This is a genomic window from Nocardioides sp. P5_E3, assembly GCF_054049275.1.
Genome location: NZ_JBFUMR010000010.1, coordinates 1 through 110,890, shown reverse-complemented (window position 1 = coordinate 110,890; position 110,890 = coordinate 1). Strand labels below are relative to the sequence as shown.

Sequence of the window (110,890 nt, the reverse complement as noted above, 5' to 3'; positions counted from 1 at the left end):
CCCCAACGGTGCGGGCAAGACCACGCTCATGGCGATGATGTCGGGCTTCCTCGCCCCGTCCGCCGGCCACGTGACGCTCGACGGCCAACCGGTGTGGCGCAACACCGAGACCTACCGCCAGATCGGCCTCGTGCCCGAGCGCGAGCTGAGCTTCGGCTACCTCACCGGCCGCCAGTTCGTCCGCGCCAACGCCGACCTGCACCGGCTGCGCGAGGCGGCCGCCGCCACTGAGCGGATCCTCGAGGTGGTCGACATGGTCGAGCCGGCCAGCCGACGCCTCGACACCTACTCCAAAGGCATGCGCCAGCGCGTCAAGATCGCGGCGGCGCTGGTCCACGACCCGACGGTCCTGCTGCTCGACGAGCCGTTCAACGGCGTCGACCCGCGCCAGCGGATGCACCTGATGGACCTCCTGCGGCGGCTCGGCGACGAGGGGCGCACGGTCCTCTTCAGCTCCCACATCCTCGAGGAGGTGGAGCGGCTCGCCCGGCACATCGAGGTCGTGGTCTCCGGCCGGCACGCCGCCTCCGGCGACTTCGGCGCGATCCGCCGCCTGATGACCGACCGGCCGGTGCAGTACGCCGTCCAGTCGAGCGACAACCGCGTCCTCGCCTCCGTGCTGATGGCGCGGGAGTCGGTGCGCTCGGTCAGCCTGCGCGGCGACCAGCTCGACGTCCAGGTCGGTGACCTCGGCAGCTTCGCGGTGGACCTCCCCCGGCTGGCCCGGCAGCACGACGTGACCCTGTTCGAGCTCTCCCCCAGCGACGAGTCACTGGAGAGCGTCTTCGCCTACCTGGTGGCCCGATGATCAACACGACCATTGCCAAGCTCGCCCTGCAGGCACTGCTGGGCCGACGCCGCTTCTTCCTCCTGCTGGCCTTCCCGGTGCTGCTCATCGGCCTGGTCGCGCTCGTCACGGCGCTGGTCGACGGCGACGCGGCCTACGAGGTGCTGCCCAACCTCGGCTACCCGCTCGTGCTCCCGCTCGTCGCGATCCTCGCGGCGTCGTCGGTCCTCGGCCCCGAGGTCGACGACGGCTCGATCGTCTACCTGCTCTCCAAGCCGGTGAACCGCTACGGCATCGCGATCAGCAAGTGGCTGGTGGCGCTCGGCGCCACCCTGGCCGCCGGTGCGCTGCCGATCCTCGTCGCCGCCCTCATCACCGGCGACAGCACCCGGGCGGTGGCGTTGTTCGTCGGCGCCGTCGTCGCGGGGACGGCGTACTCCGCGCTCTTCCTCGCCATCTCCGCGGTCACCCGGCACGCCGTCATCGCGTCGCTGATGTTCGTGCTGATCTGGGAGAGCCTGCTCGGCAACCTCTTCAGCGGCATCGCCTGGCTGAGCATCGGCCAGTGGGGCCTGCGCATCGGCCACGAGATCTCCAGCGCCCTCCCCGACCCCGCCAACCTGGGCTACGCGATCATCGCCAGCCTCGTCGTGACGGTCGTCGGGGCCTGGTTCGCCGGCGACCGGCTGCGCTCGTTCTCCCTCACCGGCGACGAGTAGGACCGCTCAGCCCCCGAAGCCGACCCGGGGGTCGATGCCGGTGCGCAGGCGCCAGGCCAGCACCCCGAGGCGCAGCCCGAGCTGCTGGTCCGCGTCGTCGAGCTCGACGCCGAGCAGCCGCTGGATCCGCTCGAGCCGGTCGTAGAGCGACTGCCGACGGATGCCCAGCGCTGACGCGGCCGCAGCCTTCGACGTGCCGAGCGTCAGGTAGGTGTCCAGGGTCCGCAGGAGCTCGGTGCGGTGCCGGCTGTCGTGCGCGATGAGCGCCCCGACCTGCTCCTCCGCCACGGCAGCCCAGGCCGTCGGCCCGACGGAGGACAGCAGGTGCGACGCGGCGAGGTCCCGGGCCAGCAGCACGCCGTCGCGTCGACCGGTGCGTCGGGCGAGCTCGAGCAGCTCCCGGGCGGTGCCGAGGGCCGGACCGAGTTCGGCCGGGTCACCGACGAGGGGCCCGGCCACCAGCAGCGCCGGCGCCGCGGCACCGACGTCGCCGGACCCACCGACGCCCAGGCGTCGGGCGAGCTCGGCGTGCGCCTCGGTGAGTCCCGTCCTGGCCAGGCCGGGACGGGTCCAGCCACGCACCACCGCGACGACCCGGCTCCCCGCGATCCCGGCCAGCACCGGGGTCGAGACGGTGCGGAATGCCTGCTCGAGGGCGGGCACCACGTCGGTCAGCGCCGTTCCCGGCTCGACGGCGACCGCGATCGGCTGCCAGCCGCGGCCGTCCGCCGGCGGCCAGCCGAGGTCGGCCAGCCGGTCGGTCACCTCGCTGCCGGGCATCGGGCTCGCCGCGCAGAGGTCCGAGACGAGCGACTGGCTCGGGCCCGGCCGCTGGCCCAGCGAACCCGCACGGCCGAGCTCGAGCGCCACGGCCACCGCACCCTGCGCGGCCGCCCGGCGGCGCTGCCGGGTCGCCGTGCCGAGGACGTGCAGCGTGCCGACCACGCCCGCGGGTCCCCGCACCGGCTCGACCACCTCGGCGTCCTCGGCCACCGACACGATCGTGCTGCGCTCCAGGAGCTGCTCGTCGCGGTCGCGCAGCTCCACCTCGCTGCCCGCCGCCCGCGACACCTCGTCGAGCAGCGCCCGCAGGCCCCGCCCGTCGATCACCACCTGCGCGAGGTCGCCCCAGCCCGCTCCCCCGCCGGCGTGGGCGCGTTGGCGGACCACGAGCTCGTGGAAGTCCTCGACCATCCGCTCGAAGGGCACCACCTGGCGCAGGCCGAGCACCACCAGCTGGCGTCTCCCGGCCGCTTCGAGGATGGCGGCCGGTACCTCGAAGAACGTCCGCCCCAGCTCGAGCGCAAGGGCCGCCAGCCCGGCGTCGGCGAGCTGCTCGACGTACGCCGTCAGGTGCTCGGAGGTGCGTCCGTGCAGGCCGAGACCCGTGGTCAGCAGCACCTCGCCCCCGGCCAGCAGCCCGCCCATCTCGAAGACCTCGGAGGAGTGGACCCAGCGAACCAGCACACCCTCGGGGCGCCCCGCGAGGACCTGGGCGCCGGCCGCCCGGAAGGACGGCAGCGCCAGCACGTCGGACAGCGGGATCAGCACGCAGCACCTCCGTGTACGGACAACGTGTCAAGAGACTAGTGGTGCTGGACGGTCGAGGTGTCCGTTGCCAGGTGCACCGCTGCTCTGGTGGTGTGAGCCGGGACACACCCGCACGGGCGGGAGCGGCACGACGGACGAAGGGCCAGGCGATGATCGACACAGCGGAGCAGACCTTCCTCGACCTCGCGATCGAGCAGGCCAGGATCGGGTGGCAGGAGGGCGGCATCCCCATCGGCGCTGCGCTCGTCCATGACGGCGAGGTGCTCGCCGTCGGCCGCAACCGGCGCGTCCAGATGGGCTCGGCGATCCGGCACGGCGAGACCGACTGCATCGAGAACGCCGGCCGCCTCCCGGCACGCGTCTACCGGGCCAGCACCCTCTACACGACGCTCTCGCCGTGCTTCATGTGCGCCGGCACGTCAGTGCTCTACGACATCCCGCGCATCGTCATCGGGGAGAACCGGACCTTCGAGGCCTCCGAGTCGTGGTTGGCCTCGCGCGGGGTCGAGCTCGTGGTGGCCGACGACGCCACGTGCAAGTCACTGATGGACACGATGATCGCGGAGAAGCCCGAGCTGTGGGCCGAGGACATCGGGGAGGAGGCATGAACACCCCACTGAGCGCCACCACGTCCCCCACGACCGAGGTCATCGATCCCGACTACCCGGTCACCCCGGTCCCCCGGCACGCCCGCAAGTCCTTCATCTCGCTCGCCGTCGTGCTCCTCGGGTTCACCGTCTTCACCCCGACCATGCTCGCCGGAGCCCAGCTCGGGGCGGCGTTCACGCTCTCCGAGCTGGTCCAGGTCATCCTGCTCGGCTCGCTCGTGCTCGGTGTCTACGTCGCGGTGCTCGGCTGGATCGGCGCCCGCACGGGCCTGACCACGGTCGTGATGTCGCGCTACGTGCTGGGCCAGCGGGGTGCCAAGCTCGCCTCGATCCTGCTCGGCGGCACCCAGATCGGGTGGTACGGCGTCGTCATCGGCACCATCGGCGACCTCACCGCGCAGGCGCTGGACTGGGAGTCGTACCCGGCTCGTGCCACCGTGATGATCCTCGCGAGCGCCCTGATGTGCCTCACCGCCTGCTACGGCTACCGCGGGATGTTCTGGGTCTCGGCGATCTCCACGCCCCTGATCCTGGTGCTCGCCTTCTGGGTGCTGCTGCGCTCGCTCGAGGAGGTCGGTGGCTGGTCGGGCCTCGCGCAGGTCGAGCCGGACGCCACGATGACCTGGTCGGTGGCGATCACCACCGTCGTCGGGACGTTCGTCTCGGCCGGTACGCAGGCACCCAACTGGACCCGGTTCGCGCGGACCGGAGGCCAGGCCGTGCTCGCATGCGCGATCGGGTTCCTGATCGGCAACGGGCTGATGATCTTCTTCGGCGCGACGGGCGCGATGACCTTCGGCGAGGGCGACTTCGTCCTGGTGCTCTACAACCTCGGCCTCGTCGGGTGGGGCCTGTTCCTCCTCTTCGGCAACCTGTGGAAGTCGAACGCCGACACCGCCTACGCCTTCGGTGTCGCCGGCGCCGAGCTCTTCGAGAAGCCGTCGAAGCTGCCGTTCGTGGTCGGCGGCTCGATCATCGGCACCGTGCTGGCCCTTGTTGGGGTGCAGAACCACCTCGTCGACTACCTGGTCCTGCTCGGCGTGTTCATCCCGCCCCTCGGCGGCGTCATCATCGGCGACTACCTCGCCCGCTGGCGCGCCGGCATGCCCGAGGGCCACCCGGTCGAGCCGTTCCACTGGGTCAACCTCGGGATCTACGCGCTGGCCAGCGCCCTCGCGTACGCCGCCAACGAGACCGGGTTCTTCGTCCCGCCCGTCATCGGGGTGCTGGTCGCGCTCGTCCTGGCCTTCGTGGTCGGGCGCCGGCGGGCCGGCAGCGTCGCCTGACGCGCGGCACGCCGCCCCTGCGGGCTGACGCACCGCACGGGCGGCGTGCCCCACTAGGCTCGTGGTGTGGACCTTCCCGTGATGCCGCCGGTGCAGCCGATGCTCGCCAAGAGCGTCAGCGGTGTCCCCGACCCGGCGAAGCACGGCGGCCTGAGCTTCGAGCCCAAGTGGGACGGCTTCCGCTGCCTGGTCTTCAAGGACGGCGACGAGGTCGAGCTCGCCAGCCGCAACACCAAGCCGCTCACCCGCTACTTCCCCGAGGTCGTCGAGGCCGTACGCCGCCAGCTGCCCGAGCGCATCGTGCTCGACGGCGAGATCTTCGTCGGCCTGCAGGGACCGGACGGGTGGCGGCTGGAGTTCGAGACCCTCCAGGAGCGGATCCACCCCGCCGCGAGCCGGGTCGACAAGCTCTCGGTCGAGACACCGGCCGGCTTCGTCGCCTTCGACCTGCTGGCGCTCGGCGACGAGTCCTTCATGGACCGCCCGCTCTCCGAGCGCCGCGCCGCACTCGTCGAGGCGCTCGGCCACCTCGACGGGAGCGGCCCGTGCTTCCTCACCCGCACCACCGAGGACCCCGCCGAGGCGGAGCGGTGGTTCGAGGAGTTCGAGGGCGCAGGGCTCGACGGTGTCGTCGCCAAGCCGCTCGGGTCGGCGTACGAGCCCAACAAGCGCACCATGCTCAAGATCAAGCACGAGCGCACGGCCGACGTCGTCCTCGCCGGCTACCGCGAGCACAAGACCTCGACCCCCGAGGAGCCGCTGATCGGCTCGCTCCTCCTGGGCCTGTACGACGACGACGGCGAGCTGCAGCACATCGGCGTCTCGGCCAGCTTCACCGCCGCTCGGCGCGCCGAGCTCTGGCACGAGCTCCAGCCCCTGGTCTGCGACATCGCCGACCACCCGTGGGGCCGGTGGAACGAGTTCCTCACCGCCAACCCCGACCGCGTCCCCGGCACCCAGAGCCGGTGGAGCGCCGGCAAGGACCTCGGGTTCACCGCCCTGCGCCCCGAGCGGGTGCTGGAGGTGAAGTACGACCACATGGAGGGTCGGCGGTTCCGGCACACCGCCCACTTCAAGAGGTGGCGCACCGACCGCGACCCGGAGAGCTGCGGCTACGGCCAGCTCGACGAGCCGGCGGGCTACGACCTCACTAGAATTCTCAGTACCGAACCCGGAGGCGAGTCATGACCGACCACACCGACATCCCCGACGACTCGATCCACGACGGGGAGGGCACCTACGACGTCGTGCTCCTCGTCGAGCAGGCCCTCACGGCCGCGGACGCGAAGCAGGTGCGCTCGCTGCACGCCGAGATCGAGGACACCGTCGTCTACCACGTCCTGCTGCCGCTCGAGGACGCCGCGGCCCGCATCGAGGCCTCGCTCGGCACCCTCGGCGCCGGCGACCTGATGGCCGCGCCGGCCCTGGCGATGAACGACGTCGACATCGAGGCGCTGCGCCGCGAGTGCGAGGAGAACTCCTCCTCCGACCTGCACAAGACGCTCCTCGCGATCCACGACGCCGGCGGGAAGGCGACCGGCAAGGTCACGTCCGAGCCGCCGGTCGACGCCCTCGCCGCGCTGGTCACCTCGGTCGACGCCCGCGAGGCGATCATCCTGACCCGCTCCCACGTGGTGGCGGAGTTCTTCCACGTCGACTGGACCTCCCGCGCCCGCCGCAAGCTCGGCGTCCCGGTCCTCCACCTCATCGAGCACGAGAACTTCGACGAGCAGGCCTCCGGCTCCGGCGAGGGCGTCACCGGCGTCTGAGCCGGAGAGGGTCAGCGGCGCGTGACGCGGCGTACGACGGCGCGGCGGAGGATGGCGGCCGCCTCCCGGCCGCCCACGGTGGGCTCGGGCGCCCGCCGGGCCTTCTCGAGGTCGCGGCGCAGCTGCTGCACCGTCGCCCGCTGCGCGTCGCGCGCCTGGCGCCCGGCGAGCGTCGACTCGGCCTTGGTGTGGTCGAAGGTGAGCGCGACGGCGTCGGCGTAGCGCGTGCGGTAGTCCTCGTGGATGTCGTCGAGCCGCGCGAGCGTGTCGACGTCGTGCGGCGTGGTGGTGAGCACGCCGAGCAGCTGCCAGACCTCCTCCGCCATGTCGCGCAGCCAGTCGGGCGTGCGGACGTCGTCCCAGGTGAGCTGCGACTTGCGCATCGAGGGCTCGATGAAGTCGTCGACCGGGTGGTGGTCCCGGTGCTCCGGAGAGGCGGCGAGGTCGGCGTTGAAGTCGAGCTCGAGCTGCTGCTGGACGGGCGCGAGGGCCGCGCGCCAGTCGGCCAGCAGGTCGACGTACCTCACGAACGAGCGCCTGGAGCCACGGCCGGCCTGCTCGGTGAGGAGCGCGGCGTGCACCCAGCCGGCGACGTTGGACGTCTCCTTGGTGAGCCGCAGCTCCTCGGACTGGCTGGAGAGGTAGGCGATGTCGCGGGAGCCGACGACCTCGGCGGGGTGGCGCAGCGCAGTCAGCCAGCGAAGGTCGGCGCCCAGCTCGGCGCTCACGACCTCCCACACCTGGGCGAACCAGAACGCGTGCGGGTCCTTGACCACGATCTGGTCACCCGCCTGGTCGTGCTCGGCCAGCTGGCCGGACAGCCACTCGTGCAGCTCACCGGTCGGGAGGCCGGTCCCGACGTAGCGCGCGACGATGTCGACGGCGGCGGGGCGGCTGTCGATGTTGAAGAGCGCGAGCTCCTTGAGGTGGCGCTTGTGGAAGTCGATGACCCACTGCGGCTCGTAGAACCCGCGCGGGTTGGTCTCGGACGCCTCGACCTCGGGCTGCGGCACGTGGAGGCCGAGCCGCTTCAGGGTGCCGGCGAGGGAGCTCGTGCCGCTGCGCCCGGAACCAGACACCAATACGAGCGGGGTGGAGGACGTCGGCATGCGGGTCACCCTATCGGCCGGTGTTGCTCCCCCTAGGATCGTGGCGACCCGCTCCCGGACAGGACTGAGGACCACGTGGCACTGACCGACAGGCTCGGCGGGAAGGTGCGCTCCGCGATGCGCCGGGCGCGCCGCGACGGGCCGCTCGACGTCGTCTACGTCCTCTTCAACGCCGACGGGATGGGCGGCACCGCGCGTTCCGGTATCGAGCAGGCCAACGCCCTCCTCGGCCTCGGCGAGGGTCACCGCGTCCGCATCCTCAGCATCACGCGCAGCGGCGACGAGACCCACTACCCGCTCGCCGACGGTCTCGAGGTCACCTACCTCGTCGACGTACGCCCCGAGCGTCCCGTCGCTGTCTCCGGCGACCACCCGGCCGAGCTCGCCGAGCGCGAGTCCACGATCGTGCCGCGCAGCTGGGACGCGCTCTACAACGCCCTCACCGACGCCGCCGCCCGCGAGGCGCTCGGCAGCATCGAGGCCGACGTCCTCGTCACCACCACACCGGAGCTGCTCGCAGTGGTCGCCCAGCTCGCGCCGGCCGACATCGCGCTGGTGCACCAGGAGCACCGGGCCTCCTCGAGCCGAGTCAACGACCTCGGCGCTCTGCTGCAGTTCGCCCCGCGGGCCGACGTCGTCGTCTCGCTGACCGAGTCGATGTCGCGCTGGCTGGCCGGACGCCTCGGCGGCGCCGCCCCCGAGCTGCAGGTCATCCCCAATCCGCTGCCCTCGCACCCGCAGCAGCGCTCCCCGCTCGACCAGAAGACGTTCGTCACGGCCGGCCGACTGGCTCCGGAGAAGCAGTTCGAGCACGTCGTCGACGCCTTCTGGCGCATCCACGAGCAGCTGCCGGGCTGGACGCTGACGATCTGGGGCGACGGGCCTCGCGCCGACAACCTCGCCGCGCAGGTGCGCAAGCTCGGGCTCGAGGACCGCGTCCACCTCCCCGGCTCGACCGACGACCTCGCCGCCGAGTGGGCACGCACGAGCGTGGCCGTCCTCGCCTCCCGCGGCGAGGGCTACCCGCTCGTCCTGCAGGAGGCGATGTCGGCGGGCGTGCCCCCGGTGTCGTACGACTGCCCGTCGGGCCCCCGCGAGATGATCACCCACGACGTCGACGGGCTCCTCGTGCCTCCGGCGTCCAAGGCGGCCCTCGCCGCCGCGATGCTCCGGATCGCCACCGACGACGACCTGCGCAGCCGCATCGGCACCGCCGCCCTGGAGCGCTCGCACCGCTGGGACGGCGGGGTGCTGGCCCGACAGTGGGTCGAGACCTTCCGCACCGCCGTCGCGCGCCGTGCCGACCCGCTCGCCCCGCGCCGGGTGCTGCACGGCCTCCGCCCCGGTCCGCTCGGCGACCTGCCCGAGACCACCGGCGCCGCGGGCGTCACCCCCGCCCAGGCACGTACGACGTCACTGCGGGCGCTGACGTCCGCGGCCGCCGCGACCGGCGAGGGCTGGTTCGTGGTGCCGGCCCGCGGGCTCGACCGGCACCCGGTGGTCGTCGTCCCGTCGTCACGCCGCGGCGCCTTCCTGTCCGCGCTGGCCTCCGGACCGGTGCCCGACTGGCTGTCGGTGCGCGACCCGGCCGAGCGCGGCTGGCCCGAGCGCCGCGGCACCGTCGCGGTGATGACCGACGAGCTCGCCCGCGCCCGCACGGCGACGCTGTTCCTCGAGCCGTGGCCGATGCGCGGCGGGCACGACGGCGTGCTCGGCGAGGGCGTCGAGGTCGGCGTGCAGTTCTGGGAGGAGTCGCCCGACGGCGACCTGCTCGCGCCCGGCCCGAACCGCTACGGCGACCGGGTGCCGGCCGGCACGCCCCGCACCACCACCAAGGTCGAGGACGTCGAGGTGCCGACCCTCGAGGTGATGGCGCTCCCGACGATCGACGACTGCCGCTTCGACGTCGACGTCGTCTACACCTGGGTCGACGGCGACGACGAGGCCTGGCTCACCGCCCGCGACGAGCGGATCCGCGAGCTCGGCGGCACCCCGAGCGCCCGCGCAGGGGGCGCCTCGCGCTACCGCAGCCGCGACGAGCTGCGCTACTCGATGCGCAGCATCCACCTCTTCGCGCCGTGGGTGCGACGGATCCACCTCGTCACCGCCGGCCAGGTCCCCTCCTGGCTCGACACGACGCACGACCGCGTGCGGGTCGTCGACCACCGCGAGATCCTGCCGGAGTCGGCGCTGCCGACGTTCAGCTCGCACGCGATCGAGACCCGTCTGCACGCCGTGCCCGACCTCGCCGAGCACTTCGTCTACGTCAACGACGACGTCTTCCTCGGCCGGCCGCGACGCCCCGAGCACTTCTTCCGCCCCGGTGGCCAGTACGCCGCCTTCGTCGCCGACCACCGCGCCATCGGCCTCCCCGGCACCGACGACCGGCCCTACCTGACCGCGGCCCAGAACAACCGCCGCGTGCTCGCCGACGCGTTCGGGGTGGCGCTGACCCACACGATGATGCACAGCCCGCACCCGCAGCGGCGTACGACCTTGGAGGAGATCGCCGCCCGTTTCCCGGCCGAGGTGGAGCGCACCACGCACGCGCCGTTCCGCTCCGAGACCGACCTGTCGATGCTGTCGTCCTTCGCGCAGACCTACGGGCTGATCACCGGCCAGGCCTTCCGCTCCGGCGCCCACCACGGCTACGTCGACCTCGGCCACCAGCAGCTGCCCGTCCAGCTGAAGCAGATGCTCCGGCGCGACCGCGACTTCTTCTGCATCGCCGACAACCTCCTCGCCGCCTTCGACGAGGAGCGCGCCGACGGCCTGCTCCACGAGTTCCTCGAGCAGTACTTCCCGATCCCCGCCCCCTGGGAGCTCGGCTGAACGGTGCGTGAGCCACATTCCCCGCCGTCGGAATGTGGCTGGCGCACCGCTGGCCCACGTTTCGACGTACGCCGCTCCGTCGAGCGGTGAGTGAGCCACGTTCCCCGCAGTCGGAACGTGGCTGGGACACCGCTCGACGAGTCGAGGCGAGCCGTCAGGTGCCCTCGACCCGGTTCCCGTCGGCGTCCCAGTGGGACTCGACCTTCTTCGACGGCTGCACGCGCGGCGGCTCACCGGGCATCTTGGGGTGGTCCGGCGGGTAGTTCAGCTCGACGGGGTGCTCGTCCCAGAGGTCGAGGAGCGGCTGGAGCGAGTGGTGCACGTCGTCGATCGCTGCCCACGGGTCGCCATCGACGGCAAGCCGCGACGGCACCGAGAACAGGTTGAGGTCCGCCGGCGAGGTGAGGCCGGCGAGCTCGTCCCACGTCACCGGCGTCGACACCGGGGCTCCGGCGATGGGCCGCAGGGAGTACGCCGACGCGATCGTCCGGTCGCGGGTGTTCTGGTTGAAGTCGACGAAGATCCGCTCGCCGCGCTCCTCCTTCCACCACGCGGTGGTCACCCCGTCGTCACGCTTCTCCAGCTCGCGGCCGAAGGCGATGGCGGCATGGCGGACGGCCGCGAAGTCCCACTTCGGCTCGATCCGGACGTAGACGTGGATGCCGCGGTTGCCCGAGGTCTTCGCGAAGCCCGTCATGCCGAGGTCGTCGAGCAGCTCGCGGGCGACACCGGCGACCCGCACGGCGTCGGTGAACGTCGTACCGGGCTGCGGGTCGAGATCGATCCGCAGCTCGTCGGGATGATCCACGTCGTCGCGACGCACCGGCCACGGGTGGAAGGTCAGCGTGCCCATGTGGGCGCACCAGACCGGCACCGCGATCTCGGTCGGGCAGATCTCGTCGGCCGTGCGCCCGGACGGGAAGGTGATCGTCGCGGTCTCGAGGTAGTCGGGCGCGCCCTTGGGCACCCGCTTCTGGTAGAACGCGTCGGCGTTGCGGTCCTGGGGTCCTGTCGCCAGCTTCATGCCGGGACGGACGCCGCTCGTCCACCGCTCGAGCGCGGTCGGCCGGTCGCGCAACGCGCGCATCAGGCCGTCCTCGACGCTGGTGAAGTACTCCGCGACCATCAGCTTGGTGACCGCCGGGGTGCGGTCGGTCGCCTCGTAGATCACCCGATCGGGGGACGAGATCCTGACCTCGCGCTCCCCCGCCCGGACGTACGCCTCCGACGCCTTCGCCATGCCACGACCCTAGCCCCGGACGGCGACCAGCCGCTCCGACCGACGCGCGGGCAACCGGACCGCACCGCTGCAGAAGACCACGAGCGCCGCCACGGCGCTCGCAGCGACGGCGACGCCCATCGCCACCCCTCCCGAGCGCGCGTCGTGGCTCGCCAGCGACATGACGGACGCGACTCCCCCGCTGACGACGCACTGCAGCACGCCCTGGAGCGACGCCGCGGTGCCGGCAGAGCGGGGGTACGGCGACAGCGCGAGGGACGTCGCGTTGGCGAGGACCGGTCCCAGCGCGGCGACGAGGAAGAAGAGGCATGCGAGGAGCACGGCGGCCGGTGCCTGGCCCACGACGGACGCCAGTACTCCGATGCCGGCCACCGCCCCCAGCGCCAGGCTGGCGCCGAGCAGGGCGCGCTCGTCCGCGACCCGGCCGACGAGTGCGGAGTTGAGCTGACCGAGGACCACGATGCCGACCGCGTTGAGCGCGAACACCAGGCCGTACTGCTGCGCGGACAGGCCGTAGGTGTCCTGCAGCACGAAGGACGAGCCGGCGATGTAGGCGAACATCGCCGAGAACATCAGCGCCGCCGCGAGCGTGTGCCGGAGATACGCACCGTCGCGCAGCAGGGTGCGGAAGGCGAGGACCGTCGCGCCGGGGTCGGCGGGGCGACGACGCTCGACCGGCAGTGACTCGGGGAGCACCCGGGCGACCGCCACGAGCAGCACCGCTCCCGTGGCGGCGAGCACCACGAAGACGGCCCGCCACGGGGCCACCGTCAGCAGCTGCGCGCCCACGATCGGCCCGAGGACGGTGGCGACGCCGTTGACGAGCATGAGCGCCGACACGAGGCGCGTCAGGTCGGAGCCGTCGACGTGGTCGCGGGCGATGACCCGGGCGAGCACGGTGGCCGCGGCCGCGCCGAGCGACTGGACGACGCGGGCGGCGACGAGCCAGCCGACCGACGGTGCCGCCAGGCACGCGAGCGACCCCGCGACGTACGTGGCCAGGCCGGCCAGCAGCAGCCGCCGGCGTCCGTGCGCGTCGGACAGCGGGCCGACCACCACCTGGCCGACCGCGAGGCCGATCATGAACACGGTCACGCTGAGCTGAACGAGACCGGGGTCGGCGCGCAGGTCGCGGGCCATCTCGGGCATGCCGGGCAGGTAGAGGTCGATGGTGAGGGCGGGGAAGGCGCTGAGCGCGCCGAGCAGCAGCACCAACCGCCGTCGCTCCGCCATAGTTATGTACACATCATTATGTGAACATATTTCACTACGCTGTGTCCATGGTTTCCCACCCTTCGGACCACGACGCGTTCGGCGAGCTCGCGGACCTCCTGCTCAACGTGGGCAGGCTCGTCCGCGCGCGCACGCCCGCGGAGGCCGACGGCGTGCCGCTCAACGAGACCGAGCGCACCGTCATGCGCATGGTCGACCTCTTCCCGGGGGCCTCGCCCAGCGACATCGCCGAACGCGGCCGGCTGCAGCGCAGCAACGTCAGCGCCGCCCTCCGGACGCTCGAGGAGAAGGGGATGGTCGACCGCTCGTCGACGTCTGGTCGCGGCGTCGCGGTCCACACGACCCCGCTCGCCATGCGCAACCTCGAGGAGCTCCGCGCCGCCTGGGCTCGCGAGCTCGCCGTGCCGCTCGCCGACGACGTGGACGACGTACGCCAGTGCGCGGCCCTGCTGGCCAGGCTCGAGGTGCGGCTGATCGACGCCGACCGGGCGGGCGACTGAACCGACCTGAGCACGAGTGGCGCTGGAACGCCTCCGTAAACTGGCGGCATGGCCTACGACGTGCAGAAGACCGACGAGCAGTGGCGCGAGCAGCTCGACCCCGAGGAGTACGCCGTCCTCCGCCAGGCCGGCACGGAGCGCGCGTTCACCGGTGAGTACACCGACACCGAGACCGAGGGCACCTACTCGTGCAAGGCCTGCGGGTCGGAGCTGTTCACCAGCGACACCAAGTTCCACTCCGGCTGCGGCTGGCCGAGCTTCTACCAGCCGATGACCGACACGGTGGAGTACATCGAGGACAACGCCCACGGCATGAAGCGCGTGGAGGTCCGCTGCGCGACGTGCGGCTCGCACCTCGGCCACGTCTTCCCCGACGGCTTCGGCACGCCGACCGGCGACCGCTACTGCATCAACTCGATCAGCATCACGCTCAACGAGAAGAAGTAGTCACTCCACGGCGACCAGCGCCGAGCTGATCCGCACCAGCCCGTCGCCGTACGTCGCGTCGGCCCACTCCTGGATCGACCCGTCGTCGAACACGACCTGCGCGTCGAGCGAGTCCGGCGACGTCGAGCCGCTGGTCAGCAGCTGGTCACCGAGCGCGGCCTGCAGCTCCTGGTTCACCTCGTTGAGGTCGGCGTCGGTGCGCTCGACAGTGGTCACGCAGAGCATCCCGCCCCACGTCGTGCGCAGCTCGGCCTCGGCGCCCTCGGCGTCCTCGGTGACGGCGACGTTGATCGTGTTGCCGGTGAGCCACGCGGAGGCGTACGTCGGCAGCGCGGAGGCCGCGGCGAGCGTGGCGTCCATGTCCTCGGGGGTCGCCTTGGCCGTGTCGGTCGTGGTCGGGCTGTCGCACGCGGCGGCGAGCGGCTCCTCCTCGGGCGCGGCCATGGTGTCGTAGAGGGCAGCGGGGATCGCGTCGGTGACGGTGAAGGTGGTGCCGTCGAAGGTGCCGGTCAGGGCGTAGGAGCCCCACCGCACCCCGGAGGCCTCCTCGGAGCCTGCGTCGCCCCAGTCGAAGTCGGCGAGCGCGGGGCCGCCGCACTGGGGCGGGTAGGACTCCGCCACGGCACCCAGGCACAGCTCCGGACCGTCGCCTTCGTCGATCACCATCACCAGTCCGCTCGTGCGCACCTCACCGTCGGGCACGGGCTGCGGCACCTCGCCGGACGACGCATCGGCGGCGGCCCCGGAGCCCGAGGCAGGATCCACGGCCCTCATCTCGGCCTCGGTGGAGCAGGCGGTGGCACCCAGGACGGTCAGCACGGCAGCAGCAGCGAGGATCCTCATGATGCTCCGACGCTACTGCGGACGGGGCCGTTCCGGGGTCAGCAGTCGCCGCGGCACGCCACCGGCAGGTGCGCCTCGCGCCACGCCTTGAAGCCGCCCACCACGTCGGTCGCGTCGAGGCCGAGGCTGCGCAGCGCGTCGGCGGCGAGGCTGGAGGTGTAGCCCTCCTGGCACAGCACCAGGATGCGGGTGTCGTACGACGCCTCCTCCAGGCGCGCGTCCGAGCGCGGGTCGAACCGCCACTCGAGCACATTGCGCTCGACGACCAGCGGACCCACCGCGGGGTGCACCTCCCCCTCGGCCGCCCGCTGCGCCGCCGGGCGGATGTCGACGAGCACCGCGCCGCCGAGGGCCTCCCGGTAGGCGGTCTCGACGTCGACCCGCTCGAGCCGGCTGCGCGCATCGGCGAGCAGGGCGTCGACGCCGTCGTACCGGACGCTCGAGACGGTGCTCACCAGGACTCGCCGCGCTGCTCGACGCTGGTCACCTGCAGCCGTCCGCGGACGAGCTCGTAGCGCGTCATCGCGGCCAGGCCCGGCGCGTAGGCGTGCAGCGAGACGGCGGTCTCGGTGCCGTGGTTGACGACGTCGTGGATGTGGCTGCCGTCGAACTCGCGCACCGACGACGCCCCGAGGGTCCCGGCCGTGGCGACGCCGGTCCAGACGTACTCGGTCAGCGACCCGGTGAGGACGACGAAGGCGCCGCTCGCCGAGCCGTGGTCGTGCCAGCCGGTGCTCGAGCCGGCGGGCCAGGTGATCAGCCAGATGTCGGCACCGGCGCCCGCTCCGACGCGGGCCCAGGTGCGCTCCGGGACGGACAGGTCGACGTGCGCGAGCGGGTCGTGGGTGGCGAGGTGCTCGGCCAGCGCGGTGCGGGCAGCCTCTTGTCGGTCGGTCGTGCGGCTCGACGCACGACCCGTCGAGCGGACGGCGGGGGCCTGGGAGGTGGGGAAGGTGGCGGTCATGGATCCTCCTGAGAACAATGTTGAGTGACTTACTCTACATTGCCCAGTCGACGACTGGGGCCATGTCCAGCACCCGGCGCGCCGCGTCAGGGCAGGCGGTCGAGCAGCTCCTGCGGCGTGACCCGGGCGCCGGTGTAGAACGGCACCTCCTCGCGCACGTGGCGACGGGCGTCGGACGCGCGCAGGTCGCGCATCAGGTCCACGATCCGGTGCAGCTCGTCGGCCTCGAAGGCGAGCATCCACTCGTAGTCGCCGAGGGCGAAGGACGCGACCGTGTTGGCGCGCACGTCGGCGTAGCCGCGGGCCTGCTGGCCGTGCTGGGCGAGCATCCGGCGACGCTCGCCGTCGTCGAGGAGGTACCACTCGTAGGACCGCACGAACGGGTAGACGCACACGTGGGCGCGGGGCTCCTCGTCGGCGAGGAACGCCGGGATGTGCGACTTGTTGAACTCCGCCGGGCGGTGCAGCGCCATCTGCGACCACACCGGGTCGAGGCGGCGGCCGAAGGCCGTGCGCCGGAAGGCGTTGTAGGCGCCCTGCAGCTGCTGGGAGTCGGCCGCGTGCCACCACACCATGACGTCGGCGTCGGCGCGCAGGCCGCTGACGTCGTAGATGCCGCGCACGACGACGTCCTGCTCGGCCAGCACCTCGAGGAGCGCCTCGACGTCGGTCGCCTCGGCGGCGCGGTCGGCGTCGTCGCCCAGGACGTCCCGGAGCCGGAACACCGACCACATCGTGTAGCGGATGGTGTCGTTGAGCTCCCGCGTGCGGGCGGCGTTGGTCTGCTCGGCAGTGGTCGGGGTGGACTCGCTCATGCCGTCATTCTGCCCGTGTGACCGAGGCCACGGCCCGCCGGGCCGAGCCGATCACCGCGGGGATGCCGACACCGTCGTACGCCGCCCCGCAGACCGCGAGGCCCGGCTGTCCCTCGACGGCCGCGCGGATCCGCGCGACCCGGTCGAGGTGGCCGACGGCGTACTGCGGCAGCGCGCCGCCCCACCGCTGGACGTGGGTGTCGACCGGGCGGGCGGTGATCCCCGCCATCGCGGCGAGGTCGGCGAGGGACACCCGCACCAGCCCCTCGTCACCCGCCTGGAGGGTGACCTCCTCGCGGTGGCGTCCGAGCGAGGTGCGGAGCACCACGACGTCGGGGTCGAGGTCGCGCACCCACGCCCACTTGGCGAAGGAGAACGTCGAGGCCTTGATGGTGCGGCGCTCGACGGGCGGCACGAGGAACCCGGACCGGTCGAACAGCGCGTCGGGGACGTCCTGGGCCCGGAAGGCCAGCGTGACGACGGCGACGCTGGCGGCCTCCACCGCGGCGAGCTCCGCCGCGGCGTCCGGGAGCACGTCGCCGAGCAGGCGAGCGGTCGCCGCGGCGGGGGTGGCGAGCACGACCGCGTCGGCCTCGATGGTCTCGGCGCTCGTGGTCGGGCCGACGGTCAACGCCCAGCCCGACGGCGTACGACGAAGTGCGCGGACGGTCGCCGAGGTGCGCACCTCGAAGCCACCGCCATCGGCGACCAGCGCGGGCAGTCGGCCCATCCCGCCCGGCAGGGCGGCGAAGACCGGGGCGACCGAGGCCGGCACGCCGGAGGCCTGCTCGAGGAGGCTGCCGCGGCGGGCCATGGCGAGCAGCTGCGGCACGGCCGCGGCGGCCGAGATGCGGTGGGCGTGGCCGGCGTACACGCCTCCGAGCAGCGGCTCGACGAGGCGGTCGACGAGCTCGTCGCCGAGCCGTGCGGCGACCAGGTCTCCGACCGAGACGTCGTCGCCGACGGGGGTGGCGGCCTCTGTGCTCGCCCGGGCCAGGCCCTCGGGGCTGAGCACGCCGCTGGCGGCGAGCTGGTCGAGGTCGAAGGGGACGCCCATCAGCGAGCGCGGCATCATCCGCAGGGACCCGCGCGACCACACCGCCGACGTCGCAGGCGTCGGGTGGACCACCTCGGCGCCGAGCTCCTCGGCGAGCGCCAGCCCCTCGGGGCGGCGGGCGAGCATCGCCTCGGCGCCGACGTCGACGGTCAGCCCGGCGACCTCGGCGCTGCGGAGCTTGCCGCCGACCTGGGGCGAGCCCTCGAGCAGCAGGACGTCGCGGCCGGTGGCGGCGATGCCGCGAGCTGCGACCAGACCGGCGATCCCACCACCCACGACCACCGCGTCACGCCTCACGCCACCACCCTGCCAGAGGGGGTGACGACACTCGGGCGCGCCCTAGGCTGCACCCATGGAGTCCCACGGAGCCGCCGACCGGATCGCGGTGATGATCGACGCCGACAACACACGCCCGGCCTACGCCGACGAGGTGCTGGGCGAGGTCGCGAAGTACGGCGACCCGACCATCCGGCGCGTCTACGGCGACTGGACCAACCCGCACCTCACCCAGTGGGCGCGCAAGCTCAACCGCCTCGGGCTGCGCGCGATGCACCAGAACGCCTACACGTCCGGCAAGAACTCCACCGACCTCGCGCTCGTGATCGACGCGATGGACCTGCTGTACGACGGCAACGTCGAGGCGTTCGCGCTGGTCACCAGCGACAGCGACTTCACCAGCCTCGCCCACCGGCTGCGCGAGTCGGGCAAGAAGGTCTACGTGCTCGGGGAGAACAAGGCGCCGGAGTCGCTGCGCAACGCCTGCGACAAGTTCATCGACCTCGCCGTGGTCGCCGACCGGCCGGGCGAGGGCGAGGACACCGACGACACCGACGACGACACCGACGACGGCAGCGGGACGGATGCCCCCTCGATCAACCTGCAGAGCGCGCTCACCCGCGCGGTCAACGCGGTCTCCGACGACGAGGGCTGGGCGCTCCTCCCCGCCCTGGGCAACCAGCTGATCCGCACCCACCCGTCCTTCGACGCGCGCAACTTCGCCGGCCCGGGTGCGCGGCTGAGCACCCTCATCACCGCCCAGCCCTACCTGGAGACCTCCGGCAGCGGCAACGCCCTGCGGGTGCGGCTCAAGGGCCGCAAGCCGGCCGGCCGGAAGGCGACCGACAAGAAGGTGCCCGACAAGAGGGTGCCCGACAAGGAGGCGCCCACCGAGGCGCCGCCCCAGGCTGCGCCGCCGAAGGTCACCACCACCAAGCGCACGGCGAAGCGGGCGCCGAGCAAGAAGGCCTGACGCGTCACGGTTGCGTCACGGCCGGAACCGGCCCGCGCGGCGGCGGCGTCGGACGGCCATGACCCTCACCGCGACCCGCTCCCGCACCGCGGGACTCCTCACCGCCCTCACCATGACGGCCCTGCTGGCCGCCTGCTCCGCCGACGACAGCGGCAGCGACGCCGTCTCCGGGGACGTCTCGGGCGAGACGTCCAGCGAGACGTCCAGCGAGACGTCCAGCGGCTCGTCCGGGAGCTCGTCCGGGAGCTCGGACGGGAGCTCGGACGCCGGCGGCTCGTCGGCCGACTCCACCGGGTCGCCCGACGCGTCGAGCGGGCAGGACGCCCCGACCGCCCCGGAGCTGCAGCGCTCGGTCATCTCCAACGGCACCGTCTCGCTCGCCGGGGAGGACGTCCGGGCGACCCGCCAGGACGTGCAGCGCGTCGTCGACGCGCAGGGCGGCGAGATCACCGACGAGACCACCGAGACCGACTCCGAGGGCGACACCTCCTACGTGCGGATGGTGGTGCGGGTGCCGAGCCGGAAGTTCGGCGAGACGATGTCCGCGCTGGAGCAGGTCGGGGTGCTGCGCTCCTCCGACCGCGGCTCCGAGGACGTCACCACCCAGGTCATCGACAACGGCGCCCGCGTCCGGGCGCAGGAGGCCAGCCTGCGCCGCGTGGAGCTGCTGCTCGCCGACGCGCGCGACCTCAAGGACGTCATCTGGATCGAGTCGCAGCTCACCGGCCGACAGGCCGAGCTGGACTCCCTGAAGTCCCAGCAGTCGTGGCTGGCCGACCAGACGTCGCTGTCGACCATCACCATCGACATCTCCACCCACCAGGTCGTCGAGGACGAGCCCGAGGAGGAGCGGCCGACGGGATTCCTCGCCGGGCTCGACGGCGGCTCGAAGGCCATGGGGACGCTGTTCACCATCGTGACCACGATGGTCGGCGCGCTGCTGCCCTTCGCCGCGGTGGCCCTCGTGCTCGGGCTGCCGGTGTGGCTCGTCGTACGACGTCGCCGGACCGCCGCGTCGCGGACGCCCGCCGCGTAGACGCGCGGACATGACCCGTCCCACGCCTGCGGCGCCAGGCGTGGGACGGGAGTCCGGCCGAGGGTTCTGTCCGCGTGTCTACGCGTCAGCCAGTGTGCACCCTCAGGCCGGGACGCGCTCGGGTACGGGCTCCAGCGTCGGGTCGGCGCTGTCGAGCCCGCGGCCGCGGGTCTCGGGCAGGAACCGCGCGCAGGTCAGCGAGATCGCTGCGACCGCCACGTTGTAGGTCGCGACCCACCACAGGGTCCCGTCACCGCGGGTGACCAGCCACGCCGCGATGAGCGGCGTCAGCCCGGACGCGAGGATGCCGGAGACCTGGTAGAGCGTGCTGAGCGCCGTGTAGCGGTAGCGGGTGTCGAACAGCTCGGACCAGAAGGCTGCGAGCGGCCCGTAGACCGTGCCGTAGATGACGCCGAGGCCGACGACGAAGACGAGCGAGATGGCCCAGCGGTTCTCGGTCTGCACCAGGAAGGCCGCCGGGAAGGCGAACAGCAGGCCGACCCAGGCCCCCACCCGGTAGACCGGCTTGCGCCCGACCCGGTCGCTGAGGGCGCCGGCGATCGGCACCAGCACGACCCCGAGCGCCGCCCCGACGAGGATCGCGTCCAGCGCCCAGCTGCGCGGCAGCTCGAGGTTGGTCGCGACGTAGGCGAGCAGGTAGACCGAGAAGAAGTTGAAGGTGAAGCCCTCGATGTAGCGCGTGCCCATGCCGAGCAGCAGCGGCCGTGGCTGCTCGCGCAGCAGGTCGCGCAGCGGCAGCTTCGAGATCTCCTTGCGCTCCTGGACCTTGGCGAACTCGGGCGTCTCCATGACGGAGAGGCGGATGTAGGCACCGATGCCGAGCAGCGCGATGCTCACCAGGAAGCAGGCGCGCCAGCCCCAGGCCAGGAAGGCCTCCTCGGGCAGCATCCCGGCCAGCGAGAAGGCGCCGGCGGCCAGGACGAGCCCGCCGGGCACGCCGATGTGGGCGAAGCTGCCGTAGAAGCCGCGGCGCCCGGCCGGGGCGTACTCCACGGCGAGCAGCACGGCGCCGCCGTACTCGCCGCCCACGCCGATGCCCTGCAGGACCCGCAGCAGCACGAGGGCGATCGGCGCCCAGACGCCGATCTGGTCGTAGGTCGGCAGCATGCCGATGAGCGCGGTGCCGACGCCCATGATGACCAGGGTCAGCAGGAGCATCTGCCTGCGCCCGATGCGGTCGCCGTAGTGGCCGAAGATCAGGCCGCCGATCGGTCGGGCGAAGAACCCGACGGCGAAGGTCGCGAAGGCCGCGAACTGCGCGGCCGGTCCGTCCAGGCCGTTGAAGTAGAGCTTGTCGAAGACCACCGCGGCGGCCGTGCCGTAGAGGAAGAAGTCGTACCACTCGATCGTGGCGCCAACCGCCGAGGCGAGGGCGACGCGGCGCGGGGACGGGGGTACGTCGGCGGCCGCGCCGGTGTGCTTGTTCCTCATGCCGCGTCCTCCGCGCCATCGCGAGCCGTCGAGCCCGACTCGCGGGCACCCCGGTCGACCTCGGCGCCGTTGATCCGGCCGTCGAGGCGGGAGGGGTCGAGGTCGTCGCGGTGCAGCTTGGCGAACGTCGAGCGGTGGAACACGAGCGGGTGCTCGCCGCCTCCCGCGCCGACCTCGTGCACCTCGAGCAGCACGATGACGTGGTCGCCGGCGACGACCTCCTCGTGCAGCGAGCAGTCGTAGGTCGCGACGGCCTCGTCGAGCAGCACCGCTCCGTTGCCGGTGACCTTGAACGGCAGGCCGGCGAAGCGATCCTCGCGCGGGCCGGCCAGCTGCCGGCACACCGCGTCGTGGTGGTCGGCCAGCACGCTGATGCCGAGGTGCTCGGCCTCGCGCAGCAGCGGCCAGGTGGAGCTCGAGGTGGCGATGGAGAACGACACGAGGGGCGGATCGATGCTCACGGAGGTGAACGACGACGCGGCGATCCCGGTGAGCTGTCCCTTCACCGACGCCGCGACGGCGACGACCCCGGAGGGGAAGGCGCCGAAGGCGTCGCGCAGGGCGCGCTGGTCGATGGCCGGGACGGACGTGTCGCGGGACTGGGCGTGTGCGGTCATGCGGACGACACCTCCAGGGAGGGGGTGGGAGCGGGCAGGGTCGGCAGGAGCTGCTGCGCGCTGGCGAACCACGCGTCGTACGTCTCGGGCCGGTCGTGCTCGGAGTCGAGGACGTAGAGCCCGCGCGTCGGCACGGACGCGCCCAGCTCGACGAGGAGCGGGCGGAGCCCGTGCTCAGTGGCGAGCGAGTGGACCGGTGACGCGCCGAGCATCAGCGGGATCGCTGTCACGCCGCCGAGCCCCTGGTGCGGGAAGCGGTCGAGGAACGCCTTGAGCAGCCCGGTGTAGGTCGCCTTGTAGGTCGGGCTGGCGACGACCACCACCAGGCTGGAGGCGACCTCCTCGACCAGCTCGGTGACGCGTGGCGCACCCCAGTCGAAGAGCTCCGAGGCGTGGTCGGCGAGGTCGACCACGAGGTCGGCGCCGCCGAGCCGGTCGGCGAGGATCAGCGCGGACTCGTACGTGCGCGAGCGTGGCTTGGGGTTGCCGACCACGACGGCGACTCTCGCACTGCCCTTGAGGTCCCCGCGGCGTTGTTCGGGGGAGCGAAGCGGAGGAGAAGAAGGTCGTGGGGTACTCATGAGGCGGCCCGCTGGCCGCCGAACGGCACTGACGCGCTGGCAGCGACCGGGGCCGGGTTGGTCCACAGGCCCCGCTTCGCCAGCACCGGGAGCACGCCCTCACCGAAGTGGTAGGCGCCCTCGAGGTGCGGATAGGCCGAGAGGACGAACTCCTCGATGCCGAGCGCGGCGTACTCCTCGATCCGGTCGGCCACCTCCTCGTGGCTGCCGACGAGCGCGGTGCCGGCCCCGCCGCGGACCAGGCCGACGCCGGCCCAGACGTTGGGGTGGATCTCCAGGCCGTCACGCGAGCCGTTGTTGAGGGCGAGCATGTTCTGCTGGCCGACGGACTCCGACCTCTTCAGGCCCTCCTGCACGCGGCGGATCTCGGCGTCGTCGATGCCCTCGAGCAGGCGGTCGGCCTCGGCCCACGCCTCCTCGGAGGTGTCCCGGTTGATGGTGTGCATGCGGATGCCGAAACGCACCTCGCGCCCCTGCTGCTCGGCGAGCTCGCGGATCCACGCGATCTTCTTCGCCACGGCGGCCGGCGGCTCGCCCCAGGTGAGGTAGACGTCGGCGTGCTTCGCGGCCACCAAGCCGGCGGCCGGCGAGGAGCCACCGAAGTAGATGCCCGGGACCGGGTCGGGCAGCTGCTGGAGGCGTGCCTGCTCCACCCGCAGGTGGCGGCCGGCGAAGGTGACCTCGTCACCGGTCCAGAGCCGGCGGACGATCTCGAGGAACTCGTCGCAGCGCTCGTAGCGCGCGTCCTTGTCGAGGAAGTCACCGTAGGCGCGCTGCTCGTGGGACTCGCCCCCGGTCACCACGTTGAGCAGCAACCGGCCGCCGGAGAGGTTCTGGAAGGTCGCGGCCATCTGGGCGGCCAGCGTCGGCGAGGTCATTCCCGGCCGGAAGGCGACGAGGAACTTGAGCCGCTCCGACAGCGGCGCCAGCATCGCGGTGGTCAGCCACGCGTCCTCGCACCAGGCGCCGGTCGGGGTGAGCGCGGCCTCGAAGCCGAGCTGCTCGGCGCTGCGGGCGATCTGCCCGAGGTAGGGAACGCTCGCGGGGCGTCCGCCGGCGCCGTGGGAGACGCCGTGGCCGCCGCTGACGACCTGCCGGCCGTCGCCGCCGTTGGTGGGCAGGAACCAGTGGAACTTCATCGATGATCCTTTCGCGGGGTCAGAGCTGGCCGTGGTTGGGCGGCGGAGTGCCGTCGGCGACGTACCTGCCGAGGTGCTGCACCTTCCAGGCGGCCGGGTCGTGCAGGGTGTGGGTGCGGGCGTTGCGCCAGTGGCGGTCGAGGTTGAGCGAGTCGAGGGCCGAGCGGGTGCCGGAGACCTCGAAGAGCCGGCTCGACACCTCGACGGACACCCGCGCGGAGTGGGCTCGTACGGCGGCCACGGCCAGGCTCGCGGTCGCCGCGCTGTCGGCGGTGAGGTCGGCGTCGGCCGCGTCGACGGCCCGGGCCGCCTCGCGCAGCAGCGCCTCCGAGGCGCGTACGTCGAGCTCCATCTCGCCGAGCGCCTGCACGACCAGCGGGTCGTCGGCCGCCCGGTCCACGCCGGCGTCCGGGTAGGGACGCGACGTGGTCCGGACGAACTCGGCGGCCTCCGTGAGCGCCGCGCGGGCGATGCCGACGTCGAGGGCGGCGTGCAGCACCTGCGCGAAGGCGCCGTAGGTCTGCGGGCCCTCGAAGGTCAGGTGGTAGGGCGTGATCCTGTCGGTGGTCACCTCGACCTGGTCCAGCTGAACGGTGCCGCTGGCCGTGGTGCGCTGGCCCATGCCGTCCCAGTCGTCGGTGACGCTGACGCCGGGGGCCTGGCGCTCGACCCAGGCCACGTGGAGCGGGCCGGTGCCGGGCGCGGCCAGCGTGTCCTGGCGGGCGAGCACCGGGATCCAGTCGGCGAAGAGCGCGCCGGTGCTGTAGCCCTTGGTGCCGCTGAGCGTCCAGCGCCCGTTGCCGGCCGGCGTGAGCGTGGTGCGGATGTCGCGGACGTGCTTGGTGCCGACCTCGGACTGCGCGTTGCCGAACCGCTTGCCGGTCAGCACCTCGCGGAAGAAGAACCACCGCTGCTCACGCGTGCCCTGGTGCCGCAGCGCGTTGACGTACACGAAGTGGCTGTGCGGCACCTGGGCCACGCTCGGGTCGCCGGTCGCGAGGATGCGGAACACCTCGGCCAGCGTCTCGACCGGGAGCCCGGCGCCACCGTGCTCGGTCGGCACCGTGACGGCGAGCAGGCCGGAGGCCGAGAGGCGGTCCAGCTCGAGCCCGGGGAGCAGGCGGTCGCGGTCGCGCTCGAGCGACGTGGCGGCGAGCCCGGTGGCGATCTCCGTGGCGACCGCGATCGCCACGTCGTGGGACAGCACCGGGACGGCCCCGACCTCCGGGACGACGGCAACGCTCATCTCTCCTCCAACACAAACTCTATTGATCTTGTAGACAAAGGTAGCAGCGACGATGCGCCATCCGTGGACCGACGTCGCGCGGGGATGTCGAGGGGGTGGAAGGTGGTGCCTTGCAGGCAACGCAAGGCACCGCCCCCCACCCCCTCCGGGGCCGGTGCGTGACCGGTCGGTCTCAGCCGGCGGCGTCGCCCTGGCGGGGCCGGGTGTCGTCCCAGTCCTGGCGACGGCGCGTCCCGCCGATCGACCAGGCGTACGGCGGCGGCGTGCCGTTGACGACGTGGGCGCCGACGACCCGGGCCTTGAGGATGCGCGGGTTGTGCGAGGCGACCGTCCGGGCATTGCGCCAGTGGCGGTCGAGCGCGAGGGGCCGGGCGGTCGCGGAGGCACCCAGCGCGTCGAAGAGGTCGGAGGTGGCCCGCAGGACCAGCTCAGAGACCGCAACCTGGGCGGTGGAGGACTCGATCTCGCTCGTCTCGACGAGGGCCGCGATCTCCTCGGCGCTCGCGAGGGGCGCGTCCGCGACGGCCTGGATGCTGCCTGCCACCCGCAGGGTGGCGGCCTCGGCGGCGTAGACCGCTGCGGCGATCCCGCCGACCAGTGCCAGCACCTGGGCGTCGTCGCGCACCCGCGGCGCGTTGGCGTGGGAGAAGTTGCGGGTGCGCTTCTGCACGGCGTCGACCACGTCGCGGAGCGCCGCCTTGGCGATGCCGGTGAGCGTGGCGAGGAGGTTCAGCTGGTAGAACGCGGTCTGGTAGGGGAACCGGTCCTCGAACGGCAGCACGTGGTCGGCCGGGACGCCGACGTTGTCGAACGTCGTCGTGCCGCTACCGGTGCCCTTCTGGCCGAAGCCGTTCCAGTCGTCGACGGTGCGCACGCCCGGGTCGCGGGTGTCGACGAGCGCGATCGCCGTGGGATCCTCCACCTCGTCGGGGTGCCCGGGCAGCGCCAGGCGCGCGTGCACGTCGGTCCACTCCGCGAAGATCGTGCCGGTCGTGTAGTACTTCGTGCCGTCGAGCCGGTAGGACCCGTCGGCCCGCGGGCGCAGGACGGTGCGTGGCAGGTCGATGTCGGACCCGACCTCGGACCAGGCGTTGCCGGCCATCTCGCCGGCGACGAACCGGTCGAACCACACCCGCTGGTCGCTCGTGCGGGCGTGGTGCCACAGCCGGTCCTCGACCAGGGCGAAGTGCCCGCGGAAGGCCTGCGGCAGGTTGGCGTCGACGGCGGCGAGCTCGATCCACAGCCGGGCGAGGCTGACGAGGTCGAGCCCGCCGCCGCCGGACGCGGCCGGCACGCGCAGCGCACCGAAGCCCTCGGACTTGAGCAGGCGGACCGCCTCGACGGGCAGCTCTCCGTCCACCTCGCGCTGGAGGGCGCCCTCGGAGATGGACGCGAAGACCGCGCTCCAGTCGGTGGACCGGGGTTCGGTCGCGGAGTCGGTCCGGCGTTGGGTGGGCCGGACACGCAGGGTGGTCATGGGTGAATTCCTCCCGTTTTGTATAGTTACTTAGTAGACTTTAGGGAATCGACGTCGCGGACACGAACTCCCGGTAGCAGGTTTTGCCGTCCACCCCGCGACCCGACCGACCCGACAGCCCCACCCAGACAGCCAGACCAGACCCCCCCGGCAGGAGCAGAGCGTGCGGATCGAACAGCTGGAGTACCTCGCGGCGGTGACCGAGCACGGCTCGCTGCGCCGCGCGAGCGAGGCGATGCACATCTCCCAGCCGGCGCTGAGCGAGGCGGTGACCAAGCTGGAGAAGGAGCTGGGCACCACGCTGCTCGACCGCCGCCGCACCGGGTCGCGGATCAGCCGGCAGGGACTCGACCTGCTCCAGAACATGACCGAGGTCCTCGAGGCGGTCGACCGGCTGCGCCAGGCCGCGGGCCAGCAGTCCGCCCGACGGCGCGACCTGCGCATCGGCACGGTCGTCACCGCGTCAGCCAGCCTCCTCGCCCCCGCCCTGCGGGACCTGCACGCCCGCCACGGTTCGGGCGGCGTCGAGGTCGTCAACGGTCGGCAGGTCGACATCCAGCAGGGTCTCGCCGAGGGATCGCTCGACCTGGGCCTGGTCAACGTCCTGCCCGGCGACGAGGTGCCGCCGACGCTCGTCGCCGACCGGCTCATCGAGGGCACGCCGGTCGCGTGCCTCCCAGTCGGGCACCCGCTGACCGCCAAGGAGCGGGTCACGGTGGACGACCTCCGCGCCGAGCCGCACGTCCTCATGCGCCCCGGCTTCGTGATGCACCGCTACGCGCACCGCCTCTTCGCCGGCAGCCTGCCGGGCACGACGTACGCCACCGACGGGGCCGAGATGGGCAAGGCCATGGTGGCCGCCGGGCTCGGCATCTCGGTGCTGCCCGACTTCTCGATCGTCGCCGACCCGCTCGTCGAGGCGGGCGTGCTCACCACGCGTCCCATCCAGACCGACCAGACGACGGTGACGCTGCTGATGCTGCGCCGCCGGGCCGAGCGGGTGCCCGAGCCGCTGCGCGACCTGCAGCGGGCACTGGTGCGCCAGGCCCGGATCTACCTGTCCTCGGTCGAGCTGCCGGCCACCGCGTCCGACCCCGCCACCGAGACCCCGGCCGAGCTGGTCGCGGAGCTGGTCGCGGACCTGACGCCGGTGACGCCGATCAGCCTCGGCGAGGCTAGAAGCCGTGCACGAACTCGGTCAGCGCCGTGAGCTGACCCGGGTCGGTCGAGGGGATGACGCCGTGACCGAGGTTGAAGATGTGGCCCTTGGCGTGCCGCCCGGCCTCGATGATCTCGGCCGCCCGCGCGGTCATCACCTCGGTGGGCGCGAAGACCAGGGTCGGGTCGAGGTTGCCCTGCACCGCCCGGTCGCCGACCAGCGGGATCGCGTGCTCCAGCGGCGTACGCCAGTCGACACCGACCACGTCGGCGCCGGCCTCGCCCATCAGGCCGAGCAGGTTGCTGGTGCCGACGCCGAAGTGGATCCGCGGCACGCCGAGCTCGCCCGCCGCGGCGAGCACCCGCTCGGAGTGCGGCATCACGGAGGCGCGGTAGTCGGCCGGGGTGAGGGCACCGGCCCACGAGTCGAAGAGCTGCACGGCCGAGGCCCCGGCCTCGACCTGGATGCGGAGGTAGGCCGCGGCGATGCCGGCGATCTTGCGCATCAGCGCGTCCCACACGTCGGGGGCGCCGAACATCATCGCCTTCGTCTTCGCGTGCTCCTTCGACGGCCCGCCCTCGACGAGGTACGACGCCACGGTGAAGGGCGCGCCGGCGAAGCCGATCAGCGGTGTGGCGCCGAGCTCGGCGACGAGCTGGCGCACGGCCTGCGAGATGTAGGGGACGTGCTCGTCCGTGAGGTCGGGGATGGCTTCGACGTCGGCCATGGTGCGCACCGGTGAGGCCACGACCGGGCCGACACCGGGCTTGATGTCGAGGTCGACGCCGACCGCCTTGAGCGGCAGCACGATGTCGGAGAAGAAGATGGCCGCGTCCACGCCGTAGCGGCGTACGGGCTGCAGGGTGATCTCGGTGACCAGGTCGGCGTCCATGCAGGACTCCAGCATCCCGATGCCCTCGCGCACCTTGAGGTACTCCGGCAGGGAGCGACCCGCCTGACGCATGAACCAGACCGGGGTGTGGGACGGCACCTCGCCACGCGCCGCCGCGAGGAAGGGGCTCTGGGCCAGTCCGGGATGGGGCGTGCGCACAGCGTCGGTCACCCGCGAATCTTCGCAGGTCAGGCGGCGTGGCGGCACATCGGCGGAGCCGGGCGCTGGCCTACTCTGACCTCATGGTGGCCCGTCACGAGACCCACCCGGGCAACGCTCCCGCGGCTGGGCCCGCGGAGTTCCGCGCGGCTGTGGAATCGATGCGTCGGGCCTCGCTGCGCCCGGAGGTCCTCTGCGAGGAGATGCCCGCGCCGCAGCGGATCGCGCCGTGGTCGTCGGCACTGAGCGGCGACGTCACGGTCGACGAGGAGGACCTCGGCACCGGGCGGTTGATCCTGCTTCACGACCCCGCCGGCAACGACGCCTGGGACGGCACCTTCCGCTGTGTGGCCTACGCCCGCGCCGACATCGACCCCGAGCTCGGCTCCGACCCGATGCTGGCCGCCGTCGGCTGGTCGTGGCTGGTCGAGGCGCTCGACGCCCACGGCGCCGGCCACCACGCCGCGTCCGGCACCGTCACGTGCGTCACCACCGAGAGCTTCGGCGGGATGGCCGACGAGGCCGGCACCGCCCAGGTCGAGATCCGCGCCTCGTGGACGCCCGACGTCGACGAGGACGGCGGGCTCGACATGACCCCCCACGTCGAGGCGTGGGGCGAGCTGATGTGCACCGCTGTCGGGCTGCCGCCGGTGCCCGAGGGCGTGACGGCCATCCCCAGCCGACGCGGGCAGCGCGGCACCTGACCCGATGCCCGACAACGCGGACCACTCCCCCGCCGGAGCCCGACTCGAGGGCGAGCCGGACGACTCCGTCGACGCCGCACCCGCCACCGGACCCGATTCCGGGCTGGACGGGACGCCGGTCGAGGACGACGCCCCGCCGCCGCCTGCGCCGCTGCTCGAGCTGCGCGACGGCCTCCCCGACGTGGTCGACACCGACGAGGGCCTGCTCGAGGCGTGCGCCGCGCTGGCCGCGGCGACCGGGCCGGTCGCCATCGACGCCGAACGGGCGTCCGGCTACCGCTACTCCAACCGCGCCTACCTCATCCAGCTGCGCCGCGAGGGGGCCAGCACGTGGCTCGTCGACCCGATCGGGATGACGACCCTGGCCCCGCTCCAGGAGGCCCTCGAGGGCACCGAGTGGATCCTGCACGCCGCGACGCAGGACCTGCCGTGCCTGCGCGAGGTGGGCCTCACCCCGACCAGCCTCTTCGACACCGAGCTCGCCGGCCGCCTCCTCGGCTACCCCCGCGTCGGGCTCGCCACCCTGGTGGAGACGGTGCTGGGGCAGCGGATGCGCAAGGAGCACTCCGCGGCCGACTGGTCGACGCGCCCGCTGCCCACGCCCTGGCTCGAGTACGCCGCTCTCGACGTCGAGGTCCTCGTCGAGCTTCGCGACCACATGGCCACCGAGCTCGAGCGGGCCGGCAAGGCGGAGTGGGCGCGCCAGGAGTTCGACCACCTGCTGGGCTTCGAGCCGGCCGTCCGCGTCGACGCGTGGCGTCGTACGTCCGGGGTGCACCGCCTGCGCGGGCGACGCTCCCTCGGCGCGGCGCGGGCGCTGTGGGAGGCCCGCGACTCCATCGCCGCCGAGCGCGACGTGACCCCCGGCCGGATCCTCCCCGACTCGGCCATCGTGGTCGCGGCGACGGTGATGCCGACCGACCGCCGGGCGCTGCTGGCGACGCAGGGCTTCCACGGCCGAGGGGCCAGCCGCTACGCCCCGGCCTGGGTGGAGGCGCTGCGCCAGGTCCGCGAGATGGACGAGGACGACCTCCCCTCCCGCGCCCCGCGCGGCGACGGCCCCCCGCACCCCCGCACCTGGGCCGACCGCGAGCCGGTCGCCGACCGCCGCTTCAAGGCCGCCCGCGAGGCGATGCTCAACCTCGCCGAGGTGCACCACCTCCCGGTGGAGAACCTCCTCACCCCCGACTACCTCCGCCGGCTGATGTGGGCGCCGCCGGCGACCCGGGAGCCGGCCGAGCTCGCCGAGGCCGTCCGCGCCCAGCTGGCGTCCTACGGCGCCCGGCCCTGGCAGGCCGGGCTGGTCACCGGCGCGCTGGTCGGCGCGATCCTCGGCGCCGAGCGCGAGTAGCGCCGCCTACTCCGACGGGGACTCGCTCGGGTCCTCCGTGGGCTCGGGCGACTCGGTCTCCTCGGGCGCGAGGATCTCCTGGGAGGTCTGGTCGATCTCCTCGGTCGTCGCCTCGAGGTCCAGCGGGCCGGGGGCCGTGACGAGCTGCTCGAGCAGCGGCGTGACCGCCTCGATGAGCTCCTCGCGCTGGTCGATGAACGGCGGCACCACCATGTAGCGGATGCTCTGGTTGTAGACCTCGGCGCTGGCCGGCTCGTCGTCGGGAGCGAGGAACTCCGGCGAGGCGGCGACCGAGGTGTTGGCCGGGACGATGTAGCCGGTCGAGGCGACGGTCGCGATCGCCGCGTCGGACACGGCGTAGGCGATGAAGTCGGCGGCGTCGTTGATCACCTCGGAGTCCGCCGAGATGCACAGCCCGCTGATGTCGCCGACGGTGGCGCGGGTGTCGATGGTCGGCATCGGCAGCACGTCGAAGTCGAGGTCGTCGGCCTCGCGCATCTCCGGGACGAGGTTGCGGAAGCCGGCGACCATCGCGAGCTCGCCCCGCTTGAAGAGCTGGACGGGCGTGGCGCGGGCGAGCTGGGCGTTGGTCGGCGTCAGTGACGAGTCGCGCAGGATGAAGAGCGTCTGGCTGAGCGCCTCGCGCGTGTTGTCGTCGGAGAAGGCCAGGGACGTCGGCTCCTGGTCGTCGTCGAAGACCTGGCCGTCGCCGGAGTAGATGAACGGCGCCAGCCCCTGCAGGGTCGGGTCGATCCAGACGCCGCGCGGGTCGCCGCGACGCGACGCGAACCGGGCGGCCGCCTCGAACTCGGCCAGGGTCCAGCGCTCGCGCTTGCCCTCGTCGGTGACGCTCGGCACGTCGAGCCCGCGCCGCTCCATCTTGTCGAAGTCGACGAGGTCGGTGTTGTAGTAGACGACCATCGGGGACACCGAGTAGGCCATGCACTGGAGCTCGTCGTCCATCGCGAAGGCGTCGACTGCGTCGCGGGAGAAGCGGTCGCCGAAGTCGACGCCGCGCTCGTCGAGCAGCAGGCTCACCGGCTGCAGCGCCTCGCCCTCGACGAGCTGGTCGAGGTCGATGCGCGAGGTGAGGAAGGCGTCCGGCGCGTTGCCGGCGAGCACGTCGGCGAGGGCGGACTCGTGGTCGGGCCACGACTGCAGGGTGACCTTGCGGGTCGTGGAGGAGGCGTTGAAGGAGTCCACGACGCTCTGGAAGGCCGCGACCTCCTCGTCGGTGCCGTAGGCGCCGAAGGTGACCTCGCGCGGCTTCTCCGTCGGCTTGCCGGACTGCCCGTTGCTCGGCGACCGGGTCGGCTCGGGCTGGGGCTCGGCGTCACCGGAGCACGCAGCTGTCGTCAGGGCGACCGTGAGGGCCGTCGCGAGCAGGGCGCTGCGGCGGAAGGAGGGGCGAGACACGGGCAGACCCTATCGGGACAGACCACGCCGAGCCTCGACGACGGCAGTGAAGATCGTCTCGTCCAGCGCGGCCCCCTCACGTCGTACGCCGTCGCGCTCGAGGCGGATCAGCCGGTCGAGGCGCACCTCGCTGGGCCGGCCCTGGGAGTCCCACCCGCCCGTGCCGACGTCCATCCAGTGCCGGCCCCAGCGGGCCTCGTCCTCGGCGTCGCGGTCGTGGTCCTGGCTGCTGAGCATCAGCCCGACCCAACCGTCCCCGTCGGTGTCGAGGACCAGGACGGGCCGGTCCTTGCCCTGGCTCGGGTCGTCCTCGTAGGGGACCCAGGCCCACACGACCTCGCCGGGGTCGGGCTCGCCGTCGCGCTCAGGGGCGTACGTCGCACCGGGACCGGGGGCGGGGGCGGACGTGGTGCCAGTGGCGGTCGTGCCGGGCCTGGAGATGCCCGAGATGAAGGCGCCGATGCGCTTGCCGATGCTCACCCCGGGAGCCTAGACCGGACGCCGACACCATCCGGGTGAGTGAGTGCGCCGGACCGGGAGCGCCTCACGGCGCGTGGCCGCTCGTAGCGGCTAATTTTGGGACCCGGGGCTGCCACAGCCCGACGCACTCACGGATATTTTAACGCCTCAGGCGAGCTTGTCCCTGATTTCCACGTGTCCGGCGGCCTCGAGCTGCTCCGACAGGGTCAGCATCCGGGTGATCTCCCCATGCGAGGCGCTGCCGAGGGCGGCGCGGCCGGCAGCGACGATCCGGGCAAAGGCGGCGGCGCGGAAGAGGGTGACCGCGAAGTCGCCGCGCGTGATCCCGCGCAGCACCTCGTCGACCATCAGGCGCAGCTCGTCGGGGCCGGGCGGGTCGGCGACCCCGGCGACGACGCGGGCCACGTCGACGCGACGCTGCCCGGCCTCGTAGTCCCTGGCCACCCGGTCCGGGTCGGCGTGCACCCACGAGCGGAGCAGGAACAGCCGCCACAGGCTCCCCGCGAGCGTGTCGGCGGGAGCGCCCGACCACACCTCCGCGAGCGTCTCGAGGCCCTCGGTGTCGGCGAGGTGGACCACGCGCTCGGCCAGCTCGGGGTCGCCGGACTCGCGGGCGCCCCGGACGAGCACGGTCGCGGCCAGGTCGCCGGCCTCGCGCACCTGCGCGGGGTCGGCTCCTCCCACGATGTCGGCGAAGAACCCGTCGCCGGGCGTCATCGGGCGGTGGTGCTGGCGGCCGGTCACCGGTCCAGCCTAGGACGCGGCTAGGAGGAGGCCCGCGCCATCACCTTGCGGATGCGCTGGTCGCTGACCTTCTCCCGGGTGCCGAGCTGCTGGGCGAAGAGCGAGACGCGGTACTCCTCGAGCATCCACCGCGCGTCGCGCAGGTGCTGCGGCACGGGCTGGCCGTCGGGCACGGCCGCGACGGCGTGCAGCCACGCCTCCTGGAGGCCGGCGAGCTGGTCCATCAGCTGGCGGTCGCGCGCGACCTGGCCGTCGAGGCGCTCGCGGCGGTGGGTCACGGCGCCGAGGTAGCGCGGGTAGTCGCGCAACCGCCGGACGCCGGCGTCCCCGACGAAGCCGGGGGCCATCAGCCGGCCGACCTGCGCGCGCATGTCGGTGAGGGCCGGGAGTGTCATCAGGTCGGCGCGCCCGGAGATCGCCTTGTCGGTGGTGCGCCACGCCTCCAGCACCCGCATCACGTCGTGCACGGCCGGGCCGATCCCCGACGCGACGGCCTCGCGGGAGGCGGCCACCACGGCGTCGTACGCCGCCTCGTCACGCACGGTGGGGTGCTGGTCGACGACCTCCCCGACGATGCCGGCGCGCACGTCGGCGAGGAGGTCGGCCACCGACGGGTAGGGCGACCCGACGAGGGCGAGCTTCGCGCGCTGGTCGAGGCCGGCCGCGGCCAGCACCTCGTCGACGGGGTCGGCCGGGCCGAGCGCGAGGAGCACGAGGCGGCGTACGCCGAGCCGGTGGTGCGCCGCGGCCTCGTCTGCCGTGGCGAGCACCTGCAGGCCGACCGTCGCCCCCTCGTCGACGAGGGCCGGGAAGCCCCGGACCTCGTGGCCCGCGCGGCGCTGCACGAAGGACTCCTCGACCGTGCCGAAGGTCCATGCCGTCTGGCCGGTGGCGGTCACGCCGGAGTCGGACGCGACGTCGGCCATCGCCTGCTCGAAGGTGGGCCGCAGCGGCTCCTTGAGCGCGTCGAGGTCCTTGCCGCGACCGGCCTCGGCGCCCTTCTCGGTCATCACCCGGTAGGTCGGTCGCAGGTGGGCGGGGACCTTGGACCAGTCCCACGCCTCGCGCGGGATGACGAGGCTGCGGGTGCTCCGCGCGAACCGCTCGAGGGCGTCGAGCAGCGGCTCGGCCCCCGGCGGCGTCGCGTCGAGGAACTCGCGGGCGGTGTTGGGTGCGGGCACCATCGCGACGCGGAGGTTCTTGGGGAGCGAGCGGATCAGCTCGGTGACCAGCTCCTCGCGCAGCCCGGGCACCAGCCACGAGAAGTCGTCGGCCTCGATGCGGTTGAGGGTGGCGACGGGCACGTCGATGGTGAGCCCGTCGTCGGCGGCGCCGGGCTCGAAGTGGTAGCTGATCGGGAAGGTCAGCCCGGCCTCGTCGCTGTCGTGCCACTGCGTCGGGAAGTCGTGGGCGCGCACCTCGCCGGCCGTGTCGTGGGTGAGCATCTCGGGGTCGAAGGTGAGCAGGTCGGGCTTCTTCTGCCGTGCGCGCTTCCACCACTGGTCGAAGTGCTGCCCGCTGACGACGTCGGCGCCGACGCGGGCGTCGTAGAACTCGAAGAGCGTCTCCTCGTCGACGACGATGTCGCGGCGTCGGGCCCGGTGCTCGAGCTCCTCGGCCTCCTCGAGGAGGCGGGTGTTCTCGGCGAGGAACCGGTGCCGGGAGTCCCACTCCCGCTGGACGAGGGCGTGCCGGATGAAGAGCTCGCGGGCCAGCGGCGCGTCGATCCGGCCGTACTGCACGAGCCGGTCGGCGACCAGCGGGACGCCGTACAACGTCACCCGCTCGCGGGCCATCACCGCCGCGCGCTTGCGGGACCAGTGCGGCTCCGAGTAGGTCCGCTTGACGAGGTGGGCGCCGAGGCGCTCGGCCCACTCGGCCTTGATGGCGGCGTTCTGCCGGGCCCACAGGCGCGAGGTCTCGACCAGCTCGGCGCTCATCAGGAAGTCGGGGTTGCGGCCCTTCAGCACGCTGCCGGGGAAGACCGCGAAGCGGGCGTTGCGGGCACCGAGGTACTCCCGCATCGGGCGCCGCTCCCCCGGCTTGCCCTTCTCGCGCTCCTCGAGCGCACCGATGTGGCTGAGCAGGCCTGACAGCAGCGCCTGGTGGATGCCGTCCTCGTCGGGGGTGTCCGACGGGTGGCCCACGTCGAGCTTCATTTCCTTGGCCACCTGGCGCAGCTGGGACTCGTAGTCCTGCCACTCGCGGATCCGCATGTAGTTGAGGTGCTCGCGCTTGCACATCCGGCGGAACGCGCTCGAGGACAGCTCGCGCTGCTGCTGCTTGATGTGGCGCCAGAGGTTGAGCCAGGTGAGGAAGTCGCTGGACTCGTGCTTGAAGCGGGCGTGCTGCTGGTCGGCCTGCGCCCGCTGCTCCTCGGGGCGCTCGCGCGGGTCCTGGATGGACAGCGCGGCGGCGATGACGAGGACGTCGCGCAGGCAGCCGAGGCGCTCGGCCTCGAGGATCATCCGGCCGAGCCGCGGGTCGATCGGCAGCCGGGCCAGGCGCTGCCCGACCTTCGTGAGGCGCACTCCCGGACGGGACGTCATGGGCTTCCCCGGTCCGGACCGAGGATTCTCATGACGCTGCGGATCGGGATCGGTCGAGATCGCGCCGAGCTCCTCGAGGAGGTCGGTGCCGGCCTTGACGTTGCGGCGGTCGGGCGGCTCGACGAACGGGAAGCGGGCGATGTCGCCGAGCCGGAGGGAGGCCATCTGGAGGATGACGCTGGCGAGGTTGGTGCGCAGGATCTCCGGGTCGGTGAACTCCGGGCGCGCCTCGAAGTCCTCCTCGGAGTACAGCCGGATCGCGATGCCCTCCGACACGCGGCCGCAGCGCCCGGACCGCTGGTTGGCGGAGGCCTGGCTGATCGGCTCGATCGGCAGCCGCTGCACCTTCGTGCGCACCGAGTAGCGGCTGATCCGCGCGACGCCGGTGTCGACGACGTAGCGGATGCCGGGGACGGTCAGCGACGTCTCGGCGACGTTGGTGGCGAGCACGACGCGGCGCACGATCGAGGAGTGGCTGGAGAAGACCTTGTGCTGGTCGGCGGCGCTGAGGCGGGAGTAGAGCGGCACGATCTCGAGGCGGTCACTCTTGAGCGCGTCGAACGCGTCGGCCGTGTCGCGGATCTCCCGCTCGCCCGGCAGGAAGACGAGCACGTCGCCCGGTCCCTCGGCCGACAGCTCGCGGACCGCGTCGAGGATCGCCTCGGTCTGGTCGCGCTGGACCGGGTCGCCGTCGTCGTCGCTCTCCGGCAGCTCCAGCAGCGGTCGGTAGCGGACCTCGACGGGGTACGTACGACCGGAGACCTCGACCACCGGCGCCCTGAAGTGCGCGGCGAAGCGGTCGACGTCGATCGTGGCGCTGGTGATGATCACCTTGAGGTCGGGCCGGCGTGGCAGCAGCCGCCTCAGGTAGCCGAGCAGGAAGTCGATGTTGAGGCTGCGCTCGTGGGCCTCGTCGATGATGATCGTGTCGTACTTGCGCAGGTCGCGGTCGCGCTGCAGCTCGGCCAGGAGGATGCCGTCGGTCATCAGCTTGACCCGGCTCGCGCGGCTGGTGCGGTCGGTGAAGCGCACCTGGTAGCCGACGACGTCGCCGAGCTCGGTGCCGAGCTCCTCGGCGATCCGCTCCGCCACCGACCGGGCGGCGATGCGGCGCGGCTGGGTGTGGCCGATCAGCTTGCCGCCCCCGGCCGACCCGAGTCCGCGGCCCAGCTCGAGGCAGATCTTGGGCAGCTGGGTGGTCTTCCCCGAGCCCGTCTCGCCGGCGACGATGACGACCTGGTGGTCACGAATGGCAGCGGCGATGTCGTCGCGGCGCGCGGAGACCGGGAGCTCGGCGGGATAGGTGATCTTCACAACGGGCGCCATTCTCGCCCACGACGGCAACTGGATTCGCCGCCGGCCACCACCTCAGGAGCTGGAGCCGTCCTCGTCGTCCGGCGGCGTGGTCGGCTGGACCTGGCCGGGCGCGCCCGGAGGGCCACCGTGCATCGGGCCACGGCCACCGAAGTCGTCACCGTCACGGCCCATCGGTCCGCGCTGCTGCATCCAGCCGTCGCGGTCGTGGTGGTCGTTCGTGACCGCCTGGACCGCCGTCACGCCGAGCCCACCCACGATCACGCCGGCGAGCGCCGATGCGACGAGGGCGGCGAGGCCGAAGCTGCGGCTGCCGTCGGAGGAGCGCAGCGTGCGGAAGCGGTCGCGGAAGCCGCGTCGTCCCGACCCGGCCGCAACGGGTGCGGTGGGTGCGGCGGCCGCGTCCTCGGACGGCGGCGGGGTGGGCAGTGCGGACTGCTCGCCCGCGGGCCGCACGGGCTGGGTCTCGTCGCGGGAGTTGTCGTCGCTCATGGGCCTGAGCGTGCGCGTCGTACCTGTGCGGGGCCTGTGGGCGGACCCTCAAGCGCCCCAGAGACCGGCGAGAAAAAATGGTGTCGGGGATGTCGAGAAGCCCCGCGCGGCTCCGTCCCCGGGGTGGACGCAGCCACAATGGGCCGCACCTGACTAGGAGCACCGACATGCCGAAGTACCTGATCCTCAAGCACTACCGCGGCGCGCCCGCCACCGTGAACGACGTCTCGATGGACCAGTGGGCGCCCGAGGAGGTCGACGCGCACATGAAGTTCATGGACGACTTCGGCAAGCGCTTGGAGGACAACGGCGAGTACGTCGACGCGCAGGCCCTCTCGCCCGAGGGCGCCTGGGTGCGGGCCGACGAGCAGCGCCAGCCGGCCACCGACGGCCCGTTCGCGGAGACCAAGGACCTCATCGCCGGGTGGTACGTCGTCGACGTCGACGGCTGGGACCGTGCCGTGGAGCTGGCCGGTGAGCTGTCGCTGGCCCCGGGCAAGGACGGCAAGCCGATCCACGAGTGGCTCGAGGTGCGCCCCTTCTACGGCGCCCCGTCCGCGACCGACGCCTGAGCCGGTGACCCCCGCCGACGCGCCCCCTGCCCCCGGGGCCTTCGACGGGGCCTTCGACACGGCCACGCTGCGACCGCTCGTGCCGGCGGTCATCGGCGTCCTCGTCCGCCGCGGAGCCGACTTCGCGACCGCCGAGGACGCCGTGCAGGAGGCGCTCGTGGAGGCGTGGCGCACCTTCGGCGCCCCCGGCGCAGTGGACCGCGCGGAGCCGCCGCGCGACCTCAAGGGCGGGCTGGTCACCGTCGCCTGGCGGCGCTTCCTCGACGTCGTACGGTCCGAGACCGCGCGGCAGCGGCGCGAGGTCGCCGTGGACCTCGAGCCGGAGCGGGGTCCGGCCGAGACGGCCGACGACACGCTGCGCGTCTTCTTCCTGTGCGCCCACCCGGCGCTGACACCGGCCTCGGCCGTCGCGCTGACGCTGCGCGCCGTCGCCGGCCTGACCACCCGGCAGGTCGCCGAGGCCTACCTGGTGCCCGAGGCGACGATGGCGCAACGCATCAGCCGGGCGAAGCGGACCGTCTCGGGCGAGGCGTTCGACCGGCCGGGTGACCTCACGACGGTGCGGCGCGTGCTCTACCTCGTCTTCAACGAGGGCTACTCCGGGGACGTCGACCTCGCCGCCGAGGCGATCCGGCTCACCCGCCAGCTGGCCGCGCTGGCCGGCCCCGACGGACAGGACGCGGAGACCGACGGCCTGCTCGCGCTGATGCTGCTCCACCACGCGCGACGACCGGCGCGCCTGCGCGACGACGGGACGCTCGTCCCCCTCACCGACCAGGACCGCTCCCGGTGGGACACCGGGCTGATCGAGGAGGGCGTCACCGTCCTGCAGGCCGCGCTCGCCCAGCAGCGACGCGGCGAGTACCAGCTCCAGGCGGCCATCGCCGCGCTGCACGCCGACGCCCCCAGCGCCGCGGAGACCGACTGGGTGCAGGTCGTGCAGTGGTACGACGAGCTGCTGGCGCTCACCGGCAGCCCGGTCGTGCGGCTCAACCGCGCCGTGGCGGTGGGCGAGGCCGACGGCGCCAGGGCCGGCCTCGCGGCGCTCGCCGAGGTCGACCCCGACCTGCCCCGCCACCGCGCCGCGTCGGCGTACCTCCACGAGAAGGACGGCGACCTCGTCACGGCCGCGCGGCTCTTCGCCGAGGCCGCCGGGCTCGCGACCAACCTCGCCGAGCGGACCCACCTGACCCGGGAGGCCGCCCGGCTCAACCGGGCAGCCCGCTGACAGGCGTCGCACAGCAACCTCACAGGTTGCCCCGGCAGGATGCCGTCCGTGCAGCAGCTCACCCGCCCCGACGGCTCCCCCGTGCGTGTCCTCGTCGTCGACGACGAGGTCAACATCGCCGAGCTCCTCGCGATGGCCCTGCGCTACGAGGGATGGGACCTGAGGATGGCGCACAGCGGGGGCGACGCCGTCACCACCGCGCGCGACTTCCGGCCCGACGCCGTGGTGCTCGACATCATGCTCCCGGACTTCGACGGCCTCGAGGTGCTGCGCCGGATGCGCGCCGACGGCAGCGACGTACCCGTCCTCTTCCTGACCGCCAAGGACGCCGTCGAGGACCGCATCGCCGGCCTCACGGCCGGCGGCGACGACTACGTCACCAAGCCGTTCTCGCTGGAGGAGGTCGTGGCCCGGCTGCGCGGGCTGATCCGGCGCGGCGGCACGGCGGCGCAGGCCGAGGCCGGCAACCTCCTGGTCGTCGGCGACCTCACCCTCGACGAGGACAGCCACGAGGTGCACCGCGGCGGCGACGAGATCGCCCTGACCGCCACCGAGTTCGAGCTGCTGCGCTTCCTCATGCGCAACCCGCGGCGGGTGCTGAGCAAGGCGCAGATCCTCGACCGCGTCTGGCAGTACGACTTCGGCGGCCAGGCCAACGTCGTCGAGCTCTACATCTCCTACCTGCGCAAGAAGGTCGACGCCGGCCGCGAGCCGATGATCCACACGATGCGCGGCGCCGGGTACGTCCTGAAGCCGGCGTCGTGACGCTCGGACCGCGGCGGCCGCTCACCCTCACCGCCCGGCTGGTGGCGGTGGTCGTGCTGCTGGTCGCGGTGACGGCGCTCCTCATCGGCACCGCGACGACGCTGGCCATGCAGCGCAGCCTCGACCAGCGCCTCGATGCGGACGTGCGCGACGCGACCCGCTTCGCCACCGGCCCCCGTCACCCTGACCGCGACGGCGACGACTTCGGCCCGGGGCAGCAGTTCGGCTCGTTGCAGGCCTACCGGCCCGACTCCGGCGACTCCTGGGGAACGGTGCTCTCGGAGCAGCAGGGCGCGAGTCCGTCCGCGTCCACACCGCTCGATCCAGCCCAGCTGGCGGCCCTGGCCGGCCTCGACGCCGGTCGTGACCCGCAGAGCGTCGACCTGCCCGACCTCGGCAGCTACCGCGTCCTGGTGACCGACCTGCCGGGCGGGACGGTCGTCGCCGGACTCCCCCGCGGCGAGGTACGGGAGACCGTCGAGAGGCTCGTCCAGCTGGAGCTGCTGACCGGCCTGCTCGGCGTGATCGCCGCGGCGGGCGTGGGCATGGTCGTCGTACGCCGTCAGCTCTCGCCGCTGCGCGAGGTAGCCGCCACGGCGCACCGGGTCGCGGAGCTGCCGCTGGCGTCCGGGGAGATCGAGATGGCCGAACGGGTGCCGGAGCGGCTGACCGACGAGCGCACCGAGGTCGGCCAGGTCGGATCGGCGCTCAACGCCATGCTCGACCACGTCGAGCACTCGCTCGGCCAGCGGCACCGCAGCGAGCAGCAGGTGCGGCAGTTCGTCGCCGACGCGTCGCACGAGCTGCGCACGCCGCTCGCGACGATCGCCGGCTACACCGAGCTGGCCCGGCACCGGCCCGAGACCGGCGGCACCGCGCTCGCCAAGGTCGAGACCGAGTCGGCGCGGATGACGGCCCTCGTCGAGGACCTGCTGCTCCTGGCGCGCCTCGACTCGGGCCGGCCGCTGGAGCGGCGGTCCGTCGACCTCTCCCGGCTGCTGCTCGAGGCGGTCGACGACGCCCGCGTGGTCGACCCCGACCGGTCCTGGCGCCTCTCGCTGCCCGACGAGCCCATCACCGTCACCGGCGACGAGGCCCGGCTGCACCAGGTCGTGAGCAACCTGCTCGCCAACGCCCGCAAGCACACGCCGCCGGGCAGCACGGTGACGGTGACCGGCACGGCAGGTGCCACCGGCGCCGGCTTCACCGTGCACGACGACGGCCCGGGCTTCCCGCCCGACCTCGCACCCCGCGCGTTCGAGCGGTTCACCCGCGGCGACGCCGCCCGCACCCGGGGCGGTGCCGGCCTGGGGCTGTCGCTCGTCGAGGCGATCGTCGGCGCCCACGGCGGTGCCGTGACGCTCGACAGCCGGCCCGGCGACACCACGATCGCCGTCGTCCTGCCCTCCCCGGCGGCGTAAACGCCAGTTACCGTGGGCGGCATGAGCCTGACCACCCTCACCGACAAGGTCGTCGTCATCACCGGTGCCGGATCGGGGATCGGTCGTGCGCTCGCGCTCCGCAGCGCACGGGCGGGCGCCCTCCTCGCCCTGTCCGACTGGGACCGCGACGGTCTCGCCGAGACCGTCGCGCTCGCCGAGCAGGCCGGCGCGGCGAAGGTCCGCCAGGACGTCGTCGACGTCTCGGACCGGGCAGCGGTCGCTGCGTGGGCGGCCGGCGTGGTCGAGGAGCTCGGCCGCGTCAACCTCGTCGTCAACAACGCCGGCGTGAGCGCCACCGGCGACTTCTCCGACCTCACCTACGACGACCTCGACTGGATCGTCGGCATCAACTTCTGGGGCGTCGTCCACGGCTCCAAGGAGTTCCTGCCCCACCTCGTCGCGAGCGGCGACGGCGCCCTGGTCAACATCTCCTCGCTCTTCGGGTTGGTGTCGGTGCCCGGCCAGTCGGCGTACAACGCCACGAAGTACGCCGTCCGCGGGCTGACCGAGGCGATCCGCGAGGAGATGCTCGTCAACCGCCACCCGGTGACGGTCACCTGCGTCCACCCCGGCGGCATCCGCACCGGGATCAGCCGCCACGGCCGCAAGGCGGCCGGCCTCGACGCGGCCCGCATCGACGCGCTCTTCGAGAAGAAGCTCGCCAAGATGTCGCCCGACCGAGCCGCCGAGATCATCCTCGACGGCGCCCTCGCCGGGAAGCCGCGCGTCCTCGTCGGCCTCGACGCGCACCTCATCCACCAGTTCGGTCGGATCGCGGGCGCCCGCTACCAGGACGTCGTCGCACGCCTCGCCGCCCGCACCCGCTGACCGGGCACTTCCTCGCGCATCACACCGCCGACCGGGCACTTCCTCGCGCTGAGCTGTCCCCGTTCCGCGAGGAGGTGCCCGGTCGACGCCTCCTGGCGCGAGGAGGTGCCCGGTCACCTAGGTTGGGGACATGGATCCCGGGACCGCCATCCGCTGCGAGACGAGCAAGTGGGGCGACCGGCCGCACTGGCAGTTCGACGGGTTATTCCTCGGCTCCGACGAGCACGGCGACTGGCTGGGCTTCCCGGCGGGCACCCACAACCACCGACCGGGCCACGAGTTCCACTCGGCCGTCGAATGCGTGACGCTGGTCCAGCCAGGGCAGTGGCACCTGCCGACGTTCCAGGCGCCTGGGATCTGGTGCGACCTGTACGTCGATGTCACGACGCCCGCCGTCTGGGAGGGCGAGGTGCTCCGCGCGGTCGACCTCGACCTGGACGTGATCCGGCTGCCGGACCCCCTCCCGCCCGTGGGGTCCGCCCCCTGGGACGTCCCTCCGGCCGGGCCGGGCGAAGTATTCGTCGACGACGAGGACGAGTTCGCCGAGCACCAGGTCGCCTACGGCTACCCCGCCGACGTCGTGGCCGCGGCGCAGGCCAGCTGCGACGCGCTGGTCGTGGCCGTGCGCGCCGGCCTGCCGCCGTACGACGGCACGCACCAGCGCTGGCTGGCGGAGCTCACTCGCCTGACGTCCGCCTGAGGGCACGCCGCTCGGAGCGGGTCATCGCGCGGAATGGTCCGACCAGGCGAGGCCCGGCCAGCCGGCTCTCCAGCTTGCGCGCCTCGCGCTTGAGCGGCTGGGCGACGTACTCCCCGAGGATCACGCCCGAGGCGAGCGCGATGGCGACCGAGATCGCCGTCATCAGCGCGAGGATTCCCTGGGAGACGAAGAAGCCGCCCTCGGCCAGGAACGTGAGGCCGCGGTAGATCGAGAGGCCGGGCAGGAACGGCACGATCGCCGGCACCGCCACGACCAGCGGCGGCACCCGCACCCGGCCCGCGACGGCGTAGGCCACGAGGCCGATGAAGAACGCGGCCGCCCCTGCCGACATGATCCGGCCGAAGCCCAGCAGAGCGACCCCCTGCGAGATCAGCGCCGCGACACCGGTGATGAGGGCGATCGGCACGACCGCACGCCGCGGGGCGTACGACGCGATGCTGAAGGCGGCCGCCGACACCGCCGCACCGCCGAGGACCGCCGGGAGCTCCGAGACACCGAGCGCCCCGGGGATGAGCTGGCCCAGCTCGAGCCCGATCCCGTCGGCCACCGAGATGCCGAGCGCGACGCCGGCGATGATGCCCGCGGTCGCCATCATCGCCTCGATGAGGCGGGCGCTGGAGGTCAGGTAGAAGCCGGTGAGCGCGTCCTGCACGGCTCCCATCAGACCGATCCCGGCGAGCAGCAGGATGATGTTGGCCGTCACGACCAGCGACGGGTCGACGTCGATCGGTGTCGCCGCCACCGCCCCGGCCAGCAGCGTCGCGATCGCGCCGCCGGCGACCTGCAGGTAGAAGTACGGCAGCCGCCGTCGCGCCAGCACGATCTGCACGCGGTCGATGAGGCCGGCCGCCACGGCGGCGGTGACCGACACCACCGGCCCGCCGCCGAGGAAGACGCCGACGGCCGCGGCCATCACCATCCACGCGACCGTCACGGCCCAGCGCGGGAACGCGTGCCCGAGCGAGACGATGGTGGCCATCCGCGACCGCGCGAGGTAGAGGTCGGCCTCGTCGGTGAGGACGTCGCGCACGAGGTGGTCGACCGCGGTGAGGTCCTCGTAGTCGATGTCGCGCTGCTGCACGTGGCGCACCATGAGGGTCGGTACGTCGTCCAGCGAGCGCTGGTAGCTCATCGACAGGGCCGTGAACGTCACGTCGATCTCGGCCGCGCGCAGGCCCAGGTGGTCGGCCACCGAGCGCATCGTCGCGGTCACGTCCGCGGCGCCCGCGCCCGAGGACAGGAGCATCTCCCCGATGCGCAGGCAGAGGTCCATCGTCAGGTGGATCTCGCGGGCCCGTTCGGCCTCGAGCCGGGCCTCCAGCTCGGCCTGGGGATCGTCCTCTTCGGGCGTGCGCGCTCGTCCGTCCTGCTGGTCCACCCGGCCATGGTGACAAAGGCCGGATCCCACTCGGCACAGGGGTGAGCCTTCGCCGCCTGGGCGTCCCTAGACTCGACGCATGCGCATCGACTTCCACGCGTCGCCCGAGCCGACGCTCGGCGTGGAGTGGGAGCTCGCGCTCGTCGACCGGGCCAGCCGCGACCTCGTCAGCATCGCCTCGGAGGTGCACGAGCTCGCCGGCGGTCGGCTCGAGCGGCCCGAGCGGCTGCACAAGGAGCTGCTGCGCAACACCGTCGAGATCGTCACCGGCATCTGCGACACCGTCGGGGAGGCCGTCACCGACCTGCGGGACACCCTCGCCGTCGTCACGCCCGCCGCGGCCGAGCTTGGCGTGGACCTCCTTGGCGCCGGGTCGCACCCCTTCGCCGACTGGTCGCACCAGCAGCTCACCGAGGGCCACCGCTACGCCGAGCTGATCAACCGCACGCAGTGGTGGGGTCGCCAGATGCTGATCTGGGGCGTCCACGTCCACGTGGGGATGCCCGAGCGCGACCGGGTGATGCCGGTCCTGGCGTCGATGCTGACGACGTACCCCCACCTCCTCGCGCTCTCGGCGAGCTCCCCGATCTGGGCCGGCCAGGACACCGGTTACGCGTCCAACCGGGCCCTGATGTTCCAGCAGCTGCCGACCGCGGGGCTGCCCTTCGCCTTCGACACCTGGTCCGAGTTCGAGAAGTGCATCGCCGACCAGACCACCACCGGCATCATCGACTCGATGTCCGACGTCCGCTGGGACCTGCGCCCCGCGCCGCACCTCGGCACCCTCGAGCACCGGGTCTGCGACGGCATGTCCGACCTGGGCGAGCTCGCCGCCCTGACCGCGCTCGTCCACTGCCTCGTCGTCGACCTCGACACGCGGCTCGCGGCCGGCGAGGACCTGCCGACCCTGCCGCCGTGGCAGGTGCAGGAGAACAAGTGGCGCGCCGCGCGCTACGGCCTCGACGCGATCATCATCCTCGACGACCACAATCGCGAGCGGCTGGTCACCGAGGACCTCGACGACCTGCTCGAGCGGCTCACCCCCGTGGCCAAGCGGCTCGACTGCGAGGCCGAGCTGCGCACCGTCGCCGACATCCCCGTCCGCGGGGCGTCCTACCAGCGCCAGCGGGCCGTCGCCCGTGAGTCGGGTGGCGACCTGGTCGCGGTCGTCGACGCGCTCGTCGCGGAGCTCGCCCACTCGCTGGAGTCCTGACGCCCCTTCGGCCGCGCGCCCTTGTGGCGGGTCACCGCGGGACGAGAGGATGCCCGGACCTCCCCGTCTCGTGCCCGGCGTCGAGGCCGACGGAGGATCCGAACCGAGGAGCAGCCAGTGGTGGACCCGATCGACCCGACCGCGACCGGCTTCCTCCTCGCCGAGAACCGCAACATGCCGATGCACGTCGGCGGCCTCCAGCTCTTCGAGAAGCCCGCCGGTGCCGGCCGCGGCTACGTCCGCGAGATGTACGAGCAGATGCGCGACGTCGAGCAGATGGCGCCGCTCTTCCTCAAGCACCCGCACCGCTCGACGCGCACGGCGGGCCAGCTGGTGTGGGTGCCCGACGAGCAGTTCGACATCGAGCACCACGTCCGGCACAGCGCGCTGCCCAAGCCGGGCCGCGTGCGCGAGCTGCTCGAGCTCTGCTCGCGGCTGCACAGCACCCGCCTGGCGTGGGAGCGACCGCTCTGGGAGGCGCACGTGATCGAGGGCCTCCGCGACGGCCGCGTGGCGATGTACACCAAGACCCACCACGCCCTCGTCGACGGCATCTCCGCGATGCGGCTGCTCGCGAGCGTGCTGTCGACCGACCCCGACGAGCGGAACATGCCCGCCCCCTGGGCGATGCGTCCGCGCGCGCCGCGCGAGGAGCCCGCGAGCACGGGCGGCGCGTCGCTGTCCGACGTCACGGGCGCCACGGTGCGTACGGCGCTCGCGATCGCGTCGGAGGCCGCCGGCATGCCGGGCGCGCTGGTCCGCACCCTCAACAAGAGCGTGCGCAACGAGACGTCCGCGCTGTCGCTCTACGCCCCGCGCACCATGCTCAACCAGAACATCACCGGCTCGCGGCGCTTCGCCGCCCAGGACTGGCCGGTCGAGCGGCTGCGGGCGGTCGGTCGCGCGAGCGGCACCACCATCAACGACGTGGTGCTCGCCATGGTCAGCGGCGCGATGCGGACCTACCTGATCGAGCTCGACGCGCTGCCCGACACCTCCCTGATCTCGATGGTGCCGGTCGGCCTCAACGCCAAGCAGTCCCAGCTCGCCTCGGGCGAAGGCGGCAACGCGGTCGGCTCGGTGATGGTGCAGCTCGGCACCCACCTGCCCGACCCGGCCGACCGCCTCGAGGCGATCCACCGCTCGATGGTGGACGGCAAGGACAGCCTGTCGGCGATGACGCCGACGCAGATCCTGGCGATGAGCGCGCTCGGCCAGGCGCCCGCCATCCTCGGCCCGATCTTCCGGATGCAGGGCATCGTGCGCCCGCCCTACAACCTCGTCGTCAGCAACGTCCCGGGCCCGCGCACCACCCACTACTGGAACGGCGCCCGGCTCACCGGCACCTACCCGCTGTCGATCCCGATCAACGGGATGGCGCTCAACATCACCTGCACGTCCTACGACGGCAAGATGTGCTTCGGCCTCACCGGCTGCCGCCGCACCGTCCCCCACCTCCAGGTCCTGCTCCAGTACCTCGATGAGGAGCTGATCGCCCTCGAGCGGGCCGCCGGCCTCTGACGCGCGCGATCCCCGCGGTCAGCGGACCACCTCGAGGCCACCGCCGACGGTCTCGGCGACGGCGGCGAGGCGGGCGCGGGTGATGTCGGCGACCGTGGCGAGGCCGGCGAGCTGGGCGTTGGAGCCCGCGCGGGTGGGCTCGGCGGAGTTGATGCTGATGCAGCGGCGGGAGCCGCCGTCGGCGGCGTTGGCGAGCGCGACGGCGTGCCCGGTGGTGCCGCTGCCGGCGAACGGGTCGAGCACGACCACGTCGGCGGGCAGCGTGGACAGGATCCGGCGGACCAGACCGGTGGGCTTGGGCGACTCGAAGACGTGGCCGACCACCGCCTTGAGCTCGGCGACCGCGGTGTCGGTCGAGCCGATCTCCTCGGCCAGCCAGATGGTGCGCAGCTTCTTGCGGCGCCCGCCCTCGCGGTGCAGCCAGTCGCGCTGGAAGATGTCGGCCCGCTCACCGCTGCGGCCCCGGATCACCCGGCACTCCAGGTCGTCGGGGCGCTCCTCGACCCGCGGCCTCGACCACCGCCACACCGCCGGGCGGCCGTCGCCGAAGACGGGCGTCAGCGCGGTGCTGCCGTCGAACTCACTGACCGAGACCCGACCGGTCGCCGGGTCGCCGTGCAGCGGGTAGTGGAGCGTCGGCGTGCTGACCGGGTTGAACTTCTTGTTGGTGTTGCGCAGGGGCAGGTAGCGGAACCGTCGCCCGTCGGGCGTCGTCAGCGGGAAGTCGGACTCGTCGACGGCCTCGGTCGACGCCCCGTCCACTGCGCAGGACGGCAGGTGGCGGGCGTACGCCAGGACGTACTCGTGGCTGGTCGCGAACCCGCGGCCGAGCTGGCGGCCCTTCGGGTTGAGGTTCACCACGACCTGGGCGAGGAAGTTGGCCTCCCCGAAGACCTCGTCCATCAGCAGCCGCAGGTGGGCGGCCTCGTTGTCGTCGATGCTGACGAACACCGCGCCGTGCGGCGCCAGCACCTCGCGGACGGCCTCGAGGCGCGGACGCATCATCGCCGTCCACGCGGCGTGCCGCCCGGCGTACGGGTCGGCGTGCGAGCCGTCGCGGAAGCGGTCGGCGTACGCGAAGTCGTTGCCGGTGTTGTAGGGCGGGTCGGTGTAGACGACGTCGACCGACCCCGCCGGGAGCAGCGGCAGCACGTCGAGGTTGTCACCGACGTGGAGCGTGTTCCACACGGGGCCTCGCGCACCACCGGCAGCGGGCGCGGGCTCGTCGGGCACGCGCGACAGCCTAGGCGCTGGCCCGGCAGCGGCAACGGGTCGCTGCGGGAAACGCTCATCCCAATTTTCCCACCAGCCCCAGAACGTCCTTTACTGTGGAGCGCGTGTCTTCCTCCACGCGCCGCTCACGCCCCTCCCGTCGCTCCGCCCCCGCTCGCGGGCGGGCGCTGACGGTCGCCACCGCCGGCGTCCTCGTCGCGGGCCTCGCGCTCAACGTCGGCGTCGGCCCGTCGGTGGCCGACGACGGCGACCGGACGGACAAGACGCAGAGCCGCGGCGGACTGACGTACGGCGCCGACAACGGCTACCGCGGCCGCAACCAGACCTCCGACGGCAAGCCCGGCATCGTGGTCGGCCCGCCGATCAACGCCCGCGGCCGCACGGTCACGGTGCTGAACGACGTCAGCTACGAGATCGCGCCCGGCGTCGTGCTGCGGGAGTGGGACCAGGTCGACGGCCGCCAGCCGATCGGGCAGGTCCGGATGAACCTGCTCTCCGTCAGCCTCGACGCCCCCAACATCTCCTTCGAGGAGTTCTCCCCCACCTACGTCACCAGCCGCAAGAAGGTCAGCCAGCTCGGCGGGTGGAACGACGCCCTCGGCGCTGTCAACGGCGACTTCTTCGACATCGGCAGCACCGACGCGCCGCTCGGCGTGACGATCAACCGCGAGAAGGGCGTCCTCGGCGGCTCGCGCGACGGCTGGATCCCGGGCGTCAACTCGTCCCTCTGGTTCGACGACTCCGGCCCGCACGTCAGCCCGCTGGCCCTCGAGTGGACGATCCGCCAGCGCAGGGCGTGGACCGTCAGCGGGGTCAACCACCCGCGCGTCCCGTCGGGCCAGATCGGCGTCTTCACCTCCGACTGGCACCGCACGTCGGGCTACCAGGTGACGGCCGGCAAGAAGCGCGCCCGCGAGGTCGTGCTCCGCAAGAACCGCGTCATCTCCAACAAGCCGAAGCTCTCGACCGGACGCAAGATCAAGCAGAAGGAGCGGGTGCTGATCGGCACCGGTCCCGCCGCCGCCAAGCTGAAGAACCTCAAGCGGGGCAAGAAGATCACGCTGTCGCAGCGCATCGCCGGCGGCAAGCCGACGGTCGCGATCAGCGGCGACCGCCCGCTGCTCACGAACGGCGTCCGCACCGTCGTCAACAACACCATCGCCCACCCGCGTACGGCGGTCGGCATCGACGCCGACGGCCGCAAGCTGCTCATCCTCGTGGTCGACGGACGCTCCACGGTCAGCCGCGGCTACACGATGGTCGAGCTCGCCGACATCATGACCGCCCTCGGCGCGGAGAACGCGATCAACCTCGACGGCGGCGGCTCCTCGGCGATGTACACCCGCACCGGCACCGGCGCCTTCGGCATCGTCAACGAGCCGTCCGACGGCAACGAGCGGCTGGTGGCCAACTCGTTCGGCCTCGTCTACCACGGCGAGCTGCCGCCGGTGGTGCCGATCCTGCCGCCCACCCCGACGCCCACCCCGACGCCCACTCCGACGGTGCCGCCGACCACGCCCCCGACGACGACGCCGACTCCCTGACCGGAGAGGCGGCTCAGGCGTCGGGCACGGAGAAGACCACGACGTAGGTCACCGGCGCGAGGCACTGCACGGTGCTCTTCGGCAGGGCCGGGACGACCTGGAAGCCGGCCTCGCCGGCGTCGATGGCGACGCTGCGCGGGGGCTCGCACCCGGTCGAGACGACGGCCCCGTAGGGGGTCGTGCCCGGCGCGCTCAGGTCCTTGACCGCGGCGGTGACCTCGTCCGGCAGCCCGCTCTGCAGCCCCACGACGAAGTCGGCGACGGCCTGGTCGGTGTCGAGCGCGAAGGCCATCTCCGACGGCGAGCCGCCGCCCTCGGTGGCGTCGACCAGGACGGCGTCGGTGACGCCGGCGGACCCCTCGACGCGGATGGGCGTGGCGTCCCCGCCAGCGGACGGATCCTCGGACGGGCTCTCGGAGGGAGACGGGGTCTCGCTCGGGGTGTCGGACGGGCTCTCGGACGGGCTCGGTGTGCTCGTCGCTGCCGGGTCGGTCGCCGTACCGCCGTCGTGGTCCCCGCACGCCGAGAGCCCTCCTGCCAGGGCGAGGGCGGCGAGGAGGGCGGAGGCGGACCGGGTGCGGGCGCCCGAGCGGCGCGGTGAGGGGCTCATGGTGCTTCGACGATATCGACGGGCGCCCGGCTCCGCCGGAAGGCTCGCACGCGGGACGTCGCGTCGACGCCGTGAGGTCCGCACTGGCAGGCTGGCGCCATGAGTGACCCCGAGAACCAGGCCGAGCCGGTCCGCGAGGCCGTCCGCGCCTACGCGGCGCTCCAGCCCCAGCTGGCCTCGGCCACCCAGGCTTATGTCGCCCTCATCCAGGTGCTCCTCGACGACGCCGGCATCGACTACCTCAGCGTCACCGGACGTACGAAGAGCGTCGCGTCGTTCGCCGCGAAGGCCAACCGCACCGAGGGTGACGGTCCGCTCTACCCCGATCCGTTGGAGCAGATCACCGACCAGATCGGCGTCCGCGTCATCACCTACGTCCACAGCGACGTCGCGGCGGTCGCGGAGGTCCTCGACGACGAGCTGGCGATGCTCGACGACCGCGACCTGGGCGAGGAGACCGCCCGATCGGGTCGCTTCGGCTACGCCAGCCGGCACCTGCTCGTCCAGACCCACCCGGGCGCCGAGCTCCCGACGCTGGAGGGGCACCGGGCCAGCGTGCAGGTGCGCACGGTGCTCCAGCACGCGTGGGCGGAGTTCGAGCACGACATCCGCTACAAGGGCAACGTCCCCGAGGACGCCGCCGCCGACCTCGACCGCCGCTTCACCCTCGCCGCCGGGCTGATCGAGCTGGCCGACCGCGAGTTCGCCACGATCCGCGAGCGCATCCAGATGGCCGCTCCCGGCAGCGCCGTCGAGGCCGACGCCGACCACATCGTCGGGCAGGAGCTGGCCACCTTCCTGGCCGGGCACTACAGCGACGCCGGCTGGTCGCACACCGACCACTACGACTGGATCGCCGGGCTGCTCACCCAGCTCGGCATCGACAGCATCGACGACCTTGCCGACCTGCTGACCTCCGTCGACGCCGACGCGGTGATCCGGCGGATGGGCTACCGCTACCCCGCCGGGGCCGTACGACGCCTCGACGACGCGCTGCTCGCGATCTTCGGCGAGCAGTACGTCACCCTCGAGGGCAACAGCCACCGGGTCCCGCTGCTGCGCGCCCGGCTGGAGAAGCTCAGCACGCCCGAGGGCTGACGGGCAGGCGTCGGTCGGCTGCCGGGGGCGCCCCTAGGGTTGTGCCATGCCCCGGCCGTCGTGGACAACCGTCACTCCCCTGCTGGCCGCTGTGGCACTGGCCGTCGCCTGGCCCCTGCACCCGGACAGCGCGCCCGTGCTCGGCGTGCTCTCGGTCCTGCTGGTCGGCGCCGTGCTTGCCGCCGTGCACCACGCGGAGGTCGTCGCCCACCGGGTCGGTGAGCCCTACGGCTCGCTCGTGCTGGCGGTCGCGGTGACGATCATCGAGGTCGGGCTCATCGTCACGCTGATGGTCACCACCGACAAGGACACCGCCGGGCTGGCGCGCGACACCGTCTTCGCGGCGGTGATGATCACCCTCAACGGCATCGTGGGCATCTCGCTGCTCGTCGGCGCCCTCAAGCACCACCTCGCGGTCTTCAACCCCGAGGGCACCGGCGCCGCGCTGGCCACCGTCATCGCCCTCGCCGTGCTGTGCCTCGTCGTGCCGTCGGTGACCACCTCCCAGCCCGGGCCGGAGTTCACCGGCGCGCAGCTGACCTTCGCGGCGATCGCGTCGCTCGCGCTCTACGGGATGTTCGTCTTCACGCAGGCCATCCGGCACCGTGACTTCTTCCTCCCGGTGACCCAGGACGCCCACTCGCCGCTCGTCACCTCCCAGGCCGCGGCGGACGCCGCCGCAGCCGCCCGCGCAGCCGTCGACGCCGGCTCCTTCGAGCACGACCCGGTCGACCTCGACCAGGACGGGCACGCCGACCCGCCCACCGACCGGGCCGCCCTCACCAGCCTCGGCCTGCTCGTCGTCTCGCTGGTCGCCGTCGTCGGCCTCGCCAAGATCGAGTCGCCGGCCATCGAGTCCGGCGTGGCGGCGCTCGGCTTCCCGCCGGCGGTCGTCGGCGTCGTGATCGCGCTCCTCGTCCTCGCACCCGAGACCATCGCCGCCGTCCGGGCGGCGACCCTCAACCGGGTCCAGGTCAGCCTCAACCTCGCGCTCGGCTCGGCGATGGCGTCGATCGGCCTCACCATTCCCGCGATCGCGATCGCCAGCATCTGGCTCGACGGGCCGCTCGAGCTCGGCCTCAACCAGCTGCAGGTCGTGCTGCTGATCCTCACCGCGGCCGTGGCGACCCTCACCGTCGTACCGGGTCGCGCCAAGCCGCTCCAGGGCGGCGTGCACCTCGTGCTGCTCGCAGCGTTCCTGTTCCTCACCGTCGCGCCCTGAGACGCACCCGAGCGGTGGCTCAGCCACGTCCCGAGACTGCGGGATGTGGGTGGGCCACCGCTCGGGTGGACGCTGGACCTGCGGCAGGTCAGCCGAAGTAGGTCGCGTAGATCTTGTCGTAGGTGCCGTCCTCGCGGAGGTCGGCGAGCGTGCCGTTGATGGTGCGAAGGAGCGGGATGTTGCCGTCCTTCTTCACCGCCATGCCGTACTGCTCACCGGTGTCGAACTCCCGGGCCAGCTTGAGCTTGCGGTTGTCGGAGACGAACTGGCCGGACACGGTGTTGTCGAGCATCGCCGCGTCGAGCTGGCCCGCCGCGAGCGCGTCCTGCAGGCCCGCCGCGTCGTCGTACGCGATCACCTGCGTGGTCTCCGGGGCGAAGTCGCTCAGGTAGGTCTCGCCGGTGGTCTCCTTCTGCACGCCGACCCGCTCGCCGGCGAGCTCCGTGAGCTGGTCGAGGCCCGAGCCGCGCGGCGTGATGAGCGCCTGCTTGGCGTCGAAGTAGGGGCTGGAGAAGTCGAGCACGCGCGCCCGCTCACCGGTGATGGTCATCGCCGAGATGGCGAGGTCGCACACGTCGTTGTTGAGCGAGTTGCCCGAGGTGATGTCGTCGAACGACACGTCGATCACGTCGAGGTCTGCGTCGAGGCCCTTGGCGACCTCGCGCACCAGGTCGATGTCGAACCCGGTGGGCTTGCCGCCCTTCTCGTACTCGAACGGCTCGTAGGGCATGTCGGTGCAGACGGTGAGGGCGCCGCTGAAGACCAGCGACACCTCGCTCAGGGCGTCGGCCTCGTCGGCGCTGGCGCTGCCGCCGCAGGCGCTCAGCGTGGCCATCAGGGCCACGGAGGACAGGGCGGCGAGGGCCGTGCGGGCAGGGCCGAGCCGTCGAACGGTGCGGGTCATGGTCTCAGTTCGCATTCGCGGTCAGCGACTCACGCAGTCGCGTGAGCGCATATTCGGTGATCTTCACGAGCGCACCCTTGGCCTGCTCGCGGTCGCGGGCGTCGAGGCTGATGATCGGTACGTCGGCGGGCAGGGCGAGCGCGGCGGCGATCTCCTCGGCGGGGTAGCGCGGGACACCGTCGAACTCGTTGACGGCGACGATGAAGGGGATGCCCTTGGACTCGAAGTAGTCCAGCGGCGAGAACGACTCGTCGAGGCGCGCCACGTCGACCAGCACGATGGCGCCGATGGCGCCGCGGCACAGGTCGTCCCACATGAACCAGAAACGGCGCTGCCCGGGCGTGCCGAAGAGGTAGAGCACGAGGTCCTCGGCCAGGGTCAGGCGACCGAAGTCCATCGCCACGGTCGTGGTGGCCTTGGTGGGCACGGCGGCAAGATCGTCGACGCCCTCGGACTCGTTCGTGACGAGCGCCTCGGTGCGCAGCGGGTCGATCTCCGACACGGCGCCGACGAGCGTCGACTTGCCGACGCCGAAGCCGCCTGCGATGACGATCTTCGTCGACGCAGCCGCGCGCTGTGCCTTAGTAGTTTCGAAGTCCACGGAGGGTCCTTTCGATGAGCTCGAGCCGCTCATCTGTCGACGTGCTGTCGGTGATGGTGGCCTGGATGCGGATCAGGCCCTGCTCGATCAGGTCACCCAGCAGCACCCGGGTGACGCCGATCGGCATCTTGGTGAGGGCCGACACCTCGGCCACGGAACGCCGATCGCAGACCTCGAGAACCTGCGCAGCGGACGGGGAGAGCACGGGTGCTTCCGCACCCGCCTGAAGGCGGAGCGTGGCCTCCATGGCCAGCTCGACCTTCGCGGCCGTCCGGCCTGCGGTGAGGGTGTAGGACCGGATCAGTCGAGGGCGGTAGCCCTCGTCCTCCGGCTCGGGTGGCGGCGTCACGGCGCGTGGTCCGGTCAGCCGCCCGTACCGACGCGGGCCTGGGCCTCGACGGTACGTCCCACGCGGTCCACCAGCAGGGCCATGTCGTAGCCCACCTGGCCGATGTCGGCCTCCTCGGTCGTGAGCACGGTGAGGTTGGACCCGTCACCGACGCTCATGAGCATCAGGAAGCCCATCTCCATCTCGACGATGGTCTGCATCACCGAGCCGCCCTCGAAGAGGCGGGCGGCGCCGACCGCGAGGCTGGCCAGACCGGAGGATACGGCGGCGACCTGCTCGGCGCGCTCGCCCGGGATGCTGGTGCTCGAGGCCATGAGGAGACCGTCGGCGGACACGAGGATCGCGTGCGCCGCGTCGGGTACGTCGTCGACGAATCGCGACATCACCCAGTCGAGGTCTCGGTCGTCACCAGCAGGGCTGGCGACGGGGGCGGCGGAGGTGTCGTGAGTCATGAGGGGCCTGCTTCCGTGTGCTGGGTGGAACTCTGGGCTGCTCGGCGACCGCGGGAGACTCCTGCGGTGTGTGCCTGGAGACGGCGTCGGATTGCTTCGGGGTCACGCGTCTTTGCTGCAGTGGGCGGGGTCACGCTACCGGGGACGAGGCGCTCACCAGGGGCACGTCGCGGCAGTCCGACCGGGGTGGATTCGACGACCGGCGCCGGCTCGGAGACGTGCTCGGCGATCTCCCAGCCACGGTCGACCTCGGTCTCGTGCCACTCGCCCTTGCCCTCGCCGGCGAGCCAGCCTGAGCGCATCGACTTGAAGATCGGGGACTCGCCGCCGGCGCGGGCGGGCTCGGCACCGAGCGACAGGCCGTTGCTGCCGTGGCCGTTCGACCCGTGACCGTTGGAGCCGTTGGTGCCGTTGCCATTCGAGCCGTTGGTGCCGTGGCCGTGGCCGTCGGTGAGCAGCGCGGCGGCGTCGTACGACGGCACCGGCTCGAGCTCGGGCTCGGCACGCTCCTCGAGCTGGGGCTCGGGCTCGGCCACGACCTCGCTGACGGGCTCCGGCTCGGGCTGGCTGACCGGCTGGCTGACGGGCTCCGTCGGCCGGACCGGTGCTCCGAGACCCAGCGGGTCGGCGGCGTCGACCTCGACCTCGTCCCGCACCTCGACCTCGTCGGCCTGGGCGGCGGGCTCGGGCTCGACGGCGGGCTCGGGCTCCGGCTCGACCTGGGCGACGGGCTGGGGCTCGGGCTCGACCTGGGCGGCGGGCTCGGACTGCTCGGCAGCAGCGGGCTCGTCGAAGGCGTCCGCGGGCAGCGGGTCCGACAGCGGGTCGGACAGCTGGTCGTGGGCCCGGGCGGGCTGCTCGACGGGCTGCTCGGTCGGCTCCTCGGCCACCGCTACCTCGGTCGGCTCCTCGGCGGGAGTCTCGGCAGGGACCTCGGCGCTGCGCGCCTCCTGCTCGGCCTGCGCACGCTGGCGGGAGGCCAGGGCGGTGATCGGGACGACGCGGGCGACCTTCTCGGCGCGCTCGGTCGGCGCGGGCTCGTCACCGGCGGCGTCCGCCTTGGCGGCGGGTGCGGCGGTGTCGGCACGCTTGCCGAAGAGCGGGCCCGTGGCGCCGGAGGTCTCCGGCGGCAGGAATGCGTCGGCACCCGTGCGGGGCATGTTGGCACCGGGGTCGCGGCGCGGCAGCAGGCTGCCGAGCGGCGGACGGTCCGGGGTCGGCTCCGAAGACGAGGAGGACGAGGTGGCGGCAGCGGCGGAGGCGGCGGGCGCGCTCGACGCGTCGTCCGCAGCGGTCGTCGTACCGGTCGCGACCGGCACCGGCTCCAGGTCGGCCTCCGCCTTGGCGGCCTTGGCCTTGGCCTTCGCCTCGGAGGCGGCGGCGCGCTCGGCGGCCTTGGCCTCGGCCTTCTCGGCGCGGGCCCGGTTGCGGGCCTCGCGCTTGGAGACGACCGGGGCGGCGGCGGCCGCGGCACCGACGAGCTCGGTAGAGCCCGTCGACGTGGCGGACGGGGTGGACGGAGCAGCCGTGGTGGTCGCGGCCGGGGCGGCGGGCGCACCGGACTGCGACACGTCGGGGAGCACCGACGGCGGGAGCAGGACGCTGGCCGTCATGCCGCCACCGGGGTTGCGGGCCAGGTGGGCGGTGATGTCGTGGCGCTCGGCGAGGCGCGACACGACGAACAGGCCCATGCGGCGGGCGGTGTCGGGCGTGGCCTCGGCACCGTGCTGGAGGTCGCCGTTGAGCTGCTCGAGCTCGGCCGGGGGCACGCCCAGGCCGGAGTCGGTGATCGTGATGGTGACGCCCTCGGGGCCCTGCTTGGCGGCCAGGCGCACCGGCTCGGCCGGCGGCGAGAAGCTGAGCGCGTTGTCGACCAGCTCGGTGAGCAGGTGGACGACGTCGGCCGCGGCCTCGTCACCGACGCGGGTGTTGAGGTTGGAGAGGATCTGCACGCGCTGGTAGTCCTGCACACCGGAGGTCGCGGCCTGAAGCGCCTCGCCGACGGTGAGGCTGAACTGGCCGGCGGCACGGTTCGGGGCGTCGGCCAGGATCAGCAGGGAGTCGGCCGTACGACGCATGCGCGAGGCGAGGTGGTCGAGGCGGAACAGCGACTCGAGGCGCTTGGGGTCCTCTTCGTCGTGCTCGAGGCGCTCGATCTGCGCGAGCTGCTGGTTGACCAGCGAGGTCGAGCGGCGCGAGAGCGTCACGAACATCGCGTTGACGGTCTGGCGGAGCTGGGCCTCACCGGAGGCGAGGTGGATGGCCTGGCGGTGGAGGTCGTCGACCGCTCGCGCGACCTGGCCGATCTCCTCGTTGGTGTGGACGTCGATCGTCTTGATCGGCTCCGGCTCCTGGCCGGCGCGGATCCGGGCGACGGCGTCGGGCAGGCGGTGGCGGGCCACCGCGAGCGCGCCGTCGCGGACCTTGCCGATCGGGCCGAGGAGGCTGCGGGCGATGAAGAAGGCGAGGGCGATCGCCGCGGCGAGCGCGAGGAGCGTGAGCACGGCGCCGACGAGGGCGTTGCGCTGGGCGGCACCGGCCGCGTCGTCGAGGGTCTTCGTCACACCGGTGACGAGCGTGTCGGTGATCTCGTCGTACGGCGCGTAGGCGTCACGGCCGCCGAGGTCGGTGGCGGCGTCGTCGCGGATCTCTCCGGCGTGGCGGGTGTTCTGCTCGCGGAGGAGGGCGGTCTGGTCCTCCGCGCCCTCGACCGATCCGGCGAGACGGTCGATGGCGGCCGCCTCCACACCGATCTCCGAGAAGAGCTCCTGCGAGCTGGACTGCGACAGCGTGGTCGCGATGAGGCCCTGCTGGAGCGCGAGGGACAGGCGGCCGCTCATGGCCTGGGAGAGCTGCTCGAGGCGGGGCTCCGGCGTCGCCTGGGCGGCGTTCACGCTGGTGATGAGCTGGGAGACGCTGGACTCGAGCTGACGCACGAGCGCGATCCAGGTGGCCGGGCCGAGCGTCTCGGCGCCCTCGCCGCGCATGGCCTGGCTGAGGTCGAGCAGCGCGTTGACGTGGGCGGTCTGCAGCTCGTCGAGCTCGGCCCCGTCGCGGGCCTCGACCAGCGTCTCGGCGTTGGTGGAGATGTCGCTGATCGCGTCGATCAGGTCGCCCTGGCTGGCGGCGCTGTCGGACTGTGCGGCCACCATCGCGGTCTCGGACGCGGTCAGGTAGTCGACCGCGGGCTGGATGATCGTGACCTGCTGGGCGCTCCGCGCGGCATGGCGCGAGTCGCCGTAGTCGCCGGAGACGCGCAGGCCACCGAGGACGGCCGCGAGCAGCAGCGGGATCGCCAGGGCCAGGGCCATCTTCCGGCCCAGTGGCCAACCGGCGACCGAGAGTCCCGTGCCCTTGCGGGCCTGGGCTGCATCCTGAGTCATGTGTGCCTCGCGTTTGGTGAGCGACTACGTCGAATCCGAGAACGCGCCGTTGGGACCGACGCAGGCTCAACCTAAGGAGTTCGGCGACATTCCGTGGCGTTTTCCGAGAACTCGGGTCAAGGCGGTGTAAGGAGCGAATCCAGGCCTTCTGCCCTTCCGCCCCGGCCGCCCGTGCGGCAGGCTTCGGCGCCATGACCCTCCTTCTCGGGAAGGGCCGGTCGCTCGCGGCTGCCCTTGCGTCCTCCCTCGTCCTTGCCCTCTCGCTGCTGGTGCTGCCGGCCGCCACGTCGCCCGCTGGCGCCGCGACCCCGTTGACCGTCGGCCAGGCCATCGGCCAGCAGACCGGGACGTCGCAGACCGTCCGCGGCTACGTCGTCGGCCAGCCGACCGCCACCTCCACCGTCGTACGCTCCGGCTTCCCCAACGACTACGCGCTCGCGATCGCCGACTCCCCCTCGCAGACCAGCACGTCGCAGATGCTCTACGTGCAGATCCCCGCGGCGTTCCGCGCGCAGTGGGGCCTGCGCTCCAACCCCGCGCTGATGGGCAAGCAGGTCGACGTGACCGGCGCGCTGTCGGCGTACTTCTCCCACCCCGGGGTGACCAGCACGTCGGCCTTCGCGCTCGCCGGGGGCGGCACCACGGAGCCACCGCCCACCGGCGGGACGAGCCCGTGGGACTCCACCTACTACGCGCCCGCGATCGGCAAGACCGGCTCGACGCTCAAGGCCTCGCTGCACGGCATCATCGACGACAACACGCGCCTGTCGTACGACGCGGTCTGGACCGCCTTGAAGGACACCGACCAGGACCCGAACAACACCAGCAACGTCATCGAGCTGTACACCGGCCGCTCGATCGCCAAGAGCAGCAACGGTGGCGGCAGCGGGCAGTGGAACCGCGAGCACGTCTTCGCCCAGTCGCGCGGAGATTTCACCACCAGTGCCGGCCCGGGCACCGACCTGCACCACCTGCGCGCCGAGGACGTCCAGGTCAACGGCACCCGCGGCAACAAGGACTTCGACAACGGCGGCTCGGCCGTCTCCGGCTGCACCGACTGCTGGACCGACACCGACTCCTTCGAGCCCCGCGACGCGGTCAAGGGCGACGTGGCGCGGATGCTGTTCTACATGGCCGTGCGCTACAACGGCGACGACGGCTTCCGTGACCTCGAGCTCAGCAACGTCTCCGGCAGCGCAGTCCCCCGCCTCGGCGACCTCGACATCCTGCTCCAGTGGAACGCCGCCGACCCGGTCGACGCCTTCGAGATGCGCCGCAACGACCGTATCCACGCCCAGTGGCAGGGCAACCGCAACCCGTTCGTCGACCACCCGGAGTGGGCGGCCGCGATCTGGAACTGAGTGGGCTCAGGCCCGCTCGACCTCGCTCTGGAGCTTGAGGACAGTGGTGCCGTCCTGCTGCTCGATGACGTACGCCGGGTCGTCGTCGCTGCCCTTGCGCGTCACCTTCTCGCCCTTGGTCGCGCGGGAGATCTCCTCGTGGTGGACCTCCTTCACGGTGCCCTCGGCCCACGAGGAGCCCCACTTCCACTTCACCGTCGTGCCGGTGCGGATCGCCATGCGTCCACCGTGCCACCGCGCGCCGACGCCCGGCCCACCCCTCAGGAGCGGACGTGCATCCGTTCGCCCTGGGGACCGAAGATCGCCAGCACCTCGGCGGGCGTCGGTCCGGGGTTGCCGATCCAGTGGGGCGTGCGGGTGTCGAACTCGGCGACCTCGCCCGGCTCGAGCACGAGGTCGCGGGTCCCCAGCACCAGCCGCACCTTGCCGCTGAGGACGTAGAGCCACTCGTAGCCCTCGTGGGTCTGCAGCGTCGGGCGCGGGTCCTTCTCGACCGGCATCACCATCTTGAAGGACTGCAGGCCGCCGGGCCGGCGGGTCAGCGAGATGAAGGTGCGTCCGTGTCGCACGACGGGCTTGGAGCGGATCCGCGGGTCGCCGGTCTCGGGCGCGTCGACCAGCTCGTCGAGGGCGACGCGGTGGGCCCGCGCGAGCGGGAGCAGCAGCTCGAGGGTGGGCTTGCGCTGGCCGGACTCCAGCCGCGACAGGGTGCTCACCGAGATGCCTGTCTCCTCGGCGAGGTCGGTCAGGGTCGCCTCCCGCTCGAGCCGCAGCTGGCGCAGCCGCGGACCGACGGCGGCCAGCACTCCTTCGTCGTCCATGCCCCCCAGTTTGCCAGTCCGGCAAGATTGTTTGTCAATATCGCACGGCCCCTGCATGCTCGGGGACATGAGTGAGAACGAGACGTACGACGTGGTGGTCATCGGTGGCGGCGCGGCCGGGCTGAGCGGCGCGATGGCGCTGGGCAGGTCGAAGCGATCGGTGCTGGTGGTCGACGCGCGCGAGCCCCGCAACGCCCCCGCCGGCCACGCCCACAACTACCTGGGCCGCGAGGGCGTCTCCCCGCTGGAGTTGCTCGCCACCGGCCGCGACGAGGTGAGGTCGTACGGCGTCGAAGTGGTCACCGACCGGGTGGTCGGCCTGTCCGGGGAGGCCGACTCTTTCCTGGTCACCACCGAGGGTGGGCGGAGGTACGGCGCCCGGCGGGTGCTGGTCACCGGCGGCGTCGTCGACGAGCTGCCCGACGTGCCGGGGCTGGCCGAGCGGTGGGGCATCGACGTGCTGCACTGCCCCTACTGCCACGGCTGGGAGGTGCGCGACAAGCCGCTCGCGATCCTCGCGACGACGCCGATGGCCGCCCACCACGGTCTGCTGTTCCGCCAGCTGTCCGACGACGTCGTCATGGTCGTCCACGACGGCGTCGAGCTGCCCGACGAGGAGGTCGAGAAGCTGGGGGCGATCGGGGTGCGGTTCGCCCACGGCACGCCGCGGGAGGTGGTGACCGATGGCGACGCGTTGGTCGGACTGCGTCTGGCCGACGGCTCCCTGCTCGAGCGGGACGCGATCGTCGTCGCGACGAAGCCTCACGTGCGAGCCGACTACCTCGGCCCGCTCGGGATCGAGCCGACGCCGTTCGAGATGGCCGGCGCGGTCCTCGGCTCCGTCATCGCGGTCGAGCCCACCGGTGCGACCGCGGTCCCCGGCGTCTTCGCCGCCGGCAACGCGACCGACATCTCCATGACCCTGATGGCCTCGGCGGCCCACGGCAACCGGGTGGGCGCCTGGATCAACGCCGAGCTCGCCAACGCCGACGCGACGAAGGCCGTCGAGGCCCTCCGCGACGACTTCTTCGAGCAGCCGGCGTGGGAGGAGCGCTACTCCGGCGACCGTGTGTGGAGCGGGCGCGTCAACGTCCAGCTCGAGGCCGAGGCCGCCGACCTCACGCCGGGCCGCGCGCTCGACGTCGGGTGCGGCGAGGGCGGCGACGCGCTGTGGCTGGCGCAGCACGGCTGGCAGGTGACGGCGTCCGACTTCGCCGATGCGGCGCTGGAACGGGTCGCCCAGCACGCCGCGGAGGCGGGGCTCCGCGACCGGGTCGGGACCAGGCGCATCGACGTGCGCAGCTTCGAGCCGGACGGCGATACGTGGGACCTCGTCACCTCGCACTTCGTGCACCTGCCCGACGGCGGCATGGTCGACGTCGTACGCCGCCTGGCGGCCGCGGTCGCGCCCGGCGGCACCCTGCTCGTGGTCGGCCACGCGCCGAGCGACGTCCACACCGGCCTGCGGCACGGCCACCACTCGTTCATGCACACCGCCGACCAGCTGCTCCCGGCGCTCGACGACGCGTGGGAGGTGGAGGTGTGCGAGTCGCGGCCCCGGACGCAGGCCCACCCGGAGACGGGTGAGGAGATCGAGATCGCCGACGCGGTGCTGCGCGCGCGACGGGTGGGCTGACCCGACGATCCGACGGGTCGGTCAGGCGAGATCGAGCCGGGCGAGCACCATCGCGGCGAGGCGGTCGACCGGCAGCGCCGGGTCCACGTCCATCCCCTGCTCGTCCGGCTCGAGCGGCTCGAGCGTGTCGAGCTGCGACTCCAGCAGGCTGGGCGGCATGAAGTGGTCGCGCGCGCTCATCCGCTCCAGCAGCATGTGCTTGTCGCCGGTGCAGTGGACGAAGAACGTGCCCTCACCTCCGCGCCGCAGCACGTCGCGGTAGGCCCTGCGCAGGGCGCTGCAGGCGATGAGCGTGGGCTCGCCGCGGGCGTCGCGCTCGGCGGTCCACTCCGCGAGCGACTCCAGCCACCCCCAGCGGTCGGCGTCCTTGAGCGGGATGCCCTCCCGCATCTTCGCGACGTTCTCCGGCGGGTGGAAGTCGTCGCCCTCGGCGAGCTCCCAGCCCAGCCGCTCCTGGACCGCCCGCGCCACGGTCGACTTCCCGGAGCCGGAGACCCCCATGAAGACGAGGTGGAGCGGTGCGTCGGGTGTTCTCATCCGAGGGCCCAGAGGCCGAGGGAGAGCACGAAGATGCTGACGCCGAGCGTGGTCTCCATGACGGTCCAGGTCCGCAGGGTGGTCTTCACGTCCATCCCGAAGAACCGGCCGACCAGCCAGAAGCCGGAGTCGTTGACGTGGGACAGGACGGTGGCCCCCGCCGCGATGGACAGCACCAGCGCCACGAGCTGGAGGCTCGTCGGGTCGGCTTCCGCGACTCCGGCGGAGATGAGGCCGGCCGTGGTGGTCAGCGCGACCGTCGCCGAGCCCTGCGCGACGCGCAGGATGGTGGCGATGACGAACGCGCTCACGATCAGCGGCAGGCCGAGGTCGTCGAGCGAGTCCGACAGCGCGGCACCGATACCGCTGTAGCGGAGCACGCCGCCGAACATGCCGCCGGCGCCGGTGATGAGGATGATCGCGCAGATCGGGCCGAGGGAGTCGTTGAGCAGCGACTCGGTCTCGCCCAACGAGTAGCGACGGACGGCCAGGGTGTAGGTCGCGACGAGCAGCGCGATCAGCAGCGCCACGGGCGTCTGGCCGACGAAGACGAGGACGTCGGCCCAGGCGCCCTCCTCCTCGATCGTGCCGTTCGCTCGCAGGGTGGTGAGCACCGTGTTGGCGCCGATGAGCACGAGCGGGAGGAGCAGGATGCTGAGCACGTGCCAGAACGCCGGCGGGTTGTCGGTGTCGGCCTCGCGGCCGCCGGTCAGCACCGAGTCGTCGATCGGGACGTAGACCTTGCCGAGCCACGCGAGGGTGACGGCGTACACGCCGACGAACCAGGCGATGACCGCGACGACGACGCCGACGAGCAGCGCGAGGCCGATGCTGGCGCCGATCTCGGTGGCTGCGGTGACCGGTCCGGGGTGCGGCGGGACGATGGCGTGCATGGCGGCGAACGCACCCGCGGCCGGGAGGGCGTACATCAGGACGGAGCCACCGAAGCGCTTGGCCACGGAGAAGATGATCGGGAGGAACACGACCAGCCCGGCGTCGAAGAAGATCGGCAGGCCGAACAGCAGGGCGGCGACGCCCAACGCCAGGGGAGCCCGCTTCTCGCCGAAGCGACTGACCAGGGTGTCGGCGAGGACCTGCGCTCCCCCGGTCACCTCCAGCAGGCGGCCGATCATCACGCCGAGCCCGACGAGCAGAGCCACTGTGCCGAGCGTGCTGCCGAAGGCGGCTATGGCGATGGTCGGCACCTCGGCCACCGGCACGCCGGCCGCGACGGCGGTGCCGAAGCTGACGAGCACCAGCGCCACGAAGGCGTGCATGCGCAGCGCGATGATCAGGACGAGGAGCACGGCGACGGCGACGGCTGCGATGATCAGCAGCGTGCCGGCGCTGTAGACGGGGGTCATGGTGTCCACTGGGAGCCTCCGAGGTGCGCTGGTGGGGTCGACCCAGCCTAGGACCTCCGCCGCGGTGCCTGCGGTGGCTCACCGACGAGGAAAGACGCTGTCTCGATTGTCTCCAGATCTCGTCAAGAGCGTGTTGGCCCACCCGGGGCGTGGGTATTGGCAGTGAATGATCATCTCCGGCCACCTCCAGCACGACCGTTCGGGCCGCTCAGTGGTCTCCTCCTTCGCGGCCGCTCGCATCGCCGAGGTCGACGCCCGCCGGCGGGCCGCCGAGGCGAGCATCGACGCCCTCGTGGTGGCGTGGCAGGGCGGCACCGTCCGGCACCAGGGCTCGGGATGGCACGAGTGGGACGACGCCGCCCGTGACGCCATCGACGCGCTGTCGGCGCTCCTCGGCTCGCTCGACCTTGCACGCGAGGAGCTCGCGGAGCTCGAGCGGCGGCCGACGGTGCCGCGTCAGGTCGACCGCCGCGACGTGGACCGCTGACGACGGGCGTCAGCGCGTGACGGTGACCCGCCCGGGCCGGGTGCAGGTCGCGTAGACCCCCAGCATCGGCTCACCGGCCCGGTTGGTCGGGCGCTCCCGCACCAGGGCCTTCAGCAGCCGGAAGTCCTTCGCGGCGGTCTCCGGGTGGTGGTCGACGACGGCGCACCGCGGGACCGGTCCGCCGATCCGCACCGTGGCCTGCCCCACCACCACGTCGCGTCCCGCCCACGAGTCCTCGACGAAGGGCGTCTCGGTCTCGACGACCAGCGTCGACCGCAGTCGCGCCGCCTGATCGGCCAGTGCGGGATGACCCGTACGTCGCGCCAGCTCTCGCAGCGACGCCGTGCCGACGACGGTGAGCGGGTCGCCGAAAACCACCCCGCCGCGAGGTGCGGCCGCGAGCTGCACGCGCCGACCCAGCCAGGCGGAGACGAGCGCGGCGTGCGGACCGTCGGTGAGCTCGAGGTCGACGGGGCGGCCCCAGTAGTCGCAGGTGATCGTCCGGCCGTCCCGGTCGGCTCTTGCGACCACGGACGCGCCAGTCGGGAGCGTCAGGCCGAGGACGTCCTCGTCCACCCTTGCCACGACGCCGATCAGCGCCGGGTGCTGCACCGTCCTCAGGACGCGCGCGGCGTCGACGTCGACCAGGCAGTAGGACCGGTCGCCGACGGCGCCGTGCTCGTCGAGGTCGACCGCGTCGAGGGCGAGGTGCCGCATGCCCTTGACCGGTGCGAACCCGGCCTGGCGTACGACGAGCTCGGTCGGCATGCCGCCATGGTTCCACGGCGACCCGAGCCAACCTCCTGACACACCGCCCGTGCACCGAGGACACTGACCCGGTGTCCCGCTCCTCGACCCGGCTGACCGTGGTGCTCACCGCCGCGCTGCTCGCTGCGGTCGTGGTGTGGCACCCGGCCGAGCAGCTCGACCCCGTGCGGCGTGCGGTGGGGCTGGGGCCCGAGCGGCCACTGCCGGCGCCGAGCGTCGTACGACAGGGTGGGACCTTCACCCGGCGATGACCCAGCCGGACAGCGACGAGCCGGTCGGCTGGGACCCGTGCGAGGAGGTCCGCTACCGGATCAATCCGGCCGGCGAGCCGCCCGGTGGGAGCGAGTTGGTCCGCCGGGCACTGGGCCGGGCGAGCGCGGCGACCGGGCTCGAGTTCGTCGACGAGGGCGACACCGACGACCGGCCGTTTCCCGGCGGCGTGAAGCTCTTCGGGCGCCCGGACCCGGTCGTCATCGGCTGGGCCGACGCCGCGGAGTACCCCGACCTCGCCGGCCAGGTCGCGGGCGTGGGCGGTGCCGTCGCCGAGCGCGGCAGCGGCGGACGGCTCCGGTTCGTCAGCGGAGGCATCGTGCTCGACGTCGAGGCGTTCACCGCCACGACCGTCGCGCAGCAGCCCCGGGTGATGGAGGGGATCGTCCTCCACGAGGTCGCCCACGTCGTCGGGCTCGGTCACGTCAGCGAGCCGATGGAGCTGATGTACGCCTCCAACACCGGCCAGGTCGAGCTCGGGCCCGGTGACCGCGAGGGTCTCGCCCGCCTCGGCTCCCTCCCCTGCCGCTGACGGACGCGGACCACGGACCTCAGGGCGCTCGGTTGCCTCGCGCGTCCTCCTGCTCGACGAGCTCGGCGAGGTCCTTGAGCCGGTCGAGCCCGTGGACCGCACGCGACATGCGGTGGTTGCCCTCGAACGTCTCCCGGTGCCGGTCGAGGAACCACCAGTAGCCCGCGCTGAACGGGCATGCGTCCTCCCCCACCCGCACCTTGGGGTCGAAGCGGCACGATCCGCAGTGGTCGCTCATCGTGTTGATGTAGGCGCCGCCCGACGTGTAGGGCTTCGTCATCATCTGGCCACCGTCGGCGTGCTGCGACATCCCGACGATGTTGGGCACCATCACCCAGTCGTAGCCGTCGACGAAGGCCCGGTGGAACCAGTCGGTGACCTGCGTCGGCGCCCACCCGCGCTGCAGGGCGTACGACCCCAGCACCATCAGCCGCGGGATGTGGTGCACCCAGCCGTGCTCCGCGACCTGGTCGAGGGTGTGGGAGAGGCAGCGCGCGTCGGTCGCCGCACCGTCGAGCTCGGCGAACCACTGCGGGATCCGCTCCCGGGCGGCCAGCGCATTCTCGCGGCGGTAGCCGTCGCCCATGTGCCAGTAGACGTGCCAGACGTAGTCGCGCCACCCGATGACCTGGCGGACGAAGCCCTCGACGCTCTCGATCGGCGCCGCTCCGCTGCGGTAGGCCTCCTCTGCCCGCTCGACGACCTCGAGCGGGTCGAGCAGGCCGAGGTTCATCGGCGCGCTGATCAGGCTGTGCGCCATCCACGGGTCGCCCTCGAGGATCGCGTCCTCGTGTGCCCCGAACTCCGGCAACCGGTGCTCGACGAAGTGCTCGAGCGCAGCCAGCGCCTGGCGCCGGGTGGCCGGGAAGATCCGCGGCGAGTCACGCCCGATGAACGACACCTCGCCGTCGCGCTCCCATCGGTCGAGGTCCTCGCGCACCTGCGCGTCGATGTCGTCCTCGCTGGGCCACCAGGGCTCGGTGACCCCGAGCGTGTCGGCGCCCTTCGGCGGCGGCTGGCGGTTGTCGTGGTCGAAGTTCCACTGCCCGCCGGCCGGCTCGCCGGCGTCGAGGAGCACGCCGTGCGCCTGGCGCGCCCGCCGGTAGAAGTCCTCCATGAGCAGCCGCTTGCCGCGACGACCCTCGGCCCAGCGCTCGAAGTCCTCCCGCGCGGTCGCGAAGCCGCGGGGCGGAAGGACGGTGCAGCCGAGCCGCTCGACCAGCCCCAGCGCGGCGTACGACGTCGGGTGCACGACCTCGACGTCACCGCCGACCTCGCGGACCGCCTCGGCGTAGGTCTCCGCCTGCACGTAGGTCAGCCGGTCGCCGAGCTCGGCGACGCGGTGCCGCATCGCGCTCAGCACGAGGTGCGCCTTCGCCCGGTGGAAACGCCGTCTCCGGAAGACGGCGGTCGACTCCACCATCAGCAGCGGGCCGCGCTGGTCGTCGACGAAGTGCGGTCCGAGCTGGTCGCCGAAGAGCCACCGCGTCGTCATGCGGCCAGCCTAGGCAGCCGGCAGCCGCCCGCGCGGGCGGCAGCGCCTCAGAGGTGGTGCAGCTTGGGGTAGGGGTGCGCGATCCGCACGGACTTCGACCCGAAGTCCGCGGTCACCGCCTGGTTGTCGACGTGGGTCACCTGGCCGAGGCCGTAGATGTCGTGGGTGACGCGGTCGCCGACCTCGAACACCTCGACGACCGGCTCAACGGCCGGCTTGAAAGGACTGCTGGCAAGGTGCTTCGGCCGTCGGCCGCTCGGAGTGGTCATCACCCCCAAGTATGGCCCTCCCGAGACGTTTGTGGGGGATCGGCGTCGAATCAGTGCCCGACGAGCCCCTTCACGTACGCCGCCTGGCCGAGGTGCTGGAGGCAGTCGCCCTGGATGCTGATCAGCCGCTGCCCCGCGGTCACCGGCGGGTCCCACCGCTGGTCGACCTCCCGCTCGAGCTCCGCCTCGTCGACGGTCTGCAGGTAGCGGGCCGTCGCGAGCGTGACCTCGTGGTGGTACTCCGCGAGCAGCGCCGGGTCCTCGATCCGCAGCGCGTCGACCTGCTCGCTCGTGTGGCCGTAGCCGATGTCGCCGGTGCCGTTGGGCAGGCCGAAGCGGTCCTGGAACCGCTCCCAGACCTGCGGCCCCCCGGCGAGGTCGGCGACGTGGTCGTCCTGCACCCGCGCCAGGTGCCACAGCAGCCACCCGACGGGGTTGCCGGTGCCGCCGGGACGGTGGTGGAGGGTCTCGTCGTCGAGGTCCGCCGCGATGCCGGCGTACAGCTCGGTGATGCGGCCGAAGCCCTCGGTCAGCAGCCCGCGCACGTCCATGACGTCACTCCGCCGGCGCCGCGGACCGGACCTGCGGAGCCGACGACTTCTCGTCCTTCATGCCGTCGATCTCCGCGAGGATGCGGGTGCGCTCGTCGCCGCTCACCGACACCTTCGCCTTGGCCAGGCCCTCGTCGAGCTGCTCGGCGATGGTGCTGTCCTCGGCGCTGTACTGCCAGGAGGAGACCTCGTCGACCACTCGCTGGGCGGCCTCGATCGCTGCCTGCTTCACGTCGTCAGTCATGCGTCCACGGTAGTGAGGCTCATGGTGGGGACAACCGTCCAACGGGGTGTGCTGTCGCCGTCCAGAACGCCTTCAGCAGGTCCTCGACGCCGGGCGAGCCGAGCACCACCTGGGTCAGGAGGATGGCCACGGTCCCGTCGGGATGGACGTACGCCGACGTGCCGGTGCCGCCGACCCACCCGTAGCGGCCGACCACGTTCCACGGGTCGATCAGCTCGGTGTCGACGCCACCACCGAACCCCCACCCCTGGCCGTCGAGGAAGAAGCCGCCCATCTCCCGGAGCCGGGGCGTCGTGTGGTCGGTCGTCATCTGGCGCACCGACTCCTCACTCAGCACGTCGCCGCCCTTGGCGAGCAGCATCCGCCCGAAGGACAGCCAGTCGCCCGCCGTGGTGACGAGCCCGCCGGACCCGGACGGGAAGGCCGGCGGGCGCGTGAAGAACCCGTCCGGCTCGTCGCGCACGACCAGCCCGCCGTCGCCGGCGCCGTACATCGTGGTGAGCCGGTCGACCTTGTCTGCCGGCACGTGGAAGCCGGTGTCCGGCATACCGAGCGGGTCGAGCAGCCGCTCGGCCATCACGTCGGCGAGGTCCTTCCCGGCCGCGCGTGCGAGGAGGACACCGAGCACGTCGTAGGCGGCGTTGTAGGTCCAGCCGTCGCCCGGCTGGTGCATCAGCGGGATGCTCGCAAGCTGGCGCATCCACTCGTCCGGCGCCGGGACCTCGTGGATGTCGTCCGCCGCCTGGTGCAGCCGCTCCATCAGCAGCGGCGTGACCGCCGACTCCCACGTGCAGAAGCCGAGGCCCGCCGTTCCCATGAGCAGGTGCCGGGCGGTGATCGGCCGCTCGCACGCGACCGTGTCGTCGAGCGGGCTCCCCAGGGTCCGCAGCACCTGCGGCTCCGCGATCTCGGGGAGCAGGTCCGCGACCGGGGCGTCGAGGTCGATGCGGCCGTCCTCGACCAGTGCCATCGCCAGCGCGGCCGTCACCGGCTTCGTGATCGAGGCGCCGCGGAACAGCGCGTCGCGTCGCATCGGCGTACCGCTCGAGTCCCGGGTGCCGAGGGCGACGACCTCGACGTCGTCGCCTCGCGCCACGAGGGCGACGAGGCCAGGGATGTCGCCGGAGTCGACGAACGGGTGCAGCGTCTCCTCGAGGTCCGCCATGTGCCGCACCGTACGCCCGTCCCTCCGGGTGTGGCTGGTCCTGTGACGGCGGAGCACGGTGGAGGCATGGCTGTGACGAGCTTCCAGGACCTGCCGCTGGCCGACCGCGACCGCGAGTGGGACGGCGACGCCGCCGAGAAGCGGGTGCGCGAGTGGGCGGGCGCCGTGGACGAGCCAAACGACAAGTACCGCGACGCCCACGTCTGGTACGACGCGGACAAGAAGGACAACTTCACCGCCTACAAGCTGCTGGTCGCCGACGTCGTGGACGGCCGGTTGCGCGCCGTGCCGCGCGGCGTGATGGCGGCCGGCAACGTGATGGCGGGCGGCCGCGGTGGGGTCGACCTGCCGTCGAAGGACGTCGACCGCGTCAAGAGCCACCTCGCGAAGTACTACGCCAAGATGGGCGACGACGCCCCGTGGGAGCGCGACTGACGCGACGGACGACAGGGGACGCGCGCCTACGATCGCTCCATGACCTCCCCCGTCGCCCTCGTCACCGGTGGCTCGTCCGGCATCGGCGAGAGCACCGCACGCGCCCTGCTGGCCAAGGGCTTCGTCGTGTACGCCGTCGCCCGCCGCCTCGACCGGATGGCCTCCCTGTCCGACCTCGGCGTGCAGACACATCTGATGGACGTCACCGACGACGCCTCGATGGTCGCCGGCATCGACCGGATCATCGACGAGCAGGGGCGCATCGACCTCCTGGTCAACAACGCCGGCTACGGCTCGTACGGCGCCGTCGAGGACGTCCCGATCGACGAGGCGCGGCGGCAGTTCGAGGTCAACGTCTTCGGCCTCGCCCGCCTCGTCCAGCTCGTCACTCCGCACATGCGCGCCCAGGGGTCGGGCCGGATCATCAACATCTCCTCGATCGGCGGGAAGTTCTACGAGCCGTTCGGAGCGTGGTACCACGCCACCAAGTTCGCCGTGGAGGGCTTCAGCGACAGCCTCCGCATGGAGCTGCGGCCGTTCGGCATCCAGGTCGTGCTCATCGAGCCCGGCCCGATCCGCACGGAGTGGAACGAGATCGCCCGCGACTCACTGCTCGAGCGGTCCGGTGACGGCCCCTACGCGTCGTACGCCCGTCACGCCCACGGCGTCATGGAGCGCTTCGACGAACCGTCCCGGGCGTCGACGCCCGAGGAGGTGGCGGACAAGATCGTGAAGGCCGCGCTGGCGAAGCGTCCGGCCGCGCGCTACCCCGTCGGCCGCGGCGCGCGGACGATCACGACGTCGCGCGACCTGCTGCCCGACCGGGTCTTCGACGAGGTCGTCAGTCGGACCTACGGGACGCGGTAGCCACCGACCTCATCCGGCGGCCCGGCCCGCCTCGGCGAGGTCGAGGAGCAGACCACGCGCCGGCTCGTGGACCAGCGCAGCCCACCGCGCCCAGACGTCGTGCTGGCCCTCGCGGACGAGCATCCTGCGCGCGTCGGCCCGCGCGCTCGGCTGGAGGACCGCCGCCGCGACGTGCGACGCGTCGGACTGTCGTACGCCGTCGACGGCTCGCCGCAGGATGCGGAAGGCCGCCCGTGGGATCTCGTCGCGCCCCGATCGCAGCTGCGCGGTGACCCGTTCGAGGTCGGCGGCAGCCGTGCCGATCCGGAGCAGGTCGATCGAGAGCACGTCGGTCAGCAGCTCGTGGTCGGCGCGCATGAAGCGACGCTCCACGAGCCTGCCCTCGTCGAGCGCCTCCTTGATGCGCATCCACGGTTGCGGCGCACCGGCCACGTCGCGGGCGACGGGCTCGGGCACCGCGATCGGCGGGGTGTCGAACATGAGGAGGTCGTCGACCCCGCTCGGCACCAGCCGCCCGAGGACCCACCCGTCGTCACCGGCGTCCGACCTGGCGCCGAGATCGAGGACCTCGAGCCAGGAGCCGGCGGCCGGGTCGTGGACGCGCAGGCGTCCGCCGGGCAGGCTCGCCCCGACCTGGTAGCCGCCCAGGGGTGCTCCCACCCAGGACCGCGCGAGCCCCGCGTGCTCGGCGAGGCGACCGGTCGCGATCTCGTCGACGAAGCGCTCCAGTCCGCCCAGCTCGTGGACGAGGACCTGGTGGAACAGCCAGGACTCCGACGCCACCCAGGCCATCACCCGGACCGGGTCGCCCCCGTCGGCGTGGCAGTCGGCGAGCTGGTCGTCGTGGAAGGTCTCGATGGCGTACTTCAGTGAGAGCCGCTGGGCCCGTCCCGTGTCCGACTCCCGGTCCTCGCAGCGCACGGCCTGGTAGGCGATCCAGCGCGCCCACACCCAGTCAGGGAGGTGGTCGCCGAGCGAGGCGAGCTGGGTGAGCAGCACGTGGTGGCGGCTCCGGAGGTTGAGGGCGGGGACGCGGGAGTGCAGCTCGAGCGCGCGGGCGGCATCGCCGCTCCGCTCGGCAGCGAGGGACTGCGCGACGAGGTCGAAGTGGGCCGCGGTCATCCGGTCGGCGACGCGTGGCAGCCGGCGAAAGCCGGGAGTGGGGTTCCGAGACATGCCTCCACCCAAGGCCCGCGCGGATCGCCGCCACAAGCCGCTCGAACGGATCTGTGGACGACCGCCGACCCTGTGGAGACTCGTTCGCCACGGGTCGCTTCAGCGGGCAGTCTCGACGCCATGTACGAACCAGTCCTCACCACCCAGTCGCAGCTGGAGGACGCGTGGCGCGAGCTGATGGGCCCGTGGAGCTACGGCGGCCACAGCGTCTGGATGATGCTCATCGTCGACGACCGCCCGCTGCCCCAGCTGACCGAGATCGCAGACACCGCACACCCACCCGAGACCGAGGAGCTCGACGGCCTCGCGAAGCTCCTGGTCATGCTCGAGCGCGAGGTCGCACCGGGCCTTCGCGTCGCGTTCCTCCGCTCCCGCCCGGGCAAGGGCACCATCACCGACACCGACCGCGCCTGGGCGACGAGCCTGTACGCCGCCGCACGCCGCGCCTCCGTGCCGTGCGAGGTCGTGCACCTCGCCACCCGCGGTGCGATCCGTCCGATCCCGGCCGACGTCGTCGGGATCAGGTAGTCGTTCGCGCAGCATGCGGGACGATGGAGCCATGGCGCTTTCGCTGGACGAGGTGCACGACCTGATCGACTCCTGGGAGATCGACCCCGACGTCGACACCGTCGTGCCGGCCGTCGAGCTGTTCGCGGCGATGACCGTCGGCGACCCCGGCAGGCTCGACGTGCTGCACGTGATCGCGGACCACCGGGCCATGCGAGGCGAGGTCGACGCGGCGCTCGCGTTCCTCGATCAGGCAGGCCCCACCGCGCACGACGACGCTGAGGTCCTGAGGGCCATGCGTGTCTCCTACCTCGTCGGCAGTGGCCGCGGCGACGAGACCGAGCCACTGCTCGACGACCTCCTCCGCCGCGGTCCCCGCCTGCCAGCCGAGGCCATCGAGAGGATCGCCGACGCCCTCGAGGAAGCCGGTCGTCTGCAGGAGGCGATGCGCTGGTTCACGATCGGGCTTCGCGATCTCGACCCACAGCAGCACCTTCCCGCCTACGAGGAGGAGTACGCGCTCATCGGCCGCTGGCGCGTCAGGCGCGCGCTCGACCTGCCGCCGGACCACTACGACGTGCTGGCGCGCGGGACGCTGGACGCACGTCGAACGAGGTGGACCGACGACGGGGACTGAGGCGCTGACCTATCTGCGCAGGTGGAAGGTGAAGGCGCCTCCCGACGAGCGCTCGACCCGGTATCTCGCGTCGTGGGCCCGATGGTGGTGGTGGCTGCAGAAGAGGACGCCGTCGGTCCGCGGCGAGGTCACCGGCATCGGCCAGGATCCGCAACCGCAGCTCCACCAGCTGTGCTTCCGCGGCTGCCAGCTCACGCAGCGATGATCGGGGGGACGGGTCACGAGCGGCCTCCATCGACGACGGGTTCCACACCGCACACACGTGCGGCAGGTCAACGGGCCGTCACCAGGACGCCAACTGGGCCGAGGCCCTCGTAGCACACCTCATCCGAGGTTCAGCACGATCTTACTCAGGTTCTGCGATATTCGCCAGTATGTTCGAGCTCAATCGGCCGTCTACGCTCGGTGCATGAGCGTTCCAACCCCCACGCCTGACAGCGACCGGCAACCGTGACGAGCACCCTGTCAGCGCTGGTCGACCGCGCGACGTCACTCCTCGACCGGTCGGGTCGTGCTCTCCTCGGCGTCACGGGAGCACCCGGCGCCGGCAAGTCGACGCTCACCGGGACGCTGCTGTCGCACCTGAGCGCCGCGATGGGCGCGGACGCGGTCGGCCACCTGCCGATGGACGGGTTCCACCTCGCGGACGTCCAGCTCGACCGGCTCGGGCGCCGCAACCGCAAGGGTGCGCCCGACACCTTCGACATCGACGGCTACGTCGCCGCGCTGCGCCGCCTGAACGACGAACCCGACCGCACGCTCTTCGCCCCCGGCTTCGAGCGCGACCTCGAGCAGCCCATCGCCGCCGCCATCGCGATCCCGCCGTCAGCGCGGCTCGTGGTCACCGAGGGCAACTACCTCCTCCTGCCCGACGGCGGCTGGGAGCGCGCACGCCCGCTGCTGACCGAGGTCTGGCACGTCGAGGGCGACGACGACGTACGCCGTGAGCGACTGGTGCGCCGGCACGAGCAGTTCGGCAAGTCCCCCGAGGCCGCTCGGGCCTGGGTCGACCAGGTCGACGAGCCCAACGCCCGGCTCATCACCGCCACCCGCGACTCCGCAGACCTGGTCGTGCAGCTCGATCAGTTCTGACCGCGGGTAGCGTTCTTGCTCGCTCGATCCTTCTTCGGCGCAGGGTCCTTCTTCTGCTTCTGCACGGGAGCCGGGTCCGAGGACTCATCCGGCGCGATCACACCGACGAACTGCTGACCCGCCCACTCGCCCGCCTTCTGCAGGCCGCCTGTGAACACGGCGGCCAGCAGCAACAGCAGGCCCGCCATCGCAACCACTGGCCGAGACCGATGCTTGGCCGAACGGCGCGCGGGCCTCGCCGTCTTGGGTGCTGGCGCAGCCGGGCGCACCGCGCCATGACGGATCGCATCCGCACAGCGCGCGACCTCGTCCGGCCCGAGCACCGGCGGGCGAGAGGTCAGCACGCCAACGAGATTCGCCGTCGAGCACACCGTCACGTTCCAGAACGTGGCGTTGACCTCCTCGTCGCGCACGAAGCAGAGCACGCCGACACAGTCCAGTGGCGACACCAGTGCCTGCACTGCGATCGCTGCCGCCGTGACGGAGGAGACGGCGTCCTCGCGGCGTCTCCCGTTCTGCGTCAGCACCTGGTCACGGACCTCGACACGCCCCGACCAGTTCTTGGCGTCCACGACGAACACCCCACCCGGCCCGATCACGACGTGGTCGAGGTTGGCGCGCTGGCGCCCGGGCCACGCGAGGTCGTGGAGCACGACCCAGTCGGCAGGTAGCGCGGCCAGCGCCGTGGCGACAGCGACCTCCCCCGCCGCGCCCTGCTCCCACAGAGCGGCCGAGCGCTCGAGGCGCGCGGCCTTGTCCCGCTGCTTGCGCGCAACGTCGTACGCCGACTTTCCTGCTGACATTCCTGTCACCCCCGGCGCACGAGCCTAGGCATTGCCACCGCGGCATGCAGCCGAATCCGCCATGATGCCGCCGTGCGCATCGGGACGTGGAACCTTGCCGGACGCTGGTCGGACGAGCACCGGAGATTGATGCTCGATGCCGACTGCGACGTGTGGTTGCTGACCGAGGTCAACGAACGGACGAGCCTTCCCGGGTACGCCGTCAGTCCGTCGCTGCCGCCGATGGCCCAGCGACGTCGCTGGGCGGCGGTGGCCAGCCGGCTGCCCCTGACCTCGAGCCCGGACCCGCACCCAGCGAGCGCTGCGGCGCAGGTCGGTGCGACAACATACGTCAGCTCGGTGCTGCCGTGGAGGTCATGCGGATCGCGTCACCCGTGGGTCGGGGCCAGCCACGCCGACAAGACCAAGCACGCTGTCGACGACCTCGTCCTGCGCCTCCGAGCCGCCGACTCCCTCGTCTGGGGAGGCGACTGGAACCACGCCCTGGACGGGCGCGAGTACGCCGGATCGCAGGGCGGTCGCCGCGAGATCGCACGGGCCCTCGACGAGCTGGGACTGGTGGTCCCGACTGCCCAGCTGCCGCACCCGATCGAGGGCCTGCTCAGCATCGACCACATCGCCGTCCCCGAGGGCACAGCTGCAACGGCCAGACGGGTGGCGGCCACGGACGAGGGCAAGCGCCTGTCCGATCACGATGCCTACGTCGTCGACACCGACCTCTAGGTACCGACCCGTCTTCCGGGCTCCCAGCTCACAACCCCAGCCTCCGCGCCACGTCCTCGCCCGCGACCCGGCGAACGGTGTCGGGATCTCCGACGACCACCAGCTCGTCAGTGGCACGCGACATCCCCACGTAGAGCCGCTCGCGGGCACGGTCGCGTGATCCGTCCTCGTTGAGGCAGAGCACGACCGCCCGGCGTTCGAGTCCCTTGCAGCCGAGCACGTGGCCGTAGAAGACGTCGTCGTCCCAGTAGGTGCGCCAGTAGCCCTCCTGGTCGTGGAAGTCGGTCCGCTCGACCTGGACCGGGTGGCGATGACCAGTGGTGAGCAGGGCGACGTTGCGAGGCTCCCAGCCGGACTCGAGGAGTGAATCGACGGCGTCATCCGCGGCCTCGACGGCGTCCTCCTGGGTGGCAGCGACGAACCGGACGGCCGGACCGTGGCCACCCCGCGAGTACATCCGGCTGGGCGCGAGGGGTCCGAACGAGTCGTGGATCTGCTGGGTGTTGCGGAGGTTGTGGTCGAGCACGAGCGGCACGAGGGCGACCGGGGGACGACCGAAGCGCGCGAAGATCCTCTGGTTCTCGTCGGAGTAGACGTAGAGACCGCCCTGCTCTTCGTCGCGCAGCGACCTGAGCACGGGCGTCCACCAGGAGTCTGCGAAGTCCTGCGCCTCGTCGACGATCACCGCGTCGTACTTGTGCTTGTCGGGCAGCTCGGCGGCGAGCTCGGCCATCTCGGCCGGCAGCCGCTCCTCCCAGAACTCGCTGTCCGTGCGATCGCCCTCGGCCGCACCCCACTGCTGGCCGAACGCGTGGAAGGTGCCCACGAACGCCGGTCGCTGGCGCCGGTCCCACTGCGCGACCTGGCGGCGGAGGTGCTCCGCGAGCCCGATCGAGTAGCAGAGCAGGGCTACGCGCTGGGACTTGCGGCCCTGACCTCCACGTGCCAGCTCCTTGGCCTGCTGGAGGGCGAGCACGGTCTTGCCGCTGCCCGCGCCACCGCGCACCTCGACGCGGTTCAGCAGGCGGGTCACGCGGAGGATCGAGGCCTGCTCCATGGTGAGCCGGTCGAACTCGGCCGCACGGTCGTCCGACTCGGCGTTGACGTCGTAGGGCGTGGCGAACCGCCCCGTGAGGATGTCGGTGAGCACCTCGACGTCGTCGTGGGTCGGAGGTCGGTCGCCGTGCTGCATCCACCATGCGGCGTCGCGGACCCGCTCCGCGAGAACCAGCTGGTCGTCCTTGTCGTGGAGCGACCACCGCGGCAGCTCGGGGACGCTGAAGTCCGAGTCGAACCGCGTGTAGGGAACGACCACCCCGTGTCCCCACGCCACCCGGCGGGTGCTCCCGCCGCGCGGGTGCTGGTCGACGTAGCGGCGCAGTGCGTGCTTGGTGCCGCGCGCCTGGTCGACGGGGCGGATCTGCCGACGCCCGCCCCCGCTCTGTGTCCACCACCGGTGTCCCTCGGCGTCGTCCGGCTCGACCGTGACGCTGCCGCCCTTCACCTCCAGCACGAGCACGCCGACGTCGGGCATGAGCACGACGAGGTCGGCCTCGTGGTCCTTGTCGCCGTCGGTGAGGCGGAGGTTGGCCAGCAGCACGTCGTCGTCGTCGAGCGTCTCGCGCAGCCGCTCCCACACCTCCTTCTCGGAGCCAGTGGTGAAGGTCGGGATCTCCGGGATCAGGCGCGGCATGCGACCACCCCATCACCGATCCGATCCGCGCATGACCCGAACACGGTCACCGGGTGGTCCCGGCCTCGTCCTCGTCGAAGAGCGCGAGCTGGTCGAGCTGCACCTTGCGCACCGGGGCGTCGACCATCAGGCGCAGCCCGGCGCGCATCCGAGCCGCCAGGTCGCGGAGGTAGTCGTGCCGGGCCTGCAGCACCTTCTCCCTGCTGCGCTGCCCCGCTGCCCGTGCCTCCCGGATCCGCGTGCGCGTCTCGCGGCGGCGCTTCTCGGTGATCCGGATCGCCTTGAGCAGCAGGCCGGTGTCGTTGCCGTAGATCCGCACCATCGCGCCCGTACCCACCGACCCGCGGTCGTCGCGCTCGAGCTCCGCCATCACGGCGTACGCCGTCTCGAACCGACTGCCCGGCCGCTCGCCCACAGGCTCGGGCGCCGCGCGGACGCGCTCGGCGAGGTCACGGGCCCATCCGTCGACCTGCGACAGCATCCGGAGGACCTCGATGCGGACAGCGGCCGGCTCGGCCACCTCGAGCCCGAGCTCGCGCGTGACGCTGATGCGCTGGCCGGTGAGGAAGAACGTCAGGCCGAACTCGGTGCGGTTGAGCCGGTTGACCTCGACCAGCGCGGCCTGGCGGTCCGCCACGTCGTCGACCAGCAGGCACGACAGCAGCACCCGCGGAGCGTTCTTGTTGACCGACACCCACACGAGCTGGTCCTCCGTCGGCAGCGGGAGGTCGCCGTCGTCGTCCCACTCCGGCGCCTCGTCGTAGCTGTCCGCCACGGCCAGGTCGATGACTGCCCGGACCTCCTCGACCGACGTCGGTCGGACGACCTCGTCCGGGTCAGGCTCGACGCGCTGCGGCTTCGGCGGCAGAGGGCGTACGGCACCCTCCGCCTCCAGCCCGTCGGCGTCGAGGTAGACCGGGTGGAGCACGCCGTAGACCTCGCGCAGCGCACGAACCACCATCACGGCTGCCCGGTCGGCCTCCCGCAGCTCGAGGTCGAGCCAGAAGTTGGTCTCGCCCTCGGACCAGTCCTCTGCCTCGGGCCGTCGGAACCCGATCCCCTCGAGGGCACGCTCCTGCTCCTCGTCGAGCTCGGACCCGGCCGCGAGGTAGACGTTGCTCACCGCCTCGACGCGCATCATCGCTTCACCGCCTGCCACCTGGCAGTAGGGCGCCGCCCCGGTCTCCTCCTGCGGCGGCACCTCGACGACGATCGAGTCGTCCTCACCCATCCCGGCGACGTGGTCCGCCAGGCGCTGGCGGAACTCCCGCCAGGCCCCCTCCACCGCGTCGTCCCAGCGACGCTCCAGCTCTCCGCCCATGCCTCGACCCCTCACCGGATCGCCCCCGCGATCCCCACGAGAACGACTCTAGGGACGACCACCGACAGTGCTCCCCGGCGCGGATCGAGGCGGTCTAGAACCCACTCCGGCAGTCCTGTCACCCACCGCCGCATCGGCGTAGATTCGAGGATTGCCCTCCCACCCCCCATTCCCGAGAGGTGGGTGACCACACCGAGGAGGGGCAGCGTGTTCATCCAGATCATCCAAGGCACATGCACGCGCCAGCAGGAGCTCCACGAGCACCTGGACACGTGGCGCAACGAGCTCAGCAGCGGAGCACCGGGCTGGCTCGGAGGGACCTACGGGTTCACCGACGACGACATGTTCGTGGGCGTCGTCAGATTCGATTCGCGGGAGTCCGCGATGTCCAACTCAGGCAGGCCCGAGCAGGACGCCTGGGCCGCCAGCATGATGGAGCTCTTCGACGGTCCGGTCGAGTTCCACGACTGTGACGACGTCACCCTGATGATGGACGGCGGGTCCGACAGTGCGGGCTTCGTCCAGATCATCCGGGGCAAGGTCGACGACGTCGACCGCCTCAGGTCGATGATGACCGCCGACACCGACTCCCTGCACCAGATGCGGCCCGAGATCATCGGCGGCACGCTCGCCGTCGAGCCGGACGGCACCTTCACCGAGACCGTCGCGTTCACCAGCGAGGCCGCGGCGCGTCAGGGTGAGCAGGTCGAGCCGCCGCCCGAGGTCCGGTCCGACCTCGAGTACGCCATGACGGACGCGGAGTTCTACGACCTGCACCGCCCCTGGTTCGCGTCGCGCTGAGACGTCCCGCGGGGTGCACCGGGGCGCTCGGGAGCCCCGGGGCGGTCGATCTCACCGCCACTGCATGTCGCCACGACCCTCGGGTACGGAACGCCTTCGACCACCCCCGACCCGAAGGCGGTTCAGCGCGATGAAGGCAGTCACCTGGCAGGGCGTCCACGACATGCAGGTCACGGAGGTCCCCGACCCCCGCATCGAGGAGTCGACGGACGCGATCATCAAGATCACGTCGACCGGCCTGTGCGGCTCCGACCTGCACCTCTACGAGACCCTCGCCCCGTTCATGGAGGCCGGCGACATCGTCGGCCACGAGCCGATGGGCATCGTCGAGGAGGTCGGCCGCGGCGTCAGCAACCTCAAGGTCGGCGACCGCGTCGTCGTGCCGTTCAACGTCTGCTGCGGCTCGTGCTGGATGTGCGACCAGGGCCTCTACAGCCAGTGCGAGACCACGCAGAACCACGAGCACGGCACCGGCGCGAGCTTCTTCGGCTACAGCAAGCTCTACGGCCAGGTCCCCGGCGGCCAGGCGGAGTACCTCCGCGTCCCGTTCGCCGACTTCCTGCCCGTCAAGGTGCCGCACGAGCACGCCGACGACCGGTTCCTCTTCCTCTCCGACGTCCTGCCGACCGCGTGGCAGGGCCTGCAGTACGCCGACGTGCCCGACGGCGGCACGCTGCTCGTCCTCGGCGCCGGACCGATCGGTGACATGGCGGCCCGCATGGGCGTACGCGCCGGCCACCGCGTCATCTCCGTCGACCGCGTGCCGGAGCGGCTCGCCCGCGTCGAGGCGTTCGGCGCCGAGCCGCTCAACCTCGACGACGCCGAGGACGTCGGCAGCGTGGGCGACGTCGTCCGCGAGGCCACCGGCGGCCGAGGCCCCGACGCCGTCATCGACGCCGTCGGCATGGAGGCCCACGGCTCCGGCGGCGCGCAGGTCGTGCAGAAGATGACCGGCCTGCTGCCCGACGCGATCTCGGAGCCGATGATGAAGAAGGCCGGCCTCGACCGCCTCGCCGCCCTGCACACCGCCATCGACGCCGTACGCCGCGGAGGCACCATCTCGATCTCCGGCGTCTACGGCGGCCAGGCCGACCCGATGCCGATGATGCAGCTCTTCGACAAGCAGATCCAGGTCCGGATGGGCCAGGCCAACGTGCGCCGCTGGACCGACGAGCTGCTCGCCATGCTGGTCGAGGACGACCCGTTCGGCGTCGACGCCTTCGCCACCCACCACCTCCCGCTCACCGAGGCGCCCGACGCCTACGCGCACTTCCAGAAGAAGGAGGAGGGCATGGTCAAGGTGGTCTTCCAGCCCTGAGCCGTGCCCGGACTGACCCGCGACCCGCGCGGGTCAGTCCTCGCGGTCCTTCGGCGGACGCCCCCGCCTGGGCACCGGACCGGCGTCACGCGGCTCACGCCCGGCAGCCTTGAGCGCCTCGCGCAGCAGCAGCTCGATCTGGGCGTTGACGCTGCGCAGGTCGTCCGCGGCCCAGCGCTGCAGGGCGGAGTGGACGGCAGGGTCGAGGCGCAGCAGCACGGACTTGCGCTCTGCGCCTCGCCTGGGAGCCGACTCCCCCGCCTCGTCGCTCACGGACGACCCGATCAGGTGTAGAGCGAGCCGGTGTTGACGACGGGGGTCGTGCCGCGTTCGGAGCAGAGCACCGTGAGCAGGTTGGACACCATCGCGGCCTTGCGCTCGGCGTCGAGCTCGACGATGTCCTTCTGCTCCAGCTGCGCGAGCGCGCTCTCGACCATTCCGACTGCTCCGTCGACGATCTTCTCGCGTGCGGCGATGACGGCCGAGGCCTGCTGCCGCTGCAGCATCGCCTGGGCGATCTCCGCGGCGTAGGCCAGGGCCGAGATCCGCACCTCGATGACCTCCAGTCCGGCCAGGACGATCCGCTCGGCGACCTCCGAGGCCAGCTCGGCCGAGATGACCTCGGTGTCGCCGCGCAGGGTGACCTCCGTGGCGGCGTTGTCGTAGGGGTGGCTCATCGCCACGTGCCGCAGGGCCGACTCGGCCTGCACCGCCACGAAGTCCTCGTAGTCCTCCACGGCGAAGGTCGCCCGGGCCGTGTCGGCCACCTGCCAGACGACGATGGCCGCGATGTTGATCGGGTTGCCGTCGGCGTCGTTGACCTTGAGCTCGTTGGTCTCGAAGTTGTGCACCCGGACCGAGACGTTGCGCCGGGTGGTCAGCGGGACGATCATCCGCAGCCCCGGCTTGCGCACGGTGCCGACGTAGCGGCCGAAGAACTGCACGACCCGCGTCTGCCCCGGAGCCACGATCGTCAGCGAGGCGGCAAGCAGCAGACCGAGGACGATGATGGCGGCGCCGCCGACGATGAGGCCGATGCCGCCCTCACCGGCGTCCGCGTCGATGATGCCGGCGACCGTCATCCAGCAGCCCAGGCCGAGGAGCAGCAGCGACACGGCCAGCCCGGCGAAGCCGTCGACGGACCACGCCTCCCGTTCGGTCACGTCGACCCGCGTGCCCTCGTGCCCCACCGGGTGTCCTGCCGGCGGGCCGCCCTCCGACTCGCCGATCTCCCCCTGCTGCATTGCCCGGTCCCCGTCCATGCGGTCAGCCCCTTCTCCCAGAATGTGATGGCAAATAGATATCACATTCCGTGGAAGCCGGTGCAGCTCACCCCGTCACCGGCGCCCGCCGCCGCCTCCCCAGGGCCCCGGCTCGGACGTAGACCACGGTCGTCACCACGTTGAGCACGACGGCGGTCGCGACGTACATCGCCAGGTTGAGCCCGGGCACGAGGTCGGGCGGCAGGGTGTACGCCATGGCGACCCGCGCGGCGGCGTCGAGCAGCGTGCCGATCGCCCAGAGCGTGCTCGACGTACGCCACATCTGGCGAAACCACGGCTCACGCTCCCAGAGCCCTTCCCAGTCGCCCGGCCAGCCCAGCCGGCCCTCGGCCATCGGCCTCGCGAACTGGTAGGCCAGCGGCCGGTCGGACCACCACAGGCTGGCGAGGAACCAGAGGCCGACGCCGCCGGTGACCAGCGCGTCCTTGGCGAGCAGGAACCGCTCGTCGCCGGGGAGCAGGGAGATCGCGAAGCTCGCGAAGAGCAGGACCGTGAAGAACGCCTCGAGCCCGCTGGGCCGGTTGCCGCGGAGCAGCGACACGCACGCCGGGACCAGGGACAGCACGGCGCCCACGACCAGCGCGGCGTACACGCTGACGCCGAGGTGTCGCATCAGGTAGTAGAGCGCCGTCGACCCGACGATGCCGAGGAGCGGTCGGAGCAGGGTCACGGATCGGCCCTCGTCGCGCGGTCGAAGAGCTCCACCAGCTCGGCGGCGTACGCCGTGCAGTCGAGGTCGGCGTCGGCCGCCAGCTGGAAGGGCACGGCCTCGACGGCCCGCTGGATCGTGCCGGCCATGACGCGGGTGTCGAACTCCCGCATCGCCCCGGAGCGCTGACCGTCGGCGAGGATCCTCTCGAGGTGGCTCACGTCGCTCGGCGCGGGCCTGCCGTCGCCCCAGGCGCCGGACATCACCACCTGGAGCAGGGCGGACATCGGCGCGCGGTGCGTGTCGGCGTACCCCACGACGCCCTCGACGTAGGCCCTGAGCCGCTCGCCCGGCGTCTCCGCCGCCATGACCAGGGCACCGACGTGCTCGCCGATCCCGGCGACGACGTGCTCGACCAGCGCCGCGACCAGCTCGGCCTTGCCGGCGAAGTGGTAGCTGATCAGCCGCGTGCTGGACAGGCCGGCCCGCTCGCAGATCCGCGCGAACGACGCCTTGGCGAAGCCCTCCTCCGCGACGACGTCGATCGTCGCCTCCAGGATCTGCGCCCGCCGCGCGGTCGCCGCCACCGATCGCTCCGTTACTTGCACGAGTAAGACGCTAGCGCTGCCTCCTCCCGGCCGCAATGCCATTGGCGAGACCTAGCCTCCGGACCGCCCGCGGGTGTAGGCAGGGAGGGTGAGGCGCCCGCCCTCGCGACCGCCGGACGAGGAGATGGCATGGCCGCACTCGAGAGCACCCAGCTGCTGACCGAGCTCGAGCCGGTGGTCGAGGAGAACCTCAACCGCCACATGGCGATGGCCGACGAGTGGATGCCCCACGAGTACGTCCCCTGGAGTCTCGGTCGGGACTTCGCCGACCTCGGCGGCGATCCGTGGGAGGTCGCGCAGTCGCAGCTGTCCCCGATCGCGCGCACTGCGCTCGAGGTCAACCTGCTCACCGAGGACAACCTGCCGAGCTACCACCGCGAGATCGACCGTGCCTTCGGCCGGGACAGCGCGTGGGGCACCTGGGTGAACCGGTGGACCGCCGAGGAGGGTCGGCACGCGTTCTGCATCCGCGACTACCTGCTCGTCACCCGCGGCGTCGACCCCGTCGAGCTCGAGCGCGCGCGGATGGAGACGATGGAGACGGGCTACGAGGCGATGGACAAGTCGCTGCTCAACGTCTGCGCGTACGTGTCGTTCCAGGAGCTCGCCACCCGTGTCTCGCACCGCAACACCGGCCGCTACACCGAGGAGCCGATCGCCGACAAGCTGCTCGCCCGCGTCGCCAAGGACGAGAACCTCCACATGATCTTCTACCGCAACATCGTCACCGCGGCCCTCGAGCTCTCCCCCAGCCAGACGATGCGCGCGATCACCGAGGAGGTCGTCGGCTTCGAGATGCCCGGCAGCGTGATCCCCGGCTTCTCGCGCAAGGCCGTGCAGATGGCCAAGGCTGGCATCTACGACCTGCGCATCCACCACGACGACATCGTCGCGCCGCTGTTGCGGCAGTGGGGCGTGTGGGAGCTGGAGGGGCTGGACGCCGACGGCGAGGCGGCCCGCGACGAGCTGGCCACCGCCGTCGCTGCGCTCGACGGCGAGGCGACGCGGTTCGTCGAGCGGCGGGACGAGGCGGCAGCGAAGAAGGCGGCGCGCCAGGCGAGCGGCTAGGGGGCGCGCTTGACCCCCTCGCCTTGGTGATGACGTGCCGTCGGCGGCGGACCTAGAGTCGACTGTCGGCAGGAGGTGCGCCATGGCGAGGGCGGGTGACGTGCTGGAGCACCCGCGGACGGGCGAGCTGATCGTGTGGCTCAAGGTCGCGGGCGACACCGACGGTCGGCTCCTCGAGGGCGACATCTTCGCCCGGCCCGGTGGGCACCCGGCCGCCACGCACGTGCACCCGCACCAGGAGGAGCGCTTCCGGGTCGTCCATGGCACCGTGAGGTTGGAGGTCGACGGCACGGAGCGGATCCTCGGGGCCGGGGCGACCGCGTCCGTCCCTCCGGGCCGGGCCCACACCTGGGCCAACGTCGGCGACGACGAGGCGTGCGTGCGGGTCGAGATCGAGCCGGCACTGCGCACGGAGATGTTCTTCGAGACCTTCTTCGGCCTCGCCAAGGACGGCCGGACCAACAGCAAGGGTCTGCCCAACCTGTTGAGCATGGCGGTGATCCTGCGGGAGTACGACGCCGAGGTGCGGCTGGCCCACCCGCCCGCCGTCGTCCAGCGAGCCGTCTTCACTCCCCTCGCGCTGCTCGGCCGGACGCTCGGCTACCGCGGGTGGTACCCGCGCTACACCTCCGAGCCGATGCCTCGGCCTCGGCCTCGCTGAGCTGCACTCCACCATGGGGCGATCCACCCAGCCCGCCGGTCACCGGAGATGGGTGCTCCGCCCGACGCGAGGAGTGGCGTCGTCGAAATAGCGTCGAGCCATGGACACCACAGACATCGACACCGTGATCATCGGCGCTGGTCAAGCGGGCCTGTCGACCGGCTACCACCTGCAGCGCCGCAACGTCCCGTTCGTCATCCTCGAAGCCGCCAGCCGCGTCGGCGACAACTGGCGACGGCAGTGGGACAGTCTCAGGCTCTACTCCCCCGCCCAGTTCGACGGGCTCCCCGGACTGCCGTTCCCCGCCGCCCGGTGGACCTTCCCGGGCAAGGACGCAGTGGGCGACTACCTCGAGAGCTACGCCCGCACGTTCGGCCTCCCGGTCTGCCTCGAGACGCGCGTGCAGGCCCTGGACCGCGAGGGTGACGGCTACGTCGTGACGACGGACCGCGGGCGGTTCACCTGTCGCAACGTCGTCGTCGGGACCGGGACGTTCGGGCGGAGCCCGCTGATCCCCGACGTGGCCGCGACGCTCGACCCGAGCATCCTCCAGCTGCACTCGAGCGAGTACCGCCGGCCCGGCCAGGTCAACGACGGCGCCGTGCTCGTCGTCGGCGCGAGCCACTCCGGCACCGACATCGCCTACGAGCTGGCCGAGACGCACCCGGTGGTCCTGGCCGGCCGCGACTGTGGCGAGATCCCGCCGCGGCTCGGCTCACCGGCCTTCCGGATGGTCTTCCCGGTCCTGCTCTTCGCCTGGAAGCACGTCCTCACCCGGCGCAGCCCGATGCGCACCAAGCTCACGGAGGAGCTGCGTCGCCACGGTGGCCCGATGCTGCGCGTCAAGCGACGCGACCTGGTCGAGCGGGGCGTCGAGCGCGTCACCAGCCGGATCGAGGAGTCGCGCGACGGCCAGCCCGTCGTCGACGGCGCGCCCCGCGACGTCTCCACCGTCGTGTGGGCGACCGGCTTCCGCCAGGTCTTCGACTGGATCCACCTCCCGATCCTCGGCGAGGACGGCTGGCCGAAGGAGATGCGGGGCGTGGTCGCCGACGCCCCGGGCCTGTTCTTCTGCGGACTGGCCTTCCAGTACTCGTTCAGCTCGATGCTCATGACCGGCGTGGGCCGGGACGCGGCCTTCGTCGCGGACCGGGTGGCGACCCGTTCCCGCGCCCTGGGGAAGGCGACCTCGAGCCACCCCGCGGCGGCGTGAGCGGCCGTACGCTCGAGAGCGGAGGTGAGCGGGATGCCCGTGGCCGGCGACGTCGACCCAGCGCGACAGGCGTACGCGCGCGGTGACTGGCCCGAGGCGTACGACACCTGGTCCGAGGCCGACCTCGCCGGCCTCCCGCCAACCGACCTCGACGACTTCGCAACTGCGGCCGAGCTGCTCGGGCACCACGACACGACGGTGGTCGCGCTGCAGCTCGAGTTCCGCCTGCACGAGCAGGCGGGCGACCCGCAAGGGGCCGTACGGGCGGCCGTCCGCCTGGCGATGAGCTGCGCCACCCACGGAGAGCCTGCCCTCTTCTCCGGATGGTCCGCCCGGGCGCAGTCGCTGCTCGCCGACGTCGGGGAGGACTCGGCCGAGGCGGGTTGGGTGGCCTTCACCCGGATGTTCGCCCACCTCGGCCGCGGCGAGATCCCGCAGGCATCGCTGCAGGCCGACCTCGCCACAGAGGCGGGGCGCCGCAACCGCGACCCCGACCTCGTGGCCATGGGGCTGACCGGTCAGGGACGGCTTCGCCTCTACACCGACCGGATCCCCGACGGCCTCGCCTGCCTCGACGAGGCGATGGTCCGGGTGATCGCCGGTGAGTGCACGCCGGTCATCGCCGGGCACGTCTACTGCACGGCGATCGAGGGCTGCCAGGAGATCAGCGACTTCGGTCGGGTCGCGGAGTGGACCGCCGCCCTCGAGCGGTGGTGCTCCGCGCAGCCCGGGCTGCTGCTCTTCACCGGCCAGTGCGCCCTGCACCGCGGCCAGCTGTTCCGGATGCACGGCGACTGGGCGGAAGCACTCGACGAGCTCGAGCTCGCCGCGCAGCGCTACGTCGAGGCCGGGTCGCCGGACGCCATCGGGCTCACGTCCCGCGAGTCCGGCGACGTCCTGCGCCTGCGCGGGGACCTCGACGAGGCCGACGTTGCCTACCAGCGGGCGGCCGACCACGGTTGCGACCCCCAGCCCGGGCTCGCCCTGCTGTGGCTCGCGCGCGGGCAGGACGCGGCGGCGTTGGCCGCAGTCGAGCGCATGCTGGTCGAGGACGTCGGCGCCGTGGCGCGGTGTCGCGTCCTGCCCGCCGCGGTCGAGGTGTTCCTCGCGTCCGGGCAGGTGGACCGCGCGCGCTCCGCCACCGACGAGCTGTCGTCCCTGGCCTGCTCGGAGGTCCTCGCGGCGATGGCCGCCGAGTGCTCCGGCGCGGTCGAGCTCGCCGATGACGACCCGGCGGGAGCCCTGCCCTTMCTCCGCAAGGCGGGCCAGATGTGGGCGCGCGCGTCCGCTCCGTACGACGCGGCCCGCGCCGGCGTCCTCCGGGGCCGGGCGCTGGCCCGGCTCGGCGACCTCGACGCCTCGCGCCGCGAGCTCGAGGCGGCACGCGACTGCTTCCGCCGCCTGGGTGCTCGCCCGGCGGCGGACCGGGTCTCCTCGCTGCTCGCGCCGGCAGCGCCGCCCGCGGGACTCACCCCCCGCGAGGTCGAGGTGCTCCGCCTCGTCGCCACCGGTCGTACCAATCCTCAGATCGCCGCGGGCCTGGTGCTCTCGGAGAAGACGGTGGCCCGCCACCTCTCCAACATCTTCACCAAGCTCGACGTGCGCTCTCGGACCGCCGCCGCGGCGTACGCGTACGAGCACGGGTTGATGTGAGCGGTCAGGCCGCTGACGGACGCTCCGAGCGCAGCCAGTGCCAGGCGACGGCCCCGACCCAGAGCTCGTACCCGAGGGTGCTCAGCGCGAGGAGCGGGAAGAGCGCGTCCGTGAGCAGGGTCGCGCTGCCGAGCAGGCTCAGCGGCAGCAGCAGGAGACCGGCCCGCTGGAGCCAGGGCGCCGTCCCGGCCATGCGGAGGCCCAGCACGATCGCCCCGACGAGGAAGAGCCGCGGCAGCACCGAGAACGCGAGCGAGTACGGCGCGATGGCGTCCCACCCCGCGAGGAGGCGTACGTCGGTGCCGTCGGCGGCGGCGCCCATCGCGACGTCGTGCAGCACCCCCGCGAGCGGCCAGACCAGCGCCAGCATCGTGCCGGCAGCGACGGCGACGGTCGACAGGACGCCGCTGGGGTCGACCCGGCGGAGGCGCACGTGCACGGCGCCGAGGAACCCCAGCAACATCGTCCCGGCGACCATGAAGGCGTAGTTGCTCACGCGGTAGGCGGTCTCCACGTCGAGGATGGCCTGCCCGCGCTCGGCCGCCGGGTCGCCGGGCGCACCGACGCCCGGCAGCACGAAGACCGCCATCGCGATCATCACCAGCAGCTGGCACGCGGTGAACGCGAGGCCGAAGCGGGCGCTCAGCCGGGTCAGGGCGTGCTCGGACGCGACAGGGGCGCCGGGGACGGCCCCTCGATCGACGGTGGTGGTCATGTCGGTGTCCTCTCAGGCGAAGCGGAAGGCGAGGTGTTCGACGCGCTCGTAGCGGCGCCGGAAGATGCGGAGGAGCAGGCCGTAGCCGGGCGGGGTGGACTCGAGCAGGCGCTCACGGGCGTCGGCCGGCACCCCGTCCATCGCCCACGGGAGGAGGAACGGGATCGAGCGCAACGGGTAGCGCTTCTCGACCGCCTTCTCGAAGGCCGCGTTCTCCTCCTCGCTCAGGCTGCGCTGCAGCATCGGGAGGGCGTGCTGCTCCTCGTGGGCCAGGTGCGACAGCAGGAGCTCGTGGGCGGCTCCGAGCCGGATCTCCAGTGCATTGCGGTGATCGGTGCACGGGTGCGCGCTCATCGAGGCGAAGGCGTCACGCACGTTCTCGAGCGCGGGGTCGATGTCGTCGTGCTCGTCCTCCATGTCGGCGAGCACCCGGAGGCCGGCCGCGTCGCCGGCGGCCTCAGCGTGCCGCTGCAGCAGCGGCCACAGCTCGTCGTCCTCCGCGGAGTGGTGGTGGTGCAGCACGTCGGCCATCGCGACCCAGCGCCGCTCGAGCGCGGCCCACACCTCGTGCTCGGCGATCGGCGTGCCCTCCACGGCGGCCGCGAACCTGTCGAAGTCGCGCCGCAGGGCGTGGTGCATGACGTACATCCCCGTCTGGTCGTGCGGACCCTCGGCGGTGTGCGCCTGCCCGGGCAGGGTCAGCTGCGGGCGGTACGACGGGGTGGTCCCGGTGTGCTTCATCGGCTCTCCTCGGCTGGTGGTGCGAGCACGATCTCCTCCGACTCTTGAGCCGCACTCCAGAGCGACTTGAGCCGCTTTCCCGCTACGTTGCTGCGCGTGTGGGTCCGCGTGCTCGGAACGAGCCAGGTGGCGCTCGCCGACGATCCGGCAGCCACCGTGGACGTCGGCGCCCGCAAGCCGCGCTCGGTCCTGGCCGCGCTGGCCCTCCGGCTCGGCAGCGACGTCCCGCCCGACGCACTGGTGCGGCTGGTCTGGGGCGAGGACGCGCCGCGCGGCGCCCACGGCACCCTGCACTCCTACCTGTCCGGCGTACGACGCGTCCTCGAGCCGGGCCTCGGCCCCCGGGAGAAGCCCCGGGTCCTGCTGACCAGCGACCACGGCTACCGGCTGGCGCTCGGTCGCGAGGACGTCGACGCGCACTGCTTCGCCGACGAGGTCCGCACCCTCCACCGGTCGCTCGCGCCGCTCGCCGCGCAGCTCACCACCGGGCCGGGCGCCGACTGGCCGACCCGCGCGGAGATCTCGCGGGGCGTGGACCGGATCGAGGAGCTCCTCGCCCTGTGGACCGGTGACGCGTACGCCGACCTCCCCGACGAGCCCGAGGTCGTCCTCGAGCGGACGTCGCTCGACCAGCTCCGGCTCGACGCCGAGGAGGCGCGCGTCCTGGGCCTGCTCGCCCTCGGCGACCACGCGGTGGTCGTCGCCGCGACCGAGGAGGCGACGGCGAGGTACCCGCTCCGCGAACGCGTCTGGGCTCTGCACGCGCTCGCCCTGACCCGCTCGGGTCGCCAGGCCGAGGCGCTCGCCGCGCTGCGCCAGATCCGGTCCGTCCTGGCCGACGAGCTCGGCCTCGACCCGGGACACGAGCTGCGCGAGCTCGAGCAGGCCGTGCTCGTCCAGGACCCCGCCCTGCACCGGTGGTTGCGTGCCGGCTCGAACGGGTCCGCGCCCGCCGCGACGGCCGCCACCCCTCCCGCCACAGCCCCGAGCGGTACGACGACCGGGTGGCCGACGGTCGGCCGCGAGGCCGAGGAGGCCGTGCTGCTGGACGTGCTGGCGCGCGCCGAGGCGGGCACGCCCGCGACCGCCCTCCTCGTCGGCGAGCCCGGCATCGGCAAGTCGCGGCTGGTCGCCAGGGTCGTGGCCGCGGCGCGCGAGCGGGGCTTCCGGGTGGCGACGGGCAGGTGCTCGCAGGACGACGGGGCGCCCAGCCTGTGGCCCTGGAGCCAGGCCCTGCGCGAGCTCGCCGACGGCGAGGTCGACAGCCACGTCGAGGAGCTGCTGGCCGGCGCGCCGTCGGGCAGCGGCGAGAGTGGCGAGCGTGAGGCGTTCCGCGCCCGCGAGACCCTGGCGCACGAGGTCACCTCCCGGTCGTCGTCCGGGCCGGTCCTGCTGGTGCTCGACGACCTGCACTGGGCCGACACCGCGTCCCTCAAGGTGCTGCGGCACCTCGTCACGAGCGCCGCACCCGGGCACCGCCTCGCGGTCGTCGTCACGCGGCGGAGGCTGCCCGAGCCGACCGGCGACCTGGCCGAGGTCGGGGAGGAGCTCGCGCGCCACCACGTGACCCGGCTGGACCTCTCCGGCCTGACGCCGGAGGAGGCCCGGAGCCTGGTGGACGCCGTGACCGGCACCGTCGTACCCGCCGAGGTGGTGGACGACTGGCACCGGCGATCCGACGGCAACCCCTACTTCCTCGTCGAGCTCGCCCGGCTCGACGCCCGCGACAGCACGACGTTGCCCGCGACCGTCCGGGACGTCATCGTCCGCCGCCTGCAGGGCCTCCCCGAGCGGACCCGCGAGCTGCTCCTCCTCGCCGCCGTCCTCGGCCGGCGCTTCTCGCTGGACCTGTTGGCGGCGGTGGCTCGAGAGCCGGTGGAGGACGTCGACGACGCGCTGACGCCGGCGCGTGAGGCGGGGCTCGTCGAGGACCCCGAGGCCGGGACCGCGGCCTTCACCCACGCCCTCACCCGCGACGCGGTCGTGACGACCGCGAGTCCGTCGCGGCTCGCGCGCCTCCACGCCCAGGTGGCCCACACCCTCGCCGACGACGCCGCGGTCGGCGGGATGGTCGGCCGCGAGGAGCGGGTCGCCGAGCTCGCCCGGCACTGGCTCGCCGCCGGCCCCACCCACGTCGGCCGGGCCTGGCGCGCCGCGGGCGACGCGGCCGCGCAGGCCCGTCGTACCTTCTCGTGGGTCGAGGCTGAGCGGCTCGTCGCCGCTGCGATCGACGCCCACCGGCGCGACCCCCTCGGCACGACCGTCGAGCGGATCGACCTGCTGCTGACCCGCGCGCGCGACTGCCGCCCCAACGCGGAGTGGGACCAGGTGCTGCCCTGCGCGGAGGAGGCGATCGCGCTCGCCCGGCGCGAGGACGACCTGCCCCGGCTCGCCGCGGCGGCCGCGGCGTCCACGGACGGGTCGGTCTGGATGCCCCAGCAGTGGAACGAGGTGCCGGAGGACGCCGTCGAGGACCTGCGGTGGGCCATGGCCGAGCTGCCCCACGGCGACTCGACGGAGCGCTGCCGGGTCATGCTCGCGCTCGCGGTCCTGCTCTACTACGACCCGTCGGCCCAGGCCGAGGTCCGGGCGCTCGCCGAGGAGGGCGTCGCCATGGCCCGCCGGATCGGCGATCCCGCCCTGCTGGCCTGGGCGGCGCCGACCGCCTGGAAGGCACTCTGGACCCCGGCACGTGCAGACCTCCGGCTCGAGCTGGCGCGGGAGGGTCTCCGCGCCACGCGGGAGGCAGCCGACCCGGACGCCGAGGTGGTCGCGTCGGTGCTGCTGACCGGCAGCCTGATCGAGCTGGGCAACCGGACGGCGTACGTCGACACCGCGGCGGCCACTGCCCGGCTCGCGTCCCGCCGCCGCAACTCCTACGCCCAGGTGGCGCTGGGATGGATCGACCTCAGCCTCGCCTCGCTGCGGCGCGACGCCGCCGCCGTGGACCGGCTCGCGGCCGAGCTGCACGCCCTGCGGCCGCGGCTCAACCCCGGCAACGAGGCGCTGCACCTGATGGGCATCCACCTCATCTCGCACCTGTGGGACGAGCGCATCGGCGAGCTGATCGAGCCGATCGCGGCGGCCATCGCGGTCGCCGACAACRACATGGCCGCGGACGTCCTGCTCCTCGCGATCGCCCGCGCGGGCGAGCCCGACCGGTTGCGCGCGCAGCTGCTCACCCCCGTCATCCACCGGGTGGACAACTGGAGCAGCACGAGCACCTGGTGCGGGGTCGCCGAGGCCGCCGCCGTCGCGGGCGACGTACCGCTGGCCGAGCAGATGGCTGCGCGGCTGGCACCGCTGCACGGGCGGCTGGCGATCAGTGGCATCTCGACCGTGATGGGTCCGGTCGACGGCTACCTCGCGCTCGCCCTCGCCGCCAGCGGCAGGCACCAGGAGGCGGCCGACGCGGCGGGACGCGCAATCGCCCAGTGCGAGGCGTGGGGCTTCACGGCGTACGCCGACTGGCTGGGCGAGCACCGCGCGCGGCTCGACTTCTGAGAGGTCTTGGGGCACCTCTTGGGTCGAGCACCCAAGCCGCGTCCAAGTGCGCCCGAAGGTGCCGGCCGCAGGGTCATCGGGTCAGCCCGACCCGCACCCAGGAGACCACCATGTCGTCGTACCTCTTCCGTCTCGGCCGCTCGTCCGCCGCCCATCCGTGGCGGGTGATCAGCGCCTGGGTCCTGCTCGTGGCCACCGCCGCGGCGCTCGCCTCGTCGTTCGGCGCGCCGCTGCGCGACGACTGGGACGTGCCGGGCGCCCGTGCCCAGCAGGGCATCGACCTGCTGCGCGAGCACGGGGTCGGCGGCTTCGCCAGCGCCCGCGTCGTGGTCCACGACCGCGAGGGCGACCCCCTCCCCTCCGCGGAGATCGGCACCCTGACCGAGCGCCTCCGCGACCTCGAGCACGTCGCCGACGTCGGGCCGGCCCGGCTCAGCGACGACGGCGACACCGCCGTCCTGACGGTGCAGTACGCCGAGCCCATCACGCACCCCGACCTGATGGGCAACATCGAGCCGCTGGAGGGCGCGATCGCCGAGACGACCGCCTCCGGCCTGCAGGTGGAGCTCGGCGGCGAGGTCCCCGACACCGCGGGCGAGGCCTTCGGGGGCACCGGCGAGCTCGTCGGCGTGGGCATCGCCCTGCTGATCCTCGTCATCGCCCTCGGCTCCGCCGTCGGCGCCGGGCTGCCGATCGGCGTGGCAGTCGTCGGGCTGGCGGCGGGCAGCTCGGGCATCGCCCTGCTCGCCGCGACCATGTCGGTGAGCACGTCCGCTCCGATGGTCGCCTCGATGGTGGGACTCGGCGTCGGGATCGACTACGCGCTGCTCCTGGTCACGCGCCACGTGGAGAACCTCCGCCTCGGGCACGACGCGATCGAGGCCGCCGGCCGCGCGGTCGCGACGTCCGGTCGATCGGTGGTGTTCGCCGCGGTGACCGTGCTGGTCTCGCTGATGGGCCTGCGCCTCGCCGGCCTGTCGACGTACGACTCGTTCGGCCTGGCCACCGCCATCGCCGTCGTGTTCGTCGCCGCGGCCGCCCTCACCCTCGTGCCGGCGCTGTGCCGGCTGGGTGGTCGCAAGCTCCTCCCCCGGGCCGTACGCCGCAACCGTCCGCTGCGCACCCGCGAGCCGCTCACCGCCCGCTGGGCCGCCCGTGTCGGCCGCAAGCCGCTCGTGTGGGCACTGGTCAGCCTCGGCGTCCTGCTGGTGCTCGCCGCGCCCGTGCTCGACCTGCGCACCTGGCCCGGCGACGCGAGCAGCCAGCCCGCCGACAACACCACGCGCCAGGCGTACGACCTCGTCGCCGCCGAACTCGGTCCCGGCGCGAACGGGCCGCTGACCGTGGTGGTGCCGACCTCCGCCGCGGGCGACGCGGACGAGGCGGTGGCGACGCTGCGCGCGGACGACCGCATCGCCGGCGTCGAGCCGGTGGTCACCACGCCGGACGGCGAGCTCTCGATCATCACCGCCGAGCCCGCCTTCGGGCCCACCGACGAGCGCACCCCGGACCTGATCGAGGACCTGCGTGCCGCGCTTCCGTCGAGTGCGGAGGTGACCGGCTGGACGCCGTTCTTCTCCGACATCTCCGACCTGCTGCAGGAGCGTCTGTGGCTGGTGATCGCGTTCGTCGTCGGCGTCTCCGTCCTGCTGCTCGCGCTGATGTTCAGGTCGGTGCTGGTGCCCCTCAAGGCCGCTGCGATGAACCTGCTCTCCATCACCGCCGCCTACGGCATGCTGGTCGCGGTCTTCCAGTGGGGCTGGGCCGCGGAGCTGATCGGCGTCGACCAGCCGATGCCCATCTCGAGCTGGATGCCGATCCTGCAGTTCGCGATCCTGTTCGGCCTGTCGATGGACTACGAGGTGTTCCTGCTGTCGCGGATCAGGGAGGACTATCTGCGCACCGGCGACCCGCGCGGCAGCGTGGTCCGCGGCCTCTCGGCCACCGGCCGGGTGATCACCTCGGCCGCCGCGATCATGGTGGTCGTGTTCCTCGGCTTCGCCACCGAGGGCGACGTGGTCGTCAAGCAGCTCGGGCTCGGGATGGCCGTCGCGATCGTCCTCGACGCCACCCTCGTCCGGATGGTGCTCGTCCCGGCCACGATGTCGCTGCTGGGCCACTGGAACTGGTGGCTCCCGGGCTGGCTGGACCGGCTGCTGCCCACCGTGCGCGTCGAGGTCGACGACGAGCCGGCTCCCGAGCGCGAGCTGGTCGGGGTCTGAACGTTCGCCGGACCGGTGCCCCTGCGGGGCGCCGGTCCGGCCACGCGCGATGATCTACCCATGACGGAGCGCAACGTCCTCGGCGGCGAGCTGGACCCCTGCGGCACCGACCCGCTGACCGGTTTCCACCGCGACGGCACCTGCACGGTCGGACCGCAGGATGTCGGCCTGCACGCGGTCTGCGCGGTGATGACCGAGGAGTTCCTCGCCCACCAGGCCTCGGTGGGCAACGACCTGTCCACCCCGCGCCCGGAGTGGCACTTCCCCGGCCTGGTCCCAGGAGATCGCTGGTGCGTGGTCGCCGTCCGCTGGCTCCAGGCGTACGACGCCGGGGTGGCGGCGCCCGTCGTGCTGGCGGCCACGTCGGAGCGCGCGCTCGACGTCGTACCCCTCGAGGTGCTGCGGACGCAGGCGGTCGACGTGCCGCCGGACCTCAGCGCCCTGGACTGAGCTCGCGGCCCGGACCGTCAGAGCCCGAGGGGCACCACGTGGGCGTCGTCGCCCGGGTAGACGAGTCCTTCGTGGCCGTCGCCCCACCGGACGACGTACGGCGGACCGCCGTCCGTCCCCCGGACCTCGACGATCTCGCCCTCGCGTCTGGGCGAGTCGACCCTGTTGCTCTCGGCCACCAGCCGGTCACCGACCTGCGCGTGCATCGCTGCTCACCACCCCTGTCCTGGTTCGTGCTTCCACGATGCGCCCGGAAGGCCGGCGTCGGCAAGGGACACCAGCACGACGGACAGCAACGCGGCGCCGATGTCACGCAACCCCGCGAGCACGCCGTACAGCTCGGACTGGTCGGCCAGGGGGCCGCTCAGGGTGGTGGTGCCGTCGGCGTTGCGGGTGAGCCCGAGGCCGCCGAGCCGGTCGGACCAGTGGTCGTCGAGGTGGCCCTGGACGCGGATCTCGTACGTCGCCGGGCCGGTCATCGCGACCCGACCTCCATCGGCACCGGCCGGGGAGCAGGACGGCGAGCGGGCCGCCGGATCACCCACTCGGCGACGGCCAGGTTGATCACCCAGCCGGCCGCCTTGAGCAGGTCGCCGCGCAGCTCACCGTGGCCGACGACGGCTTCACCGAAGCCCTGCGTGAAGACCTGCGTCCCGGCGGCGACGGCGAGCGCGTAGGCGCGGATCATCCACGCGCGGTGCGTGGCGAAGTCGCGACGGCGGGCGGCCACGACGCCCGTGACGAGGCAACCGGCCATCGCCGACGCGACGACGAGGCGCAGGACGAAGAGCAGCGGACCGGTGCCGGGCTGCGCTTCGTAGAAGAGCGTGAGCCACAGCGCCGAGCCGGCGACCATCAGACCGGCCACGGCGAGCACCCGGCCCGCGCGCCGGTGCCAACGCGGGTGCCGGCGGCGGATGCCCGGGACGAGCTGGAACGCGCCGACCAGGGCGAACACCGCTGCGCCCACGATGTGCACGACGAGCGCCACCGGCCACCCGAGGAACCGGTCGTCGGCCGGCATGATCTCGGGGCCTCCGGCCAGCTGCACCAGCCGGAGGCTGCCCGACGCCACGGGCACGAAGCAGAGGGCGAACAGGGCGGCGGGGAGCGCCCAGCCGGCGCGGCGGCTCATCGGACCGAGGGCGAGAGGACCGCTGCGGCGGGCTGGGCGGTGCGGGCGCGGACGTCACCGGGGTTGCGCCAGAGGGCGACGCCCAGGCCGATCAGCGCGATGCCCTCGGGGACGGCGAACGGCCGGTTGAAGGCCTCGGGAAGGAAGGCGAGCGCCGCGGTGCTGACCGTGCTGACGGCGAGCAGCGCCGCGGCCCAGCGGGGCAGGATGCCCGTGCGGAAGAGGGCGATGCCGAAGAGCAGACCGCCGAGGATGTAACCGGCACCCGCGACGTTGAGAACGACCTGCATGCCGCCGATGTCACCGTCCGGGGTGCCGCCGGCGGCGGCGCTCACGACGTCCATGACGTAGCCCCGGTTGCTGTCGAGCAGCGACGGGAGGACGGCGGCGGCGATGACCTCGGCGCTGAGCAGCGTCAGGTAGCCGAGCGCGAAGACGAGGTAGCCGACGAGGCCGAGCGGGCCGGCCTGCCGGTGCTGGCGGAGGTACATGCCGGTGATGCCCGCGAGAGCGAGGACGCACATCACTGCCTTGGCGGCGCACCGCACGACCCACTCGGTCGTCTGGGTGTCGAAGGCTGCCTCGGCGGGGTGGTTGACCTGGACGGCGATGAAGATGCTCCCGGCGACCGCGGCGGCGGCGCCGGCAGCCTTGACGAGACCGCTGCTGGTGACGTTCATGGTGGGCTCCTGGACGGGTGGTGGCCGGCGGTTCCGGCGATGTCCAGGACGCTAGGGAGCGACGGGGTGACCCCACATCGCATCATCATGTGACCTGCGTGGTGATTCGATCCCGGCGGCGGCTCAGAGCAGCTCGCGCTCGGCTGCGCGTCGTACGGCGGCCCGGCGGGTGTTGACGTCGAGCTTGGCGAAGATGTGCCTGGTGTGGGTGCGCAGGGTGTTGAGCGAGACGTAGAGCCGTTGCGCGATCTCGGGTCCGGTCAGCTCCGTGGCGAGCAGCCGGAGCACCTCCACCTCGCGCTCGCTGAGCCCCTCGGCCTGCGGGGGCCGGGGCGCCGGCTCGTCCCGCGTGGCCGCAGCGAGCACGGCGGCCGCCGACTCGCCCCCGTGCGCCTCCAGCAGCTCGACCATCGCAGCGCCCTCGTCGAGGTAGAGACGGCGATACCCGTGCGGCACCCCGCGGTCGAGCGCCTCCCGCAATGCCGCGAGCGCCGCGTCACGGTCGCCCATCGCATGGTGGGCGAGGGCCCGTACGACGTGCGCGTCGACCACGCTCCCTCCGCGCCCGGCGACCCCGGCCTCCGTCGCGATCCGCTCCGTCACGGCGACGACGTCGCCGAGACGATCGGCCTCCGCCACCAGAAGCCGGGCGAGGGTCAGCCGATCCACCTCCCCGAGGTAGGTCCCGTGGTCGAGGTCGACGCGGTGCTCCTGCGCCCACGCGCGGGCGTCGTCGAGCCGGCCCTGGGCGATGCGGACCCGCGCCCGCAGCGCCGGGACCGGCCGGACGTCGGGGAAGTAGCCGGGCAGCAAGAGCGCCTGCGCCTGGTCCAGCGCGGCGACCGCCCCGTCGAGGTCGCCGCGCGCCCGGAGCAGAGCCGCTCTCGCGACGTGGATGCGGTGCCGGTTCTCGATCAGTGAGGCCCGCTCGCCCAGCTCCGCAGCAGCACGCAAGTGCTCCTCGGCCTCGGCGAGCGAGCCCTGCTCGACCAGCACCTCGGCGAGCCCCACGTGCAGGTCGCCGGTCGTCGACAGCGGCGGACCCGGGGTCGACTCCGCGTCCGCGAGCGCGTGCTCGAGGAGGCGCCGTGCCTCGTCGGTTCGGCCACGCCCGAGCGCGATGCTGGCGAGCACGACGGTCATCCCGAGCCCGTCCGCGACGTTGCCCGCAGCGCGGATGTGGCGCGCCGCCTCGCCGAACGTGTCGTCCGCAGTCGCCAGGTCCCCGGCTGCCCAGGCAGCGAGCCCGAGGAAGCCCGACGACGCCCCGAGCACGAAGTGGTCGTCCGGGCCGACGAGGTCGCGGGCCCGGCTCGCGTGGGCGGTCGTCCCGGCGACGTCGCCGCGGGCCTGCGCGACGGTGGCCCGGTAGACCTCGACCATGGCCTGCAGCGTCGCCAGGTCCTGGTCGCGAGCCTCCCTCGCGTGGACCGGACCGGCCGACGGCGGGGGCGACCCCGACCCGAGCGCCGTCTCGGCGACGTCGAGCCACCGGTCGAGCCCGTCGAGGTCCCCTTCCGATAGCCGCGCCCACGCGAGGTGCAACGCCAGCAGCGGCCGGTGCCGGACGACGTCCTCCGGCAGGGCGCGCAGCCACTCGCGCATCGTCCGGTCCTCACGGCGCTGGCGCATCCCGGGCACGGCGAGCTCCACCAGGTCGGCGGCCTGGTCGACGTCACCGCCGGCGAGGGCGTGCCGGACGGCGTCGGGCAGGCGGTCGTGCTCGGCGTACCAGTCCGCGGCGTCGTGGTGCAGCCGCCCGACGTGCTCGGTGCCCCCGGCCGTGAGTCGCGCGACCAGCGCCTCCGCGAAGAGGTGGTGGTAGCGCCACCACTGCCTCTCGTCGTCGAGCGGGACCACGAAGAGGTTCGACCGCTCGAGCGCCTCCAGCAGCTGCTGGCCGTCGGAGCGGCCAGTGACCGCGTCGCACAGCGGCCCGCACAGGTCGTCGAGCACGGAGGTGTCGATCAGGAACGACCGGACGTCCGCGGGCTGACCGGCGAGCACCTCGTCGACGAGGTAGTCGAGGACGAACCGGTGGCTCCCGGCGAACGCCTCGACGAAGCCGTCCGGGTCGGCCGTGCCGGCGGCGGAGAGGGCGGCGAGCTGCAGGCCCGTGGCCCACCCCTCGGTACGCCGCTCGAGCGCGGCGACGTGCTGCGGCTGCAGGCCGAGCCCCATGAGGTCGTTGAGGAACGTCGTCGCCTCCGCCGTGGTGAACCGGAGGTCTGCAGCGCGGACCTCGAGCAGGTCCCCGCGGGCCCGGAGCCGCGACAGGGACAGTGGTGGATCAGCCCGCGTCGTCATCGCCACGGTGACCTGCGGTGGCAGGTTGTCCAGCAGGAAGGCGACCGCCTCGTGCACCTCGGCGCCGTCGATGACGTGGTATTCGTCGAGCGCGATCACCGTCGGCCCGGGCAGCGAGTCGAGCTCCTCGACCAGGCCGGCCAGCACGTCCTCCGCCCGCACGGTGCGCTCGTCCTCGAGCAGCGCCGCCGCGTCGGCGCCGACCTCCGGGCTGGCGACGCTGACGGACGCCACGAGGTGCGCGAGGAACCGCCGCAGGTCGGCGTCCGCGGCGTCGAGCGACAGCCAGGCGGTCCGGACGTCACCGGCCGCCAACCACTGGGTCAGCAGCGTCGTCTTCCCGGACCCCGCCGGAGCCGCCACCAGCACGAGCCGCGGCATCGGACCCCGGCCGGTCGGCAGCCGGTCCGTGAGGCGGCTGCGGTCCACGAGCTGGCGTCGCGACAGCGGGACACGCAGCTTCGTGCCGGGTACCGCCATGGCCTCAGGCTAGTGGCGGGATCGGGCCGAAGGACCCTGCCGAGGAGGGCGCCCGCTCCCTAGCGTGACTGGTGAAGGGAGCACCACCATGAGCGATCGCACCAGCACGGCCTCAGGCCAGGCGGGCAACGCCATCTACGGACTCGGCATCTTCGGCGCCTGGGTCTACTTCTGGATGCAGGCGGACGGCCTCTGGCAGCACCTCCTCGCCATCCTGGAGGGCATCGTCTGGCCGGCCTTCGCCGTCTACCACGGCCTCGACGCGCTGAACGCCTGACGACTCGGGGCGCCACCCACGAGGATGACGCCGTGACCGCTCGTCGCCGACTCGTCCCCGCGCTCGCGCTCGCGGGCTTCCTTGCCGGGTGCGCCGGGGGCGAGGCGAGCGACGACGGCACGGCGCTGCTCACCAACACGTCGGACCGGGACGACCTGCGCGTCATCGTGCTCGACGGGGACGGCGAGCCGTTCAGGGAGGCCGCTCTGGACCCGGCGTTCCGGTTCGACACGCAGTTCACCGACCGTGAGCGGCAGTGCCTCGTGGCCGGGGACGGCTCGTTCGAGGTGCGCGATGCCGCCGGCACAGTGATCGCCCGGCACGACTTCGCGGAACGCGAGGTCTGCGAGCACGAGGAGCTGCAGATCACCGACGACCTCGAGCTGGAGTGGGTCGACTGACCCAACGCCGGCCGGGTCGTACGTCCGCCGACCCGCCGCAGCCGGGCGCGCGCCGCCGCGTGGCACCATTCACCGACACACCTGCAGCGCACGGCGGCTCGCCAGGTGACTCCCCCGAGCCCACCAGGAGGCGTCAACGGTGCCCGACCCGGACACGTCCGCCGTGCCGCCGCTGCGCATCCACCAGCGTGAAGCGCTCGAGGCACTCGGTCGTGCCTGGGACGACGCGGGCCACCCGCGGGCGTGGGTCGTCCTGCCGCCCGGCGCTGGCAAGACCCGCGTCGGCCTCGAGGCCGTCGCGGGTGAGCTCCGGGCACACTCCAACACACGCGCCGTCGTGCTCGCCCCCAACACCGCCATCCAGTCCCAGTGGATCGCCGAGGCACGGACGTTGGGGCTCGACGCGAGCGACGACAAGTCCCTCAGCAGCCCGCTGACCTGCCTGACCTACCAGTCCCTGGCCGTCTTCGACTCCGAAGCCGCGGACGACGACGACTCCACGACCCCGGTCGTCGACCGACTCCACCCCAACGGCGTCGCCCTCTTCGATCGGATCCGCGCGCAGACCCGCCTGGTGCTCGTCCTCGACGAGTGCCACCACCTGCTCGAGGTGTGGGGGCGGCTCCTCGTCGAGCTGCTCGACGCCGTCGGCCGTGCCCACGTCCTTGCGCTCACCGCGACACCGCCCGAGAGTCTCGCCGGCGACCAGCGCGCCCTCGTCGACCAGCTCTTCGGGAGCATCCGCTACCGCGTCTCGGTGCCGGCGGTGGTGAAGGAGGGCCACCTCGCGCCGTTCGACGAGCTCGTCTGGCTGACCACCCCCACCCCGACCGAGGAGGACTGGCTCACCAGTGAGGCGCTGCGCTTCACCGAGCTCACCACCCTGCTCACCACCCCCAGCTTCGGGTCGGTCGGGTTCTACGAGTGGCTCACCACGCGATTCGTCGAGCCCGTCCCCGCCACGACCACGTGGGCGGCGCTCGCCGAGCGCGAGCCCAACCTGTGCGACGCCGCGCTCCGCATGCACCACGCAGGGCTGCTCGACCTGCCCGTCGGCGCCCGGTTGCGCGAGGAGCACCGGCACGCTCCGTCGGCCGAGGACTGGGTCCGGCTCCTCGGCGACTGGCTGCTCCACCACGTCGCCGAGTCCGCCGACCCAGCCGATGCCGAGGTCCTCGCGGTGGTGAAGGCCGCGCTGCCGTCGGTGGGCTACCAGTGGACGCGTCGCGGCGTACGTCGCGGGCGCTCCACCGTCGACCGCGTGCTGGCCCGGTCGTACGCCAAGCCCGGCGCCGCCGCCCAGATCATCGCTGCCGAGCACGCGGCGATCGGCGAGCGGGCCCGTGTGCTGGTGCTGTGCGACCACGAGCGCGCGGCCGCGACCGTGCCGGTCACCCTTGACGGGGTCCTCGACGCGGAGGCCGGTTCGGCGATCGCGGCACTCGAGGCGCTGCTGACGGACCCGAACACGGCCGTCCTCCATCCGATGCTGGTCACCGGGTCCGTCGTCGCCGCCTCCGAGTCGACGCTGCGTGACCTCGTCGCGTTCGTCGCCGGCCGCGACCCTGAGCTGGCGTCACGGCTTCGCGTCGAGACGGCCGCCGGCCCGGTCGCGACGTGCACGTCCGGATGGACCTCACGCACCTGGGTCGCCCACGTCACCGCGTTCTTCGAGTCCGGCCGGACCCAGGTCCTCGTCGGCACCCGCGGCCTCCTCGGCGAGGGGTGGAACGCCCGCGGCGTCTCCACGCTCATCGACCTCACCACCGCCACGACCCTGACCGCGGTCGTGCAGACGCGGGGCCGGGCGCTGCGCACCGACCCGACGTGGCCGGAGAAGGTCGCCACCAACTGGACCGTCGTGTGCGTGTCGGAGGCGCACCCCAAGGGCGACAACGACTGGTCCCGGCTGGTGCGCAAGCACCAGGGGTTCCACGGGATCGACGCCGACGGCGACATCGTCGACGGGGTCGCCCACATCGACGCGTCCTTCTCCCCGTACGCGCCTCCGCCGGCCGCAGAGTTCGACGGCCTCAACGCCCGGATGCTGGTGACTGCCGCCGACCGCGATGCGATCCGCGACGCGTGGGCGGTCGGTGAGCCCTACCAGGACGTCACGCTCGCGTCGCTGCGAGTACGCCGCCCCGCCTCGGACGTCGCGCCGGTCGACGAGGTCGTCACGCTCACGCCTGTCCCACCGACGTGGCGGCTGACCTCGGAGGGCCTGACGACCGACGCCGCGCTGCCGGACACCAGCTGGCGTACGTCGTGGGCGCTGGCGGCGGCGTCTGCCGGTGTCGGCGCCGCCTCCCTCGCTGTTGGCGAGTGGGCGCTCGTGGCGGGCGCCGTGGGCGGGCTCGCGACCCTCGGCCAGAGTGCGGTGACCGGTCGCTCGCACGCGGACGACCTCACCACGTGGGTGCGAGAGCAGCTCGCCCTGACGGCGGCCGTCCCGCCGCTGGAGGCGGTCGCGGCGGCAATCGCGGACGGCCTTGCCGCGGCCGGGCTGACAAGCGTCGGGGCGTCGGCGCTCGCGGTCGACGTCCACCCGGGCGGGGAGTACCGCTTCCGACTCGTCGGCACCGAGGGCGACGCCGAGGTGTTCGCGACTGCCTTCGACGAGGCGATCGGCCCGGTCGGCGTTCCGCGCTACCTCGTGTCCCGCTACACCGACGCGCAGCTGCCGGACCGTCCGATCCGTACGCGTCGGGGCGCTCGCAAGGCCCTGCAGGCCGCGCGCGCGACCGGCGAGGCGTGGCACCCCGTTCCGACCGTTCTCGGCCGCAACGCCACGAACGCCGGCCACTACCTCGACGCCTGGCGTACGTGGGTCGGCAAGGGCCGCCTGCTCGCCGCTGCGAAGCCGGAGGGCGCAGGCATCGTGGCCACGGTGTCGGGCGACGACCCGTTCGCAGCGACCACGGTGATGCGGCGCCACTGGTCCTGACATCGCGTCGCGGTGTCACGAGGGCTCACCCGGCGTGGTCGAGGCGTTTGTCGACCCCGAGCTGCGCCAGGTCGGCCGCCGCGAGACCAGCCGTCCAGCCCTCGCTGTTGCTCACGCTCGTGCTCCTACCGACGCTGTGCGGCACCAGCCGGAGGAACTCCTCGGCGACCTTCGCCTCCTGTGACCGGAGCACGGGGAGCAGATCGGCACCGGCAGCGCGTGCGGCCTCGACGCTGGCCCGCTCCAGTCGGTCCGCGATGCGGAGGGCGTAGGCGGTGAGGAAGGACTGGCGGAAGGACTTCGTCCGCGTCGTCCCACTCGCGCTGGTGCGACGACCGTGGCGCAACATCGCAGCATCCGCCTGCACCAGCAGTGAGGTCACCAGCAGCTCGACCGCGTCGAGATCGGCCGAGGACCCGACCACCACGCTGAACCCGAGCTGGTCCGCACCCGCCGCACGGCACCGGTTGGCCGAGGCCACTGCCGAGACCAGCAGCGTCTTGGCCCGCACGTACGGCCTGTCGAGCCAGAGGCGCCGCACCTGCAGATCGCTGTGCCCGCTTGCCGGCCCGTCCTCGAGCAGGCGGTCCAGCGCGTAGCGGGAGATGAGCTCCTGCGCCTTGGCCGACAACACCTCGGCCTCCTCGTCGAACTCGGTGGACTCGGCCTTGGCGAGCAAGGCCCGCACCCGGGCGAGCTTCGGGTGCTCCGGTCCCGCCTCCGCGGCAGTGTCGGCGATCGCATCGGTCAGCCGGGGCGCGACGTTCAGCAGGGCGACCAGTCCGAGCAACGTAGCGACGGGCTCGCCGGGACCCAGTGCGAACACCGGCTCGTCTAGTGCGTCGACCGCGTCCCGCCATGCCTGAGCACGTGCACTGCTGCGCTCGTGCTCGCGCAGGGCCGCCGCCAGCAGCGTGAGGTGCGCCGGCCCGAGGTTGCGCGCAACCAGCTCGCCCAGGTCCGACTGCGACCAGCCGCCGTCCACCACGTGGCCGACCACCACCTGCGTCAGGTCGTACAGCACGATCTCGACCACGTGCCTCGGGTGGGGCGCAGCCCTGGCGACGAGCTGCCCCGCGACCCGTGCGACCTCGTCGTCGCTGAGCTTCTTGCGGGCGAGCAGCCGCAGCGCGTGGTGCACGTGTGCCTCGACGACCGCGTAGGCCCTCGCAGCGTCCCAGCTCTCACCGGCCCGCGTCGGGCCGTCACCGGGCTGCTCGTTCCGCTCCTGCGTGCGCTGCCGCGCTGCCTTGCGCTTCCTGCTGTTGGCGCCCATCGCTCCCCCTTCGTGGTCCGCAGGACGCTACGACGCTCCACCCACAGCTGGCGCTCTCTCTCCACAGGCCGATCAGGCGTCCCCAGCCCATCACCGGAGCGCGGCCGTCCGCGCCGACGTGCAGCGGACGGCGTACCCGAGTGGCGCCAAGACGGCAGGACCGGTCGACCCGCATGAGCACGGTCGGGGCGGACTCCAAGGTCGGCCCACCGAGCCCGCTGGCTCCGGTCCCGCCGTTCGTGGACGCGGGGGACGCTGATCCCAACGTCGAGCTCCACGGGCTGATGGTGCTCCGGCACGGGTACGTCGTCGCCAAGGGCGCTGGTGGGCCCCGCACACGGCAGAGCGGACGCGGCTGCTCTGTTCGCTCAGCCATGTGGCGCGGTGCGCCGCTGGACGGCGGCAGGCTGAAGAGGCTGAACCGCCCGCGGTAGAGGCCGCTCACAACCGAGCCGGCGCGCCACGTCGTCGCCCGCCACCCGACGCCCGGGCGGGCTCGTGAGCCTAGACCGCGACGATGGTCAAGGTCGGGTCCAGCCGCGCGATGTCGTCCGGGTCCGACGTCAGGACGGCCAGGTCGCGACGTCGCGCGTGCAGGGCGACGTGCCCGTCCACCACGTCGGCGACGCCGACCGATCCGCACAGGACTCCGACGGCACGCGCCATCTCAGCGTCGAGGCCCACCAGGACGACGTCGCTCGCGCCGAGCAGGCGCGCGAGCCGCGCCTGCCGCGATCCGTCGCGCCACACCTGGGCAATGACCGGGGTGGGGATCTCCACCGCCCCGCCGACGGCAATCACCCGGTCGAGCAGGTGCGCCACCCGCGACTGCCCTCGATCAAGGGCGATGAGGGCGCCTGCGTCCAGGCAGAAGCCGCGGGTCACGGCTCCAGCTGCGCGCTGACGAGCGCCTCCTGCACCCAGGTCTCGTCCGCCGCCGTCAGCGGCCCGACCTCCGCGCGCCAGTCAGCCAGCACCTCAGCCACGGACTCGCGTTCTGCCTTCTCCCGCAGGGCACTCGCGACGTACGCCGACACCGAGGTCGCGCGACCGGCAGCCACCGCGGCCACAGCGGACGCGACGAGGTCGTCCGGCAGGCTGACCGTGATGCGAGTGCTCATACTTTGATCATACTGAGCGACGCGCAAGGGGGACCACCTTCGACGACTCCTCCGGCAGCTGTCGGCGGCGACGGCGCCTGTCGTCGTCCGCGCGGTCGATCTCGTCCTCGTAGGGCAACGGCGGGTAGTCGACGTACCTCGGATCGGCATGCACCATGACCTCCCGGCTGACCTCGTTGTCCTCCACCCGGATGGCGAACAGCTCCTTGTTGTCGCGCCGGCAGCCGACGACGGTCCCCGAGAGGACGTGGTCGAAGGTGAAGTCCTCGAATCGCGGGTCCGAGGCCGCTTGGGCACCCGCCTTCAGGAAGTGGTCGATGACGTACCGCAGCCACGGCTCCATCGAGTACGACTTCTCCTTGCCTCTCCACGTGATGCAGCACCCGTCCCAGCAGACCGCCCAGTCGCACCAGAGGTTCGGCTGCCCCCGTCCCGGACGGTTGTACCGGTCACCCACACCGGCACTGGACTCCGCGCGCGGGTTGCCGGGCACCTCGTAGGGGTCTGCTCGGTCGTAGCGCCGCGACGCGCTGAACGCGGAGAGATAGGCGATCTCTGAGTCGTTCAGCGGCGGTTCGATGTCGATGTGGCCGACGAAATCGGTGCTGAAACCCATGTGTCCTCCAATGTCCTCGGGATCGGCTCCCACCCTCACCGCGCAGCAACGCCGACACCAGACCGGACGTGTCGCCTGTGGATGACGCCAGCGCGACGGCGCGCGATCGGGGCATCGTGACGACATGGACGAACTGAAGGCGTACGAGCTCCGCGATCCGGGGGCGCTGATTCACGAGGTGGCCGCGACCGTGACCCTCGCCGAGGACACCGCGTGGCTGGCGCTCATCCACCACCCGTCGACGCACCAGACGTTGCTCCGCGTCGACCCGCTGCCCGTTCCGGCTCTGCTGGACGATGACGACGACATCTCCGAGCACCTCCGCGCAGCGACTGAGGCGTTCGGACTCCCGTGGATCAACAACGGGAAGGGCCCCGACCACAAGGCCGTGACCATCGTCGTGCGACCCGGCTTCGCGGTCTTCGGGCCCAATGAGGGCGTCTGGTGCCGGGGCTGGCGCTATGCCAATCACTTCCAGGACGTCTACACGGGCGAGCTCATCCTGGTCACCGAGCACGGCTGGACGGACTTCATGACCGACGCCTGCGGCCACGAGCCCCGGATGGTGGCCTGACGGCTGTGCAGTGCTGACCCGTGGCCCCACCAACCAGGGGGCCACGGGTCGCACGGGCTTCAGGCCAGCACGCCGCCGATCGCGAGCACGCCGGCCGGGTCGTACGTCCGCCGCGCCCGCCGCAGCCGGGCGAGGGTCACCTCGTCGTACGCGTCGACGTACTCCTCCGGGGTGAACGTGAAGTTCGGCAGCCGGTGCCCGCCCACCCACGGCGCCATCGCGTCGAGGATCGCGGCGGCGTGGTCCTCCACGCCCGGGATCGCCGCGATGCCGACGACGAGCAGCGAGTACGCCGCGTCGCGCGAGGCGAAGGCGCTCGGGTGCTCCCCCGGCCGGGCGTAGGCGCCGCCGAGCTGGCGGACCTCCACCAGGATCTGCGGCGACACGACACCGGGCCCGGTGAGCGCGAGCAGCGCGTCGACCGCCTCCGCGGGGAAGTCGGCGAGCACGTCGCCCGCCTCGTGGGCCGGGACCGGGTCGAGCGGGTCGGTGTGGACCGAGTCGATCGCGGCGTACGGCTTCTCGGCCACGTCGTCGAGGATGACCGGCGCAGCGGCCCGCATCGCGGCGAACCAGCGCTCGCCTTCCTCGGCGGAGCCCGTCCAGACGAAGCGCACCGACAGCGTCAGTCGGCCGGCCAGCATCGGCGGCACGCCCTCCATGTCGGGGAGCTGGAAGAGCGCGAACGACGTGGTGCCCTCCTCGGGCAGCTCCGCCGACCACGCGCGCCAGGCGTCGATGACCGCGGGTGCGTCCGCGCCGTCGAACCACGTCGAGCCGCCGTAGAACCGCGGCTGCTCGACCAGGTCGAACTCGATCGCCGTGACGATGCCGAGCATCCCCTTCGCACCGCGCAGGGCGAAGAAGAGCTCCGGGTGCTCGGTCGGCGTGACCCGCCGGAGCACGCCGTCGCCGGTGACGACCTCGATCGCGCGGACCTTGTCGATGGCGAGGCCGTGGGTCCGGGCCATCGGCCCGAGCCCGCCGCCGGTGGTGTAGCCGACGATCCCGACGTCGGTGATCGAGCCCGAGAGCGGCGCCAGCCCGTAGGGCGCGGCGGCCTCCACGACGGCCAGCCACTTCACGCCGGCTCCGGTGCGGGCCCAGCCCTCCTCGGGGTGGATGACCACCTCGTCGAGCTCCTTGGTGGTGACGAGCAGCTCGGTGGTCAGCTCCGCCATCGGACCGTGGCCGGTGGCCTGCGGGGTGACGCGCATGCCATGGCGGGCCGCGAACTGCACGGCCTCGACAACGTCCTGGGCGTCGAAGGCGGCGAGGACGGCGGCCGGCTGGACCGGGACGGCGAGGTTCCACGGCGAGACGAGGGCGTCGTACGCCGTGTCGCCGGGCACAGCGACGGTGCCGATCGTGAGTGCGTCCAGCTCCGCGAACGGTACGGCTGCGGGGCTGGTCTGGGCGATGGTCATTGCTTCCTCCGTTGGGTCGTTGTTGACCCTCCGAAGGTGCACCCGGATGGTTGAGACGGACTTGAAGGCGACTTGAGCCGAGCCGCGGAATCAGTCGCCGGAGGACGCACGCGGTGCAACAAACACGCGATTCGGGTCAACAGACTCACGAATCCGCACCAGCCGCTCGTACGCCTCCGGCGCGAACCCTCGTCGCGCCGCGGCCTCGTAGGCCATCGAGAGGTACGACGCGCGCGACGACCAGGGGGCGAGCGAGTCGAGGATCCGCAGGGCGTCCGCGCGGACGGCGTCCCACCCGGTGCCGACGTCGAGCCCGACACCGAGCACGAGGAAGGCGGCGGGCAGGTGGTCGAGCGCACCGCCGCGGGGCGAGGGCCGGGCGAGGGCGCCACCGAGCTGGCGCAGCTCCACGAAGAGCAGGTTGCTGCCCGACTCGGGGCCGGCGGCCTCGACGAGCGCGTCGACCGCGCCGGCAGGGAAGCCCTCGACGAGCACGCTGTTGGCGTAGACCGCGGTGGGCTCCTGCGGATCCATCTGCAGGTGGGCGATGTCGGGGGCGGGCATCTCGGCGAACGTGTCGATCTCGGGCTGCAGCGCGCGCAGCGGGGCGATCGAGCGGGCGCCCGTCTCGGGGTCGCCGAGCGCCACGGCGTCGATCATCACCATCTTGCGGCCGCGCAGCTGGTCGGGCAGCCACTCGATGTCGGGCACCTGGAAGATCCGCGCGACGCTGGTGACCGACTCCGGCGCGTCCGCCGTCCACTCGCCCCACGCGGTGAGCACGCGCTGGGCGTGCCGCCAGTCCCACGCGAGCATGCCGGCGTACGCCGACCGGACCGGCAGCAGGTCGAACTCGAGCGCGGTGACCACCCCGAAGCCGCCGCTGCCGCCGCGGGCCGCCCAGAGCAGGTCGGCGTCCTGGTCGTCGGTGGCGCGCACGAACGTGCCGTCGGCGAGCACCAGCTCGACGGCGGTGATCGCGTTGCACTGCAGGCCGTGCTGGCGGGAGTACCAGCTCACGCCGCCACCGAGCGACGAGCCGACCACGCCGACGCCCGGGCTGGACAYGTGCTGCCCCGCGAGCCCGACGCGGCCGGCCCGGGTGATGACGTCGCCCCACAGCACGCC

The 110,890-nt window shown here is 72.7% G+C and carries 108 protein-coding genes and 1 pseudogene (1 of these 109 cut by a window edge); 49 read left to right on the top strand and 60 right to left on the bottom strand.

Annotation, left to right across the window (positions count from 1 at the left end; genetic code table 11):
* Together ACXJKB_RS08410 and ACXJKB_RS08405 are read left to right on the top strand one after the other, a co-directional pair.
* Positions 1-808: the 3' portion of an ABC transporter ATP-binding protein gene (locus ACXJKB_RS08410; protein ID WP_457187279.1), read on the top strand. 104 nt of this gene lie to the left of the window's left edge; 808 of the gene's 912 nt are visible here — the last part of the coding sequence; its start codon lies off the left edge, out of view; it ends in the stop codon at positions 806-808.
* Complete coding sequence (locus tag ACXJKB_RS08405; protein WP_457187277.1) at positions 805-1,506, top strand: ABC transporter permease; 702 nt, start codon at positions 805-807, stop codon at positions 1,504-1,506. Before ACXJKB_RS08410 ends, ACXJKB_RS08405 begins: the two co-directional genes overlap by 4 nt.
* A 6-nt stretch (positions 1,507-1,512) precedes the next feature.
* Here ACXJKB_RS08405 and ACXJKB_RS08400 read toward each other — a convergent pair whose 3' ends face one another.
* On the bottom strand, positions 1,513-3,057 hold the full coding sequence (locus tag ACXJKB_RS08400) for a PucR family transcriptional regulator ligand-binding domain-containing protein (protein WP_457187275.1): 1,545 nt from the start codon (positions 3,055-3,057) through the stop codon (positions 1,513-1,515).
* A 149-nt stretch (positions 3,058-3,206) separates the two neighbouring features.
* Here ACXJKB_RS08400 and ACXJKB_RS08395 point away from each other — a divergent pair, with 149 nt between their 5' ends.
* The 4 genes from ACXJKB_RS08395 to ACXJKB_RS08380 all read left to right on the top strand — a co-directional run bounded on the left by ACXJKB_RS08395 (position 3,207) and on the right by ACXJKB_RS08380 (position 6,720).
* The gene (locus ACXJKB_RS08395) at positions 3,207-3,665 is read left to right on the top strand and encodes a nucleoside deaminase (protein ID WP_457187273.1); all 459 of its coding nucleotides are present in this window, start codon (positions 3,207-3,209) and stop codon (positions 3,663-3,665) included.
* A complete protein-coding gene (gene codB / locus ACXJKB_RS08390; protein ID WP_457187271.1) occupies positions 3,662-4,951 on the top strand; it encodes a cytosine permease in 1,290 nt (429 codons plus the stop codon). The genes ACXJKB_RS08395 and codB overlap by 4 nt, the downstream gene beginning before the upstream one ends.
* 66 nt (positions 4,952-5,017) lie before the next feature.
* Positions 5,018-6,139 carry an ATP-dependent DNA ligase gene (locus ACXJKB_RS08385; protein ID WP_457187269.1) on the top strand — a complete coding sequence of 374 codons (1,122 nt, stop codon included), beginning with the start codon at positions 5,018-5,020 and terminating at the stop codon, positions 6,137-6,139.
* Positions 6,136-6,720 (top strand): hypothetical protein, encoded by a 585-nt coding sequence (locus tag ACXJKB_RS08380; protein WP_457187268.1) that lies wholly within the window; start codon positions 6,136-6,138, stop codon positions 6,718-6,720. The genes ACXJKB_RS08385 and ACXJKB_RS08380 overlap by 4 nt, the downstream gene beginning before the upstream one ends.
* An 11-nt stretch (positions 6,721-6,731) precedes the next feature.
* Here the strand turns inward: ACXJKB_RS08380 and ACXJKB_RS08375 are convergent, their stop codons facing one another.
* Positions 6,732-7,829 (bottom strand): sulfotransferase family protein, encoded by a 1,098-nt coding sequence (locus ACXJKB_RS08375; RefSeq protein WP_457187266.1) that lies wholly within the window; start codon positions 7,827-7,829, stop codon positions 6,732-6,734.
* Positions 7,830-7,904: 75 nt separating this feature from the next.
* Between ACXJKB_RS08375 and ACXJKB_RS08370 the strand changes: the two genes are divergently transcribed.
* On the top strand, positions 7,905-10,661 hold the full coding sequence (locus ACXJKB_RS08370) for a stealth conserved region 3 domain-containing protein (RefSeq protein WP_457187264.1): 2,757 nt from the start codon (positions 7,905-7,907) through the stop codon (positions 10,659-10,661).
* A 154-nt stretch (positions 10,662-10,815) separates the two neighbouring features.
* Here ACXJKB_RS08370 and ACXJKB_RS08365 read toward each other — a convergent pair whose 3' ends face one another.
* A complete protein-coding gene (locus ACXJKB_RS08365; RefSeq protein ID WP_457187262.1) occupies positions 10,816-11,901 on the bottom strand; it encodes a DNA polymerase domain-containing protein in 1,086 nt (361 codons plus the stop codon).
* Positions 11,902-11,910: 9 nt separating this feature from the next.
* Entirely contained in the window at positions 11,911-13,134 is a 1,224-nt protein-coding gene (locus tag ACXJKB_RS08360) for a multidrug effflux MFS transporter (RefSeq protein WP_457187260.1), read from the bottom strand.
* 47 nt (positions 13,135-13,181) lie between these two features.
* Here ACXJKB_RS08360 and ACXJKB_RS08355 point away from each other — a divergent pair, with 47 nt between their 5' ends.
* Entirely contained in the window at positions 13,182-13,634 is a 453-nt protein-coding gene (locus ACXJKB_RS08355; protein WP_457187258.1) for a MarR family winged helix-turn-helix transcriptional regulator, read from the top strand.
* Between the two features lie 48 nt (positions 13,635-13,682).
* On the top strand, positions 13,683-14,081 hold the full coding sequence (gene msrB / locus ACXJKB_RS08350; protein ID WP_191193079.1) for a peptide-methionine (R)-S-oxide reductase MsrB: 399 nt from the start codon (positions 13,683-13,685) through the stop codon (positions 14,079-14,081).
* Here the strand turns inward: msrB and ACXJKB_RS08345 are convergent, their stop codons facing one another.
* The 5 genes from ACXJKB_RS08345 to ACXJKB_RS08325 all read right to left on the bottom strand — a co-directional run bounded on the left by ACXJKB_RS08345 (position 14,082) and on the right by ACXJKB_RS08325 (position 18,057).
* A complete protein-coding gene (locus ACXJKB_RS08345) occupies positions 14,082-14,924 on the bottom strand; it encodes a hypothetical protein (protein WP_457187255.1) in 843 nt (280 codons plus the stop codon).
* A gap of 38 nt (positions 14,925-14,962) precedes the next feature.
* Positions 14,963-15,379: a rhodanese-like domain-containing protein gene (locus ACXJKB_RS08340; RefSeq protein WP_457187253.1), complete on the bottom strand. Its 417-nt coding sequence runs from the start codon at positions 15,377-15,379 to the stop codon at positions 14,963-14,965.
* Positions 15,376-15,888: a cysteine dioxygenase gene (locus tag ACXJKB_RS08335; RefSeq protein ID WP_457187251.1), complete on the bottom strand. Its 513-nt coding sequence runs from the start codon at positions 15,886-15,888 to the stop codon at positions 15,376-15,378. The genes ACXJKB_RS08340 and ACXJKB_RS08335 overlap by 4 nt, the downstream gene beginning before the upstream one ends.
* Positions 15,889-15,974: 86 nt before the next feature.
* Positions 15,975-16,703, bottom strand: a complete 729-nt coding sequence (hemQ, locus tag ACXJKB_RS08330; RefSeq protein WP_457187249.1) for a hydrogen peroxide-dependent heme synthase — start codon at positions 16,701-16,703, stop codon at positions 15,975-15,977.
* 4 nt (positions 16,704-16,707) lie between these two features.
* Positions 16,708-18,057: a protoporphyrinogen/coproporphyrinogen oxidase gene (locus ACXJKB_RS08325; protein ID WP_457187247.1), complete on the bottom strand. Its 1,350-nt coding sequence runs from the start codon at positions 18,055-18,057 to the stop codon at positions 16,708-16,710.
* A gap of 55 nt (positions 18,058-18,112) precedes the next feature.
* On the opposite strand from ACXJKB_RS08325, the gene ACXJKB_RS08320 reads away from it, so the two are divergent.
* Positions 18,113-19,009: an NYN domain-containing protein gene (locus tag ACXJKB_RS08320; RefSeq protein WP_457187245.1), complete on the top strand. Its 897-nt coding sequence runs from the start codon at positions 18,113-18,115 to the stop codon at positions 19,007-19,009.
* A 58-nt stretch (positions 19,010-19,067) separates the two neighbouring features.
* The gene (locus ACXJKB_RS08315; protein WP_457187243.1) at positions 19,068-20,045 is read left to right on the top strand and encodes a DUF4349 domain-containing protein; all 978 of its coding nucleotides are present in this window, start codon (positions 19,068-19,070) and stop codon (positions 20,043-20,045) included.
* Between the two features lie 102 nt (positions 20,046-20,147).
* Here ACXJKB_RS08315 and ACXJKB_RS08310 read toward each other — a convergent pair whose 3' ends face one another.
* The 6 genes from ACXJKB_RS08310 to ACXJKB_RS08285 all read right to left on the bottom strand — a co-directional run bounded on the left by ACXJKB_RS08310 (position 20,148) and on the right by ACXJKB_RS08285 (position 26,557).
* Positions 20,148-21,497, bottom strand: a complete 1,350-nt coding sequence (locus ACXJKB_RS08310; RefSeq protein WP_457187241.1) for an MFS transporter — start codon at positions 21,495-21,497, stop codon at positions 20,148-20,150.
* On the bottom strand, positions 21,494-22,114 hold the full coding sequence (locus ACXJKB_RS08305) for a flavin reductase family protein (RefSeq protein ID WP_457187239.1): 621 nt from the start codon (positions 22,112-22,114) through the stop codon (positions 21,494-21,496). The genes ACXJKB_RS08310 and ACXJKB_RS08305 overlap by 4 nt, the downstream gene beginning before the upstream one ends.
* Positions 22,111-22,608 (bottom strand): NADPH-dependent FMN reductase, encoded by a 498-nt coding sequence (locus ACXJKB_RS08300; protein ID WP_457187237.1) that lies wholly within the window; start codon positions 22,606-22,608, stop codon positions 22,111-22,113. The genes ACXJKB_RS08305 and ACXJKB_RS08300 overlap by 4 nt, the downstream gene beginning before the upstream one ends.
* Before the next feature lie 83 nt (positions 22,609-22,691).
* Positions 22,692-23,834 (bottom strand): LLM class flavin-dependent oxidoreductase, encoded by a 1,143-nt coding sequence (locus ACXJKB_RS08295; RefSeq protein WP_457187235.1) that lies wholly within the window; start codon positions 23,832-23,834, stop codon positions 22,692-22,694.
* A 19-nt stretch (positions 23,835-23,853) separates the two neighbouring features.
* Complete coding sequence (locus tag ACXJKB_RS08290; protein WP_457187233.1) at positions 23,854-25,080, bottom strand: SfnB family sulfur acquisition oxidoreductase; 1,227 nt, start codon at positions 25,078-25,080, stop codon at positions 23,854-23,856.
* 172 nt (positions 25,081-25,252) lie between these two features.
* Positions 25,253-26,557 carry an acyl-CoA dehydrogenase family protein gene (locus ACXJKB_RS08285; RefSeq protein ID WP_457187231.1) on the bottom strand — a complete coding sequence of 435 codons (1,305 nt, stop codon included), beginning with the start codon at positions 26,555-26,557 and terminating at the stop codon, positions 25,253-25,255.
* Positions 26,558-26,720: 163 nt separating this feature from the next.
* On the opposite strand from ACXJKB_RS08285, the gene ACXJKB_RS08280 reads away from it, so the two are divergent.
* Complete coding sequence (locus ACXJKB_RS08280) at positions 26,721-27,767, top strand: LysR family transcriptional regulator (protein ID WP_457187229.1); 1,047 nt, start codon at positions 26,721-26,723, stop codon at positions 27,765-27,767.
* Here the strand turns inward: ACXJKB_RS08280 and hemE are convergent.
* Complete coding sequence (gene hemE / locus ACXJKB_RS08275) at positions 27,733-28,779, bottom strand: uroporphyrinogen decarboxylase (RefSeq protein ID WP_457187227.1); 1,047 nt, start codon at positions 28,777-28,779, stop codon at positions 27,733-27,735. The genes ACXJKB_RS08280 and hemE overlap by 35 nt on opposite strands.
* Before the next feature lie 71 nt (positions 28,780-28,850).
* Here hemE and ACXJKB_RS08270 point away from each other — a divergent pair, with 71 nt between their 5' ends.
* Positions 28,851-29,471 carry a DUF3000 domain-containing protein gene (locus ACXJKB_RS08270; RefSeq protein ID WP_457187225.1) on the top strand — a complete coding sequence of 207 codons (621 nt, stop codon included), beginning with the start codon at positions 28,851-28,853 and terminating at the stop codon, positions 29,469-29,471.
* A 4-nt stretch (positions 29,472-29,475) separates the two neighbouring features.
* Positions 29,476-30,822 (top strand): HRDC domain-containing protein, encoded by a 1,347-nt coding sequence (locus ACXJKB_RS08265; protein ID WP_457187223.1) that lies wholly within the window; start codon positions 29,476-29,478, stop codon positions 30,820-30,822.
* Positions 30,823-30,828: 6 nt separating this feature from the next.
* On the opposite strand, the gene ACXJKB_RS08260 is transcribed toward ACXJKB_RS08265, so the two are convergent.
* The 5 genes from ACXJKB_RS08260 to ACXJKB_RS08240 all read right to left on the bottom strand — a co-directional run bounded on the left by ACXJKB_RS08260 (position 30,829) and on the right by ACXJKB_RS08240 (position 37,817).
* Positions 30,829-32,238: an ABC transporter substrate-binding protein gene (locus tag ACXJKB_RS08260; protein ID WP_457187220.1), complete on the bottom strand. Its 1,410-nt coding sequence runs from the start codon at positions 32,236-32,238 to the stop codon at positions 30,829-30,831.
* Between the two features lie 9 nt (positions 32,239-32,247).
* Positions 32,248-32,718, bottom strand: a complete 471-nt coding sequence (locus ACXJKB_RS08255) for a type II toxin-antitoxin system PemK/MazF family toxin (protein WP_457187218.1) — start codon at positions 32,716-32,718, stop codon at positions 32,248-32,250.
* A gap of 147 nt (positions 32,719-32,865) precedes the next feature.
* Positions 32,866-33,462 (bottom strand): hypothetical protein, encoded by a 597-nt coding sequence (locus ACXJKB_RS08250; RefSeq protein WP_300046782.1) that lies wholly within the window; start codon positions 33,460-33,462, stop codon positions 32,866-32,868.
* 20 nt (positions 33,463-33,482) lie between these two features.
* Complete coding sequence (gene hrpA / locus ACXJKB_RS08245) at positions 33,483-37,337, bottom strand: ATP-dependent RNA helicase HrpA (RefSeq protein WP_457187216.1); 3,855 nt, start codon at positions 37,335-37,337, stop codon at positions 33,483-33,485.
* A gap of 42 nt (positions 37,338-37,379) precedes the next feature.
* Complete coding sequence (locus tag ACXJKB_RS08240; protein WP_457187214.1) at positions 37,380-37,817, bottom strand: hypothetical protein; 438 nt, start codon at positions 37,815-37,817, stop codon at positions 37,380-37,382.
* Positions 37,818-37,984: 167 nt separating this feature from the next.
* Between ACXJKB_RS08240 and ACXJKB_RS08235 the strand changes: the two genes are divergently transcribed.
* From ACXJKB_RS08235 to ACXJKB_RS08210, 6 genes are all read left to right on the top strand, one after another.
* Complete coding sequence (locus ACXJKB_RS08235) at positions 37,985-38,389, top strand: YciI family protein (RefSeq protein WP_300046788.1); 405 nt, start codon at positions 37,985-37,987, stop codon at positions 38,387-38,389.
* Positions 38,390-38,393: 4 nt separating this feature from the next.
* Positions 38,394-39,617, top strand: a complete 1,224-nt coding sequence (locus ACXJKB_RS08230; RefSeq protein WP_457187212.1) for an RNA polymerase sigma factor — start codon at positions 38,394-38,396, stop codon at positions 39,615-39,617.
* Between the two features lie 39 nt (positions 39,618-39,656).
* Positions 39,657-40,382 (top strand): response regulator transcription factor, encoded by a 726-nt coding sequence (locus tag ACXJKB_RS08225; RefSeq protein WP_457187210.1) that lies wholly within the window; start codon positions 39,657-39,659, stop codon positions 40,380-40,382.
* Positions 40,379-41,803, top strand: a complete 1,425-nt coding sequence (locus ACXJKB_RS08220; RefSeq protein ID WP_457187208.1) for a sensor histidine kinase — start codon at positions 40,379-40,381, stop codon at positions 41,801-41,803. Before ACXJKB_RS08225 ends, ACXJKB_RS08220 begins: the two co-directional genes overlap by 4 nt.
* Before the next feature lie 21 nt (positions 41,804-41,824).
* Positions 41,825-42,652: an SDR family NAD(P)-dependent oxidoreductase gene (locus ACXJKB_RS08215; RefSeq protein ID WP_457187206.1), complete on the top strand. Its 828-nt coding sequence runs from the start codon at positions 41,825-41,827 to the stop codon at positions 42,650-42,652.
* Between the two features lie 130 nt (positions 42,653-42,782).
* Positions 42,783-43,352 (top strand): DUF402 domain-containing protein, encoded by a 570-nt coding sequence (locus ACXJKB_RS08210; protein WP_457187204.1) that lies wholly within the window; start codon positions 42,783-42,785, stop codon positions 43,350-43,352.
* Here ACXJKB_RS08210 and ACXJKB_RS08205 read toward each other — a convergent pair.
* Complete coding sequence (locus ACXJKB_RS08205; RefSeq protein WP_457187203.1) at positions 43,330-44,751, bottom strand: threonine/serine ThrE exporter family protein; 1,422 nt, start codon at positions 44,749-44,751, stop codon at positions 43,330-43,332. The genes ACXJKB_RS08210 and ACXJKB_RS08205 overlap by 23 nt on opposite strands.
* A gap of 79 nt (positions 44,752-44,830) precedes the next feature.
* Here ACXJKB_RS08205 and ACXJKB_RS08200 point away from each other — a divergent pair, with 79 nt between their 5' ends.
* On the top strand, positions 44,831-45,964 hold the full coding sequence (locus ACXJKB_RS08200; protein WP_300046799.1) for a glutamate--cysteine ligase: 1,134 nt from the start codon (positions 44,831-44,833) through the stop codon (positions 45,962-45,964).
* A 117-nt stretch (positions 45,965-46,081) separates the two neighbouring features.
* Positions 46,082-47,485: a WS/DGAT/MGAT family O-acyltransferase gene (locus ACXJKB_RS08195; protein WP_457187201.1), complete on the top strand. Its 1,404-nt coding sequence runs from the start codon at positions 46,082-46,084 to the stop codon at positions 47,483-47,485.
* An 18-nt stretch (positions 47,486-47,503) separates the two neighbouring features.
* On the opposite strand, the gene ACXJKB_RS08190 is transcribed toward ACXJKB_RS08195, so the two are convergent.
* On the bottom strand, positions 47,504-48,718 hold the full coding sequence (locus tag ACXJKB_RS08190) for a site-specific DNA-methyltransferase (RefSeq protein ID WP_457187199.1): 1,215 nt from the start codon (positions 48,716-48,718) through the stop codon (positions 47,504-47,506).
* 104 nt (positions 48,719-48,822) lie between these two features.
* On the opposite strand from ACXJKB_RS08190, the gene ACXJKB_RS08185 reads away from it, so the two are divergent.
* Positions 48,823-50,262 carry a phosphodiester glycosidase family protein gene (locus tag ACXJKB_RS08185; protein ID WP_457187197.1) on the top strand — a complete coding sequence of 480 codons (1,440 nt, stop codon included), beginning with the start codon at positions 48,823-48,825 and terminating at the stop codon, positions 50,260-50,262.
* Positions 50,263-50,275: 13 nt separating this feature from the next.
* Here ACXJKB_RS08185 and ACXJKB_RS08180 read toward each other — a convergent pair whose 3' ends face one another.
* The gene (locus ACXJKB_RS08180) at positions 50,276-50,872 is read right to left on the bottom strand and encodes a hypothetical protein (RefSeq protein ID WP_457187195.1); all 597 of its coding nucleotides are present in this window, start codon (positions 50,870-50,872) and stop codon (positions 50,276-50,278) included.
* A 99-nt stretch (positions 50,873-50,971) separates the two neighbouring features.
* On the opposite strand from ACXJKB_RS08180, the gene ACXJKB_RS08175 reads away from it, so the two are divergent.
* Together ACXJKB_RS08175 and ACXJKB_RS08170 are read left to right on the top strand one after the other, a co-directional pair.
* Entirely contained in the window at positions 50,972-51,970 is a 999-nt protein-coding gene (locus ACXJKB_RS08175; RefSeq protein WP_300046807.1) for a GTP pyrophosphokinase, read from the top strand.
* Between the two features lie 46 nt (positions 51,971-52,016).
* Positions 52,017-53,192, top strand: coding sequence for a calcium:proton antiporter (locus ACXJKB_RS08170; protein ID WP_457187193.1), 1,176 nt, complete (start codon positions 52,017-52,019; stop codon positions 53,190-53,192).
* Positions 53,193-53,280: 88 nt separating this feature from the next.
* Here the strand turns inward: ACXJKB_RS08170 and ACXJKB_RS08165 are convergent, their stop codons facing one another.
* Genes ACXJKB_RS08165 through ACXJKB_RS08145 form a run of 5 tightly spaced genes read right to left on the bottom strand, consistent with a single transcriptional unit; the run spans position 53,281 to position 58,881 of the window.
* Positions 53,281-54,096: an ABC transporter substrate-binding protein gene (locus ACXJKB_RS08165; protein WP_457187191.1), complete on the bottom strand. Its 816-nt coding sequence runs from the start codon at positions 54,094-54,096 to the stop codon at positions 53,281-53,283.
* 4 nt (positions 54,097-54,100) lie between these two features.
* Positions 54,101-54,697, bottom strand: a complete 597-nt coding sequence (locus ACXJKB_RS08160; RefSeq protein WP_457187189.1) for a GTP-binding protein — start codon at positions 54,695-54,697, stop codon at positions 54,101-54,103.
* Entirely contained in the window at positions 54,678-55,046 is a 369-nt protein-coding gene (locus tag ACXJKB_RS08155; RefSeq protein ID WP_457187187.1) for a DUF742 domain-containing protein, read from the bottom strand. The genes ACXJKB_RS08160 and ACXJKB_RS08155 overlap by 20 nt, the downstream gene beginning before the upstream one ends.
* Positions 55,047-55,060: 14 nt before the next feature.
* Positions 55,061-55,498: a roadblock/LC7 domain-containing protein gene (locus ACXJKB_RS08150; RefSeq protein WP_457187185.1), complete on the bottom strand. Its 438-nt coding sequence runs from the start codon at positions 55,496-55,498 to the stop codon at positions 55,061-55,063.
* Complete coding sequence (locus ACXJKB_RS08145; RefSeq protein ID WP_457187183.1) at positions 55,495-58,881, bottom strand: ATP-binding protein; 3,387 nt, start codon at positions 58,879-58,881, stop codon at positions 55,495-55,497. The genes ACXJKB_RS08150 and ACXJKB_RS08145 overlap by 4 nt, the downstream gene beginning before the upstream one ends.
* 191 nt (positions 58,882-59,072) lie before the next feature.
* On the opposite strand from ACXJKB_RS08145, the gene ACXJKB_RS08140 reads away from it, so the two are divergent.
* A complete protein-coding gene (locus tag ACXJKB_RS08140) occupies positions 59,073-60,242 on the top strand; it encodes an endonuclease (RefSeq protein WP_457187181.1) in 1,170 nt (389 codons plus the stop codon).
* 6 nt (positions 60,243-60,248) lie between these two features.
* Here the strand turns inward: ACXJKB_RS08140 and ACXJKB_RS08135 are convergent, their stop codons facing one another.
* Positions 60,249-60,461, bottom strand: coding sequence for a DUF2945 domain-containing protein (locus ACXJKB_RS08135; protein WP_457187179.1), 213 nt, complete (start codon positions 60,459-60,461; stop codon positions 60,249-60,251).
* Between the two features lie 41 nt (positions 60,462-60,502).
* Complete coding sequence (locus tag ACXJKB_RS08130) at positions 60,503-61,063, bottom strand: helix-turn-helix domain-containing protein (protein ID WP_457187177.1); 561 nt, start codon at positions 61,061-61,063, stop codon at positions 60,503-60,505.
* 67 nt (positions 61,064-61,130) lie between these two features.
* Here ACXJKB_RS08130 and ACXJKB_RS08125 point away from each other — a divergent pair, with 67 nt between their 5' ends.
* Complete coding sequence (locus ACXJKB_RS08125; protein WP_457187175.1) at positions 61,131-62,699, top strand: FAD-dependent oxidoreductase; 1,569 nt, start codon at positions 61,131-61,133, stop codon at positions 62,697-62,699.
* 21 nt (positions 62,700-62,720) lie between these two features.
* Here ACXJKB_RS08125 and ACXJKB_RS08120 read toward each other — a convergent pair whose 3' ends face one another.
* Together ACXJKB_RS08120 and ACXJKB_RS08115 are read right to left on the bottom strand one after the other, a co-directional pair.
* On the bottom strand, positions 62,721-63,236 hold the full coding sequence (locus ACXJKB_RS08120; protein ID WP_457187173.1) for a gluconokinase: 516 nt from the start codon (positions 63,234-63,236) through the stop codon (positions 62,721-62,723).
* On the bottom strand, positions 63,233-64,600 hold the full coding sequence (locus ACXJKB_RS08115; RefSeq protein WP_457187171.1) for a GntP family permease: 1,368 nt from the start codon (positions 64,598-64,600) through the stop codon (positions 63,233-63,235). The genes ACXJKB_RS08120 and ACXJKB_RS08115 overlap by 4 nt, the downstream gene beginning before the upstream one ends.
* 166 nt (positions 64,601-64,766) lie before the next feature.
* On the opposite strand from ACXJKB_RS08115, the gene ACXJKB_RS08110 reads away from it, so the two are divergent.
* Positions 64,767-65,087: a hypothetical protein gene (locus tag ACXJKB_RS08110; RefSeq protein WP_457187170.1), complete on the top strand. Its 321-nt coding sequence runs from the start codon at positions 64,767-64,769 to the stop codon at positions 65,085-65,087.
* A gap of 9 nt (positions 65,088-65,096) precedes the next feature.
* Here ACXJKB_RS08110 and ACXJKB_RS08105 read toward each other — a convergent pair whose 3' ends face one another.
* Positions 65,097-65,855, bottom strand: a complete 759-nt coding sequence (locus ACXJKB_RS08105) for an MOSC domain-containing protein (protein WP_457187168.1) — start codon at positions 65,853-65,855, stop codon at positions 65,097-65,099.
* A gap of 71 nt (positions 65,856-65,926) precedes the next feature.
* Here ACXJKB_RS08105 and ACXJKB_RS08100 point away from each other — a divergent pair, with 71 nt between their 5' ends.
* Positions 65,927-66,106 carry a hypothetical protein gene (locus tag ACXJKB_RS08100; RefSeq protein ID WP_457187166.1) on the top strand — a complete coding sequence of 60 codons (180 nt, stop codon included), beginning with the start codon at positions 65,927-65,929 and terminating at the stop codon, positions 66,104-66,106.
* Entirely contained in the window at positions 66,103-66,657 is a 555-nt protein-coding gene (locus ACXJKB_RS08095) for a matrixin family metalloprotease (protein WP_457187164.1), read from the top strand. Before ACXJKB_RS08100 ends, ACXJKB_RS08095 begins: the two co-directional genes overlap by 4 nt.
* A 19-nt stretch (positions 66,658-66,676) precedes the next feature.
* Here the strand turns inward: ACXJKB_RS08095 and ACXJKB_RS08090 are convergent, their stop codons facing one another.
* Genes ACXJKB_RS08090 through ACXJKB_RS08070 form a run of 5 tightly spaced genes read right to left on the bottom strand, consistent with a single transcriptional unit; the run spans position 66,677 to position 70,381 of the window.
* Positions 66,677-68,152 carry a cryptochrome/photolyase family protein gene (locus ACXJKB_RS08090; RefSeq protein ID WP_457187162.1) on the bottom strand — a complete coding sequence of 492 codons (1,476 nt, stop codon included), beginning with the start codon at positions 68,150-68,152 and terminating at the stop codon, positions 66,677-66,679.
* A gap of 47 nt (positions 68,153-68,199) precedes the next feature.
* Entirely contained in the window at positions 68,200-68,421 is a 222-nt protein-coding gene (locus tag ACXJKB_RS08085) for a hypothetical protein (RefSeq protein ID WP_457187160.1), read from the bottom strand.
* A 50-nt stretch (positions 68,422-68,471) separates the two neighbouring features.
* Complete coding sequence (locus ACXJKB_RS08080; protein ID WP_457187158.1) at positions 68,472-68,972, bottom strand: mycothiol transferase; 501 nt, start codon at positions 68,970-68,972, stop codon at positions 68,472-68,474.
* Positions 68,973-68,976: 4 nt separating this feature from the next.
* Positions 68,977-69,216, bottom strand: coding sequence for a hypothetical protein (locus ACXJKB_RS08075; RefSeq protein WP_457187156.1), 240 nt, complete (start codon positions 69,214-69,216; stop codon positions 68,977-68,979).
* Positions 69,217-69,235: 19 nt separating this feature from the next.
* Entirely contained in the window at positions 69,236-70,381 is a 1,146-nt protein-coding gene (locus tag ACXJKB_RS08070; RefSeq protein ID WP_457187154.1) for a serine hydrolase domain-containing protein, read from the bottom strand.
* Between the two features lie 66 nt (positions 70,382-70,447).
* Here ACXJKB_RS08070 and ACXJKB_RS08065 point away from each other — a divergent pair, with 66 nt between their 5' ends.
* Both ACXJKB_RS08065 and ACXJKB_RS08060 read left to right on the top strand, forming a co-directional pair.
* Positions 70,448-70,816 (top strand): hypothetical protein, encoded by a 369-nt coding sequence (locus tag ACXJKB_RS08065; protein ID WP_457187152.1) that lies wholly within the window; start codon positions 70,448-70,450, stop codon positions 70,814-70,816.
* A 39-nt stretch (positions 70,817-70,855) separates the two neighbouring features.
* Positions 70,856-71,683 carry an oxidoreductase gene (locus tag ACXJKB_RS08060; RefSeq protein ID WP_457187150.1) on the top strand — a complete coding sequence of 276 codons (828 nt, stop codon included), beginning with the start codon at positions 70,856-70,858 and terminating at the stop codon, positions 71,681-71,683.
* A gap of 9 nt (positions 71,684-71,692) precedes the next feature.
* Here the strand turns inward: ACXJKB_RS08060 and ACXJKB_RS08055 are convergent, their stop codons facing one another.
* Positions 71,693-72,859, bottom strand: coding sequence for a hypothetical protein (locus ACXJKB_RS08055; RefSeq protein WP_457187148.1), 1,167 nt, complete (start codon positions 72,857-72,859; stop codon positions 71,693-71,695).
* A 120-nt stretch (positions 72,860-72,979) separates the two neighbouring features.
* Here ACXJKB_RS08055 and ACXJKB_RS08050 point away from each other — a divergent pair, with 120 nt between their 5' ends.
* The 3 genes from ACXJKB_RS08050 to ACXJKB_RS08040 all read left to right on the top strand — a co-directional run bounded on the left by ACXJKB_RS08050 (position 72,980) and on the right by ACXJKB_RS08040 (position 75,095).
* Positions 72,980-73,387: a hypothetical protein gene (locus ACXJKB_RS08050; RefSeq protein ID WP_457187146.1), complete on the top strand. Its 408-nt coding sequence runs from the start codon at positions 72,980-72,982 to the stop codon at positions 73,385-73,387.
* A 31-nt stretch (positions 73,388-73,418) separates the two neighbouring features.
* Positions 73,419-74,003 (top strand): hypothetical protein, encoded by a 585-nt coding sequence (locus tag ACXJKB_RS08045; protein WP_457187144.1) that lies wholly within the window; start codon positions 73,419-73,421, stop codon positions 74,001-74,003.
* A 450-nt stretch (positions 74,004-74,453) separates the two neighbouring features.
* Positions 74,454-75,095 (top strand): nucleoside/nucleotide kinase family protein, encoded by a 642-nt coding sequence (locus ACXJKB_RS08040; protein ID WP_457187142.1) that lies wholly within the window; start codon positions 74,454-74,456, stop codon positions 75,093-75,095.
* Here the strand turns inward: ACXJKB_RS08040 and ACXJKB_RS08035 are convergent.
* The gene (locus ACXJKB_RS08035) at positions 75,086-75,898 is read right to left on the bottom strand and encodes a nuclease-related domain-containing protein (RefSeq protein WP_457187140.1); all 813 of its coding nucleotides are present in this window, start codon (positions 75,896-75,898) and stop codon (positions 75,086-75,088) included. The genes ACXJKB_RS08040 and ACXJKB_RS08035 overlap by 10 nt on opposite strands.
* 72 nt (positions 75,899-75,970) lie before the next feature.
* On the opposite strand from ACXJKB_RS08035, the gene ACXJKB_RS08030 reads away from it, so the two are divergent.
* Positions 75,971-76,621 carry an endonuclease/exonuclease/phosphatase family protein gene (locus ACXJKB_RS08030; RefSeq protein WP_457187138.1) on the top strand — a complete coding sequence of 217 codons (651 nt, stop codon included), beginning with the start codon at positions 75,971-75,973 and terminating at the stop codon, positions 76,619-76,621.
* 28 nt (positions 76,622-76,649) lie between these two features.
* On the opposite strand, the gene ACXJKB_RS08025 is transcribed toward ACXJKB_RS08030, so the two are convergent.
* Positions 76,650-78,314, bottom strand: a complete 1,665-nt coding sequence (locus ACXJKB_RS08025; RefSeq protein ID WP_457187136.1) for an NERD domain-containing protein — start codon at positions 78,312-78,314, stop codon at positions 76,650-76,652.
* 46 nt (positions 78,315-78,360) lie between these two features.
* The gene (locus ACXJKB_RS08020) at positions 78,361-79,635 is read right to left on the bottom strand and encodes a TY-Chap domain-containing protein (RefSeq protein ID WP_457187134.1); all 1,275 of its coding nucleotides are present in this window, start codon (positions 79,633-79,635) and stop codon (positions 78,361-78,363) included.
* A gap of 207 nt (positions 79,636-79,842) precedes the next feature.
* On the opposite strand from ACXJKB_RS08020, the gene ACXJKB_RS08015 reads away from it, so the two are divergent.
* Both ACXJKB_RS08015 and ACXJKB_RS08010 read left to right on the top strand, forming a co-directional pair.
* Entirely contained in the window at positions 79,843-80,436 is a 594-nt protein-coding gene (locus tag ACXJKB_RS08015; protein ID WP_457187132.1) for a hypothetical protein, read from the top strand.
* A gap of 130 nt (positions 80,437-80,566) precedes the next feature.
* A complete protein-coding gene (locus ACXJKB_RS08010; protein ID WP_457187130.1) occupies positions 80,567-81,754 on the top strand; it encodes a zinc-dependent alcohol dehydrogenase in 1,188 nt (395 codons plus the stop codon).
* Between the two features lie 33 nt (positions 81,755-81,787).
* On the opposite strand, the gene ACXJKB_RS08005 is transcribed toward ACXJKB_RS08010, so the two are convergent.
* The 4 genes from ACXJKB_RS08005 to ACXJKB_RS07990 form a co-directional block, all read right to left on the bottom strand.
* Positions 81,788-82,027, bottom strand: coding sequence for a hypothetical protein (locus ACXJKB_RS08005; protein WP_457187128.1), 240 nt, complete (start codon positions 82,025-82,027; stop codon positions 81,788-81,790).
* 11 nt (positions 82,028-82,038) lie between these two features.
* On the bottom strand, positions 82,039-83,016 hold the full coding sequence (locus ACXJKB_RS08000) for an SPFH domain-containing protein (protein WP_457187126.1): 978 nt from the start codon (positions 83,014-83,016) through the stop codon (positions 82,039-82,041).
* A gap of 67 nt (positions 83,017-83,083) precedes the next feature.
* The gene (locus tag ACXJKB_RS07995; RefSeq protein WP_457187124.1) at positions 83,084-83,707 is read right to left on the bottom strand and encodes a VC0807 family protein; all 624 of its coding nucleotides are present in this window, start codon (positions 83,705-83,707) and stop codon (positions 83,084-83,086) included.
* Positions 83,704-84,294 carry a TetR/AcrR family transcriptional regulator gene (locus ACXJKB_RS07990; protein WP_457187122.1) on the bottom strand — a complete coding sequence of 197 codons (591 nt, stop codon included), beginning with the start codon at positions 84,292-84,294 and terminating at the stop codon, positions 83,704-83,706. The genes ACXJKB_RS07995 and ACXJKB_RS07990 overlap by 4 nt, the downstream gene beginning before the upstream one ends.
* Positions 84,295-84,423: 129 nt before the next feature.
* Here ACXJKB_RS07990 and ACXJKB_RS07985 point away from each other — a divergent pair, with 129 nt between their 5' ends.
* The 4 genes from ACXJKB_RS07985 (at position 84,424) to ACXJKB_RS07970 (ending at position 88,889) form a co-directional block, all read left to right on the top strand.
* On the top strand, positions 84,424-85,362 hold the full coding sequence (locus ACXJKB_RS07985) for an acyl-ACP desaturase (RefSeq protein ID WP_457187120.1): 939 nt from the start codon (positions 84,424-84,426) through the stop codon (positions 85,360-85,362).
* Between the two features lie 82 nt (positions 85,363-85,444).
* Complete coding sequence (locus ACXJKB_RS07980; RefSeq protein WP_457187118.1) at positions 85,445-86,023, top strand: cupin domain-containing protein; 579 nt, start codon at positions 85,445-85,447, stop codon at positions 86,021-86,023.
* Between the two features lie 100 nt (positions 86,024-86,123).
* The gene (locus tag ACXJKB_RS07975; RefSeq protein WP_457187116.1) at positions 86,124-87,236 is read left to right on the top strand and encodes a flavin-containing monooxygenase; all 1,113 of its coding nucleotides are present in this window, start codon (positions 86,124-86,126) and stop codon (positions 87,234-87,236) included.
* A 33-nt stretch (positions 87,237-87,269) separates the two neighbouring features.
* Complete coding sequence (locus tag ACXJKB_RS07970; protein ID WP_457187394.1) at positions 87,270-88,889, top strand: LuxR C-terminal-related transcriptional regulator; 1,620 nt, start codon at positions 87,270-87,272, stop codon at positions 88,887-88,889.
* Between the two features lie 4 nt (positions 88,890-88,893).
* On the opposite strand, the gene ACXJKB_RS07965 is transcribed toward ACXJKB_RS07970, so the two are convergent.
* Together ACXJKB_RS07965 and ACXJKB_RS07960 are read right to left on the bottom strand one after the other, a co-directional pair.
* Entirely contained in the window at positions 88,894-89,604 is a 711-nt protein-coding gene (locus ACXJKB_RS07965; RefSeq protein ID WP_457187114.1) for a hypothetical protein, read from the bottom strand.
* 12 nt (positions 89,605-89,616) lie between these two features.
* Positions 89,617-90,345, bottom strand: coding sequence for a hemerythrin domain-containing protein (locus ACXJKB_RS07960; RefSeq protein WP_457187112.1), 729 nt, complete (start codon positions 90,343-90,345; stop codon positions 89,617-89,619).
* 96 nt (positions 90,346-90,441) lie between these two features.
* Between ACXJKB_RS07960 and ACXJKB_RS07955 the strand changes: the two genes are divergently transcribed.
* From ACXJKB_RS07955 to ACXJKB_RS07945, 3 genes are all read left to right on the top strand, one after another.
* Positions 90,442-93,849 carry an ATP-binding protein gene (locus ACXJKB_RS07955; protein WP_457187110.1) on the top strand — a complete coding sequence of 1,136 codons (3,408 nt, stop codon included), beginning with the start codon at positions 90,442-90,444 and terminating at the stop codon, positions 93,847-93,849.
* Positions 93,850-93,959: 110 nt separating this feature from the next.
* Positions 93,960-96,071, top strand: a complete 2,112-nt coding sequence (locus ACXJKB_RS07950) for an MMPL family transporter (protein ID WP_457187108.1) — start codon at positions 93,960-93,962, stop codon at positions 96,069-96,071.
* Between the two features lie 60 nt (positions 96,072-96,131).
* Positions 96,132-96,521: a DUF2237 family protein gene (locus ACXJKB_RS07945; RefSeq protein ID WP_457187106.1), complete on the top strand. Its 390-nt coding sequence runs from the start codon at positions 96,132-96,134 to the stop codon at positions 96,519-96,521.
* Positions 96,522-96,538: 17 nt separating this feature from the next.
* On the opposite strand, the gene ACXJKB_RS07940 is transcribed toward ACXJKB_RS07945, so the two are convergent.
* The 5 genes from ACXJKB_RS07940 to ACXJKB_RS07920 form a co-directional block, all read right to left on the bottom strand.
* Positions 96,539-96,727, bottom strand: coding sequence for a DUF1918 domain-containing protein (locus ACXJKB_RS07940; RefSeq protein ID WP_457187104.1), 189 nt, complete (start codon positions 96,725-96,727; stop codon positions 96,539-96,541).
* A 6-nt stretch (positions 96,728-96,733) separates the two neighbouring features.
* Positions 96,734-97,000 (bottom strand): hypothetical protein, encoded by a 267-nt coding sequence (locus ACXJKB_RS07935; RefSeq protein WP_457187102.1) that lies wholly within the window; start codon positions 96,998-97,000, stop codon positions 96,734-96,736.
* Entirely contained in the window at positions 96,997-97,656 is a 660-nt protein-coding gene (locus tag ACXJKB_RS07930; RefSeq protein ID WP_457187100.1) for a DUF2306 domain-containing protein, read from the bottom strand. Before ACXJKB_RS07930 ends, ACXJKB_RS07935 begins: the two co-directional genes overlap by 4 nt.
* Positions 97,653-98,336, bottom strand: coding sequence for a hypothetical protein (locus ACXJKB_RS07925; RefSeq protein ID WP_457187099.1), 684 nt, complete (start codon positions 98,334-98,336; stop codon positions 97,653-97,655). The genes ACXJKB_RS07930 and ACXJKB_RS07925 overlap by 4 nt, the downstream gene beginning before the upstream one ends.
* A gap of 123 nt (positions 98,337-98,459) precedes the next feature.
* A complete protein-coding gene (locus ACXJKB_RS07920; protein ID WP_457187097.1) occupies positions 98,460-101,123 on the bottom strand; it encodes a tetratricopeptide repeat protein in 2,664 nt (887 codons plus the stop codon).
* A gap of 88 nt (positions 101,124-101,211) precedes the next feature.
* On the opposite strand from ACXJKB_RS07920, the gene ACXJKB_RS07915 reads away from it, so the two are divergent.
* The 3 genes from ACXJKB_RS07915 to ACXJKB_RS07905 all read left to right on the top strand — a co-directional run bounded on the left by ACXJKB_RS07915 (position 101,212) and on the right by ACXJKB_RS07905 (position 104,748).
* Positions 101,212-101,400 carry a hypothetical protein gene (locus ACXJKB_RS07915; RefSeq protein WP_457187095.1) on the top strand — a complete coding sequence of 63 codons (189 nt, stop codon included), beginning with the start codon at positions 101,212-101,214 and terminating at the stop codon, positions 101,398-101,400.
* Between the two features lie 32 nt (positions 101,401-101,432).
* Positions 101,433-101,801, top strand: coding sequence for a hypothetical protein (locus ACXJKB_RS07910; RefSeq protein WP_457187093.1), 369 nt, complete (start codon positions 101,433-101,435; stop codon positions 101,799-101,801).
* Positions 101,802-101,940: 139 nt separating this feature from the next.
* Positions 101,941-104,748, top strand: a complete 2,808-nt coding sequence (locus ACXJKB_RS07905; RefSeq protein ID WP_457187091.1) for a DEAD/DEAH box helicase — start codon at positions 101,941-101,943, stop codon at positions 104,746-104,748.
* Between the two features lie 25 nt (positions 104,749-104,773).
* Here ACXJKB_RS07905 and ACXJKB_RS07900 read toward each other — a convergent pair whose 3' ends face one another.
* From ACXJKB_RS07900 to ACXJKB_RS07885, 4 genes are all read right to left on the bottom strand, one after another.
* Positions 104,774-106,024, bottom strand: coding sequence for a DUF2786 domain-containing protein (locus ACXJKB_RS07900; RefSeq protein ID WP_457187089.1), 1,251 nt, complete (start codon positions 106,022-106,024; stop codon positions 104,774-104,776).
* A gap of 504 nt (positions 106,025-106,528) precedes the next feature.
* The gene (locus tag ACXJKB_RS07895) at positions 106,529-106,909 is read right to left on the bottom strand and encodes a hypothetical protein (RefSeq protein ID WP_457187087.1); all 381 of its coding nucleotides are present in this window, start codon (positions 106,907-106,909) and stop codon (positions 106,529-106,531) included.
* The gene (locus ACXJKB_RS07890; RefSeq protein ID WP_457187085.1) at positions 106,906-107,145 is read right to left on the bottom strand and encodes a hypothetical protein; all 240 of its coding nucleotides are present in this window, start codon (positions 107,143-107,145) and stop codon (positions 106,906-106,908) included. Before ACXJKB_RS07890 ends, ACXJKB_RS07895 begins: the two co-directional genes overlap by 4 nt.
* A gap of 7 nt (positions 107,146-107,152) precedes the next feature.
* Positions 107,153-107,761 carry a hypothetical protein gene (locus tag ACXJKB_RS07885; RefSeq protein WP_457187083.1) on the bottom strand — a complete coding sequence of 203 codons (609 nt, stop codon included), beginning with the start codon at positions 107,759-107,761 and terminating at the stop codon, positions 107,153-107,155.
* 124 nt (positions 107,762-107,885) lie between these two features.
* Here ACXJKB_RS07885 and ACXJKB_RS07880 point away from each other — a divergent pair, with 124 nt between their 5' ends.
* On the top strand, positions 107,886-108,335 hold the full coding sequence (locus tag ACXJKB_RS07880; RefSeq protein ID WP_457187081.1) for a hypothetical protein: 450 nt from the start codon (positions 107,886-107,888) through the stop codon (positions 108,333-108,335).
* 59 nt (positions 108,336-108,394) lie between these two features.
* On the opposite strand, the gene ACXJKB_RS07875 is transcribed toward ACXJKB_RS07880, so the two are convergent.
* Both ACXJKB_RS07875 and ACXJKB_RS07870 read right to left on the bottom strand, forming a co-directional pair.
* Positions 108,395-109,762: an FAD-binding oxidoreductase gene (locus ACXJKB_RS07875; RefSeq protein WP_457187079.1), complete on the bottom strand. Its 1,368-nt coding sequence runs from the start codon at positions 109,760-109,762 to the stop codon at positions 108,395-108,397.
* Positions 109,763-109,852: 90 nt separating this feature from the next.
* A pseudogene (locus ACXJKB_RS07870) lies at positions 109,853-110,890 on the bottom strand (FAD-linked oxidase); the annotation flags it as partial.

What these genes read in the sequence shown, in the direction of transcription:
- ACXJKB_RS08095 (WP_457187164.1), top strand. Translation starts at nt 66,103, where the DNA reads ATGACCCAGCCGGACAGCGACGAGCCGGTCGGCTGGGACCCGTGCGAG.
- ACXJKB_RS08215 (WP_457187206.1), top strand. Translation starts at nt 41,825, where the DNA reads ATGAGCCTGACCACCCTCACCGACAAGGTCGTCGTCATCACCGGTGCC.
- ACXJKB_RS07935 (WP_457187102.1), bottom strand. Translation starts at nt 97,000, where the DNA reads ATGACCGGCCCGGCGACGTACGAGATCCGCGTCCAGGGCCACCTCGAC.
- ACXJKB_RS08270 (WP_457187225.1), top strand. Translation starts at nt 28,851, where the DNA reads ATGGTGGCCCGTCACGAGACCCACCCGGGCAACGCTCCCGCGGCTGGG.
- ACXJKB_RS08405 (WP_457187277.1), top strand. Translation starts at nt 805, where the DNA reads ATGATCAACACGACCATTGCCAAGCTCGCCCTGCAGGCACTGCTGGGC.
- ACXJKB_RS08355 (WP_457187258.1), top strand. Translation starts at nt 13,182, where the DNA reads ATGGTTTCCCACCCTTCGGACCACGACGCGTTCGGCGAGCTCGCGGAC.
- ACXJKB_RS08360 (WP_457187260.1), bottom strand. Translation starts at nt 13,134, where the DNA reads ATGGCGGAGCGACGGCGGTTGGTGCTGCTGCTCGGCGCGCTCAGCGCC.
- ACXJKB_RS08130 (WP_457187177.1), bottom strand. Translation starts at nt 61,063, where the DNA reads ATGGACGACGAAGGAGTGCTGGCCGCCGTCGGTCCGCGGCTGCGCCAG.
- ACXJKB_RS07920 (WP_457187097.1), bottom strand. Translation starts at nt 101,123, where the DNA reads ATGGCGGTACCCGGCACGAAGCTGCGTGTCCCGCTGTCGCGACGCCAG.
- ACXJKB_RS08075 (WP_457187156.1), bottom strand. Translation starts at nt 69,216, where the DNA reads ATGACTGACGACGTGAAGCAGGCAGCGATCGAGGCCGCCCAGCGAGTG.
- ACXJKB_RS08395 (WP_457187273.1), top strand. Translation starts at nt 3,207, where the DNA reads ATGATCGACACAGCGGAGCAGACCTTCCTCGACCTCGCGATCGAGCAG.
- ACXJKB_RS08380 (WP_457187268.1), top strand. Translation starts at nt 6,136, where the DNA reads ATGACCGACCACACCGACATCCCCGACGACTCGATCCACGACGGGGAG.
- ACXJKB_RS08070 (WP_457187154.1), bottom strand. Translation starts at nt 70,381, where the DNA reads ATGGCGGACCTCGAGGAGACGCTGCACCCGTTCGTCGACTCCGGCGAC.
- ACXJKB_RS08020 (WP_457187134.1), bottom strand. Translation starts at nt 79,635, where the DNA reads ATGGGCGGAGAGCTGGAGCGTCGCTGGGACGACGCGGTGGAGGGGGCC.
- ACXJKB_RS08035 (WP_457187140.1), bottom strand. Translation starts at nt 75,898, where the DNA reads ATGTCAGCAGGAAAGTCGGCGTACGACGTTGCGCGCAAGCAGCGGGAC.
- ACXJKB_RS07925 (WP_457187099.1), bottom strand. Translation starts at nt 98,336, where the DNA reads ATGAACGTCACCAGCAGCGGTCTCGTCAAGGCTGCCGGCGCCGCCGCC.
- ACXJKB_RS08120 (WP_457187173.1), bottom strand. Translation starts at nt 63,236, where the DNA reads ATGAGAACACCCGACGCACCGCTCCACCTCGTCTTCATGGGGGTCTCC.
- ACXJKB_RS08290 (WP_457187233.1), bottom strand. Translation starts at nt 25,080, where the DNA reads ATGAGCGTTGCCGTCGTCCCGGAGGTCGGGGCCGTCCCGGTGCTGTCC.
- ACXJKB_RS08345 (WP_457187255.1), bottom strand. Translation starts at nt 14,924, where the DNA reads ATGAGGATCCTCGCTGCTGCTGCCGTGCTGACCGTCCTGGGTGCCACC.
- ACXJKB_RS08235 (WP_300046788.1), top strand. Translation starts at nt 37,985, where the DNA reads ATGCCGAAGTACCTGATCCTCAAGCACTACCGCGGCGCGCCCGCCACC.
- ACXJKB_RS08310 (WP_457187241.1), bottom strand. Translation starts at nt 21,497, where the DNA reads ATGAGGAACAAGCACACCGGCGCGGCCGCCGACGTACCCCCGTCCCCG.
- ACXJKB_RS08150 (WP_457187185.1), bottom strand. Translation starts at nt 55,498, where the DNA reads ATGACTCACGACACCTCCGCCGCCCCCGTCGCCAGCCCTGCTGGTGAC.
- ACXJKB_RS08090 (WP_457187162.1), bottom strand. Translation starts at nt 68,152, where the DNA reads ATGACGACGCGGTGGCTCTTCGGCGACCAGCTCGGACCGCACTTCGTC.
- ACXJKB_RS08050 (WP_457187146.1), top strand. Translation starts at nt 72,980, where the DNA reads ATGTACGAACCAGTCCTCACCACCCAGTCGCAGCTGGAGGACGCGTGG.
- ACXJKB_RS08305 (WP_457187239.1), bottom strand. Translation starts at nt 22,114, where the DNA reads ATGACCGCACACGCCCAGTCCCGCGACACGTCCGTCCCGGCCATCGAC.
- ACXJKB_RS08265 (WP_457187223.1), top strand. Translation starts at nt 29,476, where the DNA reads ATGCCCGACAACGCGGACCACTCCCCCGCCGGAGCCCGACTCGAGGGC.
- ACXJKB_RS08285 (WP_457187231.1), bottom strand. Translation starts at nt 26,557, where the DNA reads ATGACCACCCTGCGTGTCCGGCCCACCCAACGCCGGACCGACTCCGCG.
- ACXJKB_RS08110 (WP_457187170.1), top strand. Translation starts at nt 64,767, where the DNA reads ATGATCATCTCCGGCCACCTCCAGCACGACCGTTCGGGCCGCTCAGTG.
- ACXJKB_RS08140 (WP_457187181.1), top strand. Translation starts at nt 59,073, where the DNA reads ATGACCCTCCTTCTCGGGAAGGGCCGGTCGCTCGCGGCTGCCCTTGCG.
- ACXJKB_RS08165 (WP_457187191.1), bottom strand. Translation starts at nt 54,096, where the DNA reads ATGACCCGCACCGTTCGACGGCTCGGCCCTGCCCGCACGGCCCTCGCC.
- ACXJKB_RS08315 (WP_457187243.1), top strand. Translation starts at nt 19,068, where the DNA reads ATGACCCTCACCGCGACCCGCTCCCGCACCGCGGGACTCCTCACCGCC.
- ACXJKB_RS07940 (WP_457187104.1), bottom strand. Translation starts at nt 96,727, where the DNA reads ATGCACGCGCAGGTCGGTGACCGGCTGGTGGCCGAGAGCAACAGGGTC.
- ACXJKB_RS08065 (WP_457187152.1), top strand. Translation starts at nt 70,448, where the DNA reads ATGGCTGTGACGAGCTTCCAGGACCTGCCGCTGGCCGACCGCGACCGC.
- ACXJKB_RS08200 (WP_300046799.1), top strand. Translation starts at nt 44,831, where the DNA reads ATGCGCATCGACTTCCACGCGTCGCCCGAGCCGACGCTCGGCGTGGAG.
- ACXJKB_RS08240 (WP_457187214.1), bottom strand. Translation starts at nt 37,817, where the DNA reads ATGAGCGACGACAACTCCCGCGACGAGACCCAGCCCGTGCGGCCCGCG.
- ACXJKB_RS08210 (WP_457187204.1), top strand. Translation starts at nt 42,783, where the DNA reads ATGGATCCCGGGACCGCCATCCGCTGCGAGACGAGCAAGTGGGGCGAC.
- ACXJKB_RS08125 (WP_457187175.1), top strand. Translation starts at nt 61,131, where the DNA reads ATGAGTGAGAACGAGACGTACGACGTGGTGGTCATCGGTGGCGGCGCG.
- ACXJKB_RS08335 (WP_457187251.1), bottom strand. Translation starts at nt 15,888, where the DNA reads ATGACCGCCACCTTCCCCACCTCCCAGGCCCCCGCCGTCCGCTCGACG.
- ACXJKB_RS07945 (WP_457187106.1), top strand. Translation starts at nt 96,132, where the DNA reads ATGACGGAGCGCAACGTCCTCGGCGGCGAGCTGGACCCCTGCGGCACC.
- ACXJKB_RS08105 (WP_457187168.1), bottom strand. Translation starts at nt 65,855, where the DNA reads ATGCCGACCGAGCTCGTCGTACGCCAGGCCGGGTTCGCACCGGTCAAG.
- ACXJKB_RS08365 (WP_457187262.1), bottom strand. Translation starts at nt 11,901, where the DNA reads ATGGCGAAGGCGTCGGAGGCGTACGTCCGGGCGGGGGAGCGCGAGGTC.
- ACXJKB_RS08080 (WP_457187158.1), bottom strand. Translation starts at nt 68,972, where the DNA reads ATGGACGTGCGCGGGCTGCTGACCGAGGGCTTCGGCCGCATCACCGAG.
- ACXJKB_RS08055 (WP_457187148.1), bottom strand. Translation starts at nt 72,859, where the DNA reads ATGTCTCGGAACCCCACTCCCGGCTTTCGCCGGCTGCCACGCGTCGCC.
- ACXJKB_RS08060 (WP_457187150.1), top strand. Translation starts at nt 70,856, where the DNA reads ATGACCTCCCCCGTCGCCCTCGTCACCGGTGGCTCGTCCGGCATCGGC.
- ACXJKB_RS07975 (WP_457187116.1), top strand. Translation starts at nt 86,124, where the DNA reads ATGGACACCACAGACATCGACACCGTGATCATCGGCGCTGGTCAAGCG.
- ACXJKB_RS08145 (WP_457187183.1), bottom strand. Translation starts at nt 58,881, where the DNA reads ATGACTCAGGATGCAGCCCAGGCCCGCAAGGGCACGGGACTCTCGGTC.
- ACXJKB_RS08135 (WP_457187179.1), bottom strand. Translation starts at nt 60,461, where the DNA reads ATGGCGATCCGCACCGGCACGACGGTGAAGTGGAAGTGGGGCTCCTCG.
- ACXJKB_RS07960 (WP_457187112.1), bottom strand. Translation starts at nt 90,345, where the DNA reads ATGAAGCACACCGGGACCACCCCGTCGTACCGCCCGCAGCTGACCCTG.
- ACXJKB_RS07875 (WP_457187079.1), bottom strand. Translation starts at nt 109,762, where the DNA reads ATGACCATCGCCCAGACCAGCCCCGCAGCCGTACCGTTCGCGGAGCTG.
- ACXJKB_RS07915 (WP_457187095.1), top strand. Translation starts at nt 101,212, where the DNA reads ATGAGCGATCGCACCAGCACGGCCTCAGGCCAGGCGGGCAACGCCATC.
- ACXJKB_RS07900 (WP_457187089.1), bottom strand. Translation starts at nt 106,024, where the DNA reads ATGGGCGCCAACAGCAGGAAGCGCAAGGCAGCGCGGCAGCGCACGCAG.
- ACXJKB_RS07980 (WP_457187118.1), top strand. Translation starts at nt 85,445, where the DNA reads ATGGCGAGGGCGGGTGACGTGCTGGAGCACCCGCGGACGGGCGAGCTG.
- ACXJKB_RS08085 (WP_457187160.1), bottom strand. Translation starts at nt 68,421, where the DNA reads ATGACCACTCCGAGCGGCCGACGGCCGAAGCACCTTGCCAGCAGTCCT.
- ACXJKB_RS07885 (WP_457187083.1), bottom strand. Translation starts at nt 107,761, where the DNA reads ATGGGTTTCAGCACCGATTTCGTCGGCCACATCGACATCGAACCGCCG.
- ACXJKB_RS08375 (WP_457187266.1), bottom strand. Translation starts at nt 7,829, where the DNA reads ATGCCGACGTCCTCCACCCCGCTCGTATTGGTGTCTGGTTCCGGGCGC.
- ACXJKB_RS08010 (WP_457187130.1), top strand. Translation starts at nt 80,567, where the DNA reads ATGAAGGCAGTCACCTGGCAGGGCGTCCACGACATGCAGGTCACGGAG.
- ACXJKB_RS07950 (WP_457187108.1), top strand. Translation starts at nt 93,960, where the DNA reads ATGTCGTCGTACCTCTTCCGTCTCGGCCGCTCGTCCGCCGCCCATCCG.
- ACXJKB_RS08025 (WP_457187136.1), bottom strand. Translation starts at nt 78,314, where the DNA reads ATGCCGCGCCTGATCCCGGAGATCCCGACCTTCACCACTGGCTCCGAG.
- ACXJKB_RS08320 (WP_457187245.1), top strand. Translation starts at nt 18,113, where the DNA reads ATGGAGTCCCACGGAGCCGCCGACCGGATCGCGGTGATGATCGACGCC.
- codB (WP_457187271.1), top strand. Translation starts at nt 3,662, where the DNA reads ATGAACACCCCACTGAGCGCCACCACGTCCCCCACGACCGAGGTCATC.
- hemQ (WP_457187249.1), bottom strand. Translation starts at nt 16,703, where the DNA reads ATGAGCGAGTCCACCCCGACCACTGCCGAGCAGACCAACGCCGCCCGC.
- ACXJKB_RS08170 (WP_457187193.1), top strand. Translation starts at nt 52,017, where the DNA reads ATGCCCCGGCCGTCGTGGACAACCGTCACTCCCCTGCTGGCCGCTGTG.
- ACXJKB_RS08045 (WP_457187144.1), top strand. Translation starts at nt 73,419, where the DNA reads ATGGCGCTTTCGCTGGACGAGGTGCACGACCTGATCGACTCCTGGGAG.
- ACXJKB_RS08295 (WP_457187235.1), bottom strand. Translation starts at nt 23,834, where the DNA reads ATGAAGTTCCACTGGTTCCTGCCCACCAACGGCGGCGACGGCCGGCAG.
- ACXJKB_RS07930 (WP_457187100.1), bottom strand. Translation starts at nt 97,656, where the DNA reads ATGAGCCGCCGCGCCGGCTGGGCGCTCCCCGCCGCCCTGTTCGCCCTC.
- ACXJKB_RS07880 (WP_457187081.1), top strand. Translation starts at nt 107,886, where the DNA reads ATGGACGAACTGAAGGCGTACGAGCTCCGCGATCCGGGGGCGCTGATT.
- ACXJKB_RS08000 (WP_457187126.1), bottom strand. Translation starts at nt 83,016, where the DNA reads ATGGACGGGGACCGGGCAATGCAGCAGGGGGAGATCGGCGAGTCGGAG.
- ACXJKB_RS08115 (WP_457187171.1), bottom strand. Translation starts at nt 64,600, where the DNA reads ATGACCCCCGTCTACAGCGCCGGCACGCTGCTGATCATCGCAGCCGTC.
- msrB (WP_191193079.1), top strand. Translation starts at nt 13,683, where the DNA reads ATGGCCTACGACGTGCAGAAGACCGACGAGCAGTGGCGCGAGCAGCTC.
- hrpA (WP_457187216.1), bottom strand. Translation starts at nt 37,337, where the DNA reads ATGGCGCCCGTTGTGAAGATCACCTATCCCGCCGAGCTCCCGGTCTCC.
- ACXJKB_RS08225 (WP_457187210.1), top strand. Translation starts at nt 39,657, where the DNA reads ATGCCGTCCGTGCAGCAGCTCACCCGCCCCGACGGCTCCCCCGTGCGT.
- ACXJKB_RS08175 (WP_300046807.1), top strand. Translation starts at nt 50,972, where the DNA reads ATGAGTGACCCCGAGAACCAGGCCGAGCCGGTCCGCGAGGCCGTCCGC.
- ACXJKB_RS07890 (WP_457187085.1), bottom strand. Translation starts at nt 107,145, where the DNA reads ATGAGCACTCGCATCACGGTCAGCCTGCCGGACGACCTCGTCGCGTCC.
- ACXJKB_RS08180 (WP_457187195.1), bottom strand. Translation starts at nt 50,872, where the DNA reads ATGAGCCCCTCACCGCGCCGCTCGGGCGCCCGCACCCGGTCCGCCTCC.
- ACXJKB_RS07965 (WP_457187114.1), bottom strand. Translation starts at nt 89,604, where the DNA reads ATGACCACCACCGTCGATCGAGGGGCCGTCCCCGGCGCCCCTGTCGCG.
- ACXJKB_RS07985 (WP_457187120.1), top strand. Translation starts at nt 84,424, where the DNA reads ATGGCCGCACTCGAGAGCACCCAGCTGCTGACCGAGCTCGAGCCGGTG.